Source organism: Starkeya sp. ORNL1, assembly GCF_012971745.1.
Classification (GTDB): Bacteria; Pseudomonadota; Alphaproteobacteria; order Rhizobiales; family Xanthobacteraceae; genus Ancylobacter.
Genome location: NZ_CP048834.1, coordinates 1,749,770 through 1,859,276, shown reverse-complemented (window position 1 = coordinate 1,859,276; position 109,507 = coordinate 1,749,770). Strand labels below are relative to the sequence as shown.

General features: G+C 65.6%; 124 protein-coding genes and 1 pseudogene (2 of these 125 cut by a window edge). 90 read left to right on the top strand and 35 right to left on the bottom strand.

Annotated features, from left to right (window positions below):
• From G3545_RS09070 to dusA, 7 genes are all read left to right on the top strand, one after another.
• Nucleotides 1-856, top strand: the 3' portion of a protein-coding gene (locus G3545_RS09070; RefSeq protein ID WP_170011800.1) for an ABC transporter ATP-binding protein. It extends 242 nt beyond the left edge of the window; 856 of the gene's 1,098 nt are visible here — the last part of the coding sequence; its start codon lies beyond the left edge, outside the window; its stop codon occupies nucleotides 854-856.
• A 14-nt stretch (nucleotides 857-870) separates the two neighbouring features.
• Nucleotides 871-1,950, top strand: coding sequence for an ABC transporter ATP-binding protein (locus G3545_RS09065; RefSeq protein WP_170011798.1), 1,080 nt, complete (start codon nucleotides 871-873; stop codon nucleotides 1,948-1,950).
• Nucleotides 1,951-1,952: 2 nt separating this feature from the next.
• A complete protein-coding gene (locus G3545_RS09060; protein WP_170011796.1) occupies nucleotides 1,953-2,843 on the top strand; it encodes a sugar ABC transporter permease in 891 nt (296 codons plus the stop codon).
• Nucleotides 2,840-3,631 carry a carbohydrate ABC transporter permease gene (locus G3545_RS09055; RefSeq protein WP_170011794.1) on the top strand — a complete coding sequence of 264 codons (792 nt, stop codon included), beginning with the start codon at nucleotides 2,840-2,842 and terminating at the stop codon, nucleotides 3,629-3,631. Before G3545_RS09060 ends, G3545_RS09055 begins: the two co-directional genes overlap by 4 nt.
• 13 nt (nucleotides 3,632-3,644) lie before the next feature.
• A complete protein-coding gene (locus G3545_RS09050; RefSeq protein ID WP_170011792.1) occupies nucleotides 3,645-3,938 on the top strand; it encodes a DUF2160 domain-containing protein in 294 nt (97 codons plus the stop codon).
• A gap of 73 nt (nucleotides 3,939-4,011) precedes the next feature.
• Nucleotides 4,012-5,772 (top strand): ABC transporter substrate-binding protein, encoded by a 1,761-nt coding sequence (locus G3545_RS09045; RefSeq protein ID WP_170011790.1) that lies wholly within the window; start codon nucleotides 4,012-4,014, stop codon nucleotides 5,770-5,772.
• A 518-nt stretch (nucleotides 5,773-6,290) separates the two neighbouring features.
• On the top strand, nucleotides 6,291-7,289 hold the full coding sequence (gene dusA / locus G3545_RS09040) for a tRNA dihydrouridine(20/20a) synthase DusA (RefSeq protein ID WP_170011788.1): 999 nt from the start codon (nucleotides 6,291-6,293) through the stop codon (nucleotides 7,287-7,289).
• A 133-nt stretch (nucleotides 7,290-7,422) separates the two neighbouring features.
• On the opposite strand, the gene rnk is transcribed toward dusA, so the two are convergent.
• The 5 genes from rnk to G3545_RS09015 form a co-directional block, all read right to left on the bottom strand.
• Nucleotides 7,423-7,827, bottom strand: a complete 405-nt coding sequence (gene rnk, locus G3545_RS09035; RefSeq protein WP_170011786.1) for a nucleoside diphosphate kinase regulator — start codon at nucleotides 7,825-7,827, stop codon at nucleotides 7,423-7,425.
• Between the two features lie 226 nt (nucleotides 7,828-8,053).
• Nucleotides 8,054-8,770, bottom strand: coding sequence for a GntR family transcriptional regulator (locus G3545_RS09030; protein ID WP_170011784.1), 717 nt, complete (start codon nucleotides 8,768-8,770; stop codon nucleotides 8,054-8,056).
• A gap of 119 nt (nucleotides 8,771-8,889) precedes the next feature.
• Nucleotides 8,890-9,948, bottom strand: coding sequence for an acetamidase/formamidase family protein (locus tag G3545_RS09025; protein ID WP_170011782.1), 1,059 nt, complete (start codon nucleotides 9,946-9,948; stop codon nucleotides 8,890-8,892).
• A gap of 13 nt (nucleotides 9,949-9,961) precedes the next feature.
• A complete protein-coding gene (locus G3545_RS09020) occupies nucleotides 9,962-10,156 on the bottom strand; it encodes a DUF1427 family protein (protein WP_170011780.1) in 195 nt (64 codons plus the stop codon).
• Between the two features lie 24 nt (nucleotides 10,157-10,180).
• Nucleotides 10,181-10,390 carry a DUF1427 family protein gene (locus tag G3545_RS09015; protein ID WP_170011778.1) on the bottom strand — a complete coding sequence of 70 codons (210 nt, stop codon included), beginning with the start codon at nucleotides 10,388-10,390 and terminating at the stop codon, nucleotides 10,181-10,183.
• 316 nt (nucleotides 10,391-10,706) lie between these two features.
• Here G3545_RS09015 and G3545_RS09010 point away from each other — a divergent pair, with 316 nt between their 5' ends.
• Nucleotides 10,707-11,543 carry a sulfite exporter TauE/SafE family protein gene (locus tag G3545_RS09010; protein ID WP_170011776.1) on the top strand — a complete coding sequence of 279 codons (837 nt, stop codon included), beginning with the start codon at nucleotides 10,707-10,709 and terminating at the stop codon, nucleotides 11,541-11,543.
• A 134-nt stretch (nucleotides 11,544-11,677) separates the two neighbouring features.
• On the opposite strand, the gene G3545_RS09005 is transcribed toward G3545_RS09010, so the two are convergent.
• From G3545_RS09005 to bluB, 4 genes are all read right to left on the bottom strand, one after another.
• Complete coding sequence (locus tag G3545_RS09005; RefSeq protein ID WP_170011774.1) at nucleotides 11,678-12,406, bottom strand: TIGR02281 family clan AA aspartic protease; 729 nt, start codon at nucleotides 12,404-12,406, stop codon at nucleotides 11,678-11,680.
• On the bottom strand, nucleotides 12,403-12,627 hold the full coding sequence (locus tag G3545_RS09000; protein WP_170011772.1) for a DUF1289 domain-containing protein: 225 nt from the start codon (nucleotides 12,625-12,627) through the stop codon (nucleotides 12,403-12,405). The genes G3545_RS09005 and G3545_RS09000 overlap by 4 nt, the downstream gene beginning before the upstream one ends.
• Nucleotides 12,628-12,647: 20 nt before the next feature.
• On the bottom strand, nucleotides 12,648-13,424 hold the full coding sequence (cobS, locus tag G3545_RS08995) for an adenosylcobinamide-GDP ribazoletransferase (RefSeq protein WP_170011770.1): 777 nt from the start codon (nucleotides 13,422-13,424) through the stop codon (nucleotides 12,648-12,650).
• A 313-nt stretch (nucleotides 13,425-13,737) separates the two neighbouring features.
• Complete coding sequence (gene bluB / locus G3545_RS08990) at nucleotides 13,738-14,379, bottom strand: 5,6-dimethylbenzimidazole synthase (RefSeq protein WP_170011768.1); 642 nt, start codon at nucleotides 14,377-14,379, stop codon at nucleotides 13,738-13,740.
• A gap of 86 nt (nucleotides 14,380-14,465) precedes the next feature.
• Here bluB and cobT point away from each other — a divergent pair, with 86 nt between their 5' ends.
• Nucleotides 14,466-15,482 (top strand): nicotinate-nucleotide--dimethylbenzimidazole phosphoribosyltransferase, encoded by a 1,017-nt coding sequence (gene cobT, locus G3545_RS08985; RefSeq protein WP_170011766.1) that lies wholly within the window; start codon nucleotides 14,466-14,468, stop codon nucleotides 15,480-15,482.
• 130 nt (nucleotides 15,483-15,612) lie between these two features.
• On the opposite strand, the gene G3545_RS29880 is transcribed toward cobT, so the two are convergent.
• The gene (locus tag G3545_RS29880; protein WP_206151410.1) at nucleotides 15,613-17,280 is read right to left on the bottom strand and encodes an ATP-binding protein; all 1,668 of its coding nucleotides are present in this window, start codon (nucleotides 17,278-17,280) and stop codon (nucleotides 15,613-15,615) included.
• A 115-nt stretch (nucleotides 17,281-17,395) separates the two neighbouring features.
• On the opposite strand from G3545_RS29880, the gene G3545_RS08975 reads away from it, so the two are divergent.
• Nucleotides 17,396-17,887, top strand: a complete 492-nt coding sequence (locus G3545_RS08975; RefSeq protein ID WP_246702744.1) for a thermonuclease family protein — start codon at nucleotides 17,396-17,398, stop codon at nucleotides 17,885-17,887.
• A 169-nt stretch (nucleotides 17,888-18,056) separates the two neighbouring features.
• Here G3545_RS08975 and G3545_RS08970 read toward each other — a convergent pair whose 3' ends face one another.
• Nucleotides 18,057-19,649, bottom strand: a complete 1,593-nt coding sequence (locus G3545_RS08970) for an ankyrin repeat domain-containing protein (RefSeq protein ID WP_170011764.1) — start codon at nucleotides 19,647-19,649, stop codon at nucleotides 18,057-18,059.
• A 490-nt stretch (nucleotides 19,650-20,139) separates the two neighbouring features.
• Here G3545_RS08970 and G3545_RS08965 point away from each other — a divergent pair, with 490 nt between their 5' ends.
• From G3545_RS08965 to G3545_RS08955, 3 genes are all read left to right on the top strand, one after another.
• The gene (locus G3545_RS08965) at nucleotides 20,140-20,595 is read left to right on the top strand and encodes a (2Fe-2S)-binding protein (RefSeq protein ID WP_170011762.1); all 456 of its coding nucleotides are present in this window, start codon (nucleotides 20,140-20,142) and stop codon (nucleotides 20,593-20,595) included.
• Between the two features lie 5 nt (nucleotides 20,596-20,600).
• Nucleotides 20,601-22,808: a xanthine dehydrogenase family protein molybdopterin-binding subunit gene (locus G3545_RS08960; protein WP_170011760.1), complete on the top strand. Its 2,208-nt coding sequence runs from the start codon at nucleotides 20,601-20,603 to the stop codon at nucleotides 22,806-22,808.
• A gap of 344 nt (nucleotides 22,809-23,152) precedes the next feature.
• Nucleotides 23,153-23,854: a uracil-DNA glycosylase family protein gene (locus tag G3545_RS08955; RefSeq protein ID WP_170017973.1), complete on the top strand. Its 702-nt coding sequence runs from the start codon at nucleotides 23,153-23,155 to the stop codon at nucleotides 23,852-23,854.
• Nucleotides 23,855-23,904: 50 nt separating this feature from the next.
• Here the strand turns inward: G3545_RS08955 and G3545_RS08950 are convergent, their stop codons facing one another.
• The 3 genes from G3545_RS08950 to G3545_RS08940 form a co-directional block, all read right to left on the bottom strand.
• Nucleotides 23,905-24,657, bottom strand: coding sequence for an ABC transporter permease (locus G3545_RS08950; RefSeq protein WP_170011758.1), 753 nt, complete (start codon nucleotides 24,655-24,657; stop codon nucleotides 23,905-23,907).
• Nucleotides 24,657-25,382, bottom strand: a complete 726-nt coding sequence (locus G3545_RS08945) for an ABC transporter permease (RefSeq protein ID WP_170011756.1) — start codon at nucleotides 25,380-25,382, stop codon at nucleotides 24,657-24,659. The genes G3545_RS08950 and G3545_RS08945 overlap by 1 nt, the downstream gene beginning before the upstream one ends.
• A 280-nt stretch (nucleotides 25,383-25,662) precedes the next feature.
• Complete coding sequence (locus G3545_RS08940) at nucleotides 25,663-26,439, bottom strand: ABC transporter substrate-binding protein (RefSeq protein WP_170011754.1); 777 nt, start codon at nucleotides 26,437-26,439, stop codon at nucleotides 25,663-25,665.
• A gap of 250 nt (nucleotides 26,440-26,689) precedes the next feature.
• On the opposite strand from G3545_RS08940, the gene G3545_RS08935 reads away from it, so the two are divergent.
• From G3545_RS08935 to G3545_RS08920, 4 genes are all read left to right on the top strand, one after another.
• Complete coding sequence (locus G3545_RS08935) at nucleotides 26,690-27,889, top strand: Mrp/NBP35 family ATP-binding protein (RefSeq protein ID WP_170011752.1); 1,200 nt, start codon at nucleotides 26,690-26,692, stop codon at nucleotides 27,887-27,889.
• A gap of 290 nt (nucleotides 27,890-28,179) precedes the next feature.
• Entirely contained in the window at nucleotides 28,180-29,271 is a 1,092-nt protein-coding gene (locus G3545_RS08930; protein ID WP_170011750.1) for a TRAP transporter substrate-binding protein, read from the top strand.
• A gap of 320 nt (nucleotides 29,272-29,591) precedes the next feature.
• Nucleotides 29,592-30,680, top strand: coding sequence for a TRAP transporter substrate-binding protein DctP (gene dctP / locus G3545_RS08925; protein WP_170011748.1), 1,089 nt, complete (start codon nucleotides 29,592-29,594; stop codon nucleotides 30,678-30,680).
• Between the two features lie 160 nt (nucleotides 30,681-30,840).
• Entirely contained in the window at nucleotides 30,841-31,944 is a 1,104-nt protein-coding gene (locus G3545_RS08920; protein WP_170011745.1) for a TRAP transporter substrate-binding protein, read from the top strand.
• A gap of 127 nt (nucleotides 31,945-32,071) precedes the next feature.
• On the opposite strand, the gene G3545_RS08915 is transcribed toward G3545_RS08920, so the two are convergent.
• The 4 genes from G3545_RS08915 to moaA all read right to left on the bottom strand — a co-directional run bounded on the left by G3545_RS08915 (nucleotide 32,072) and on the right by moaA (nucleotide 36,115).
• Nucleotides 32,072-32,971, bottom strand: a complete 900-nt coding sequence (locus G3545_RS08915; protein WP_170011743.1) for a DMT family transporter — start codon at nucleotides 32,969-32,971, stop codon at nucleotides 32,072-32,074.
• 237 nt (nucleotides 32,972-33,208) lie between these two features.
• Complete coding sequence (locus tag G3545_RS08910) at nucleotides 33,209-34,390, bottom strand: MFS transporter (protein ID WP_170011741.1); 1,182 nt, start codon at nucleotides 34,388-34,390, stop codon at nucleotides 33,209-33,211.
• Nucleotides 34,391-34,624: 234 nt separating this feature from the next.
• Nucleotides 34,625-34,927 (bottom strand): GIY-YIG nuclease family protein, encoded by a 303-nt coding sequence (locus G3545_RS08905; protein WP_170011739.1) that lies wholly within the window; start codon nucleotides 34,925-34,927, stop codon nucleotides 34,625-34,627.
• A 141-nt stretch (nucleotides 34,928-35,068) separates the two neighbouring features.
• Nucleotides 35,069-36,115 (bottom strand): GTP 3',8-cyclase MoaA, encoded by a 1,047-nt coding sequence (moaA, locus tag G3545_RS08900; RefSeq protein ID WP_170011737.1) that lies wholly within the window; start codon nucleotides 36,113-36,115, stop codon nucleotides 35,069-35,071.
• Between the two features lie 264 nt (nucleotides 36,116-36,379).
• On the opposite strand from moaA, the gene G3545_RS08895 reads away from it, so the two are divergent.
• On the top strand, nucleotides 36,380-36,760 hold the full coding sequence (locus tag G3545_RS08895; protein ID WP_170011735.1) for a DUF971 domain-containing protein: 381 nt from the start codon (nucleotides 36,380-36,382) through the stop codon (nucleotides 36,758-36,760).
• A gap of 201 nt (nucleotides 36,761-36,961) precedes the next feature.
• Here G3545_RS08895 and G3545_RS08890 read toward each other — a convergent pair whose 3' ends face one another.
• From G3545_RS08890 to G3545_RS08865, 6 genes are all read right to left on the bottom strand, one after another.
• Nucleotides 36,962-37,582 carry a L,D-transpeptidase gene (locus G3545_RS08890; protein ID WP_170011733.1) on the bottom strand — a complete coding sequence of 207 codons (621 nt, stop codon included), beginning with the start codon at nucleotides 37,580-37,582 and terminating at the stop codon, nucleotides 36,962-36,964.
• Nucleotides 37,583-37,965: 383 nt separating this feature from the next.
• A complete protein-coding gene (locus G3545_RS08885) occupies nucleotides 37,966-38,433 on the bottom strand; it encodes a DUF930 domain-containing protein (RefSeq protein WP_170011731.1) in 468 nt (155 codons plus the stop codon).
• A 98-nt stretch (nucleotides 38,434-38,531) separates the two neighbouring features.
• Nucleotides 38,532-38,753 (bottom strand): hypothetical protein, encoded by a 222-nt coding sequence (locus G3545_RS08880; RefSeq protein ID WP_170011729.1) that lies wholly within the window; start codon nucleotides 38,751-38,753, stop codon nucleotides 38,532-38,534.
• Nucleotides 38,754-39,457: 704 nt separating this feature from the next.
• Nucleotides 39,458-39,694: a hypothetical protein gene (locus G3545_RS08875; RefSeq protein WP_170011727.1), complete on the bottom strand. Its 237-nt coding sequence runs from the start codon at nucleotides 39,692-39,694 to the stop codon at nucleotides 39,458-39,460.
• A complete protein-coding gene (locus tag G3545_RS08870; protein WP_170011725.1) occupies nucleotides 39,691-39,999 on the bottom strand; it encodes a hypothetical protein in 309 nt (102 codons plus the stop codon). Before G3545_RS08870 ends, G3545_RS08875 begins: the two co-directional genes overlap by 4 nt.
• Nucleotides 40,000-40,249: 250 nt before the next feature.
• Nucleotides 40,250-40,972 carry a helix-turn-helix transcriptional regulator gene (locus G3545_RS08865; RefSeq protein ID WP_170011723.1) on the bottom strand — a complete coding sequence of 241 codons (723 nt, stop codon included), beginning with the start codon at nucleotides 40,970-40,972 and terminating at the stop codon, nucleotides 40,250-40,252.
• Between the two features lie 223 nt (nucleotides 40,973-41,195).
• Here G3545_RS08865 and G3545_RS08860 point away from each other — a divergent pair, with 223 nt between their 5' ends.
• From G3545_RS08860 to G3545_RS08840, 5 genes and pseudogenes are all read left to right on the top strand, one after another.
• On the top strand, nucleotides 41,196-41,477 hold the full coding sequence (locus G3545_RS08860) for a hypothetical protein (protein ID WP_170011721.1): 282 nt from the start codon (nucleotides 41,196-41,198) through the stop codon (nucleotides 41,475-41,477).
• A 499-nt stretch (nucleotides 41,478-41,976) separates the two neighbouring features.
• Nucleotides 41,977-42,216, top strand: a pseudogene (locus tag G3545_RS29660) (helix-turn-helix domain-containing protein); the annotation flags it as partial.
• A gap of 172 nt (nucleotides 42,217-42,388) precedes the next feature.
• The gene (locus tag G3545_RS08850; RefSeq protein ID WP_170011719.1) at nucleotides 42,389-43,228 is read left to right on the top strand and encodes a DUF1376 domain-containing protein; all 840 of its coding nucleotides are present in this window, start codon (nucleotides 42,389-42,391) and stop codon (nucleotides 43,226-43,228) included.
• Entirely contained in the window at nucleotides 43,167-43,616 is a 450-nt protein-coding gene (locus G3545_RS08845; protein ID WP_170011717.1) for a hypothetical protein, read from the top strand. The genes G3545_RS08850 and G3545_RS08845 overlap by 62 nt, the downstream gene beginning before the upstream one ends.
• A gap of 29 nt (nucleotides 43,617-43,645) precedes the next feature.
• Nucleotides 43,646-44,230, top strand: coding sequence for a hypothetical protein (locus G3545_RS08840; RefSeq protein ID WP_170011715.1), 585 nt, complete (start codon nucleotides 43,646-43,648; stop codon nucleotides 44,228-44,230).
• Between the two features lie 129 nt (nucleotides 44,231-44,359).
• Here the strand turns inward: G3545_RS08840 and G3545_RS08835 are convergent, their stop codons facing one another.
• Nucleotides 44,360-44,548 (bottom strand): hypothetical protein, encoded by a 189-nt coding sequence (locus G3545_RS08835; RefSeq protein ID WP_170011713.1) that lies wholly within the window; start codon nucleotides 44,546-44,548, stop codon nucleotides 44,360-44,362.
• A 178-nt stretch (nucleotides 44,549-44,726) separates the two neighbouring features.
• Here G3545_RS08835 and G3545_RS08830 point away from each other — a divergent pair, with 178 nt between their 5' ends.
• Complete coding sequence (locus G3545_RS08830) at nucleotides 44,727-45,368, top strand: hypothetical protein (protein ID WP_170011711.1); 642 nt, start codon at nucleotides 44,727-44,729, stop codon at nucleotides 45,366-45,368.
• Nucleotides 45,369-45,555: 187 nt separating this feature from the next.
• Nucleotides 45,556-46,392 carry an endonuclease/exonuclease/phosphatase family protein gene (locus G3545_RS08825; RefSeq protein WP_170011709.1) on the top strand — a complete coding sequence of 279 codons (837 nt, stop codon included), beginning with the start codon at nucleotides 45,556-45,558 and terminating at the stop codon, nucleotides 46,390-46,392.
• Between the two features lie 151 nt (nucleotides 46,393-46,543).
• On the opposite strand, the gene G3545_RS08820 is transcribed toward G3545_RS08825, so the two are convergent.
• The gene (locus tag G3545_RS08820) at nucleotides 46,544-47,923 is read right to left on the bottom strand and encodes an aminotransferase class V-fold PLP-dependent enzyme (RefSeq protein ID WP_170011707.1); all 1,380 of its coding nucleotides are present in this window, start codon (nucleotides 47,921-47,923) and stop codon (nucleotides 46,544-46,546) included.
• A 430-nt stretch (nucleotides 47,924-48,353) separates the two neighbouring features.
• On the opposite strand from G3545_RS08820, the gene G3545_RS08815 reads away from it, so the two are divergent.
• The 9 genes from G3545_RS08815 to G3545_RS08775 all read left to right on the top strand — a co-directional run bounded on the left by G3545_RS08815 (nucleotide 48,354) and on the right by G3545_RS08775 (nucleotide 58,520).
• The gene (locus tag G3545_RS08815; RefSeq protein ID WP_170011705.1) at nucleotides 48,354-48,908 is read left to right on the top strand and encodes a (2Fe-2S)-binding protein; all 555 of its coding nucleotides are present in this window, start codon (nucleotides 48,354-48,356) and stop codon (nucleotides 48,906-48,908) included.
• Nucleotides 48,905-49,921, top strand: coding sequence for a xanthine dehydrogenase family protein subunit M (locus tag G3545_RS08810; protein WP_170011703.1), 1,017 nt, complete (start codon nucleotides 48,905-48,907; stop codon nucleotides 49,919-49,921). Before G3545_RS08815 ends, G3545_RS08810 begins: the two co-directional genes overlap by 4 nt.
• A 6-nt stretch (nucleotides 49,922-49,927) precedes the next feature.
• Complete coding sequence (locus G3545_RS08805; RefSeq protein ID WP_170011702.1) at nucleotides 49,928-52,156, top strand: xanthine dehydrogenase family protein molybdopterin-binding subunit; 2,229 nt, start codon at nucleotides 49,928-49,930, stop codon at nucleotides 52,154-52,156.
• A gap of 848 nt (nucleotides 52,157-53,004) precedes the next feature.
• Complete coding sequence (locus G3545_RS08800) at nucleotides 53,005-55,122, top strand: FAD-dependent oxidoreductase (RefSeq protein ID WP_246702743.1); 2,118 nt, start codon at nucleotides 53,005-53,007, stop codon at nucleotides 55,120-55,122.
• Between the two features lie 68 nt (nucleotides 55,123-55,190).
• Complete coding sequence (locus tag G3545_RS08795) at nucleotides 55,191-56,033, top strand: hypothetical protein (RefSeq protein WP_170011700.1); 843 nt, start codon at nucleotides 55,191-55,193, stop codon at nucleotides 56,031-56,033.
• 20 nt (nucleotides 56,034-56,053) lie between these two features.
• The gene (locus G3545_RS08790) at nucleotides 56,054-56,488 is read left to right on the top strand and encodes a hypothetical protein (protein ID WP_170011699.1); all 435 of its coding nucleotides are present in this window, start codon (nucleotides 56,054-56,056) and stop codon (nucleotides 56,486-56,488) included.
• A gap of 234 nt (nucleotides 56,489-56,722) precedes the next feature.
• On the top strand, nucleotides 56,723-57,475 hold the full coding sequence (locus tag G3545_RS08785) for an SDR family NAD(P)-dependent oxidoreductase (RefSeq protein ID WP_170011698.1): 753 nt from the start codon (nucleotides 56,723-56,725) through the stop codon (nucleotides 57,473-57,475).
• A gap of 183 nt (nucleotides 57,476-57,658) precedes the next feature.
• Nucleotides 57,659-57,910 (top strand): hypothetical protein, encoded by a 252-nt coding sequence (locus G3545_RS08780; RefSeq protein WP_170008851.1) that lies wholly within the window; start codon nucleotides 57,659-57,661, stop codon nucleotides 57,908-57,910.
• Between the two features lie 145 nt (nucleotides 57,911-58,055).
• Nucleotides 58,056-58,520, top strand: a complete 465-nt coding sequence (locus G3545_RS08775) for a hypothetical protein (RefSeq protein ID WP_170011697.1) — start codon at nucleotides 58,056-58,058, stop codon at nucleotides 58,518-58,520.
• Between the two features lie 353 nt (nucleotides 58,521-58,873).
• Here G3545_RS08775 and G3545_RS08770 read toward each other — a convergent pair whose 3' ends face one another.
• The 3 genes from G3545_RS08770 to G3545_RS08760 form a co-directional block, all read right to left on the bottom strand.
• Complete coding sequence (locus tag G3545_RS08770; RefSeq protein WP_170011695.1) at nucleotides 58,874-59,338, bottom strand: cupin domain-containing protein; 465 nt, start codon at nucleotides 59,336-59,338, stop codon at nucleotides 58,874-58,876.
• Between the two features lie 13 nt (nucleotides 59,339-59,351).
• A complete protein-coding gene (locus G3545_RS08765) occupies nucleotides 59,352-60,728 on the bottom strand; it encodes a hypothetical protein (RefSeq protein ID WP_170011693.1) in 1,377 nt (458 codons plus the stop codon).
• Between the two features lie 87 nt (nucleotides 60,729-60,815).
• Nucleotides 60,816-61,073, bottom strand: coding sequence for a hypothetical protein (locus G3545_RS08760; protein ID WP_170011691.1), 258 nt, complete (start codon nucleotides 61,071-61,073; stop codon nucleotides 60,816-60,818).
• A 435-nt stretch (nucleotides 61,074-61,508) separates the two neighbouring features.
• Here G3545_RS08760 and G3545_RS08755 point away from each other — a divergent pair, with 435 nt between their 5' ends.
• The 24 genes from G3545_RS08755 (at nucleotide 61,509) to G3545_RS08640 (ending at nucleotide 83,858) form a co-directional block, all read left to right on the top strand.
• A complete protein-coding gene (locus G3545_RS08755) occupies nucleotides 61,509-62,159 on the top strand; it encodes a hypothetical protein (RefSeq protein WP_170011689.1) in 651 nt (216 codons plus the stop codon).
• A complete protein-coding gene (locus G3545_RS08750; RefSeq protein WP_170011687.1) occupies nucleotides 62,143-63,612 on the top strand; it encodes a phage terminase large subunit in 1,470 nt (489 codons plus the stop codon). Before G3545_RS08755 ends, G3545_RS08750 begins: the two co-directional genes overlap by 17 nt.
• Nucleotides 63,612-65,702, top strand: coding sequence for a hypothetical protein (locus tag G3545_RS08745; protein ID WP_170011685.1), 2,091 nt, complete (start codon nucleotides 63,612-63,614; stop codon nucleotides 65,700-65,702). The genes G3545_RS08750 and G3545_RS08745 overlap by 1 nt, the downstream gene beginning before the upstream one ends.
• A 500-nt stretch (nucleotides 65,703-66,202) precedes the next feature.
• A complete protein-coding gene (locus G3545_RS08740) occupies nucleotides 66,203-67,609 on the top strand; it encodes an HYD1 signature containing ADP-ribosyltransferase family protein (protein WP_206151408.1) in 1,407 nt (468 codons plus the stop codon).
• A complete protein-coding gene (locus G3545_RS08735; RefSeq protein ID WP_170011683.1) occupies nucleotides 67,606-67,911 on the top strand; it encodes a hypothetical protein in 306 nt (101 codons plus the stop codon). Before G3545_RS08740 ends, G3545_RS08735 begins: the two co-directional genes overlap by 4 nt.
• 115 nt (nucleotides 67,912-68,026) lie before the next feature.
• Nucleotides 68,027-68,359, top strand: coding sequence for a DUF6572 domain-containing protein (locus G3545_RS08730; RefSeq protein WP_170011681.1), 333 nt, complete (start codon nucleotides 68,027-68,029; stop codon nucleotides 68,357-68,359).
• Nucleotides 68,360-69,216: 857 nt separating this feature from the next.
• Nucleotides 69,217-70,797, top strand: a complete 1,581-nt coding sequence (locus tag G3545_RS08725) for a hypothetical protein (protein ID WP_170011679.1) — start codon at nucleotides 69,217-69,219, stop codon at nucleotides 70,795-70,797.
• Nucleotides 70,794-71,114, top strand: coding sequence for a DUF6572 domain-containing protein (locus G3545_RS08720; RefSeq protein WP_170011677.1), 321 nt, complete (start codon nucleotides 70,794-70,796; stop codon nucleotides 71,112-71,114). The genes G3545_RS08725 and G3545_RS08720 overlap by 4 nt, the downstream gene beginning before the upstream one ends.
• 413 nt (nucleotides 71,115-71,527) lie before the next feature.
• A complete protein-coding gene (locus G3545_RS08715; protein WP_170011675.1) occupies nucleotides 71,528-72,394 on the top strand; it encodes a hypothetical protein in 867 nt (288 codons plus the stop codon).
• Between the two features lie 486 nt (nucleotides 72,395-72,880).
• Entirely contained in the window at nucleotides 72,881-74,362 is a 1,482-nt protein-coding gene (locus tag G3545_RS08710; protein ID WP_170011673.1) for a TNT domain-containing protein, read from the top strand.
• Entirely contained in the window at nucleotides 74,359-74,613 is a 255-nt protein-coding gene (locus G3545_RS08705; RefSeq protein WP_170008850.1) for a hypothetical protein, read from the top strand. The genes G3545_RS08710 and G3545_RS08705 overlap by 4 nt, the downstream gene beginning before the upstream one ends.
• 241 nt (nucleotides 74,614-74,854) lie before the next feature.
• Nucleotides 74,855-75,160 (top strand): hypothetical protein, encoded by a 306-nt coding sequence (locus G3545_RS08700; RefSeq protein WP_170011671.1) that lies wholly within the window; start codon nucleotides 74,855-74,857, stop codon nucleotides 75,158-75,160.
• Between the two features lie 27 nt (nucleotides 75,161-75,187).
• Nucleotides 75,188-75,478, top strand: coding sequence for an SseB family protein (locus tag G3545_RS08695; RefSeq protein ID WP_170011669.1), 291 nt, complete (start codon nucleotides 75,188-75,190; stop codon nucleotides 75,476-75,478).
• Nucleotides 75,479-75,549: 71 nt separating this feature from the next.
• Nucleotides 75,550-75,837: a hypothetical protein gene (locus tag G3545_RS08690; RefSeq protein WP_170011667.1), complete on the top strand. Its 288-nt coding sequence runs from the start codon at nucleotides 75,550-75,552 to the stop codon at nucleotides 75,835-75,837.
• A 623-nt stretch (nucleotides 75,838-76,460) separates the two neighbouring features.
• Nucleotides 76,461-77,753: a hypothetical protein gene (locus G3545_RS08685; RefSeq protein WP_170011665.1), complete on the top strand. Its 1,293-nt coding sequence runs from the start codon at nucleotides 76,461-76,463 to the stop codon at nucleotides 77,751-77,753.
• A gap of 239 nt (nucleotides 77,754-77,992) precedes the next feature.
• On the top strand, nucleotides 77,993-78,316 hold the full coding sequence (locus G3545_RS08680) for a DUF6572 domain-containing protein (protein ID WP_170011663.1): 324 nt from the start codon (nucleotides 77,993-77,995) through the stop codon (nucleotides 78,314-78,316).
• A gap of 223 nt (nucleotides 78,317-78,539) precedes the next feature.
• On the top strand, nucleotides 78,540-78,824 hold the full coding sequence (locus G3545_RS08675) for a hypothetical protein (protein ID WP_170011661.1): 285 nt from the start codon (nucleotides 78,540-78,542) through the stop codon (nucleotides 78,822-78,824).
• Between the two features lie 53 nt (nucleotides 78,825-78,877).
• Nucleotides 78,878-79,141 carry a hypothetical protein gene (locus tag G3545_RS08670; RefSeq protein ID WP_170011659.1) on the top strand — a complete coding sequence of 88 codons (264 nt, stop codon included), beginning with the start codon at nucleotides 78,878-78,880 and terminating at the stop codon, nucleotides 79,139-79,141.
• Between the two features lie 656 nt (nucleotides 79,142-79,797).
• The gene (locus tag G3545_RS08665) at nucleotides 79,798-81,507 is read left to right on the top strand and encodes a hypothetical protein (protein WP_170011657.1); all 1,710 of its coding nucleotides are present in this window, start codon (nucleotides 79,798-79,800) and stop codon (nucleotides 81,505-81,507) included.
• Between the two features lie 221 nt (nucleotides 81,508-81,728).
• On the top strand, nucleotides 81,729-82,283 hold the full coding sequence (locus G3545_RS29490) for an SseB family protein (protein ID WP_206151407.1): 555 nt from the start codon (nucleotides 81,729-81,731) through the stop codon (nucleotides 82,281-82,283).
• 9 nt (nucleotides 82,284-82,292) lie between these two features.
• Nucleotides 82,293-82,496, top strand: a complete 204-nt coding sequence (locus G3545_RS08655; protein WP_206151406.1) for a hypothetical protein — start codon at nucleotides 82,293-82,295, stop codon at nucleotides 82,494-82,496.
• Between the two features lie 279 nt (nucleotides 82,497-82,775).
• A complete protein-coding gene (locus G3545_RS08650) occupies nucleotides 82,776-83,054 on the top strand; it encodes a hypothetical protein (RefSeq protein WP_170011655.1) in 279 nt (92 codons plus the stop codon).
• 184 nt (nucleotides 83,055-83,238) lie between these two features.
• Nucleotides 83,239-83,436, top strand: a complete 198-nt coding sequence (locus G3545_RS08645) for a hypothetical protein (RefSeq protein WP_170011653.1) — start codon at nucleotides 83,239-83,241, stop codon at nucleotides 83,434-83,436.
• Complete coding sequence (locus tag G3545_RS08640; RefSeq protein ID WP_170011651.1) at nucleotides 83,436-83,858, top strand: hypothetical protein; 423 nt, start codon at nucleotides 83,436-83,438, stop codon at nucleotides 83,856-83,858. Before G3545_RS08645 ends, G3545_RS08640 begins: the two co-directional genes overlap by 1 nt.
• A 182-nt stretch (nucleotides 83,859-84,040) precedes the next feature.
• Here G3545_RS08640 and G3545_RS08635 read toward each other — a convergent pair whose 3' ends face one another.
• Both G3545_RS08635 and G3545_RS08630 read right to left on the bottom strand, forming a co-directional pair.
• Entirely contained in the window at nucleotides 84,041-84,433 is a 393-nt protein-coding gene (locus tag G3545_RS08635) for a DUF1801 domain-containing protein (RefSeq protein WP_170011649.1), read from the bottom strand.
• 382 nt (nucleotides 84,434-84,815) lie between these two features.
• The gene (locus tag G3545_RS08630) at nucleotides 84,816-85,508 is read right to left on the bottom strand and encodes an SOS response-associated peptidase (RefSeq protein WP_170011647.1); all 693 of its coding nucleotides are present in this window, start codon (nucleotides 85,506-85,508) and stop codon (nucleotides 84,816-84,818) included.
• Between the two features lie 226 nt (nucleotides 85,509-85,734).
• Here G3545_RS08630 and G3545_RS08625 point away from each other — a divergent pair, with 226 nt between their 5' ends.
• The 3 genes from G3545_RS08625 (at nucleotide 85,735) to G3545_RS08615 (ending at nucleotide 86,877) form a co-directional block, all read left to right on the top strand.
• The gene (locus G3545_RS08625; RefSeq protein WP_170011645.1) at nucleotides 85,735-86,022 is read left to right on the top strand and encodes a hypothetical protein; all 288 of its coding nucleotides are present in this window, start codon (nucleotides 85,735-85,737) and stop codon (nucleotides 86,020-86,022) included.
• Between the two features lie 154 nt (nucleotides 86,023-86,176).
• Nucleotides 86,177-86,464, top strand: coding sequence for a hypothetical protein (locus tag G3545_RS08620; protein ID WP_170011643.1), 288 nt, complete (start codon nucleotides 86,177-86,179; stop codon nucleotides 86,462-86,464).
• A 131-nt stretch (nucleotides 86,465-86,595) separates the two neighbouring features.
• Complete coding sequence (locus G3545_RS08615) at nucleotides 86,596-86,877, top strand: hypothetical protein (RefSeq protein WP_170011641.1); 282 nt, start codon at nucleotides 86,596-86,598, stop codon at nucleotides 86,875-86,877.
• 71 nt (nucleotides 86,878-86,948) lie between these two features.
• Here G3545_RS08615 and G3545_RS08610 read toward each other — a convergent pair whose 3' ends face one another.
• Both G3545_RS08610 and G3545_RS08605 read right to left on the bottom strand, forming a co-directional pair.
• Complete coding sequence (locus G3545_RS08610; protein WP_170011639.1) at nucleotides 86,949-87,467, bottom strand: hypothetical protein; 519 nt, start codon at nucleotides 87,465-87,467, stop codon at nucleotides 86,949-86,951.
• A 97-nt stretch (nucleotides 87,468-87,564) separates the two neighbouring features.
• Nucleotides 87,565-87,753 carry a CsbD family protein gene (locus tag G3545_RS08605; RefSeq protein ID WP_170011637.1) on the bottom strand — a complete coding sequence of 63 codons (189 nt, stop codon included), beginning with the start codon at nucleotides 87,751-87,753 and terminating at the stop codon, nucleotides 87,565-87,567.
• 395 nt (nucleotides 87,754-88,148) lie between these two features.
• Here G3545_RS08605 and G3545_RS08600 point away from each other — a divergent pair, with 395 nt between their 5' ends.
• The 28 genes from G3545_RS08600 (at nucleotide 88,149) to G3545_RS08465 (ending at nucleotide 108,230) form a co-directional block, all read left to right on the top strand.
• On the top strand, nucleotides 88,149-88,574 hold the full coding sequence (locus tag G3545_RS08600; protein WP_170011636.1) for a hypothetical protein: 426 nt from the start codon (nucleotides 88,149-88,151) through the stop codon (nucleotides 88,572-88,574).
• A gap of 154 nt (nucleotides 88,575-88,728) precedes the next feature.
• Nucleotides 88,729-89,016, top strand: coding sequence for a hypothetical protein (locus G3545_RS08595; RefSeq protein ID WP_170011635.1), 288 nt, complete (start codon nucleotides 88,729-88,731; stop codon nucleotides 89,014-89,016).
• 118 nt (nucleotides 89,017-89,134) lie between these two features.
• A complete protein-coding gene (locus G3545_RS08590; protein WP_170011634.1) occupies nucleotides 89,135-89,422 on the top strand; it encodes a hypothetical protein in 288 nt (95 codons plus the stop codon).
• 407 nt (nucleotides 89,423-89,829) lie between these two features.
• The gene (locus G3545_RS08585) at nucleotides 89,830-90,588 is read left to right on the top strand and encodes a hypothetical protein (RefSeq protein WP_170011633.1); all 759 of its coding nucleotides are present in this window, start codon (nucleotides 89,830-89,832) and stop codon (nucleotides 90,586-90,588) included.
• An 11-nt stretch (nucleotides 90,589-90,599) separates the two neighbouring features.
• Complete coding sequence (locus tag G3545_RS08580) at nucleotides 90,600-91,700, top strand: DUF4043 family protein (protein WP_170011632.1); 1,101 nt, start codon at nucleotides 90,600-90,602, stop codon at nucleotides 91,698-91,700.
• Nucleotides 91,701-91,712: 12 nt separating this feature from the next.
• Nucleotides 91,713-92,144 (top strand): hypothetical protein, encoded by a 432-nt coding sequence (locus G3545_RS08575; RefSeq protein WP_170011631.1) that lies wholly within the window; start codon nucleotides 91,713-91,715, stop codon nucleotides 92,142-92,144.
• Between the two features lie 59 nt (nucleotides 92,145-92,203).
• Nucleotides 92,204-92,494: a hypothetical protein gene (locus G3545_RS08570; protein ID WP_170011630.1), complete on the top strand. Its 291-nt coding sequence runs from the start codon at nucleotides 92,204-92,206 to the stop codon at nucleotides 92,492-92,494.
• Nucleotides 92,495-92,886: 392 nt separating this feature from the next.
• The gene (locus tag G3545_RS08565; protein ID WP_170011628.1) at nucleotides 92,887-94,581 is read left to right on the top strand and encodes a hypothetical protein; all 1,695 of its coding nucleotides are present in this window, start codon (nucleotides 92,887-92,889) and stop codon (nucleotides 94,579-94,581) included.
• Nucleotides 94,578-94,826: a hypothetical protein gene (locus G3545_RS08560; RefSeq protein WP_170011626.1), complete on the top strand. Its 249-nt coding sequence runs from the start codon at nucleotides 94,578-94,580 to the stop codon at nucleotides 94,824-94,826. The genes G3545_RS08565 and G3545_RS08560 overlap by 4 nt, the downstream gene beginning before the upstream one ends.
• A 29-nt stretch (nucleotides 94,827-94,855) precedes the next feature.
• Complete coding sequence (locus G3545_RS08555; protein ID WP_170011624.1) at nucleotides 94,856-95,134, top strand: hypothetical protein; 279 nt, start codon at nucleotides 94,856-94,858, stop codon at nucleotides 95,132-95,134.
• A 17-nt stretch (nucleotides 95,135-95,151) separates the two neighbouring features.
• Nucleotides 95,152-95,460, top strand: a complete 309-nt coding sequence (locus tag G3545_RS08550) for a hypothetical protein (protein ID WP_170011622.1) — start codon at nucleotides 95,152-95,154, stop codon at nucleotides 95,458-95,460.
• A 107-nt stretch (nucleotides 95,461-95,567) separates the two neighbouring features.
• A complete protein-coding gene (locus G3545_RS08545; protein ID WP_206151405.1) occupies nucleotides 95,568-95,855 on the top strand; it encodes a hypothetical protein in 288 nt (95 codons plus the stop codon).
• A gap of 427 nt (nucleotides 95,856-96,282) precedes the next feature.
• Nucleotides 96,283-97,032, top strand: a complete 750-nt coding sequence (locus G3545_RS08540; protein ID WP_170011620.1) for a hypothetical protein — start codon at nucleotides 96,283-96,285, stop codon at nucleotides 97,030-97,032.
• A gap of 36 nt (nucleotides 97,033-97,068) precedes the next feature.
• Nucleotides 97,069-97,293 carry a hypothetical protein gene (locus G3545_RS08535; protein ID WP_170011618.1) on the top strand — a complete coding sequence of 75 codons (225 nt, stop codon included), beginning with the start codon at nucleotides 97,069-97,071 and terminating at the stop codon, nucleotides 97,291-97,293.
• A 53-nt stretch (nucleotides 97,294-97,346) separates the two neighbouring features.
• Complete coding sequence (locus tag G3545_RS08530; RefSeq protein WP_170011616.1) at nucleotides 97,347-97,625, top strand: hypothetical protein; 279 nt, start codon at nucleotides 97,347-97,349, stop codon at nucleotides 97,623-97,625.
• Between the two features lie 151 nt (nucleotides 97,626-97,776).
• Entirely contained in the window at nucleotides 97,777-98,073 is a 297-nt protein-coding gene (locus tag G3545_RS08525) for a hypothetical protein (protein ID WP_170011614.1), read from the top strand.
• Between the two features lie 496 nt (nucleotides 98,074-98,569).
• Complete coding sequence (locus G3545_RS08520; RefSeq protein ID WP_170011612.1) at nucleotides 98,570-98,905, top strand: hypothetical protein; 336 nt, start codon at nucleotides 98,570-98,572, stop codon at nucleotides 98,903-98,905.
• A 163-nt stretch (nucleotides 98,906-99,068) separates the two neighbouring features.
• Nucleotides 99,069-100,499 (top strand): hypothetical protein, encoded by a 1,431-nt coding sequence (locus G3545_RS08515; protein ID WP_170011610.1) that lies wholly within the window; start codon nucleotides 99,069-99,071, stop codon nucleotides 100,497-100,499.
• 167 nt (nucleotides 100,500-100,666) lie between these two features.
• Nucleotides 100,667-101,164, top strand: coding sequence for a hypothetical protein (locus tag G3545_RS08510; RefSeq protein WP_170011608.1), 498 nt, complete (start codon nucleotides 100,667-100,669; stop codon nucleotides 101,162-101,164).
• 220 nt (nucleotides 101,165-101,384) lie between these two features.
• A complete protein-coding gene (locus G3545_RS08505) occupies nucleotides 101,385-101,894 on the top strand; it encodes a hypothetical protein (RefSeq protein ID WP_170011606.1) in 510 nt (169 codons plus the stop codon).
• A 276-nt stretch (nucleotides 101,895-102,170) separates the two neighbouring features.
• Entirely contained in the window at nucleotides 102,171-102,599 is a 429-nt protein-coding gene (locus G3545_RS08500; RefSeq protein WP_170011604.1) for a hypothetical protein, read from the top strand.
• A 437-nt stretch (nucleotides 102,600-103,036) separates the two neighbouring features.
• The gene (locus tag G3545_RS08495; protein ID WP_170011602.1) at nucleotides 103,037-103,288 is read left to right on the top strand and encodes a hypothetical protein; all 252 of its coding nucleotides are present in this window, start codon (nucleotides 103,037-103,039) and stop codon (nucleotides 103,286-103,288) included.
• A 94-nt stretch (nucleotides 103,289-103,382) separates the two neighbouring features.
• The gene (locus G3545_RS08490) at nucleotides 103,383-103,634 is read left to right on the top strand and encodes a hypothetical protein (RefSeq protein WP_170011601.1); all 252 of its coding nucleotides are present in this window, start codon (nucleotides 103,383-103,385) and stop codon (nucleotides 103,632-103,634) included.
• A 925-nt stretch (nucleotides 103,635-104,559) separates the two neighbouring features.
• Complete coding sequence (locus G3545_RS08485; RefSeq protein WP_170011599.1) at nucleotides 104,560-105,243, top strand: hypothetical protein; 684 nt, start codon at nucleotides 104,560-104,562, stop codon at nucleotides 105,241-105,243.
• 76 nt (nucleotides 105,244-105,319) lie between these two features.
• Nucleotides 105,320-106,069: a hypothetical protein gene (locus tag G3545_RS08480; RefSeq protein ID WP_170011597.1), complete on the top strand. Its 750-nt coding sequence runs from the start codon at nucleotides 105,320-105,322 to the stop codon at nucleotides 106,067-106,069.
• Nucleotides 106,070-106,072: 3 nt separating this feature from the next.
• Nucleotides 106,073-106,834, top strand: coding sequence for a hypothetical protein (locus tag G3545_RS08475; protein ID WP_170011595.1), 762 nt, complete (start codon nucleotides 106,073-106,075; stop codon nucleotides 106,832-106,834).
• Between the two features lie 529 nt (nucleotides 106,835-107,363).
• Entirely contained in the window at nucleotides 107,364-107,678 is a 315-nt protein-coding gene (locus tag G3545_RS08470) for a hypothetical protein (protein ID WP_170011593.1), read from the top strand.
• 69 nt (nucleotides 107,679-107,747) lie between these two features.
• Nucleotides 107,748-108,230 (top strand): hypothetical protein, encoded by a 483-nt coding sequence (locus G3545_RS08465; RefSeq protein ID WP_170011592.1) that lies wholly within the window; start codon nucleotides 107,748-107,750, stop codon nucleotides 108,228-108,230.
• A gap of 18 nt (nucleotides 108,231-108,248) precedes the next feature.
• Here the strand turns inward: G3545_RS08465 and G3545_RS08460 are convergent, their stop codons facing one another.
• Nucleotides 108,249-108,461: a hypothetical protein gene (locus G3545_RS08460; protein ID WP_170011590.1), complete on the bottom strand. Its 213-nt coding sequence runs from the start codon at nucleotides 108,459-108,461 to the stop codon at nucleotides 108,249-108,251.
• Nucleotides 108,462-108,784: 323 nt separating this feature from the next.
• Between G3545_RS08460 and G3545_RS08455 the strand changes: the two genes are divergently transcribed.
• The gene (locus G3545_RS08455; protein ID WP_170011588.1) at nucleotides 108,785-109,087 is read left to right on the top strand and encodes a hypothetical protein; all 303 of its coding nucleotides are present in this window, start codon (nucleotides 108,785-108,787) and stop codon (nucleotides 109,085-109,087) included.
• Nucleotides 109,088-109,293: 206 nt separating this feature from the next.
• Here the strand turns inward: G3545_RS08455 and G3545_RS08450 are convergent, their stop codons facing one another.
• Nucleotides 109,294-109,507 carry the 3' portion of a DUF4291 family protein gene (locus tag G3545_RS08450; RefSeq protein WP_206151403.1) on the bottom strand. Its footprint extends 200 nt past the window's final position, so 214 of the gene's 414 nt are visible here — the last part of the coding sequence; its start codon lies beyond the right edge, outside the window; its stop codon occupies nucleotides 109,294-109,296.

The window sequence follows — 109,507 nt, the reverse complement described above, 5'->3', positions numbered from 1 at the left end:
GCAGTTCATCAACTACCCGACGCTGAGCGTCTACGAGAACATCGCCTCGCCGCTGCGCGTGCAGCGGCGGCCGAAGGACGAGATCGACCGCAAGGTCCGGGCCGCCGCGGCGCTGCTCAGGCTGGAGAGCCACCTCGACCGCACCCCGCTCCAGCTCTCGGGCGGCCAGCAGCAGCGCTGCGCCATCGCCCGCGCGGTGGCGAAGGAAGCGGACCTCGTCCTGCTCGACGAGCCGCTGGCCAATCTCGACTACAAGCTGCGCGAGGAATTGCGCGAGGAACTGCCGCGCATCTTCTCCGCCACCGGGGCGATCTTCGTCTACGCCACCACCGAGCCGACCGAGGCGCTGCTGCTCGGCGGCAATACGGCGACGCTCAGCGAGGGCCGGCTGGTGCAGTTCGGGCCGACCGCGGAGGTCTATCACCGGCCTAGCTGCCTGCGCGCCGCCGAGACCTTCTCCGATCCGCCGCTGAACGTCGCCGCCATCGAGAAGCGCGGCGAGGCCATCCATCTGCCGGATGGAACGCGCGCGCCATCATCGGGGCTGCTCGCCGATCTCGCCGACGGGCGCTACCGGCTCGGCGTGCGCGCCCACGATCTGCTGCTGGCACGCCCGAACGCGAGCGCGATCGAGATCCGCGGCAGCGTCGACGTCACCGAGATGACCGGCTCGGAGAGCTTCGTGCACGTCCATGCCGGCGCCCATGCCGGCGACCTGCGCTGGGTGGCGCTGACGCCGGGCGTGCACGAGGTCGTGCCGGGCGCCTCGATCGGGGTCTTCGTCGATCCCTCGCGCATCTTCGTCTTCGCCGAGGACGGACGGCTCGCCGCCGGCCCGGTCGACACCGGCTATTGAGGGGAGGCCGAGCCATGGCCCGCATCGATCTCGTCGACCTCGCCCATGCCTACCGCTCGAATCCGTCCGGTGAGGCCGACTATGCGCTGAAGCCGATGACCACCTCCTGGCGGCAGGGCGGGGCCTATGCGCTGCTCGGCCCCTCGGGTTGCGGCAAGACCACGTTGCTCAACATCATTTCCGGCCTCGTCGTGCCCTCGCAGGGCCGCGTCCTGTTCGACGGCGTCGACGTCACCAGGCTCGCGACCGAGAAGCGGAACATCGCCCAGGTGTTCCAGTTCCCGGTCATCTACGACACCATGACGGTGCGCGAGAACCTCGCCTTCCCGTTGAGGAACCGGGGCCTTCCCGCCGCCGAGATCGCGGCGCGGGTGAAGGAGATTGCCGAACTCCTCGATCTCGGCGTCGAGATCGATCGCCGTGCGCGCGGACTGACGGCGGATGCCAAGCAGAAGATCTCGCTCGGCCGCGGCCTGGTGCGCTCCGACGTCGCCGCCATCCTGTTCGACGAGCCGCTCACCGTGATCGATCCTGCGCTGAAGTGGGAGCTGAGGTCCAAGCTCAAGGCGCTGCACCGCAAGCTCGACCTCACCATGATCTATGTGACGCACGACCAGACCGAGGCGCTGACCTTCGCCGATACCGTGGTCGTCATGCATGACGGCGCCATCGTGCAGACCGGGCGGCCGAACGAGCTGTTCGAGCGGCCGGAGCACACCTTCGTCGGCCATTTCATCGGCTCGCCGGGCATGAATGTGCTGCCGGCGCGGGTCGAAGGCCGCACCGCCGATGTGGGCGGCGTGCCGATTGCGCTCGGGCGTTCATACGCCGCCGTCCCCAGGGCCGGGAAGATCGAGATCGGCATCCGCCCGGAATATGTCCGGCTCAGCGCGGGCGAGGGGGTGCCGGTGCGCGTCGAGCGCATCGACGATCTCGGCCGCATCCGCTTCGCCAAGGTGCGCCTCGGCGATGCGCGCCTGTCGGTCGTCGCCCCGCCGGGCGTGCGGGTGCAGGACGACCGCGCGCGGCTGAGCTTCGATCCCGCGCAGATCCATGTCTATGCCGACAGCCGGCGCATCGAGGGGGATGCCTGACGATGGACAAGCCCATCAACAACGCGGCCTGGTTCCTGATCCTGCCGGCCTTCGCGATCGTGGTGTTCAACGCCGTCATCCCGATGATGACGGTGGTGAATTACTCGGTGCAGGACAGCTTCGGCAACAACCAGTTCTTCTGGAACGGGCTCGGCTGGTTTTCCGAACTGCTCGATCCCTCCAGCGAACTCGGTGGCCGTTTCTTTGCGAGCCTCGGACGGAGCACGCTGTTCTCGCTCATCATCCTGGCCGTCGAGGTGCCGCTCGGCATCGCCGTCGCGCTGAGCATGCCGCGATCGGGCATCGCGCTGGCGCTGTGCCTCGTCTTCATCGCCATGCCGCTGCTCATTCCGTGGAACGTGGTGGGCATGATGTGGCAGCTCTATTCGCGCAGCGACATCGGCCTGCTTGGCTGGACCATCAACGCCGTCGGCATTCCGTTCAACTATACCAACAACATCTTCGCCGCCTGGACCGTGCTCGTCATCATGGACATGTGGCACTGGACCGGCCTCATCGCGCTGCTCTGCTATGCCGGCCTGAAATCCATCCCCGACGCCTATTACCAGGCGGCGCGCATCGACGGCGCCTCGCGCTGGGCGGTGTTCACCCGGATAGAGCTGCCGAAGCTGAACCGCGTGCTGCTGATCGGCGTGCTGCTGCGCTTCATGGACAGCTTCATGATCTACACCGAGCCGTTCGTGGTCACCGGCGGCGGGCCGGGAAGCACCACGACCTTCCTGTCGATCGACCTCGTCAAGCTCGCGCTCGGCCAGTTCGACCTCGGCAAGGCGGGCGCGATGTCGATCGTCTACACGCTCATCATCCTCGCCGTCTGCTGGGTGTTCTACACCGTCATGGTCACGACCGATAACAAGGGAGCCCGTGGATGATCGCCCGGCGCGTCGTGCTCGGCCTCTATCTCGTGCAGCTGATCCTGCCGATCTATTGGCTCATCAATCTCAGCCTGAAGACCAACCGGGAGATCATCGGCGCGATGACGCTCCTGCCGCAGGAGCTGACCTTCGAGAACTACTACACCATCTTCAGCCAGCCCTCGTGGTACAATGGCTATCTCTATTCGATCGGTTACGTGGTGCTGAACACGATCATCTCGCTGGTGATCGCGCTTCCCGCCGCCTATGCCTTCTCGCGCTATCGCTTTCTCGGCGACAAGCATCTGTTCTTCTGGCTGCTGTCGAATCGCATGGCGCCGCCGGCGGTGTTCGCGTTGCCCTTCTTCAATCTCTATTCGGCCATCGGGCTGTTCGACAGCATCTGGGCGGTGGCGCTGGCGCACTGCCTGTTCAACGTGCCGCTGGCCATCTGGATCCTCGAAGGCTTCATGTCGGGCGTGCCGCGCGAGATCGACGAGACCGCGCGTCTCGATGGCTATTCCCTGCCCCGTTTCTTCTTCCGCATCTTCACGCCGCTGATAGCATCCGGCATCGGCGTCGCCGCCTTCTTCTGCTTCATGTTTTCCTGGGTCGAATTGTTGCTGGTCCGCACCCTGACCAACAGCAAGGCGATCTCCGCGATCATGACGCAGACCGTGTCGTCGGCGGGCACCGACTGGGGCCTGCTGGCCGCCGCCGGCGTGCTGACCATCATTCCCGGCGCGCTGGTGATCTGGTTCGTGCGCAACTACATCGCCAAGGGCTTCGCCCTCGGGCGGGTGTGAGGAGGGCGGGACAATGGAACACCTCTCCGAGAGCTTCGCCTGGATGGCCTGGACCTGGCAGACCGGGCTGTTCTTCGCCGCCATTGCCGGCCTGCTCACCGTCTTCACCCTGCTCGCGGTCTGGTTCCCGGAGCGCGAGCGGGTCGGCGTGCTGCGCATCCCGACCACGCGCGGCGACCGGCTCTTCATCAGCCTGCTCGGCAGCGCCTTCATCTGTCTCGGCTGGATCGGCCTCGCCGGTCCCGACCTGACCTGGGCGCTCGCCGTGTGCCTTGTCTACGCGCTGGCGGTGTTCCGCCTCGTGTGAATACCCCCGCCGCGTCTGCGCGCGTCGGGGCCAATATCAGTGACGACAAGTCATTAGAAACGGGAGGAAGACCATGTTGCAGTCACGATCGAGAATGCGGCTGATGCTGGCGGCGAGCGCCATGGCGCTCCTCGCCTGCGCGGGCGCGGCGCGGGCCGACGAGGCCGCCGCGAAGAAATGGGTCGACAACGAGTTCCAGCCTTCGACGCTGTCGAAGGAAGACCAGATGAAGGAGATGCAGTGGTTCATCAATGCCGCCAAGCCCTATGCCGGCATGGAGATCAATGTCGTCTCCGAGACCATCACCACCCATGAGTACGAGGCCAAGACCCTGGCCAAGGCGTTCTCCGAGATCACCGGGATCAAGCTCACCCACGACCTCATCCAGGAGGGCGACGTGGTGGAGAAGATCCAGACGCAGATGCAGTCGGGCAAGAACATCTACGATGCGTGGGTGAACGACTCGGACCTGATCGGCACCCATTTCCGCTACAAGCAGGCGATCAACCTCACCGACTGGATGGCGGGCGAGGGCAAGGACGTCACCTCGCCGACGCTGGACCTGCCGGATTTCATCGGCCTCAGCTTCACCACGGCTCCGGACAAGAAGCTCTACCAGCTGCCGGACCAGCAGTTCGCCAACCTGTACTGGTTCCGTTACGACTGGTTCACCAACGCCGACTACAAGGCCAAGTTCAAGGCCAAGTACGGCTACGAGCTCGGCGTGCCGGTGAACTGGTCGGCCTATGAGGACATCGCCGAGTTCTTCACCAACGATGTCGGCACCATCGACGGCGTGAAGGTCTATGGCAACATGGACTACGGCAAGAAGGACCCCTCGCTCGGCTGGCGCTTCACCGATGCCTGGCTGTCCATGGCCGGCAATGGTGATCGCGGCCTGCCGAACGGCCTGCCGGTGGACGAATGGGGCATCCGCATGGAAGGCTGCCGGCCGACCGGCTCCTCGGTCGACCGCGGCGGCGACACCAACGGCCCGGCCTCGGTCTATGCCATCACCAAGTACATCGAGTGGCTGAAGAAATACACGCCGGCCCAGGCTGGCGGCATGACCTTCTCGGAGGCCGGCCCGGTGCCGGCGCAGGGCAACATCGCCCAGCAGATGTTCTGGTACACCGCCTTCACCGCCGACATGGTGAAGCCCGGCCTGCCGGTGATGAATGCCGACGGCACCCCGAAGTGGCGCATGGCGCCGTCTCCGCACGGCTCGTACTGGAAGGACGGCATGAAGCTCGGCTACCAGGACGTGGGTTCCTGGACCTTGTTGAAGTCGACCCCGCTGGAGCGGCGCAAGGCGGCGTGGCTCTACGCCCAGTTCGTGACCTCGAAGTCGGTCTCGCTGAAGAAGAGCCATGTCGGCCTCACCTTCATCCGCGAGAGCGACATCTGGGACAAGACCATGACCGAGCGTGCGCCGAAGCTCGGCGGCCTGGTCGAGTTCTACCGCTCGCCGGCGCGCGTGCAGTGGTCGCCGACCGGCTCCAACGTGCCGGACTATCCGAAGCTGGCGCAGCTGTGGTGGCAGAACATCGGCGACGCCTCGTCGGGCGCCAAGACCCCGCAGGCCGCCATGGACAGCCTCGCCGCGGCGCAGGAATCGGTGATGGAGCGGATCGAGCGTTCCGGCGTGCAGGGTGAGTGCGGGCCGAAGCTGAACAAGAAGGAGAGCATGGCGTACTGGGTCGAGCAGGCCAAGAAGAACGGCACGCTGGCCCCGCAGCCCAAGCTCGCCAATGAGAAGCCGCAGGGCGAGACGGTGGACTACGACACCCTCATCAAGAGCTGGCCCGCCACCCCGCCGAAGAAGTCCAACTGAGGCGTCTATTTTACCTCTCCCCGCTGGGGAGAGGTCGGCGCCTCAGGCGCCGGGTGAGGGGGAGAGCGGTGTCTCGCTTGGCCCCTCACCCCAACCCTCTCCCCGTCGGGGAGAGGGAGCTCCCAACATCGTCATGGCCGGGCTTGTCCCGGCCATCCACGGTTGCGCAAGGACGTGGATCCCCGGGGAAAGCCGAGGCTGCTGCCTCGGCGTCTCCCGATAAGACGGCGACCTATTAGGTCGCCTTTGCCCGGGAATGACGGCTGAGGGTGCGCGCCAAATACCGCTCGATGGGTTCCCGCATGACGACGAGCCCGAGGCGTTTCAACGCGATGCGGGCCAGGTCGATTGGCTCGACCTTCACCGGAAGACCATGGACGGCCGCGGGCCCTTGAGCGAAGGGGGCCTTGCCGACGGCACACATCTCCTTGATATGAAGATCGAAAAGACGTCGCTCAGAGGCGTAAGATCGTGTGCACCCGGCATCGTCCAACGGATTGAGACTGCTAGAAAAGACCATGAGTTTCCAACTGCATAGATTCTCAGTGGCGCCCATGATGGACTGGTCCGACACGCATTGTCGGGCCTTCCACCGCACATTGTCGCGCCGCGCCCGGCTCTATACCGAGATGGTCACCGCCAATGCCGTGATCTTCGGCGACCGCGACCGGCTGATCGGCTTCTCCGACATCGAGCACCCGGTCGCGGTGCAACTCGGCGGCTCGGACCCGGAGGCGCTGGCCAAGGCCGCGGCGATCTGCGCCGAGCGCGGCTATGACGAGATCAACCTCAATGTCGGCTGCCCGTCGGACCGCGTGCAGGGCGGCAATTTCGGTGCCTGCCTGATGCGCGCGCCAGCGCTGGTGGCGGACTGCGTCGCGGCGATGAAGGCGGAAGTGGCGATCCCGGTCACGGTGAAGTGCCGCATCGGCGTCGACGAGCAGGACCCGGAAGCCGCGCTCGACGCGCTGGCCGACGCGGTGCTGGCGAAGGGCGCCGACGCGCTGATCGTGCATGCCCGCAAGGCGTGGCTGGAGGGCCTCTCGCCGAAGGAGAACCGCGATATCCCGCCGCTGGATTATGACCGGGTGTATCGGCTGAAGGCCCGCCTGCCGCATGTGCCGGTCGCGATCAATGGCGGCATCGCCGACATCGCGACGGTCAAGGCGCAGCTCGATCATGTCGACGGCGTGATGCTGGGCCGCGCCGCCTATCACCAGCCGGAATTGCTGCTCGAAGTCGATCCCGCGCTGTTCGGCGAGCCGGCGCCGCACGCCGATGCGTTTGCCGCGGTGGAGGCGTTCGAGCCTTACGTCGCCCGCCATGTCGAAGCCGGCGGGCGGCTGCATGATGTCACCCGGCACATGCTCGGCCTGTTCACCGGCCAGCCGGGGGCGCGCGCCTTCCGTCGCCGGCTGGCGATCGAGGGCGTGAAGGCGGGCGCGGGAATCGGCGTGCTGCGCGATGCGGTCGGTGAAGTGCGTCGTGCCTTGGAGCGCCGGCTGGCGGCGGCGTGAGGGTCGCTCTGCTGCAACATCCTTCGAGGCCCGGCTTTGCCGGGCACCTCAGGATGAGGTGGTTCTTATAAAAGCGACCTCATCCTGAGGTGCGAGCGTCAGCGAGCCTTGAAGGATGCTCGCGTGGCCCCCGCTACTTCCCGCCCGGAATCGGTGAGAAGCCCGGCTCGACTGCGATCACGTTCAGCACGTGCTGCTTGCCGTCATTGCCGACCCAGTCGATCGACTGGCCGACGCTGAGGCCCAGCAATGCGGTGCCGACCGGGGTGAGCACCGAGATCCGGCCGGCCGCGATGTCCGCTTCGGCGGGATAGACCAGCTGCACCCGGCGCGCCTTGCCGTCCGCGGTGGTGTAATCGACCATGCTGCCCATCTGCACCGAGCGTTCTGGCACCGCGTTGGCGCGCACCACCTTGGCGCGCTCCAGCTCGGCGAGCAGCGCTTCGGCAAGCACGGGGCGGGTGTCCATCAAGCCGTTGGCGATCTTGGTCAGGACCTCGTGGTCGGTGGACGAGATGGTGATTCTGGGCTTGACCATGGTTTTCCTCAGGAGGACGCGCGATCAAATGCCGGAAGCACCCAACGTGCCGTCAATCTTACGCAGCGTCCGAATGGAGTTTGGAAGTATGAACAGCCCCGGTCTCGGGGCATCCGAGCCGGGCAACTATCCCGCGATGGGGACGATCCGGAATATGGTGGTGCGGCTCACGGTGTTCATGCGCTGAAGGTCGGCGCGAATACCTGAATTGTCAACCCCGTCGCGCTCAGCTGACGCCGAGCACCTGCAGGGTCTTGCGGGTATATTGCTCGACATAGTCCATCAGCGCGTCAGAGGCCTGCCGGGCGCCGGGCTCGTCGCCCTTGGCGATGCTCCGCGCGATGCGGGCATGCAGCTGGCTCACCTGCTGCACGTCGCCGAATTCCTTGAAATAGAGGTACCAGAAGCGCCGCGTCTGCGCCTCGATCGGGCCGATGGCGTGGGTGGCGTATTTGCTGTTGGCCGCCTTGACGACGAGGGCATTGAACTCGCGGTCGGCGGCACTGAAATCGGCGCCGTCGCGGGTCTTCTCGGCGTGATCGAACGCTTTGGCGACCGCGGTGAATTCGACGCGCAGCGAATTCGAGGCGAGGCGCGCGGCGCGCCCGGCGAGCACGTTCTCCAGGCCCCGACGCACTTCGAGCATGCCCAATTGGTCGGCGAGGTCGATCTCCGAGACGAACACCCCGGAGCGCGGCACCACGCGCACCGTGCCCTCCAGCGCGAGCCGCTGCAGCGCCTCGCGGATCGGCGTGCGGCCGATGTTCAGGCGCTTGCTGAGCGAGACTTCCGAGATCTTGCTGCCGGGCGGCAGTTCGAGCGTGACGATCATCTCCTCGATCAGCCGATAGGCCTGGCGCGCCTGCGGCTCGGGCGAGGCGTCACCCGGGGCGGCGCCTGCGGAAACCGGGGCGCGTTTGCGTGCGGCGGACGGCGTTTTCATCGCGGGCTCGTCGGCGGTGGGTCGAGACCGCCAGCCTTAACCGATCCGGACGAAAAAATGCAGGCGCGCGAGCGCCTGCAAGTTGTCTTGGATGGGAAATCCCCCGGAAAGCGCAGGGGTCAGCGCTTGAGGTCGCGCCGCATCGCCATGTGCGCGCCCTTCACGCCATCCACCACCTGCGTCACCCGCAGGTCGCCGGCGACGCTGCACAGCGTGTAGGCCTCCTCGCGCGACAGGCCCCATTCCTTGCCGAGCAGGTCGATCATCTCCAGCACCGCCTCGCGCACCGCCTCGTCGAGATCCTCGCTGAAGCCGTGGCAGATCCAGAGATCGGGGGTCTCCAGGATCGGGTTCTTGGCGCGGCTCCCCTTATGCAGCACCAGCTGGATGGTGGCGTTCACATGGGCCTCGATCGCGGTGCCGTTCACCTCGCCGTCGCCCTCGGCGAAATGGGTGTCGCCGGCCCAGAACAGCGCGCCCTTGCGATGCACCGGATAGAACATGCTGGTGCCGGCGACGAATTCGCGATTGTCCACATTGCCGCCATGCACGCCCGGCGGCACGGTGCTGATCGGGCCGTCGGCGGGCGGGCACACGCCGGCGGTGCCGAAATGCAGGCGCAGCGGCACCACGATGCCCTCCAGCGCCGGCGTGCGCGCCGCGTGCGGCACGGTGGTGTAGCGGCCGGGCACGCCGCGCTCCGGCGGGCTGTCATAAGGGAACTGGAATAGCGCGCGCGCCGTGCCGGCCTTCATGTCGGCCTCGAATATGACGACGTGCTCGCGGCTGCCGAACTCCTTGTCGAGCAGGCCCCATTTGCCCTGGAAGTTCACGCCGTGCTTCAGGCGCGGCTCCATGGCGAGCACGCGGCATTCCAGCGTGTCGCCGGGCTCGGCGCCCTCGACATAGATCGGGCCGGTGAGGATGTGCACGCCCGGGGTGCGCTTCTCCTCGGGGATGCCGTCATAGATGGCGCGGATGGCGTCATCCATCAGCAGCTCCGGCGCATCGCCGGCATGGTGGCAGAGGCACTCGATCTTCACGATGTCGCCGGAGGCGACGCTCAGCACCGGCGCGACCGCGCCATTGAAGGCGCCCCACTGCACGGTTTCCAGCGTGGCCTTCAGCTCATGGTAGCGGGTGCCGGCCGCCGCGATCACGGGGTTATGGGCGTTCATTGGCGTTTCCTTCCTAAAATGCAAAGGCAAGTTGGCCGCGCGCGGCGGCGACGACGGCGAAGCCGACGAAAGTGCCGAGAATGGCGAAGATGCCGCCCAGCACATTGGGGGCGGGAATGGGTGCGCGCACCGCAGTGTAGATGAGGCCCGTCACCAGGCCGACGGCCGCGGCCTGCAATTCCGTCGCGCCGATACCGATCTCAAGCATGTCCGTTTCCTCCGTGTTTCGCGTTCAGTTGCCGGCCGGCGGGCGGCCGAAACTGATGGCGTTGCGCGACTTCTGCACGATCAAATAGCCGATATAGGTGAAGATGATCGCGAAAATCCCGCCGAGCACCGGAGGCGCAGGTATAGGCAGGTTGAGATACGAGTAGAGCGTGCCGGTAATCAGGCCGACGACGAGCGCAACAAGTTCGTTACGCCCTACATATACGTAGTGCATAGTGGCGTTTCCTCGATTGTACGGTTCGATCTGTTGTCCGGCAGGCGATTCTTGGGTGCCGCGGTGACCGGATGTCAGAACGCTAAACTGACATGTCAGTTTGCGCAACTAAAATGTTATGAAGCGGTGGCGCGCTCTGTTTCAGCATCCTTCGAGGCCGCTACGCGGCACCTGAGGATGAGGTCGCGCTTTAAAGATGAACCTCATCCTGAGGTGCCGGCCGGAGGCCGGCCTCGAAGGATGCCCACCCGGCGCACCCCAGCTCTGAATTCATTGATAGTGCGATAAATGCCGCCGTGCGCTAGAAGCACGGCCCATGGACATTTCCACGATTCCCCTCGACCAGATCCTCTGGCTCACCGCCGCGCTGCTCGCGGCGGGGCTGGCGACTGGCATTCTGGCCGGCTTGTTCGGCATTGGCGGCGGCGCCATCGTGGTGCCGGTGCTGTTCGAGGTCTTCACCATCATGAACGTGCCGGAAGCCGCGCGCATGCATCTGGCGGTCGGCACCTCGCTCGCCATCATCGTGCCCACCGCGCTGCGCTCCTACATGGCGCACCGGGCGCGCAGCGCGGTGCGCGCGGATGCGCTCAGGCGCTGGGCGCTGCCGCTGGTGATCGGCGTCATTGTCGGCGGCATGCTCGCCACCGTCTCGCCGGACCGCGTGCTGAAGTTCGCCTTCGTCGCGTTTGCGGTGCTGATGTCGTTCAAGCTGCTGTTCGGCCGCGCCTCCTGGACGCTCGGCAACGAGCTGCCCGGCCCGGCGCTGATGAACACGTACGGCTTCGGCGTCGGGCTGGTCTCGCCTTTGATCGGCATATCCGGCGGCGGCATCGCCAGCGTGATCCTCACGCTTTACAAGGTGCCGATCCACCAGGCCATCGCCACCTCCGCCGGGCTCGGCGCGCTGATCGCGGTGCCGGGGACCATCAGCTACATCGTCGGCGGGCTGTCGCATATGTCCGAATTGCCGCCGCTGTCGCTCGGCTATGTCTCGGTGCCCGGCGCGCTGCTGGTCGGCGGCATCGCCACGCTGGCGGCCCCGCTCGGCGCCAGGCTGGCCCACGCCTTCACCAAGCGCCAGCTCGAGGTCGGGTTCGGGCTGTACCTGCTGATCGTCGGGATGCGGTTTGTGGTGGGGATGTTCGCCTGAGGGTTGATCGGCTTCAACATCCTTCGAGGCCCGCCATTGGCGGGCACCTCAGGATGAGGTTCTTCTTTTAAGATCAACCTCATCCTGAGGTGCCGCGCAGCGGCCTCGAAGGATGTTGAAGCAGAACGCCCGCCTCACTTCTCCACCGGTCGCGCGCGCATCACCAGCTTCTCGCCGCGGATCTCGAAGCTCTCCAGCCGGGAGAGGAAGGTCATGCCGAGCAGGCTGTGCTTCAGCGTGCCGGGGCTGGCCACCAGCGCCGGCACCCGGCGCTCCTCGATGCTGCCGGCGATCGATACCTTGTCCAGCACCACCGAGGCCGCCTTGCCGCGGCCATTGGCGGTGTCGATCGGGATGTCGTAGCGCAGGAAATCCACCGGCAGGCCGACCACGCGGGCATCCTCCGGGGTCAGCACCACGCTGGAGGCGCCGGTGTCGACCAGCATCGGGATGCGGCTGTCATTGACCTCGACGCGGATGTTGAAATCGCCGTCGCGCGCCCGCGCCACCTCGATCGCCGGGCCGTCGCCATGGGCCAGCGGCACCGCATAGCCGGGAGCGATCTCGGCGAGGATGCGATAGGCGCCGGCATGCAGCTCGTAGCGATAGGTGTAGCCGGCGGCGAGCACGCAGAAGATCACCGCCCACAGGAGGATCGCGCGCAGCGCCTCGCCGAGCCGGCCGGTGAAGGCGGCGACGACGCCGGCGCCGACCACCAGCGCAATGGCGCCATAGGCCACCAGCTGGGCGAAATCGCCGAGCGCGATGCCGGCGATCTCGCCATGCTGCGCATTGAAGGCGATCAGCCCGATGCCGACGGCAAGGCCGATGATCACGATCCACATGAAGCGATCGGAATTCATCGCGGCAGCTCCACCGTGCTGACTCCCAGATTGCACGCGCTCAACCGTCGACCCGCGCTTGCGAGACGGCTTGGCAGGCCCGCCATGATGGCGCGCCGCGTCGCCTCGTCCAGTGCGCCCCATGCGCCGATTTCCTCAATGGTGCGGCCGCACCCGGTGCACAGCCGGCCCGTCGGGTCGAGCGTGCAGACACGGATGCAAGGGGTGGAGGCGGCCGTCATGGATCCTGTTCGCATCCTTTTCAGAATGGACGGGCGAAGATAGTCAGCGCCAGCAGGAAGGCAATCTCCGAAAGGCTAATGGCCGCGCCTGCGACATCGCCGGTCTGGCCGCCATAGAGCCGCGCGGCAAGGCGCTGAACCCCATAGGCTGCAAGGCTTGCCGCGAGCAGGGCGGCGATCAGGGCGAGGGCGCCGAGGGATAGGATTACCAGCACCGCCGCGATCAAAAATGCCGCAACAGCGGCGACGAGCAGGGGGCGGGCGCCCGGCCGCCCGGCGCTCGCGGAGGCGCCGGTGGCGCGCGCCGGGGGCAAAGCGTGCAGCAGCCACAGCCCGGCGATTCGGGAGGTGGCGGCCGCGGCAACGAGCCCGGCGGCCGCAATCCACGGGCTGGCGGCGGCCAGCGCTTCCAGCGTGCCGGCGCGCAGCAGCAGCGCGAGCACCAGCGCCAGCACGCCGAACGCGCCGATGCGGCTGTCCTTCATGATCTCCAGTCGGCGGACGGGATCATAACCGCCGAGGCTGTCCGCGGTGTCGGCAAGGCCGTCCTCGTGCAGCCCGCCGGTGGCCACGATCATGGCGGCGATGGCGAGCGCGCCGGGGATCAGGCCGCCGAGGTTCAATGCGAGGGCAAGGAGCAGGATGGCCGCGCCGATGGCGCCGACGAGGGCGCCGACCAAAGGGAGGGCGGGGGCCATGGTGTCGATGTCGAACCCGCCCTCCGGCTCGCCCGGCACCGGCAGCCGGGTGAAGAAGCGCAGCGCCGCCGGCAGGCCGGTGAGGAAGGGCAGGGTCATGCCGGCAACATCGCTGGTGGGCGGCGGTTTGGGAAGGGTGGCTCTGCGCGGGCATCCTTCGAGGCCCGGACTGCGTCCGGGCACCTCAGGATGAGGTTGCTTCTAAAACAACAACCTCATCCTGAGGTGCCGCCGCAGGCGGCCTCGAAGGATGCTCGCGCAGAGCGACCGTTTCTTCCTCCCCACCATCGTCATCCCGGACGGCCAACGGCCGATCCGGGATCGCAGGAAGGTGCCGAGCAACCCCTTCTTGCGATCCCGGCTCTGCGCTGCGCTCCGGCCGGGATGACGCGAGTGGGGTGGGGAAAAGAACTCACCGCTCCAGCACGAACTCCCGCACCGGCAACCTGTGCTCCCAACCCGCCCGCTCCAGCTCCGGCACTTCGGAATGCTCGCTCGGATAGCCGATGCACAGATACCCCACGAGCCGCCAGCCGGCCGGCACTTCCAGCGCGCTGGCGACCGCCTCCGGGTCGAGGATCGACACCCAGCCGACGCCGATGCCCTCGGCAGCCGCGGCGAGCCACAGCGTGTGGATCGCGAGCACGGCGGAATAGGCCAGCGTCTCCGGCATGGTGGCGCGCCCGAGCCCGGCGCCGGTCGCCGGGTCGGCATCGACGAACACCGCGACATGCTCGGGCGCCTCGTCGAGGCCGCTGAGCTTGAGGCGGGCATAGAGGCTGGCGCGGTCAGCGCTCTGGCGGGCCAGCGCCTCGGCGTTGCAGTGCTCGAAAATGGCGCGCACCTTGGCGCGGCGCTCATATTCGCGCACCCGCACGAAGCGCCAGGGCTGGCTGAGGCCCACGCTCGGTGCGCAGCAGGCCCGCTCGATCAGCGATGGCAGGCTGTCCTCCGGGAGCGGGCGCCGCTCGAAGCGGCGCACGTCGCGGCGCCAGTGGAACAGCCGGTCGAGCTCCTCGCGGAAGCGCTCGCCGAACACCGGATGCTCGAACATCTCGTCCCTCCTCGCGACGCTTGGTGCTTGCCTGCCCGCTTGTGCGGGTCTAACCCGGCGCCGTCTCCATTGCCGAGAGTCCTACCATGCATCGCGCCGCCACCGGGCTTCCGTTCGACGATATTCGTCGCCTCATCGCCGAGATGCCGGGGCCGGACCTTGCCGCGCGCCAGGCGGCGGAGCAGCGTCAGGGCCAATTGGTGAAGCCGCCGGGGGCGCTCGGCCGGCTGGAGGAGATCGCGGTCTTCTTCGCCGGCTGGCAGGGCAAGGCGATCCCCGCCGTGGTGCGCCCTACGGTGGCGGTGTTCGCCGCCACCCATGGCGTTTCCGCGCGCGGCGTCTCGCCCTATCCGGCCGAGGTGACGAAGCAGATGGTCGACACCTTCACCAATGGCAAGGCGGCGGTGAACCAGATCTGCGCCACGTTCGGCGCGGGATTGCGGGTGTTCGACCTCGCGCTCGATATTCCCACGCCCGACATCGTGGAGCGCGACGCGCTCACCGAGGCCGAATGCGCCGCGACCATGGCGTTCGGCATGGAGGCGCTGGCCGGCGAGCCGGACCTGTTGTGCCTCGGCGAGATGGGCATCGGCAACACCACCATCGCCGCCGCCATCTATCACGGGCTCTATGGCGGCAGCGCCGGCGAGTGGGTGGGGCCGGGCACCGGCTCCACCGGCGAGGTGCTGGCCCGCAAGATCGCGGCGGTGGACGCTGCGGTGAAGCGCTGCGCCGGCAATCTCGACGATCCCCTGGAGGTGTTGCGGCGGCTCGGCGGGCGCGAAGTGGCGGCAATGGCCGGCGCCATCCTCGCCGCCCGCATGCAGCGCGTGCCGGTGGTGCTGGACGGCTATGTGGTGACAGCGGCCGCCGCGGTGCTGCACGCCCTGAGCCCGGCCGCGATCGACCATTGCCTCGCCGGGCACGTTTCGGCCGAGCCGGCGCACCGGCGGGTGCTGGAGAAGCTCGGGCTGGCGCCGATCCTGGACCTCGGCATGCGGCTGGGTGAGGGCTCGGGCGCGGCGCTGTCGATCGGGGTGATCAAGGCGGCTTTGGCGTGTCACGCCGGGATGGCGACGTTTGCGGAAGCCGGGGTGGGGTAGGGGGCTCTGCGTGAGCATCCTTCGAGGCCGCTTCGCGGCACCTCAGGATGAGGTTGTTCTTTTAAAGACGACCTCATCCTGAGGTGCCCGGCAAAGCCGGGCCTCGAAGGATGTTGAAGCCGTGGAACGCCTACCACCCCCGCCGCGTCAGGAACGCGCGGCGCCTGGGGCGGTCCATCTCGGACAGGCGGTCCTCTTCCTCGCCATGGCCTTCCGGCGCCAGCGGCATGGAGTCCGGCACCGGGGGCAAAGCGGCCATCACGCGCTCGCTCGGGAAGGTGACGATCACCTCGGTGCCCTCGCGCAGGCGCGATTTCAGCTGGAAGGTGCCACCGTGCAGGTCGATCAGCCCCTTCACGATCGGCAGGCCGAGCCCGGCACCCTGCTCGGCGGTCTTGATGGCGTTGCTGCCCTGGCCGAACGAGGCCATCACGATCGGGATCTCGTGTTCGGGAATGCCGGGACCGGTGTCGCGCACCGAGAGATACTGCCCGCCGGAATAGGTCCAGCCCACCTTCAGCCAGATCTCGCCGCCCTGCGGGGTGAACTTGATGGCGTTGGAGAGCAGGTTCAGGCAGATCTGGCGCAGCGCGCGCTCGTCCGCCCACAGCCGCGGCAACTCCGCCTCGTACAGCTCGTGGATGGCGATGCCGCGGGTTTTGGCGCGGATCTTGAGCAGGTGCCGGCAATCCTCCACCACGCTCGCCAGCGGCACGGTCTCCTCGTTCAGTTCGTAGCGGCCGGCCTCGATGCGCGAGAGGTCGAGAATCTCGTTGATGAGGTTCAGCAAATGCTGGCCCGAGGAGTGGATGTCGCCGGCATATTCGCGGTAGGTGGGGTTGGCGTGGGCGCCGAGAATCTCGCTCTTCATCACTTCCGAGAAGCCGAGGATCGCGTTCAGCGGGGTGCGCAGCTCATGGCTCATCTGGGCGAGGAAGCGGGACTTGGCGAGGCTGGCGGCCTCGGCGCGCAACAGCGCGTCGTCGGACTTCGCCACCGCCTGTTCCAGTTCGCCGATCAGCGCATCCTTCTCGCCGCGCGCCTCCAGCGCGCCGAGCGCGATGCCGTTGAGCCGGCGCGACACGATGAGGAAGCAGGCCGAGGCCTCGCACATCAGGGCGGCCAGCGCGTAATCGGTGATGGTGCCCTGCGCCAGGTAGAAACCGCAGGCGGCGAGGATGACGGGCAACGTGCCGGCATAGACCGCCACCGGGATCGGCGCGGAGAGCATCGCCATGCCGGCGATATAGACCAGCGCCGCCAGCAGCGCGAATTCGCGGGCACCGACACCGTGGCTGGCGACGAGGCCGGCGAGCAGCACCACCCAACCGATGGCGGCGATGAAATCGAGCGTGGCGAACAGCGCGCGGTAGCGGGCGAGCACGCCGGGCTCGGCGCTCTCGCGGCGGAAGCGCGCGCACAGCAGCACGGTGAGCGCGTGCAGCGCCAGCATGGCGACGGTCCAGCCGACAGCGAGCGTCCAGGGCAGGAACAGTGCGCTGGCGCCGCCGGTCAGCATGATCATCGGCACGATCGCCGCGGTGGCGCCGGAGCGATTGTCGACGAACAGCCGGATCAGCTCGTAATCATAGGCCGGGCTGGTGCCGGTTGTGGAGGTGAGGCGGTCGCGCGCCTCGCGCACGCTGCGCCCGACATCGTTGCGGGTGCTGGTGGTGCGGCGGGGGGTGGCGTGGTCGGCGATGCGGCCGGGGGAGGCGGCGTCGGGCCGGGCAAACGGTTCGGCAGCGCCTGCGCGCCGCTCGTCCCCCTCGCGAACGGCGGTCGCCGTCGTGCCCATATTTCCCCGCCAGCCAAAAGCTTTGTGCCCATCTTAAACATCTGGCTCGAATGCTTAATGCTTGCTCTAGGAGCGTGGTTAATGAATTGCGGCGCGACGGTCGGGGGAGCACCTGTTGCGCCGTAGCACCATAAATTCCGTGCTGGTGGCGGCGGTTCTGGTTGCCGGCGCGCTGCTCGCCGAGCGCTTCGCTGGCTGGCTGGTGCCGGCGCTCACCGGCGCGATCCATATCGGCGATGGCGACAGCTTCGAACTGGGCGGCGAACGGGTGCGGCTCGACGGCATCGACGCGCCGGAACTGCACCAGGATTGCGGGGTGGCTTCGAGGCCGTGGCCGTGCGGGCGGGCCGCGCGCGACGCGCTGCGCAAGGCGGCGAGCGCGGGCGCGGTGAGCTGCCGGCCGGTGGACACCGATGTCTATGGCCGCTCGGTCTCGGTGTGCGAGGCGGGCGGGGCGGACCTCGCCAGGGCGATGGTGGCGCAGGGCCTGGCGGTGTCGACCGGGCTCGCCTATGCGCGCGAGGAGGCGGAGGCGCGGAGGGCGAAGCGCGGGATCTGGGCGGGGCCGTTCGAGCAGCCGGCCTCGTGGCGGGCGCGGAATAATTGAGGGGGAAGAGGGCGTTCTGCTTGAGCATCCTTCGAGGCTCGCTGAGGCTCGCACCCCCGCAGTTGGCCATTGGCCAACTGCTAGGGATGACGTGGTTCTTTTAAGATCAACGTCATCCTGAGGTGCCGCGAAGCGGCCTCGAAGGATGCCCGCACAGGGCAACCCCTGCCTACTCCATCAAAAACTCCCCCACCTCGTCCGAGAACCACCCGGCCTCCACCTTGCCCTTCGGCATGCCGTGCGCGACCAGCGCCTGCGCGCAGCCGAGCCAGTCGCCGCCCGGGACCGTTTCGGTACGCGATGCGAAGGACAGCGTGCCGCGGACATTGTCGCCATAGCCGTGCCGCTCCTGCCAGCTCGCGCCGTGCTCCAGCAGGAAACGAGTGAGCGCCGCATCGCCGCGGAACACCGCCTGGTTCAGCGCCGAGGCTTGCCAGTCGCCGCCGGCCACCGCGATCGGCCAGCCGAGCTCGACCATCAGCCGCACCGCGTCATCGCGGCCCTGCGCCGCGAGTTCCGGCAGCAGGCGCAGCTGGGTTTGCGAGAGCGAACCGGGCAGGTCCGGCCGCGCCGCACGGATGCGCCGGGCGGCTGTCGCATCACCCTGCGCGCAGGCGGCGATGAAGGCTTCGTCCTCCGGCAGCGGCGCGCCGTCGCCCTTGAGCAGGCGGGCGACGTCCGGCAGGCCGAAGCGCAGCGCCAGCACATAAGCGCTGGCGCCGTCCGGCGTGCGCGCGGTGGCGTCGGCGCCGGCCTCCAGCAGGGCGGCGATGTGCGCCGGGGAGCGGCGGCGGCGGATCGCCCACAGCAGCGGCGTGCCCCAGTCCGAGGTCGGCGGTCCGCCGGCCTTCTCATTGGCATCCCCGCCATGGGCGAGCAGCAGGCGCAGCGTCTCGACATCGTCGAGATCGAGCACGCGATAGAGCGCATTGCTGCCGGTGACGCGGGCGCCAGCCTCGAGCAGCAAGCGGGTGCAGGCCGGGTTCTCCAGCGAATGATAGAGCGACTCGCCGTCATTCGGATCGGCGCCGGCGGCGAGCAGCAGGCGCGCCAGCTCGGCGTCGTGGTTCTGCCCGGCGGCGCCATGGAGCGCGGAGAGCCGGAAGCTCTCGGCGGGGTGGTCGGCGGCGGGCGACTGCCAGCCTCGCGTCACCGCCTGGTTGGGGTCGGCGCCGGCTTCCAGCAGCAGCCGGGCGCAGGTGCGCAGCCCATCGCGGAATTCCGGCAAGCGCAGCAGGCTGGAATGCGTCACCGCGACCAGCGGCGGCAGATCGAGCGGGCCGCCCGGCCGATTGACCCACGCCGGGTCACGCGCGCTCATGGCGCGCAGCGCGGCCTCATTGCCGATGGCGCAGGCGAGATACGGGTCGCCGTCCGCCAGAGCGGGATCGGCCTCCAGCATCCGCGCCGCCACCAATGGCCGCGCCGGGTTCATCTCGCCGGCGATATCGCCCGGATAGACCAGCCGCAGCCAGTTGCGCACCGCCTGCGCGCGGCTCGTCGCGTGCGCGTTGCGGGCGGCGACGAAGGCGTCGAGCTCGGCCCAGGAGGCAAAGCCATATTCGCGGGCGACGGCGGATTGCGCGTCGTGCAGTCGCAGGCCGAGGGCGCGGATGGCGTCGTCGCTCTTGCCGGCGGCGGCCGGCAGCGCGTCGCGCAGCCGCGCAAAGGCGGTCGGCTCGCCGCTGCGATGGAGCGCGAGCAGGTCCTTCGCCTGTTTCTTGAGATGGCCGAGATTCGGCCGTTCGGGGAGCTGTTGCATGGAACCTCCGTGCATGAAGCGCCGACGGCCCGCAATTCCGGCTGCACAAAGGTCTGGTTTGTCAGCTCATCGCTGCAAGTGGGTTCAACCCTTCCCGCGGGCCCGGGCGCGGCTTGCACCGCAAGCGGGAGGTTAGCGCGGCGGGGGTGGGGAGGGAAGATGTTGCTCTGCTTCAGCATCCTTCGAGGCCCGGCCTTGCCGGGCACCTCAGGATGAGGTTGTTTTTAAAAGGCAACCTCATCCTGAGGTGCTCGCGCAGCGAGACTCGAAGGATGCTGAAGCAGAGCGCCTTCCCCTACCTGTCGCCACACCCCGTTCCGCAATTGGCCGAACGTCTGAGGCCACTCACGCTCTGGTGAGTTAAGCCGCACGCCTATCCGGAGTAGCCTCCGGTTCGGGAGCGCATTGCCGATTTGCCGTCGCCGGGGCCGGGAAAACCGCCGGGGCGGCCTGTCGCCTTTGCGTGTCCTCATCCTCGGAGAGGGCCATCATGAAATTCACGCTTAACGGAACCGAGCACACGCTCGACGTCGACGGCCAGATGCCGCTGCTATGGGCGCTGCGCGACGTCGTCGGTCTCACCGGGACCAAATTCGGCTGCGGTGCCGCGCTGTGCGGCGCCTGCACGGTGCATGTGGACGGCGCGCCCGTCCGCTCCTGCCAGACCGCGGTGGCGGATGTCGAAGGCAAGAAGGTCACCACCATCGAGGGCGTCAATACCGGCGAAGTCGGCACCGCCGTCGTCGCGGCGTGGCGCAAGCTCGACGTGGTGCAATGCGGCTACTGCCAGTCCGGCCAGATCATGTCGGCGGTGGGCCTGTTGAGCGACAACCGCAAGCCGACCGACGCCGACATCGACGCCGCCATGGACGGCAACGTCTGTCGCTGCGCCACCTATCAGCGCATCCGCGCTGCCATCCACGAAGCCGCCTCCAACCTCGCGTGATCGCCATGCACATCATCAAACCCGAGCATTACGCACGGATGCTGGCGCAGATCGCACCGGTTTCCAAAGCTTCCCGCCGCTCCTTCCTGAAAGGTGCCGCCGCGATTTCCGGGGCGCTGGTCATCGGCGTCCATCTCGACCCGACCAAGGCCTTCGCCGCGGCGCCGAACGATCCGCCGATGCCGAACGCCTTCGTGCGGATCGCGCCCGACAACACCGTCACCGTGCTGTCGAAGCATCTCGACATGGGGCAGGGGGTGAGCACCGGCCTCACCACCATCGTCGCCGAGGAACTCGACGCCGACTGGAGCCAGATGCGCTCCGCCACCGCCCCCGCCGATGCCAAGCTCTACAACAACCTGGCGTTCGGCCCGGTGCAGGGCACCGGCGGTTCCACCTCGATCGCCAATAGCTGGGAGCAGTTGCGCAAGGCCGGCGCTGCCGCCCGCGCCATGCTGATCGGCGCCGCTGCCGAAAAGTGGAAGGTGCCGGCCAGCAGCATCACCATCGAGAAGGGCGTGCTGAAGTCCGGCAACCGCACCGCCACCTTCGGCGAGCTGGCCGCCGATGCGGCGAAGCAGCCGATCCCGACCGACGTGAAGCTGAAGGACCCGAAGGACTTCAAGCTGATCGGCACCCGCCTGCCGCGGCTCGATTCCGCCGACAAGACCGACGGCAAGGCCATCTATGCGCTCGACATCAAGCGCCCGGGCATGCTCACCGCGGTGATCAAGCGCCCGGATCGTTTCGGTTCCACGGTGAAGAGCTTCGACGCCGCCGCCGCCAAGGCGGTGCCCGGCGTGGTCGATGTGGTGGCGGTGCCGAACGGCGTCGCGGTGGTCGCCAAGAACACCTGGTCGGCCATCCAGGGCCGCGAGGCGCTGACCAAGGTGGAGTGGGACGAGAGCAAGGCCGAGAAGCGCGGCACCGGCGAATTGATCGCCGAGTACAAGCAGCTCGCCTCGACCAAGGGCCTGCCGGCAGCGAACCGCGGCGACGCTGCCAAGGGGATTGCCGGCGCGGTCAAGACCATCGAGACCGAGTTCAACTTCCCCTATCTCGCCCACGCGCCGATGGAGCCGTGCAACTGCGTGATCGAGAAGACCGCGGACGGCGTCACCATCTATGCCGGCTCGCAGTTCCAGACCATCGAGCAGGCCACCGTCGCCGCGATCATGGGCCTCAAGCCCGAGCAGGTGACGATCGAGACGCTGTGGGCCGGCGGCTCGTTCGGCCGGCGCGCCAATCCGGCCGCCGACTACATCGCCGAGGCCGCGACCGTGCTCAAGGCCACGGACGGCCGCGCGCCGATCCATCTGGTGTGGACCCGCGAGGACGACATCAAGGGCGGCTATTACCGGCCGATCTTCTACCACAAGGTGCGCGCCGGCATCGCCGCCGACGGCAGCATCGCCGGCTGGCAGCAGAGCATTGTCGGCCAGTCCTTCATGGTCGGCACGCCGTTCGAGGCCTTCGCGGTGAAGGAAGGCGTCGACGGCACCTCGGTGGAAGGCGCCTCCGACACCAATTACGCCATCGCCAATCTCGCGGTGGAGCTGCACTCGCCGAAGGTGAACGTGCCGACGCTGTGGTGGCGCTCGGTCGGCCACACCCACACCGCCCATGTGGTGGAGGTGACGGTCGACGAACTCGCCAATGCCGCCGGCAAGGACCCGGTGGAGTACCGGCTGGCGATGCTGAAGGACCAGCCGCGCCACGCCAATGTGCTCAAGCTGCTCGCCGAGAAGGCGAACTGGGGTCCCAAGGCCGGAGCCGGCAAGGGCCGCGGCGTCGCGCTGCACGAGAGCTTCAACACCGTGGTCGGCTCGGTGGTGGATGTCTCGGTGGCGGACGGCAAGATCAAGGTGGAGAAGGTGGTGTGCGTGGTGGATTGCGGCATCGCCGTCAATCCGGACGTGATCGCCGCGCAGATCGAGGGCGGCATCGGCTTCGGCCTCGGCGCCGCGCTGCACGACGAGATCACCATGGACAAGGGCGTGGTGGAGCAGTCGAATTTCGACGGCTACATCCCGCTGCGCATCTCCGAGATGCCGAAGGTCGAGGTGCACATCGTGCCTAGCGCCAACGCGCCGACCGGCGTGGGCGAGCCCGGCGTGCCGGTGATCGCGCCGGCTTTGTCCAACGCCATCTTCAATGCGACGGGCAAGCGCTTGCGCTCGCTGCCGTTCAAGCTGGAAGATGTGAAGGTCTGACGAATTCGCCGGCGCGGGCGTTATCCCCGCGCCGGCTGCCCAGGTGGTCGGCGGGTCGGCGCTCGCATGCGCTGGCTCGGTAGGCGCCATGGCCGGCTTTGCTCAAGCGTGCCGCGGCAAGGACCACCGCGGTGCGCCGGCAAGGCCGGCCGTGGCGTTTTGCTTTTTGGGGGAAGGGGTTGTCCTGCTTGAGCATCCTTCGAGGCCGCCTGCGGCGGCACCTCAGGATGAGGTCCGTATAAAAGGACAACCTCATCCTGAGGTGCCCGGCAAGGCCGGGCCTCGAAGGATGCTCACGCAGAGCACCCGTGACAAACCCGCCCGTACCCGCCATCTACACCGCCATGCCTGAACCCCTCGACGCGCTCGTATCGGAAATCCGCGCCTGCCGGGTGTGCGTCGATCGTCCGTTGCGCATGCCGCTGCCGCATGCGCCACGGCCGGTGCTGCGGGTGTCCGCCACCGCGCGCATCCTCATCGCCAGCCAGGCGCCGGGCACCAAGGTACACCTCTCCGGCATGCCCTTCACCGACGCCTCGGGCGACCGGCTGCGCTCATGGCTGGGCGTGGATTCCGACACCTTCTACGACGTCTCGCGCATCGACATCGCGCCGATGGGCTTCTGCTTTCCCGGGCAGGATGCCAAGGGCGCCGATTTGCCGCCGCGCCCGGAATGCGTTGCCACCTGGCACGACCGGCTGTTCGCGGTGTTGCCGGCGTTCGAGCTGGTGCTGGTGATCGGCGCGCCGGCGCAGAACTACCATCTGCGCCGCCTCGGCCTGGAGCGTTTCGTCAAGCTCAGCCTCACCGAGCGGGTGGTGCGCTGGCGGGAGATATTCGACGCGCGGAGCGGGCCGAAGATCCTGCCGCTGCCGCATCCGTCATGGCGAAACACGGGGTGGCTGAAGCGTCATCCGTGGTTCGGCGAGGAATTGCTGCCGGTGCTGCGGGGGGAGGTGGAGCGGGTTCTGCTTCAGCATCCTTCGAGGCCGCCTGCGGCGGCACCTCAGGATGAGGTTCATCTTTCAAAAATAACCTCATCCTGAGGTGCTGCCGCAGGCGGCCTCGAAGGATGTTCAAGCAGGACGACCCCTTCCTACCGCGACAGCATCAGATGCCGGTTCAGCCGCCGCTCCAGCACGTTCCACACCCGGCGCACGATCTCGACCATGACGAGATAGAGCACCGCCGCCCACAGATAGACTTCCATGTCGTAGGAGCGGGAAAACGCCAGCCGCGTCACCCCCATCAGGTCGTACACAGTGATGATCGAGGCGATCGAACTGGCCTTGATCATCAGCACCAGCTCGTTGCCGAGCGGGCGCAGGCCGATGCCGATGGCCTGCGGCAGGATCACCTTGCGATAGGCGAGCACGCCGCTGAGGCCGAGCGATTTGGCGCCCTCCATCTGGCCGACCGGCAGGCTCTCGATGCCGCCGCGCAATATCTCCGCCTGGTAGGCCGCGGTATTGAGCGTGAAGGTCAGCACCGCGCAGAAGAAGGCGTCGCGGAACAGCCACCACAGGCCGAGGCTCTCCAGCTCGACGCGGAACTGGCCGGCGCCGTAATAGACCAGGAAGGTCTGCGCCAGCAGCGGGGTGCCGCGGAAGAAATAGCTGTAGCCGAAGGCGAGGCGCGAGACGAACTTGTTGCCCTCCACCCGGGCGATGGCGAGCGGGATGGCAAGGATGCCGCCGCAGATCATCGAGATCGCCACCAGTTCCAGCGTCACCACTACGCCGTCGAGGAAGCGCGGGCCGTAGCGTCCCATCAGCTCGGCATTGAAGCCGAGGAGGCCCATCAGATTGATGAAGCCGGTGCCGATGATGCCGAAGAATTCGCCGATCATCAGGCCTTCCCTCCGACACGCTTGAGGCCGCGGCTGGCCCTGGCCTCGGCGCGGGAGAACACCACGCTGGAGAGCATCGAGAACACCAGATAGATCAGGCAGGCGACGAGATAGAAGAAGAAGGGCTGCTTGGTCACGCCCACCGCGATCGAGGTCTGGCGCATCAGGTCGGTGATGGCGATGACCGAGACCAGCGACGTGTCTTTGAGCAGCACCAGCCAGTTGTTGGAAAGACCCGGCAGCGCGACGCGCCACAGCTGCGGGAACACCACGAGGCGGAACACCTGCCATTTGGCGAGGCCGAGCGCGCCGGCGGCCTCGGTCTGGCCGCGCGGCACCGAGCGGATCGCGGCATAGAACACTTCGCTGGAGAAGGCGCCGAGCACCAGGCCGAGTGCGGTGACGCCGGCGACGAACTGGTTCACCTCGATGGTCGCGCCCTCGACCAGCATGCCGGCGATGCGGGTGAGCAGCATCTGCCCGCCATAATAGACGATGAAAAGCGTCAGCAGCTCGGGCAGGCCGCGGAACACCGTGGTGTAGAGATTGCCCGCGGCGCGCAGGATCGCCGAATTGGAGTTCTTGGCGAGTGCGGCGGCGAGCCCGATGGCGAGCCCAACGGGGAGCGTCGCCAGCGCCAGCTCGATGGTGACGAGAGCGCCCCTGGCGATGTCGTCGCCCCAGCCATTCTCGCCGAAGGAGAGCAGGCTGAGCAGCTCAAGCATGAATGTCTCCACCCATAGGCCGCTCTGCTTCAACATCCTTCGAGGCCGCCTCCGGCGGCACCTCAGGATGAGGTTCATCTTTCAAAAGCGACCTCATCCTGAGGTGCTCGGCAAGGCCGGGCCTCGAAGGATGCTGAAACAGCGCGGCGGAGGGACGAGCGGCCACGCGCCTTGCGACGACATCAACCCGCAGGAACTCACTGGAGAGGCTCATCGAGAGGAGGCACTCCGCAAATGGCGGGCCGCGCCGGCTGATTACGGCGCGGTAGCCCATGGTGCCTCAATAAATGCTGAAGGGGAAATACTTCTCGTTGATCTTCTTGTAGGTGCCGTCGGCGACGATCTCCTTGATCGCCTTGTTGAACATGGTCACCAGATCCGCGTCGCCCTTGCGGATGCCGATGCCGACGCCGTCGCCGAAATACTTCGTGTCAGTGTATTCGGCGCCGACATACTGGCAGCAGGCACCGTCCTTGGAGTTCAGCCAGTCATACTGCACGGTCTTGTCGGCCAGCACGGCGTCGAGCCGCCCGTTGGCGAGGTCGAGATTGGCCTCGTCCTGCTTGCCGTAGAGCTTCACCTCGGCACCGGCCTTGCCATAGATGTCCTCGAGGAAATTGGAGTGGATGGTGGCGCTCTGCGCGCCCAATACCTTGCCCTTCAGCGCCGCCGGGCTGGTGTCGGTGATCTTGGATTCCTTGCGCGCGGTAAAGCTCGCCGGGCTCAGATAGTATTTGTCGGTGAAGGCGATCTGCTTCTTGCGCTCGTCGGTGATCGACATCGAGGCGACGATGGCGTCGTACTTGCCGGCCAGCAACGCCGGGATGATGCCGTCCCAGTCCTGCGCCTGGAACGTGCAGGTCACCTTCATCTTCTCGCACAGCGCCTTGGCGATATCGATGTCGAAGCCCTTGAGCTCGCCCTTCTCGATATAATTGAACGGTGGATAGGCGCCCTCGGTGCCGATGCGGACCGTCTTCCACTCCTTGGCGGAGGCGCCGGCGGCGCTCGCCGCGACGATGAGGACGGCCGCGGCGATGTGGGTGACGAGGCTCATGCTGCTTCCCTCTGAAGACATCTCTCTCGGTGCCGGGCGGTGGTTTCGTCCCCGGCGGGCGATGCTGGCACTTTTACCATGGGGTGCGCAACGGGGAGATGATGCATTCGTAATCAGAATGATTATCTGTCTGTTGAATAGGCAATGCGGTTCGATTAAGGGCGCCGATCGATCGACAGCGGCGGGCGGGTTGACGATGTCGGCGTTCCGGTGCTCAACCGTTTGAAACTGTTCGCAACGGAGCGCGACGATGGCAACCGCTGAAGATGTGAAGGCGCGGCTTGCGCAAGTGATGGCCCCGGACGGGCGCCCCGTGACGCAGGCCGGCGTGCTCTCCGAGATCCTGGTCTCGGACGGCAAGGTCTATCTCTCGCTCACCGTGGATGCGCGCGAGGCGCAAGCCTGGGAGCCGGTGCGCGCCGCGGTGGAGCGCACCGTGCGCGGCACGCCGGGCGTGACCTCGGCGCTGGTGGCGCTGACGGCGGAACGCAAGGCTGGCAGCGGGCCCGCCGCGCCCCAGGGCGGCACCTCGACCACGCCGGTGCGGGTCTCGGGGCAAGGTGCGCCCGCGGGGGCACCCGCCGGCGGGCATTCGCACGCCGGCCATACGCACGCCGCGCCGCCGGCCGATCCGCAGAAGGAAGGCCGCGGCCTGCCGGGCGTCGGCGCCATCATCGCGGTGGCCTCGGGCAAGGGCGGCGTCGGCAAGTCGACGCTGGCCGCCAATCTCGCGCTCGGCCTCGCCTCGCTCGGCATGAAGGTCGGCCTGCTCGACGCCGACATCTATGGCCCCTCGGTGCCGCGCCTGCTCGGCCTCAAGGGCCGGCCGACCGCGGAAGGGCGCATGCTGCAGCCGCTGGAAAGCTGGGGGATGAAGGTGATGTCGATCGGCTTCCTCGTCGAGGAGGAGACGCCGATGATCTGGCGTGGCCCGATGGTGATGTCGGCGATCAGCCAGATGCTGAAGGAAGTGAACTGGGCGCCGCTCGACGTGCTGGTGGTGGACATGCCGCCCGGCACCGGCGACGCGCAGCTCACCATGGCGCAGCAGGTGCCGCTGGCCGGCGCGGTGATCGTCTCGACCCCGCAGGACCTGGCGCTGATCGACGCCCGGCGCGGCATCGCCATGTTCGAGAAGGTGAATGTCCCGGTTCTCGGCGTGGTCGAGAATATGAGCTACTTCCTCTGCCCGCATTGCGGCGGCCGCTCCGACATTTTCGGCCATGGCGGCGCCCGGCACGAGGCGCAGCGGCTCGGCGTGCCGTTCCTCGGCGAGGTGCCGCTGCACCTCACCATCCGCGAGACCTCGGACGCCGGCCGCCCGCTGGTGGCGACCGCCCCGGACAGCGCGGAGGCCGAGATCTACCGCTCCATCGCCCGCGCGGTGCAGGTCGCGCTGACCGGCGGCAAGGCCAGCACGCGGCAGGCGCCGCGGATCGTGGTGGAGTGAGGGGGCGCTCTGCGTGAGCATCCTTCGAGGCCCGGCGTCGCCGGGCACCTCAGGATGACGTGGTTATAAATGCGACGTCATCCTGAGGTGCGAGCGCAGCGAGCCTCGAAGGATGTCCGCCTCCGCGCGACTCCTTGCCCTCCCGCCGCCAACCCCCGCCAAAAGACGCATCTTCCCTCAGGTTGCCTTGGCAAAACCCGTGGCGTACCTCTGTCATTGGAAAAGGGCATAAGCCCAAGGGTGCGGTAGCCCCCACCGCGCCACGAGGAACCCCAGAAGGAGACGACTTCATGAAGCGCCGTCAGTTCCTTGCCGCGACCGGTGCCGGTGTCGCGGCCTCCACCGCTGTTGCCATGCCCGCCATCGCGCAGTCCGCGCCCGAGATCAAATGGCGCCTCGCCTCCAGCTTCCCGAAGTCGCTCGACACCATCTATGGCGGCGCCGAAGTGATGTCGAAGATGGTCTCGGAGCTGACCGACGGCAAGTTCCAGATCCAGGTGTTCGCCGCCGGCGAGATCGTCCCCGGCCTTCAGGTGCTCGACGCGGTGCAGAACAACACCGTGGAGATGTGCCACACCGTGTCCTATTACTTCGTCGGCAAGGATCCGACCTTCGCCATTGCCGCCTCGGTGCCGTTCGGCCTGAATGCGCGCATGCAGAATGCCTGGCTCTACCAGAATGGCGGCATCGAGGCCTTCAACGAATTCTACAAGAAGTACAATGTCTACGGCCTGCCCTGCGGCAATACCGGGGCGCAGATGGGCGGCTGGTTCTCCAAGGAGATCAAGTCGGTTCCCGACATGAACGGCCTGAAGATGCGCATCGGCGGCATCGCCGGGCAGGTCATGGCCAAGCTCGGCGTGGTGCCGCAGCAGATCGCCGGCGGCGACATCTATCCGGCGCTGGAAAAGGGCACCATTGACGGCGCCGAATGGGTCGGCCCGTACGATGACGAGAAGCTCGGCTTCTACAAGGTGGCGAAGTTCTACTATTATCCCGGCTGGTGGGAAGGTGGCCCGACCATCCACGCCTTCACCAACCTCGCCAAGTGGAACGAACTGCCGAAGACCTACCAGTCGGCGCTGATCGCCGGCTCCACCTATGCCAACACCATCATGCAGGCGCGCTACGACGTGCAGAACCCGCTGGCGATCAAGCGCCTGGTGGCCAACGGCACGCAACTGCGCCCCTTCCCCAATGACGTGATGGAAGCCTGCCTGAAGGCGACCAACGAGCTGTGGGGCGAGATCTCGGCGAAGAACGAAGACTTCAAGAAGCTGATCAACACCATGCAGTCGTTCCGCAACGACGAGTATCTGTGGTGGCAGGTCGCCGAGTACACCTTCGACAGCTTCCAGATCCGCAACCGCGCGCGCGGCTGAGCTGAACGCAAGAACGACGTCATGCCCGGGCCTGTCCCGGGCATGACGATTTGGGGATGTGGTCCTGCTTCAGCATCCTTCGAGGCTCGCCAAGCGAGCACCTCAGGATGAGGTTGTCCTGAGAGATGAACCTCATCCTGAGGTGCCCGGCGCAGCCGGGCCTCGAAGGATGCTCACGCAGGACAACACCTTCCCGCGATCCCGGCTCGGCCTTCGGCCGTCCGGGATGACGACGTTGGGGGAGGGTATGCGAAGTCGTGATTGCCCTGCGCCGCGCGGTGCTGCAAACATCCGCGCCTCACAGCGCAGGAACGACCCCGATGAAGCGTCGCGATCTCCTCCGTACCGCCGGCCTCGCCGCCGCCGCGACGACGCTCGCCGCGCCCGCCATCGCGCAATCCGCGCCAAGCGTGAAATGGCGCCTCACCTCCAGCGTGCCCAAGGTGCTCGACGCCATTTTCGGCGCCAATGAGCTGGTGGCGAAATATGTCAGCGAGGCCACCGACGGGCGCTTCACCATCGAGAGCTTCGCCGCCGGCGAGATCGTGCCGGGCCTGCAGGCGCTCGACGCGGTGCAGAACGGCACGGTCGAGTGCGCGCAGACCCCGCTCTATTACTATCTCGGCAAGGACCCGAGCTTCGCCTGCTTCACCGCCATGCCGTTCGGGCTGAATGCGCGCCAGCAGAATGCCTGGTTCTATCATGGCGGCGGGCGCGAATTGCAGGACGAGTTCCTCGCCAAATATAATCTGGTCGGCTTCCTCGGCGGCAATACCGGCACCCAGATGGGCGGCTGGTTCCGCAAGGAAATCAAGGATATGACCGATTTCCGCGGGCTCAAGTTCCGCATCGGCGGCATTGCCGGGCAGGTGGTGGCCAAGCTCGGCGTGGTGCCGCAGCAGATCGCGCCGGGCGACGTCTATTCCGCGCTGGAGAAGGGCAGCATCGACGCCTGCGAATGGGTCGGGCCCTATGATGACGAGAAGCTCGGCTTCGTGCGGGTGGCGCCGTTCTATTACTATCCTGGCTGGTGGGATGGCGGGCCGACCATGCACATCATCGTCAACCAGGCACGCTGGAACGCGCTGCCGAAATCCTATCGGGCGATCTTCGAGGCCGCCGCCGCCTATGCCAATTCCGACATGCTGGCCAAATACGACGCCCGCAACCCCGCCGCGCTGCGCCGGCTGGTGGCGGCGGGCGCGCAATTGAAGCCGTTCCCGCCGAGCTTCCTCGACGCCGCCTGGACCGCCTCGAACGAGCTCTACACCGAGATTTCCGCCAAGAATGCCGGTTTCAAGAAGATCCTCGACGCCATGATCGCCTTCCGCAACGAGGAATATCTGTGGTGGCAGGTGGGGGAATATCCCTATGACGGCTACATGATCCGGGCGCGCTCGCGGGGGTGAGGTGCTCTGCGTGAGCATCCTTCGAGGCCGCTTCGCGGCACCTCAGGATGAGGTCGTTCTATAGATGAACCTCATCCTGAGGTGCCCGGCAAAGCCGGGCCTCGAAGGATGCTCACGCAGAGCGCCCCCCGCGCGCCATAAGCAACAACAGGAAACGCCAATGCCGCCTTCGACGCCCTCCCGCCGCCGCCTCATCAAGACCGCCGGCCTCGCCGCCGCGGCGGGCGCTGTCGCGTCCCCGGCCATCGCGCAAAGCGCGCCGCAGGTGAAATGGCGGCTCACCTCGTCCTATCCGAAGTCGCTCGACACCATTTACGGCACCGCCGAGGTGCTGGCGAAATATGTGCGCGATGCCACCGACGGCAATTTCACCATCGAGGTGTTCGCCCCCGGCGAGCTGGTGCCGGGGCTGCAGGCGTTCGACGCGGCGCAGAACGGCACCGTCGAGATGGCGCAGACCGCGCTGTATTATTACATCGGCAAGGACCCGGCCTTCGCGCCCTTCACCACCATGCCGTTCGGCCTGAATGCCCGCCAGCAGACGGCGTGGCTCTATCATGGCGGCGGGCTGGAGCTGCAGAACGCCTTCCTCGCCAAGTACAATGTCATCGGCTTCGCCGGCGGCAATACCGGCGCACAGATGGGCGGCTGGTTCCGCAAGGAGATCAAGGACCTCGCCGATCTGAAAGGCCTGAAGATGCGCCTGCCGGGCCTCGCCGGCCAGGTGCTGGCCCGCCACGGGCTGGTGCCGCAGAACCTTGCCGGCGGCGACATCTATCCGGCGCTGGAAAAGGGCGTGATCGACGCCGCGGAATTCGTCGGCCCGGTGGATGACGAGAAGCTCGGCTTCGTGCGGGTGGCGCCCTATTACTATTATCCCGGCTGGTGGGAAGGCGGGCCGACCATCCATTTCGTGGTCGGCCTTGCCGCCTGGAACAAGCTGCCGAAAGCCTACCAGGCGGTGTTCCAGGCCGCCTCCGCCGCCGCCAACCAGGACATGCTGGCGAAGTATGACGCCCGCAACCCCGCCGCACTGCGCCGCCTCGTGGCCGCCGGCGCCCAGTTGCGCCCCTTCCCCGCCCCGGTGATGGACGCCGCCTACAAGACCGCGACCGAGATGTTTGCCGAGATCGCGACGAAGAACGCCGACTTCAAGACCATCTATGAGTCGATGCTGAACTTCCGCAACGAGGAATATCTGTGGTGGCAGGTCGGGGAATATCCCTATGACGGCTACATGATCCGCGCGCGGACGCGGGGGTAGGGCGCTCTGCGCGAACATCCTTCGAGGCCGCTTCGCGGCACCTCAGGATGAGGTTGTTCCTTAAAAGCGACCTCATCCTGAGGTGCCCGGCAAAGCCGGGCCTCGAAGGATGCTGAAGCAGGACGACCTACTCCGCCGGCTCCAGCATCGGCTCCGGCGTGAGCGCTTCGCGGCGCTGGTTGCGCACCGTATAGACCCCGGCGGCGATGATCAGCGCCATGCCGGCGAGCGCGAGGCCGTCCGGGCGCATGCCGAAGATGAACGCGCCATAGGCCACCGCGAACGGCACGCCGGCATAGCGGAACGGTGACACCACCGCGGGATCGCCGGCGCGGAACGCCGCGATCACCAGCATGTGGCCGCCGATCAGCGTCAGCGCCCCGCAGAGGAGGATGGCATAGGCGGCAAGCCCCAGCGGTTGCCAGGATTCGAAGCCGCTGCCGACGAGGCCCACCAGCATGCCGAAGCAGGCGGTGACCAGCGTCACGATCAGCGTCGGCACATGGGCGGCGATGCGGTTGGTGGTGAAATCGCGGAACGAGATCAGGAAGGTAGAGGCCACCGGCAGCAGCGCCGCCACCTGGAAGGTGCCGGCGCCCGGCTGCACCACCAGCAGCACGCCGAGAAAGCCGGCAATCACGGCGAGCCAGCGCGCGGAGCCGATGCGCGCGCCCATCAGCACCACCGCCGCGGCCATGGTGACCAGCGGCGACACCTGCATGATGGCGGCGGCGTCGGCGAGGCCGATATAGCCCAGCGCGGTGATGTAGAGGAAGGCGCTCACGGCTTCCGCGCTGGAGCGCAGCAGCACCTGCCGGTCGGCGGCGTGGCGCACGCCGGTCAACTGGCCGCGCATGCCGAGGATGACGGCCAGCATCAGCGCCGCCATGATGCCGCGCACCGCCATGATCTGCGAAGCTAGCATATATTCGGATGCGAGCTTGGAGCAGGCGTCGTTGGCGGAGAAGACGGCGGTGCCGGCGAGGATCAGCAGGATGCCGCGGTGATTGGCGTGGGCGGAGGGCATGGGAGGTTTCGGAAGGTAGGCGCACAAATGATATGGCGCGCCTTCTAGCTGAATTCTCGGGCCGGTGCGCGGATTGTTTGCGCACGATTTGTTTCAGCGTGCTTACCGGGCGTGCTCTGCTTCAGCATCCTTCGAGGCCGGCCGATGGCCGGGCACCTCAGGATGAGGTTCATCTTTAGCGCGACCTCATCCTGAGGTGCCGCGAAGCGGCCTCGAAGGATGGCCACGCAGAACGACCTATTCCGCCGCGCCCACCGCCGCGCCGATCACTTCGCCCGAGCGCCGCTCCAGCGCCTGCGAGGCGAAGCACAGCGCGAAGCCGCCGAGCGCCAGGCCCGCGCCGATCCAGGGCAGGTCGGCATAGTTCATCCCGAGGGTGAGCGCCGCGCCGCCGATCCAGGCGCCGGAGGCATTGCCAAGATTGAAGGCGCCCTGGTTCAGCGTCGAGGCGAGGTTGGGCGCGCCGACCGCGGCATCCACCACCCGGGTCTGGATCGGCGCCACCACGGCGAACACCAGCACGCCCCACACCACCACGGTGACGACCGCGGCATATTCGAACGGCACGGTGAACACCATCACGCTGAGGATCACCGCGAGGCCGATGAAGATGCCCATCAGCGAGGGCATCAGCTTCCAGTCCGCGAGCTTGCCGCCGAGGATGTTGCCGATGGTGATGCCGACGCCGAACAGCACCAGCACGATGGTCACGGCGTGCGGGGTCAGCCCCGTCACTTCGCGCAGCAGCGGCGCGATATAGGTAAAGACGGTGAACAGGCTGGCCGACGCCAGCACGCTCATGCCCATGGCATAGAGCACCTGCGGGCGTTTCAGCACCTTGAATTCGGAGATGATGTTGCCGCTGGTGTGCGGGATCGCCTTCGGCACCCACAGCGCGATGGCGGCCACCGCGAAGATGCCGATCACCACCACCGCCCAGAAGGTGGAGCGCCAGCCCATGGCCTGGCCGAGCGCGGTGCCGGCCGGCACGCCGAGCACGTTCGCGAGCGTCAGCCCCGCGAACATCAGCGCGATGGCGCTGGCGCGCTGCTTTGGCGGAACGAGGCTGGCGGCGACCACCGCGCCGATGCCGAAGAAGGCACCATGGCAGAAGGCGGTGACCACCCGCGCGCCCATCAGCGTCCAGTAGTCCGGGGCGATGGCGCACAGGAAATTGCCGAGCACGAACACGCTGGCGAGCCCGATCAGCGTGGCTTTGCGCGGCAATGCATTGGTGATGATGGCGACGATCGGCGCGCCGATGACGACGCCGAGCGCATAGCCTGTCACCAGCAGGCCGGCGGCCGGGATGGTAACATGAAGGTCCGCCGCCACTTCCGGCAGCAGCCCCATGATGACGAATTCCGTGGTGCCGATGCCGAACGAGGCCATGGCAAGGGCAAGGAGCGGAAGCTGCATGGGTGCGTCCCGGAATAGATCGCGCGCGATGTGAATCACGATGATTTATGCGGTGAATGCTGCGTTGCAGCAAGGTATGCCGGGGCAGGGCTGCTATGCGTGGAGGGGGTGCGCTGCTGGAGCATCCTTCGAGGCTCGCAGTGCTCGCACCTCAGGATGAGGTTGTGCTCTGAAACGCGACCTCATCCTGAGGTGCCGCGAAGCGGCCTCGAAGGATGATGAAGCAGGACAACGCTACTCGTCCACCTGCGCGCCGGATCGTTTCGCAAGGCGCCGCACGGCCTCCCAATCGCCGCTGACCAGAGCCTCCTTCTTCGCCCGGCTCCAGCCCTTGATCTTCCGCTCCGCCGCCACGGCGTCCGCGATGATCGGAAAATGCTCGGACCAGATCAGTTCAACAGGCCGGCGCATGAAGGTGTAGTTGTCCGGGAATGCGCCTTGCAAGTGCTCGGCGAACCTCTTCTCGAGATCGGTGCGTGTCGAGCCGACATAGAGCGAGCCATCGGCACAGCGGAGCATGTAGACGAAGGCGCTCATTCGGTGCTCGGAGGGTGCGCTGCGTGAACATCCTTCGAGGCCCGGCTTTGCCGGGCACCTCAGGATGACGTGGTTATAAAAGCAACCTCATCCTGAGGTGCCGCCGCAGGCGGCCTCGAAGGATGCTGAAGCCGAGCGCCCTCAGCCGCCCGTCACGCTCATGTGCCGGCGCACGGCAGGCGCCCGCCCGCGGCGGTCGATGACGAAATCATGCCCCTTGGGCTTGCGGCGAATCGCGTCGTCCAGCGCGGCGTGCAGCGCCTCGTCGCTCTCGGAGGCGCGCAATGGCGCGCGCAGGTCAGCGGCGTCGTCCTGGCCGAGGCACATATAGAGCGTGCCGGTGCAGGTGACGCGCACACGGTTGCAGCCCTCGCAGAAATTATGCGTCAGCGGCGTGATGAAGCCGAGCCGGCCGCCGGTCTCCTTCACGCTCACATAGCGCGCCGGGCCGCCGGTGCGGAACGGAATGTCCTCCAGCGTCCATTGCTGCTCGAGACGGGCGCGCACCTGGCTCAGCGGCAGATACTGGTCGACGCGGTCGGAGCCGGTCTCGCCCATCGGCATGACCTCGATCAGCGACATGTCCATGCCGCGGCCGTGCGCCCATTCGATCAGCGCGGGGATCTCGTCCTCATTGTCCTCGCGCAGGGCGACGGCGTTGATCTTCACATGCAGGCCGGCGCGCTGGGCGGCGTCGATGCCGGCGAGCACCTTCTTGAGGTCGCCCCAGCGGGTCAGCGCCCGGAAGCGGTCCTCGTCCAGCGTGTCGAGCGAGACGTTCAGCCGCTTCACGCCGCAGGAGGCGAGCTCATCGGCGAAGCGGGCGAGCTGCGAGCCATTGGTGGTCAGCGTCAGCTCTTCCAGCGCCCCGGTTTCCAGGTGCCGGCCGAGCGAGCGGAACAGCGTCATCACGTCCCGGCGCACCAGGGGTTCGCCGCCGGTGAGGCGCAATTTCTTCACGCCGCGGGCGACGAAGGCGGAGCACAGCCGGTCCAGCTCTTCCAGCGTCAGCAATTCGGGCTTGGGCAGGAAGGTCATGTGCTCGGCCATGCAGTACACGCAGCGGAAGTCGCAGCGGTCCGTGACCGAGACGCGCAGATAATTCACCGCGCGGCCGAACGTATCCACCAGCGGCAGCCGGGGGGTGCCGAACTGGGCAGCATCGAACGTGGGATGAAGACCGGCCATTCGCGTTTCCATGCGCAGCGCCGTTGCGTCAGGCGCCGCTGCCTCGATTTGTTCTAATCGTCCGCCGCCCTGCTGCCAAGGCGGCGTTGCCTATCACCCGATTGTTGAAACCATTCAAAGGGTAACGTTTCCGGTACCGCTTCCGGTCTCTTGGCGAGCGAGCATACTCCCATTATGTGGAGGCGGCGCCGGCGGGTGAAAGCCCGGGGCGCCCGATAATTGCCTCGACGCACGGCGAAGTGGCGCGATGGATGGGGATTTGACGTGACGGATGCCTGGCCCACCGAAATCCGCCTGCACAAGGATCGCCGCACGCTGAGCGTGGCGTTCGACGATGGCGTCGCCTACGACCTGCCGGCGGAATATTTGCGGGTGGAGAGCCCCTCCGCCGAGGTGCAGGGCCACTCGCCGGCCGACCGGCAACTGGTGCCGGGCAAGCGCGAGGTGCGCATTTCCGAGGTGATTCCGGTCGGGCATTATGCGGTGCGGCTGGTGTTCGATGACAGCCATTCCACCGGCATCTTCACCTGGGACACCTTTGCCCAGTTGGGCCGCGAGCAGGACGAGCGCTGGAAGCGCTATCTGCAGGAACTGGCGGCGAAGAACCTCTCGCGCGACGCGGCGGGGACGACGCGGCACCATTGAGGGGTGGCGTCGTACTGTGTGGGCATCCTTCGAGGCTCGCTGCGCTCGCACCTCAGGATGACGTTGTTCCTATAAGGACGACGTCATCCTGAGGTGCCGGCCCATCGGGCCGGCCTCGAAGGATGTTCAAGCAGAGCAGCCCCAAAACAAAAGGGCCGGCTCGCGCCGGCCCCTTCGCCTATCCGCCCCCCAGCAGACAGATCAGTTCATGATGTAGACGGTGGCGCCGACATTGACGCGGTTATAGAGGTCCACCACGTCGTCATTGGTCATGCGGAAGCAGCCCGAGGACACCGCCTGGCCGATGGTCTCCGGCTCGTTGGAGCCGTGGATGCGGTAGAGCGAGGAGCCGAGATACATGGCGCGCGCGCCGAGCGGGTTGTCGATGCCGCCGGGCATGTAGCGCGGCAGGTCCGGGCGGCGCTTCAGCATCTGCGCCGGCGGCGTCCAGCCCGGCCACTCGGCCTTGCGGCTGATGGACTTCACGCCGTTCCAGCGGAAGCCGTCGCGGCCGACGCCGATGCCGTACTTCAGCGCGGTGCCGTTGTTCTGCACCAGATAGAGCCGGCGCTCGCCGGTGCGGATCACGATGGTGCCCGGCCGGTACTTGCCGTTGAACGCCACGGTCTGGCGCGGGATCGGCGAGCCGGAATAGCCGAGGCCGCGGCCCGGCCCGTTGCCGAAGTTCGACGGCCGGAAACCGTTGCCGCTGAACAGCGCAAAGAAAGGATTGTCGGAATTGTCATAGGCCATTGCCGGCGCTGCCGCGGCAAGGCTCAACCCCGCGATGAATGCCGCTACGGCAAGCTTCGTCAGTCGCATTGTCAGCCCCATTTTTGACGTCCGAGCGCCTTATTGTGCCCGTCCGCTGAACGCCCGATGAACCGCCCGCGACATGTCGCGCCCAATCCGGCCGCAATCAGGCCATGATGCGGGTGGGTTTTCGCCTGGGACTATGCAGGCGGAATACGAACAATGCATTGACATTCACGTGACGCCGCAGCGCCTTGCGCGAGGGTGCGGCTTGCTTGCAACAGATGCGGGTAATGGATGGGGTTCTGGGGCAGGGGGCGCTCGGGGATGGGTATCCTTCGAGGCTCGCTGCGCTCGCACCTCAGGATGAGGTTCCTCTAAAACAACAACCTCATCCTGAGGTGCCCGGCAAAGCCGGGCCTCGAAGGATGTTCACGCAGAGCGACCCGCCCTCAATGCCACAGGCCGAACTCGGCCCATTTCGCTTCCGGGATCGGGCCGACCACCTTGTAGCGGAAATCCACCGCGCTCATGTGGTCGCTCGCCAGCGTGCAGGTGTAGCCGAAGCGGAACCATTGATCGCCCATGCGGAACGCGCCGCCCTCGCCGGTGACCTTCTCGCCGGTGATCTTCGGTGTCTCGGCGGCGTCGATCAGCACGCGGTCGGTCTTCTTGTACTCGGCGTCGCGGCCGAGCGCCTTCATCGCGCTGAGGTCGCACACCTGCGTCGCCAGCTCGGTGGGATCGAGCTTCATCAGGCTCTTCTCCATCTTGCCGGCGGCATTGGCCGGGGGATGGGCGGCGTGCGGCGTCTTCGCCGCGGCCGGCAGCGCGAACGTGGCGAGCACGCAGGCGGCAAGGGCGCAGCCAATGAGATGAGGCTGGGCGGGCTTGAAGCAGACCATCGGCGTCAGGACCATCGGTGCATCAGTGCCACCGGTAATCCATTTCCACAAAAGAGGAAACCCCGCGCAACGTCAGGTCGGCGGGGCGTGGCGGGCGCACGGGCGGGCGGCCCTCAATAAGGCCGCGATCCCGCCCGGCTGCGCGGCCGGCGTACCGGCTGGCGCATGGCGTTGAATTTCGCCAGCACCCGCGCCACCAGATAGGGCACCCAGAGCGGGAGCCGCGAATAGGGATGGCCGGTGGGTAGCACGACGCCATGATGGCGCGCGCGTCCTGCCTCGAAGCGAGCGCGGCGCGCCGACATCGGCTCCGGGTAACGTGTCCAGTTCGTCATCGCGACCTCGTCATTGCAGCATCCTGCCAGCGAGTTCATGCGCCTGTTCTATAGTGTGCATCGCAACATGACCAAAAATTGGCAGGAAACCACATTTTTGCAAGTCGAATCTAAGTTACGGAGCGGAAATCCCTGAGATTTCGATACGAATGCAAGTTCAACGCCTCGTGATACGACTTGTGGTACGTAGCATGGTGTGCAGTGCGGTAGAAGGGTGGCACCGCGCGCCCCGAAGCTTCCGCAACGTCCCGCACAGCAGCCGGCCGCGGCGGGAATCGCGAAGCGTTCGAGGGCGTTAAGGCCCTCTAGGCGCCGCGGATGGCAATGGGATGACGGTACTATGATGCGGCGAATGGTGTGAGGCAAGCGCTATTACGATTTTATCCGCATTCTGGAAAGAGGTTGCGCTGCGTGAGCATCCGTCGAGGCCGCCTGCGGCGGCACGTCAGAGCCTGACCCGTAATTCGACGTATCCGTTGAGAGGAGCCCCTTTCCACCCTCATCCCCGGGCTTGACCCGGGGATCCAGACTTCGGCCGGGTGCATGCGGAGGGGCTGGATCCCCGGGTCAAGCCCGGGGATGAGGGCCAATTGGAGTTTTCGGTCAGGCTCTCGGGATGAGGCCGCACTAAAAGAACGACCTCATCCCTGAGGTGCCCGGCGCTTCCCGGGCCTCGAAGGATGCTCAAGCCGAGCGCGGCCTCCTCACTCCACCTCGTCGTCGTCGCGCACGCTGTCGGCCAGTTCGTCGAACTCGCGCTGGATGCGGCGGATGTGGGCGCCGAGCTCGTCGAGCCGCTCGGTCAGTTCGTCGATCGGCTGCGCGCCGAGGTTGTCGATGCCCCACACCGCGTCGGCGATGGCGTCGTCGATGGAGAGGATGAGCTCGCTGGTCCTGGTCATGCCGGCCTCGTTGCGGGTGATGGTCACAATGCGGGTCACGCGGCGCGCAGGCCGCTGCGGGTGAAGTAAGTGGAGTGGTGCGCCGCCTCGCTGGACGTGCCGTAGAGCGCGGCTTCCTCGATGAGCGCCTCAGCGGCGTCGGCCTCGTCGAGCAGCGCGATGAAGTCGCCGCCAGGGGAGGCGATATCCTGGGCATAGGCGGCGATGGCGCGATCGAAGCCGGCCTCGTCGAACCGCCCGGATTGCCGCGCCGCCTCCGCGCAGATCCCCCGCATCGCGAGCGCCCACGCCTCGTTGACATCGACGACGCGGCGCTTGAGCGCGGGGAAATCGAGCTGCGGCACGGGTGTCTCCATCGGGTTGATGGAGATTATTTTGCGCTATGAGAAAATTAAATCAAGCGAGAAAATTGCGCTGTGAGCAATTATTGGGGGGTGGGCATCCTTCCTCCCCACCCGCCGTCATCCCGGACGGCCGGCACGGCCGATCCGGGATCGTGGGAAGGTGTTGCGCGGCACCTTCACGCGATCCCGGCTCTTCGCTGCGCTTCGGCCGGGATGACGGCGGTGGGGAACGGAGAAGGAGAAGGGGAGATCACCGCCGCGAGGCGAACACCACGACGTGGACCGAGAGCACCTCGGCCTGCTCGAAGCTGATCTCCATCTCCGGATTGTACTGCTTCACGATCAGCTTGCTCGGCGTGCGCTTCACCAGCTCCTTGATGAAGCCTTCCGGCGTGTCGTGCTCGTCGTGCGGGCGCAATTGCACGATGACGTCGTCGCCGATGCGGGCGGAGAGGTTGGGGTTCACCCAGGCCAGCTGGCCGGGCTTGAAGGACGGCACCATGCTGTCGCCGGTGACATAGACCGCGTAGGCATTGGCGGCGTTCTTGAGTTCCGGCGGGCAGCCGACCATGTCGAGACGTTCGCCGTTGAACTTCATACGCCCGTCACTGCCCCCTACCGCAACACCATAAACGGGAATCTGCCGCTCCGGCAATTCCGGCACCGGCAGCGGCGCCGACGCATTGGCCGGCACCGGCGGGCGCGGGCGCATCGGCACCACATTGTCCTGCGTCGGCGACGGCGTGCGCAATTGCAGCGACACCGGCGCCTCGAGGCCGAAGAACTCCTCCATCGCCGGCACCCACACCAGCTCGATGGTCTGGAAGCCCTTGCCCTTCTCCGGCCTCAGCATCTTGGAGATGGCCGCCTCGCCAATGCCGAGACGATGCGCGAGCTCGCGCTTGGAGCCGCGGCCGCGCTTTTCGAAGCCGGCCGCCATCCACGCGCGCAACTGATCCTGGATATCCTGCATGGCGTCATCTTTGCGATGTGGGCAAAAAATCATATTTCTATGAGCGCAAATTTCTCTTGACATAAATTTGCGCTCAGAGCAAATTTTTTCGCATTGAGCCGGCGCGACGACCCCCGCGCGCCCCATTCCGACAGCCAATCGCCTGCGTACCCATCAGCCCATTGCCCCGGATCGCCGAGCCCGGCGTGCCCGCACGCCGCTGCGCCGCTTCAAGGAACAATTCATGAACGCTGTGCCGATCGACACGCCCTCCGTGCTGCATCTCAGCCCCTATCTCGCCGGCCAGGCGGTGGAGATCTCCGCACTCGCCTGGGAGGCGCGCCGCCATGCGCAGGCGCTCGCCGTGGTGCTGGAGCGCTGCGCCAGCCGGCCGCTCGGCGAACTGGTGGCGCAATGCGAGATGGCCCACGCCGAGCGTCGCCTCGTCGACGTGGTGGGGATTCTCCGCACCGCCCGCGAACGCTTCGAGACGCTGCCGGTCTGCGGCGGGGAGGCGGGGGAATGAGGGGGCCTTCTGCTTCAGCATCCTTCGAGGCCCACGCAGGGCGTGGGCACCTCAGGATGAGGTCGTCTTTTAAAACACAACCTCATCCTGAGGTGCCGCCGCAGGCGGCCTCGAAGGATGCCCACTCAGCGCGGCCACTTCGGGAGGCCGCCCGATGAGCGAGCCCCGACGCCAGCCTTCCATGCCGCGCGTGCTCTGGCTGGAGCGCGACCGCGTGGCGCCGCTGCCGCCACCGCCGCCGCCGCCCGAGCCGCCGCTGCTGTTCCGCCCGAAGAGCCCGGTGCACGAGAGGCTGTTCCCCTCGGCCCGGCCGATCGCCCGCGCCATTGTCCGGATGCCCTCGGCCGAGGGCATGCGGCTGGTGCTGCGGCTCGCCCCGCCCGAGCCGTGCCCGCCGCTCGACGAGGACGAAGCGCCCATGCCCGGTACGCCGGCCCGTGACTGGCTGCGCGTCAGCCCGCGCCGCGGCCGTGGCGCCAGGCAGGTGCTGATCACCCGGATCCTGGCGACGGTGGCGGCGCATTATGATGTCGAGCCCGCCGAGATCCTGGCGCATCGCCGCACCGCCGGCGTGGTGCTGCCGCGCCAGGTGGCGATGTATCTCGCCAAGACGCTCACCGGCCGCTCGCTGCCCGATATCGGCCGGCGCTTCGGCGGCCGCGACCACACCACCATCCTGCATGGCGTGCGCAAGATCGCGGCGCTGCTGCAGCGCGATGCGTCGCTGGCCGAGGATGTGGCGGCGCTGACGGCGCTTCTGGTGGGTGGGAGGGAGGGCGCTCGGCTGGAGCATCCTTCGAGGCCCACGCAGGGCGTGGGCACCTCAGGATGACGTGGCTTTTGGAGACGAACCTCATCCTGAGGTGCGAGCGAAGCGAGCCTCGAAGGATGCTGCAGCAGGGCACCCTCTCATGAGCCACCCGTGGATGCCGTTCTATGTCGCGGACTATCTCGCCGATACCGGCCATCTCAGCACCGCCGAGCATGGCGCCTACCTGCTGCTCATCATGCATTACTGGCAGAACGGCGCGCTGCCGGATGATGAGAGGAAGCTTGCCCGCATCTGCCGGCTGCCCGAGGAGGAGTGGGCGGCCGCGCGCGAGACCATGGCCGGGCTGTTCGGCGAGGCGTGGACCCACAAGCGCATCGATACCGAGCTCGCCCGCACCGAGGAGCGCTATCGCAAGCGCGTCGAGGCCGGGCGGAAAGGTGGCCTCGCCAAGGCGAACGCACAGCCGCGCCACCCTCCGGCTGAAGCCGAGCCGGAGCAATGCCACACCAACCACAACCACAGCCACAAAGAGGAAGATTCCCCCGTACCTCCTCCGGAGGTCCGGCCCCCGCGCCATTCCGGACGCGGGGCTTTCCTCGCCGACGACTGGCAGCCGAGCCCGGCCAATATCGACTGGGCGGCGGCCGAGCTCGGCGGTGTGGCGGCAGCGGCGCGCACGTTCGAGCGCTTCCGCAACTACTGGCTGGCCAAGGCCGGCAAGGACGGGCGCAAGCGCGACTGGGAGCTGACCTGGCGCAACTGGGTGAATGAGGAGGTGGACCGTGCCAACCGCAACGCCCAGCGCAGCGCCTATCGCGGCCCGCCCACTGCGCGATCCCCCCATGACGCTCTCATTGCCGCCGTGGCTGAGCGCGTGCTTGGCGGCGATGACCGGGCATCCGCCGATGATCCCCGCGATGATGGCGCTGACGGCCGAGCAGCGGGAGGTCATCGGCTGTTACCTCAAAGAGCTGGATGAGCGGCTCGCCCCGGCCACCGAGCGCGAGGTGGGCGCGAGCTTCACCGCGCTGCTGCTGGCCTTCCCGGCGCAGCCGCTGAGCGAGGCGGCGGCGAGGATCCGCGCCGGCGCCTATTTCGAGGCGCTCGACGGCGAGCCGGCCTGGGCGATCGCGCGGGCCGGCTCGCGCTGGCTGCGCGGCGAAGTGGAGGGGAACCTCGCCTTCGCGCCGAGCCCGCCGCAACTGCGCCGGCTGGTGGAGGCGCAGACGCTTCCCGTGCGCCACCAGGCGGCGCGGCTGCGGCGCCTGCTCGGCGCCGGGGTGGAGTGCGTGGCGACGATTCCCGAGGAGCGCCGCGCCGAGCTGGCGGCGCGCTTCAAGGCGCTGGTGCGTTCGCTCGGCGCCTGATTCCCAAGTTTCGCAGGAGAGATCAGCCGATGGCGAAGTCCGGCCACGCCTATATCGCCGACTATGTGCGCGAGCGTGGGCAACCGAGGCGGGGAGCCGCCCGCTGGGACCACGACCGCCGCGCGCTCGACGCGCCGCCGGGCGCGGTGACGCTCGATGACGTGGTGCGCGATCCCGAGGACGACGCTCGCATCCGCGTGACGCGCAATGTGCGCGGCGACCCGCTCGGCGCGCTGTGGGCGCGGCGGCAGATCGACGAGCACCAGTTCATCGCCGGCCGGCATTGGCAGCATCTGCTGGAGGAGGCCGGCACTGCCGGCGTGCGCGCGCTCGACACGACGAAGGAGCGGGTGGATGGCGGGGCACTGTCGTTCGAGGGCCTCACCGACCGCCAGCTCCGCGCCGCCCGCGAGCTGCGCCGCGCCGTGGCCGGCCTCGGCGTGCAGCCGGCCCTGGTGGCGCGGCTCATGCTGGAGCAGGGCCTGAGCATCGCCCAGATCGCCCACGCCATGGGCACGCCGACGGCGCGGGGCCGGGACCGGCTGGGCTGGCTGCTGCGGATGAGCCTCGATGAACTGGCGGTGGGGTTTGGCTATGCGGAGCGGGTGGGGTGAGGAGTGGTCGGGGGTGGGCATCCTTCGAGGCCGCTTCGCGGCACCTCAGGATGACGTCGCGTTTAAAAACCACGTCATCCTGAGGTGCGAGCGTTTGCGAGCCTCGAAGGATGCTCAAGCAGATGACCCTCACCCCCGATCCGTCCCGTCCAGTATCTTCGTGATCCGGTCCGGAGCGCCTTCGACTTCGATGCCGTGGTCGCCGGCGAACCAGATGGTGGTGCCGCGGCCGGACTTGGTCAGGAAGCGGACGGCCTCCGGGTTCACATAGATGAAGTCCCCATCCTCGGTTCGTCGCAGGCGGCAGAAATTGGTCATGGGGGTCTCCCGGCTTGAGTCGCGGCGATCCGGCACTTTGGCGCGCGCGGTGTCAAGCCGAGACCTTCCGGAACGTAATTCCGACTGGACCATGCGCCGGCGGCCGAGCAGACTGGCTGCCTCGGCGTACCGCGAAGACAGCCACAACCGGAATGATCGGCGACGGGAGACAGCGCGCATGGCGACGGACATCAAGCTCGACGAAGGTGACGGCAACTGGCTCATCATCGAGGGCAGCGTCCTGAAGACGACGGCCTCCGACCTGATGCTCGACGCCCCGGGCCGCCGCCGCCAGACCGGCGGTCATCGCCGGGCGCTGGTTCATGATTCCACCGACGGATTGAGCATCAACTTCAATGGTGACTATCCGGGCGGCGTTTCCATGGGCGGCAATCTGAATGTCGCGGGCGACATCCGCTGGGCGACGTCGAGTTCAAGCCCGCAGAACCTTTCGCAGGTGATCAAGGGGATCAAGGATCAGATCCGCAGTTCGCCGGCGCTCGATGCCGAGCGTTTCACGCGCCTCGAGCGCACGCTGGAATCGCTGGTGGCGCTCGTCAACGCGTCGATCGTACCGCCGTGGGGCACCGTGGAAGAGGTCGAGAACGGCGACGACATGGGCATGTGGCTGATGTCGGCCTCTTCGCTCGGATTTACTATCCAGTATCGCGACCGGCAGGGAAACAATTTCCAGGGCGGCCCGTCCGATTATGACCCGGAAGTTCTCTTCTATAAGAATGTTGCGTGGAGCGAGCCGCCCGCGGGCACGGCCATGCCCCGAGGCAGCACGATTGTCGTTGTCGTCGAGGACCGCCAATAGCGTTGCCTATCCGGAACGTGCCTATCCAGGAAACGCGTTGAAGCAGGAAGGGTGCAGCGCCATGGCGGGCACGACGCTTTCGGTTCGGCAACTGGGTCGTCACATCACGGCGGGACCGGCCAATCCTTCCAGCCTGCGCGCACTCCTGAGGCGCCCGGCTGGCAGGATCCAGCTATCGGTGCAGCCGATGACGCTCTCCGTCATGACGCACAACATGGCGCTGCTGGTGGCTCCGGGAAATTATCTCGGCACTGACCGCGACGGCGCCATTGCCGAGATCATCGCCCAGATCAGCGCCCGGTTTCCCGACGTCGTCGGCCTCTGCGAGGTGTTCTCCGATGGCGAGCGCAAAACCATCCGCAACAGCCTCAGACACATTTATCCGTTCTTCCGCGAGGGGCCCGACGAGGCCGATCTCGAATCCGATGGCGGGCTGCTGTTGCTGAGCCGGCATCCGATTACGGTCGCGCATGATTTCATCTATCGCGACTGCGACGGCCCCGACTGCTTCGCCAACAAGGGGATGATCCATATCCGGATCCAGGCCGCGTCCTGGCCGACGCCGGTCGATGTGTTCTACACGCACGCGCAGGACATCTCGACCGGCGACGGGGTGAGCACGCTCTATAGCCAGATCCACAATATGAATGTGTTCATCGGCACGCACGGCCTGCCCAGGATTCCGAAGCTCATCATGGGCGACCTCAATATTCCCGCCCACGTGCCGCAGCATTACGCCAGGCTGCTGATCGGGCTCGGCGGGGTGTGCGATTGCTGGACGCTGGTCGGCAACTCCATTGAAAGCGGGCCCACGGTGGTGACCGACACCAGCTTCCACGAGGATGCCGATGACCGGCCGGCGCGAAACGAGCGTCTCGACTATGTGCTGCTCAAGGCCGAGCACAGCGCGATCCCGATCGTCTCGAAGGTCGAGGTGCTGCGCATCCAGCGCAATGGCCGGTTCATCTCCGACCATTTCGGCGTGCTCGCGAGCTTCGACAAGGTTGGGTTGGTCAGTGGGTGAGTTGGGGGCGGTGCTCGGGGATGGGCATCCTTCGAGGCCCGCCGATGGCGGGCACCTCAGGATGAGGTTGTTCTTTTTAAGATGAACCTCATCCTGAGGTGCCCACGCCTCGCGTGGGCCTCGAAGGATGCTCAAGCCGAGCGACACCCGGCTACTCGTTCAACTCCGCCGCCGCCGCGATCACCTCGGACACGATCGCCGCCACGTCCTCCTCGGTGGTGCGGTGGTTGACGAAGCACGCCCGCAGCGCGAACCCGCCATCGATGGTGGCGTTCGAGATGAACACCCGGCGGCGGGCGATCACGCGGCGCAGGATCGCCTCATTGTCCTTGGCGCGGTGGCGGAAGCACACCGCGCTGAGCGGCACCGGGGCGAGCAGTTCCAGCTCGGGGTGCGCCGTCACGCTGTCGGCCAGCAGCCGGGCATGGGCAAGGTCGCGGCCGATGGCGTCGCGGAAGGCGCGGCGGCCGTGATATTGCAGCGACATCCACAGCTTCAGCGCGCGGAAGCGGCGCGACAGCTCGATCGATTCCTCGAAGAAGGCGAACACCTCGCCGGGGCTCTGGTTGAGCGCCTTCACATAATCGCCGCTGTGCGCGAAGGTCTCGCGCGCCACGCCGGCATCGCGGAACAGCAGGCAGCCGCAATCGACCGGCTGGTACAGCCATTTATGGGCGTCGAGCGACAGCGAATCCGCCTGCGCCAGCCCCTCGAACTGCTCGGGCGCGGCGAGCGCGGCGAGGCCGCCATAGGCACCGTCGACATGCATCCACAGCCCCTCGCGCCGGGCGAGCGCCGCTATCTCCGGCAGCGGATCGATGGCGCCGGTCGCCACCGTGCCCGCGGTGGCGACGATGGCGATCGGGGTGCGGCCCGCCGCGCGGTCCCGCGCGATGGCCGCCTCGAGCGCACCCATCCGCATGCGGAAACTGGCATCCACCGGGATCAGCCGCAGGTTCTTGCGGCCGAGCCCCAGCAGCGCCACCGCCTTGGGGATCGACATGTGCACCTGCTCGGAGGCGTAGATGACGCCCGGCCGGGCGCCGTCCTCGTTTGCCGGCAGCGTCGCCTCGCGGGCCATGGCGAGCGCCATGAGATTGGCGGCCGAGCCGCCGCCGCAGAGACTTCCGGTGAAGCCGGCGCAGCCGACCGCCTCGGCCAGCCAGCCGACCACGGCCTGCTCGATGGCGACCGCGGCGGGCGCCGAGCGCCACGCCGTGACGTTCTGGTTCAGCACCGCCGCCAGCAACTCGCTGATGGCGCCGACCGGCTCGCCGGAGCCGAACACATAGCCGAAGAACTTGCCGCCGGACGGGCGGATATGGTCGGCGATGGTGGTGAAATCGCCGAGCACTTCGGCCCCGCGGCCGTCTTCCGCCCAGGGCCGGGAGAACAGCCGCGCCGTGGTCTCGCCGCTGGTCGACGGATAGGCGGGGCGCTGCTCGACGCCGGCCCAGTAGGCGCTGGCGAGGCCGGCGGCTTGCTCCAGCAGAGCGGAGAGTTCCTGGTTGGAGATGTCCAGCGCGCGCATGGGGTGCTTCCCGGGTGGATTCGTCGGCAGGCTATGCGGGCGGGTGGGGGAGGGCAATGCGGGGGCGGAGGTGGGGTGGTGCGCTGGGGTGGGTATCCTTCGAGGCCGCTTCGCGGCACCTCAGGATGACGTCGTATTTATAACCACGTCATCCTGAGGTGCGAGCACAGCGAGCCTCGAAGGATGTTGAAGCAGCGCACCCGCCACCGCCATCGCACCGCATGCCGTTCGTTTTGAAAAGACCACGCCATCCGGCGGTGCCAGCGTAGCGAGCGTCGAACGACGCCGGCCTCGGGTCAGCCTGGAAGGCTTCCAAGCTGGCTTGACGGCGCCGCCGCATCCGATTTCAACTGCGGCGGCTGATCTACCGATAACGAGGTGAATTCCCTCGGGGCCGCTTGCCCCTCGACCGTTGCGGAGAAAATCGCAAATGGAACGAGCACAAGCCGTGGCGGGGCCGACAATCCCCGCGCCAGACAAGATCCAGATCACGCTGGTGGTCAATGGCGAGGCGAGGGCGCTGAAGGTGGCGCCCTGGACCAGCCTGCTCGACGCGCTGCGCGACCATCTCGACCTCACCGGCACCAAGAAGGGCTGCGACCACGGCCAGTGCGGCGCCTGCACGGTGCTGGTGGAAGGCCGGCGCATCGTCTCCTGCCTCACCTTCGCGGTGATGAAGGACGGTGCCGAGGTCACCACCGTCGAAGGGCTGGAGACCGACGGGACGCTGCATCCGGTGCAGCAGGCCTTCATCGACCATGATGCCTTCCAGTGCGGCTACTGTACCCCCGGGCAGATCTGCTCGGCGGTCGGCCTGATCAGCGAGGGCAAGGCGCACACCGCGGACGAGATCCGCGAGCTGATGAGCGGCAATCTCTGCCGCTGCGGCGCCTACCCCAACATCCTCGCGGCGATCCAGCAGGCGATGGGCGAACTCGTCGCCAGCAACCAGCCGGCGAATACCCGGCAGGGGGCGCGGCCATGATCAATTTCCAGTATGCGCGGGCCAGCGACGTGGCCGACGCGGTGCGGCAGATCGCGGCCGCGCCGGGTGCCAAATTCATCGCCGGCGGCACCAATTTGATCGACCTGATGCGCAAGGATGTGATGCGGCCGGAGCGGCTGATCGACATCTCGCGGCTGCCGCTGAAGACCGTCGAGGACACCGCGGAAGGCGGCCTTCGCATCGGCGCGCTGGTGCCGAATTCCGACCTCGCCTATCACCCTTTGATCGCGCAGCGCTATCCGCTGCTTGGCAGCGCCATCCTCGCCGGCGCCTCGCAGCAGCTGCGCAACATGGCCTCGACCGGCGGCAACCTCTTGCAGCGCACCCGCTGCGCCTATTTCTACGACACCGTGACGCCCTGCAATAAACGCGAGCCCGGCAGCGGCTGCTCAGCGATTGCCGGCCATAACCGCATGCACGCCATACTCGGCACCAGCGAGGCCTGCATCGCCACCCACCCCTCCGACATGTGCGTGGCGCTTGCCGCGCTCGATGCAAAGGTGCGGGTGGCCGGGCCTTCCGGCGAGCGCGCCATCGCCTTTGCCGACTTCCACCGGCTGCCCGGCGACACCCCGCAGCGCGACACCAACCTGGCGCCCGACGAACTGATCGTCGCCATCGAACTGCCGGCGCGGGGCTTTGCCGCCAACTACTCCTACCTGAAGATCCGCGACCGCCTCTCTTATGCGTTCGCGCTGGTGTCGGTGGCGGCAGCGCTGGACCTCAGCGGCGGGCGGATCCGCGAGGCGCGGCTCGCACTCGGCGGCGTGGCGCACAAGCCGTGGCGCGACCGCGCGGCGGAGGCGGCGCTGCAGGGGCAGGAGCCGGGACCGGCGAGCTTCGGGCGGGCCGCCGACGTGCTGCTGCACGCCGCGAAGGGCTTTGCCCATAACAGCTTCAAGATCGACCTCGCCCGGCGGGCGATCGTGCGCACGCTGACCCAGGCGGCGAATGCGACGCCGCAGTCGCAATCCGACAAGAGGATCCGGTGAGCAGCCATGGAAAAATACATCGGAACCGGCGCCTCCCGCATTGACGGCCGCGCCAAGGTGACCGGCGCCGCCAAATACGCGGCGGAGCACAATACGCCCGGCCTCGCCCATGGCTATGTCGTCACCTCCAGCATCGCCAAGGGCCGCATCGTCGGCATCGATGCCGGCGCGGCGCTGCGGGTGGCCGGCGTGCTCGACGTGTTCTCCCACCAGCACCGCCCGCACATGGCGCGCAGCGACGAGGCGTACAGCGACGACGCGGCGCCGAAGGGCTCGCCGTTCCGCCCGCTCCATGACGACCTCATCGTCTTCAACGGCCAGCCGGTCGCCCTCGTGGTGGCGGAGGAGGCCGAGATCGCGCGCTACGCCGCCTCGCTGGTGCGCGTGACCTATGAGGAGGAGCCGCACGCCACCGATGTGTTCGGCACCCACGAGGATGTGGTGCTGGAGCCCACCGCCACGCCGCCGGACAGCATCTTCGGCCCGCAATTCCCGCGCGGCGACGCGCTGGCGGCCTATGCGGCGGCCGCGGTGCGCCATGCCGGCGAATATTCGACGCCGATCGAGCACCACAATCCGATGGAGCTGTTCGCCACCACCGTGGTGTGGGAGGGCGGGGGCAAGCTCACCGTGCACGACAAGACCCAGGGCGTGCAGAACGTGCAGCGCTATGTGTGCAGCGTGCTCGAATTGAAGTCCGAGGATGTGCGGGTGACCTCCGCCTATATGGGCGGCGGCTTCGGGGCGGGCCTCAGGCCGCAATACCAGGTGGTGCTGGCGGTGCTCGCCGCGCTGGGGCTGGAGCGCTCGGTGCGCCTGGTGCTGACCCGCCAGCAGATGTACGGGCTCGGCTATCGCCCCGCCATGATCCAGAAGATCGAGCTGGGTGCGACCGGCGAGGGCACGCTGGACGCCATCGCCCACGACGCGGTGACCATCACCTCGCAATATGAGGACTTCTTCCGGCAGGAGACCGGCTGGTCCGGCCTGCTCTACAAATCCAGCAATGCACTCTACCGGCACCGGCTGGCGCGGCTCGATTTGCCGACCTCGTGCGACATGCGCTGCCCCAGCGCGGCGACCGCCATGTTCGCGCTGGAGAGCGCGATGGACGAGCTCGCCATCAAGCTCGAGATCGACCCGCTGGAATTGCGGCGGCGCTGCTATTCCGACCGCGAGCAGCACCACGACCGTCCCTACAGCAGCAAGAACCTGCGCGCCTGCTACGAAGAGGGCGCACGGGCGTTCGGCTGGGCGAAGCGCAACCCGGCGCCGCGTTCGACCCGCGAGGGCAGGGAACTGGTCGGCTGGGGCATGGGCTCCGGCATATGGGAGGCGCTGCAGGTGCCGGTCGCGGTGCGCATCGTGCTCTCCGCCAATGGCCATGCCGAGGTATCGAGCGCGGCCTCCGATATCGGCACCGGCACCTACACCATCATGGCGCAGGTGGCGGCGGACATGCTGGGCCTGCCGATGGAGAGCATCAGCGTGCGGCTCGGCGATTCCACCCTGCCGCAATGCCCGATCGAAGGCGGCTCCTGGCTTGCCGCCTCGATCTCGAACGGCATCGTGACCACGGCCGAGGCGATCCGCGACGAGGTGTTGAAACTCGCCGGCTCAATGCCGGGCTCGCCGCTGGCCGGCCTTCGCGCCGACGAGGTGGAGCTGGCCGGCGGCCGGCTGGTGAGCAAGCGCGACGCCTCGCGCGGCGTCTCGATCAGCGACGCCATGCGCCATGGCGGCGCGGAGCGCATCGACCAGCTGAAGACCACCAAGTTCGACGACGACCATTCCAAGGCGCACAACGCCCATGCGGCGGTGTTTGCCGAGGTGAAGGTGGACGAGGAGATCGGCATCATCCGCGTGACCCGGGTGGTGAGCGCGGTCGCAGCCGGGCGCATCCTGAACGCCAAGACCGCGCACAGCCAGATCATGGGCGGGGTGGTGTGGGGCATCGGCATGGCGCTGCACGAGCAGACCGTGCTGGACCACGGCTTCGGCCGGGTGATGAACGCCGACCTCGCGGAATATGCCGTGCCGGTGCATGCCGACGTGCACGACATCGAGGTGATCTTCGTGGAGGAGCAGGACCCGACCATCAACGGGCTGGGCGTCAAGGGCCTCGGCGAGATCGGCATTGTCGGCGTGGCGGCGGCGATTGCGAACGCGGTGTACCACGCCACCGGCACCCGGGTACGCGACCTGCCGATCACGCTCGACAAGCTCAGGCGCTAGTATTCCGCGGTAGATTTCGCGGCGAAAACATGGTGCTTCCCTACCGTTTTACGTGGGCACAACGTGTCGCGGGCAGCAACTGGTCGTGTGGTTAATCACGCGAATTGGCTGCAAGATGTCTTTTTTCGATGCTCGATTGTCAGTCCGACTGCGGGTATTGCGGCGGCTTTGTGTCGGATAGTGGCGATCCTGTGGTGTGAGCGGCGGCCGGGTCAAAGTCGACTCAACTATTTAAGAGTTAATTCCGCCGAGTATCGTCAGGGCGATGTACTGACAAAATGATGTTATTCTTATCATTTGATGACAAATGTTCTGAGCACGAGTCGATAAATTACTTTATTGATCTCATGTATTCGCCTCATATCTCCTTTCCCGTCACTGGGGGAATTTCATGCCGATTGCTTGCGGAAAGCATGCAATAATCCCATTTCATTATTTAGCAGTTGAAATCGAAATAAAACGAAGCTAATGTCCGGTCGCTGGGAATTAAGTGGCTGACTTGAGGGCAGGGCCGTTTGTCGTCGTTGCACTCGCTATGGGTGACGGGCGCGGTCCCTGCCACGAATTCATGAACTTTACCTAACGTAAGGTCGGTTGGCCGGAGCACTCGTGCTCTGGTTACGCTGGCGCTCGCATTCTGGCGAGCGCTGCACTGTCGCCGTGGTCGCGCCACTCGGCTCGAGCACCGCTTTGTCACGCCGTGCAGACGGTTTGGTCGCGTAAAGAGTAGGTCGGCCCTCTACCGATAAACCGGTCATCTGTTCTGCTTTTACAGGGGGGTAGACATGAGGAATATACCGGTAGTCTCTGATTTTTCGTCGACCGAAAACAGGCCGCCTCAGTATAACGTGGCGATCATCGGCGGCGGCCCGGGAGGGCTGTTCACCGCATGGCACCTCGCGTCCAAGGCGGGCAATGCCTGCAAGGTCACCATCTACGAGGCCAGCGAGCGGCTGGGCGGCAAGATCGTCACCCGGGAGTTCGCCGGCGCCGGGATCTATGAGGCCGGCGTCGCCGAGATCTACGACTATTCGGCGCTCGGCCCCGACCCGTTGCGCAATCTCATCGAGAACGAGCTGGAACTGGAGATCAAGCACATCTCCGGCGGCGCCTGCATCCTCGATGGCAAGATCATCGAAGATTGCGAGCATCTGACCGAGAGCTTCGGCGAGGTCACGCAGCAGCAGGTCACCGCCTTCCGGCGCAAGTGCGAAGAGATGCTGAAGCCGGGCGACTATTATTCGAGCGCCCGCGTCGTCGACAATACCCATCCGTGGGCGCGCATGCTGGGCGAAGACGTCATCGCCGAGGAGATGACCGACGAGATGGCGCGCCGCTATGTCCGGGTCATGGCGCACAGCGACGTCGCGGCGCCACCGCACCTCACCAACGGCCTGACCTTCCTGAAGAACGCGCTGATGGATTCCACCGGATACATCGACGTGTTCTCGGTGGTCGGCGGCAATGAGCAGATCGTCGACAGCCTGGTCGAGGAACTCGACGCCGACGTCTGCTTCAATGCCGCGCTGACCTCGGTGCGTCCGCTGTTCGACGGCACCTACCAGCTCGGCATGTGCATCAATGGCGAGCCGCAGACCATCGCCGCCGATTATGTCATCCTCGCATTGCCGCTCACCGCATTGTCGATCATCGACTGGCGCTCGCCGCATCTGCAGCAGGCGATGGCGCGCCACATCAATTACTTCGATCGGCCCGGCCATTATCTGCGCGCCACCTTGCTGTTCGAGCGCCCGTTCTGGCGCGAGGTGCTGCCCGGCGCGTGGTGGATGCTCGACGCCTTCGACGGCTGCTGTGCCTATGACGAGGGCGCGCGCAACGAGATCGGCCAATGGGGCGCGCTCGGCTTCCTGATTGCCGGCAATGCGGCCCTCGGCCTCGCCAACATGTCCGACGAGGCGATCGAGAAACTCTGCCTCGATGCGCTGCCGCCGGAGCTTGCCATCGGCAAGCGCCTGATCGTGGACAGCCGCATCCATCGCTGGATGGCGTCGGTCAATGCCATTCCCGGCGGCTATCCGGTGCGCAGCGCCTTTGTCAATCACCGCCCGGCGGCAAGCCAGCTGCCCGGCCTCGCCGTGGTCGGCGACTACATGTTCGACGCGACGCTGAACGGCGTGCTGGATTCCGCGGACGCCGCCACCGACATCCTGCTGGCCGACATGCTCGCCAAGCGCCACGTCCACCGCGCCGAGACCACCGGCATCCCCGCGATCTGCCAGTGGTTCGTGGGCGGCGACGAGGCGCAGAACGCGGTGTTCGATGCGGGCTACCTCGCCCGCATGCTGGACCTGGTCTGGGGCGTGCGCCCCGGGGCGCGGATCCTGAACATCGGCTCCGGCCGGGGGCGGGTGGTGACCGCGCTGCGGGCGCTCGGCTTCGACGCCATCGGCATCGAGCCGAACCGCTCGGTGTGGAGCGACACGCCGAAGGACGCCCAGGCGTTCAATCTCTGCTGCACGCTGGACGAGCTCAAGCTGCCCGCCGGCTATTTCGATGTCGTGCTTGACACCGGGCTGTGCCGCTTCGAGCGGGCCCAGCTCGGCGACGTGCTGAAGGAAGTGCGGCGGGTGACGCGGCGCGGGCTAGTGCTCGGATCCGTCACCACCGATTTGCCGATCGAGTTCATCGAGCGCAAGCAATTGCTCGCCGGCATGGGCACGCTTGCCTCGCGCTGGGACTGGTCGGACCAGCTGCTGGCGGTCGGCTTCGGCTTCGCGCTGGCCGATCCGCAGCGGCTCGATGTCGCCTGGAAGCAGTCGGTGGAAGCCGGCGCCGCGCCCGGTGAGTGGTACGAGGATCCGGAGAGCCTGCTCTATTGCTTCTTCGATGCGCGGGCGGGCGCCGAGCAGGACCTCGCTGCCATCGAAGCGGCAGAGCGGATCGTGCGGGAGCACCTCTATGAGGACCTGCGCGTTCCCGCCGGCATCGTCGTCGCCGCCGAGTAACGGTGCGGCGAGCGCTCGCATAACGCATCAATTCCCTGAGTAAACCCACTTGGTTAGGGAGGCTGACCATGCAAAAGAGCAATGTCATTCATCTGCCCAATGTCGAAGCCAAGAGCTGGCGCGTACAGTTCAAGTTGAACCCGACCGTCGCGGACGAGCGCACCATCGCCATCCACGACCCGCGCAACATCTTCGCCCGATACACGCCGGCCGACATCCGGACGCCGCCGGCAACCGTGACCGACGATGGCGGCCGCTCGCTGGCCGTGCTGTGGATGCCCCCCGGCGCCTCGCCCGATCTCGAGACGTCGTGGATCGCCGATATCCCCGCCGCCAGCACCGCGTCGAGCCGCGTGGTGCGTGCCGGCCTGAGGACGGCGCGCGTGGTGTGGACCGACACCCGGGCCATCATCTATGCCGCGGCGGAGCAGCTCGACGAAGCGCTGGATGCGGTGGCCCGCTTCACCGTGGTGGAGCGCGACACCCGCGTGCTCGAGGCGAAAATGGCCAGCCTCTGGCCATGCATCGACCGCGACACCCGGCTGACCCACACCGTGCGCCAGCGTGACCAGTGGCTGCGCAAGGGCAAGGTGAACCGGCTGACCGACAACGTCACCCAGATGGCGAGCGCGGCCCTGCGGCTGGAGGCGTCGCTCGAACAGCTCGATCCGGGGCTGCAGAGCAACTCGAAGCGGCTTTTCGCCGAGCTCGCGCTCCAGGCGGAGCTCGAAGACCGGCTCGAACTGCTGGGCGAGCCGATCGACTTCGCGGTGGAGCATTACGAGCTGATCAATTCGCGGATGATCGAGGCGAAGCAGGCCAGCAGCAGCCTGACCGTCGAGGTGGCGATCCTGGTCGCCCTGCTCGGCGACCTCGCCTTCATCGCCTATCCCTATGTGGTCGGCACATGAAACCGCCTGGAGGACATGCCATGAACACACTCAAATATGTGGCGTTGCCGTGCGGGATTTTGCTCCTGCTCACGGTTACGCTGTTCGCCTCCGATGCCGAGCTGACCGCCACGGAAATCCGTGCCCGGGTGATCGGCAACACCGTCGTCGGCGTCGAGGACGGCAAGTATTACGAAGAGTATCTCCAGCCGAACGGCATCATCGCCGGGCGCAGCCGGCAGGAGACCTATCGCGGCTGGTGGCGCATCGACGCCAACAAGCTCTGCTTCGCCTATGAGACCGATGACGAGGACGCCAGCAAGGACTGGGATTGCAACACGGTCAGCCTCAATGGCGACCGGGTGACCTGGGACGGCGAGGAGCATGCGCGCCTCGTGCCCGGCCGCCTGCTCTCGAGCATGCGCACGACAGCCGCAAAGCCGGCGCCGCAGCAGGCTTCCAAGAAGCCGAACTGACACGACGCCGAACTGGCAAGAAGCGCCACCCGAGCCCTCCGGCCGGGTGGCGCACGTGCTCGCGCATGCCCCGGTGGGGAAGAGTGCTTTTGTTTGAGTGACAACATCCGAACGATGGATGAGTGCTCTGAATTCGTGAGCATGTTCTAGTCGCAAAAGTCATTCAACTTTTTCAGGAAACTATTTTATCTTGGTATTCGATAGTGGTGCCGGGCCGAGCCTGCGGGTGTGGCCATGGATATCTCGTTCAAAGGCAGGAAGGCCGTCGTCACCGGCGGCAGCCGCGGCATCGGGCGCGCGATCGCGCTTGCCCTTGCCCGGAACGGCGCCGACGTGGCGATCTGCGCGCGCGGCGGCGACGCATTGCGGTCCGCCGAGGTGGAACTGCGGGAGCTTGGCGGGACGATCTTCGCCATGGCCTGCGACGTGGGCGACGGACCGGCATTGACGCGCTTCATCGAGGCGGCGGCGGGTGCACTGGGCGGCATCGACATTCTCGTCAACAACGCCTCCGGCGTCGGCCTGAGCGATGACGAGGAGGGCTGGCTTGCCAGCATCAATATCGATCTGCTGGCGACCGTGCGCGCCAGCCGCGCGGCGGTGCCGTTCATGGAACGGGCCGGCGGCGGCAGCATCGTCAATATCGCCTCGATCTCCGGGCTGATGGCGGTGGCGCGTGCGCTGCCCTATGCCGCGGTGAAGGCGGCGATCGTCAACTACACCAAGGGACAGGCGCTCGCCTTGGCCGCACGCCGCATCCGGGTCAATGCGATTGCGCCCGGCTCCATCGAATTTCCCGGCGGGGTCTGGGACCAGCGCAAGCACTCAAATCCCGAGCTCTATCGGGCCACGCTCGGGAAGATCCCCTGGGGGCGCTTTGGCGGGCCGGAGGAAATAGCCAGCGTGGCGCTGTTCCTGGCCGGCGACATGTCGAGCTGGGTGACCGGGCAGACCATCGTGGTGGATGGCGGCCAGATGCTGAGTTGAGGGGAACACCGCCCGGCAATCTGCCGAATTGCCAGGCGGTGCCAGGCCCCCTCGCGAGGGCTGCGGGCGACGGATCCCACAGTCAACGCGTGTGTATAGATGAGCTTGTCGATGTGACAGTTGTAAGTCATTCTTACGCTTAGGCTTAATTCCCCGTTGATGTCGGTAAAATGGGAGCCTCACATGCAGAAGCGCGAGATTGAGGAAATTGCCGATTCCGTCATGCGGCTGGCTCAGCCCGGGATAGGGCGAAAGAAGCTCATGGGCGCGGTGCGCAAGGAGCATCCCAACGCTTCGAAAAAGGACGTGGTCCGCGCCGCCTTCTATGCGCTCATCGCCCATGCCGACAGTGACGTGGAGCGGGCTTTTCGCCTGCACGAGTTCGCGATGATCGAGCGCAAGTCCGACGAGGACGACGAAGAAGACGACATCTAGCGAGCGCGGCTAGGCTCCTGCCGGCCAAAGGCAAGGCGGGGCCCGGTCAATTAATACTGAATTCAAAAGACGTATCGGGGCACGCCCAAAGCGTGCTACTCGTATACCCCTTAGGTTGTGCGCGCTCAATCATGAGGGGCAGACGATGAGATTCTTGCTTTCGCTGGCCGTAATGGCCCTGTTGGCTATCCCGTCCGCGGTCATGGCCACGCCGCTGGGGCCGTCGCAGGCGGCCGCGATCGGCCAGCCGGAGTCGGTGCTGACCGAGGTGAAGCACGGCGGCGACCATGGCTCCGGTGGTTATGGTGGCGGCGGTGGTTATGGTGGCGGCGGTGGTAGCCATAAATACTATCAGGGCAACAATTACTCGAACAAGAACTATAACAACAAGAATTACGGCAACAAAAACTACGGCAACAAAAACTATAACAACAAGTATTATCCGAACAAACATTACAACAACAAATATTACGGCCGGCCGAATTATCGCTATGACCAGGGGCATCGCTATTATGGTGGGCCTCCCGGCTGGCGGCGCTATGGCTATCGCCCGGACAATTGGGGCCGTCGCGGCTGCATTCTGATCGGGCCGTACTGGTTCTGCCCGTGATCGGGGCGTAGCTGGCGACCTGGTTTGCCAGTGTGAGATGCAAGGCGAGCGCCCGGATGTCGAATCCGGGCGCTTTTCGTTTCGGGCGGGCGGTGCTCGGGGGTGGGCATCCTTCGAGGCTCGCTGCGCTCGCACCTCAGGATGACGTTCATCTGAAGGAACCACGCCATCCTGAGAGCCTGACCGAAAACTCCAATTGGCCCTCATCCCCGGACTTGATCCGGGGATCCAGCCCCGCCGCATGCACCCGGTCGAAGTCTGGATCCCCGGATCAAGTCCGGGGATGAGGGTGGATAGGTGGCTCCTTCAATGGATGAGTCAGGCTCTCGGGATGAGGTCGCCTTTAGCGCCGCCTATCCTCTTGCCGGCCAGTCGCCCAGCAGCGTGATGCCGAACCGCGGCGCGGCGGCCTTGAGGCGCTCTATATCGGCGGCGGTCGGTGGTCCCGCCGCCTCGCCCTTGGCGAGTTCACGGCCGGCTTCGGCGAGAAAGCGCTCGAACACGCTCGGCGTGCCGATCACCAGGTAGCGCGCGGGCTCATCGCGGGGGTTCATCAGCTGGTGCGGGATGCCGCGCTTCAGGAAGATGCTCTCGCCCGGCGACAGCGTCCGCGCCTCGCCATCGACGATCGCGGTCACCTGTCCTTCGATGACATAGACCGTCTCGTCATCATCGGCATGGACATGGATCGGCGTCCTGGTCTGCCCGCCGCTGCGGTTTTCGAACAGGCAGAATGCGCCTTGCGTCTCATCGCCGGAAACCAGTCGCCTGATGGCGACGCCGGCGAGCACGAATTCCCCAGGTTCGGCATCTGTCATTGAATTTCACCCGCTAGCGCCCGCCGCGATCATCGAGCTTGAGATTATCGATGGTTTCCTCCTGCGGGGCCAATGCCTTCGGCGCGCAACTCGGCACCGCCCGGCGCATCCGCTCCAGCGCGGCTTCGATGGTCGGGGTGCGCGCCTGCTGTTCCTCGATGTGCCGGGCGAGACCGCAGCAGCGCGCGCCGGCCTCCGGCCAGCTGGTATCGGTCCAGAATGGCCGCGCGGTCGAGCAATAGCCGATCGTGGTCAGGAGCGAGGCCGCGTAATAATACGAATCGTCGATGCCATCGGAGAGCCCGGCCTGCGGCGTGACGCTGTCGTCGGCGTTGAGGCCGATGGTCAGGCCGAATGCCAGCAGGCGTTCCAGCGCCGGCTTGGCCAACTGGCGCCGCTCTTCCGAGACGTGGTTCCAGCCGAGCTTCAGGATGCGCGCCACGTCATAGGCGTGATGGTTGGTCAGCACGCCGTTCTGCAGCCAACCGTAAGGGTATTCCTGATCGGCGATGGCAAGGGTGGTATCGAAGATCTTGTCCCAATACCGCACGTCGCCGTGTCGATAGGCGACGATGTGATAGGTGATGCTCAAATCGAGGGATTTGCGCAGCTGGCCGTCCGATTGAAACCAGGCGCCCCAGTATCCGGTTTCCGGATCCTGCCACATCTCGACGAATGCATTGAAGACGTCGGCATAGGCCGTGAGCGGACGGTGGACTACGAAGTCGCTGACGTAGTTCCTGAGCCGCTCCTTGTAGAGCACTTCGGCCACCATCGAGGCGGTGGCGTTCAGCTCGTCGCGGAAATTGACGCCAGTCTTGGCGATATCGGAGATCAACAGGCCGTCGAGATACGAGATCAGCATTTCGGGCGTGGAGATCCGCCTGAGGACGGCGAGATGCGTGTATTTCGGCGGCGTGCTGGATTCCGAAAACCGGTTCAGTGCAGCGACCATGGCGTCGAGCTTCTTGAACCACTCGTCGTAGCACAGGCCAAAGGAGCCATCCGTCGCCATCTGCTCGAGCGCGAAGCCCTGATTGGTGTCGCCGAGGCTCAGGCGCAGAAACCACAGGTTCTTCTCCGCGCGGGTGAATTCCGCGGTGGAATCGAGGATCCAGTCGGTCTCGTTGACGATCTGCGCGGAGCACTGCATCGGAAATCCGCGCGCCTGCAATTCGTAGAGGCGCTGCTGCAGGCCGGCCAGCTCGGCGGCCATGGGCGCCTTCTTGCGCAGCCAGTCCGGATCGTATTTCAGGAATTGCTCGGTGATGAAGGCCCGCGTCGCCACCGGCTCGCCGTTCGCAGCGACGGCGCCGCCGGGGGCGATGAGCAACAGCGCAATAAACGACAGCGCGATAAACACGATGCGCGCTTGGCTGTGTGTGTGCATCTCGCCACCTTCGGACGGATCCCAGCAAACGCACATTAACCTGCATGGCGTTCGCATGGGAGCCCGCCAAGCGACTCCCGGCAGGCGTCAGGCGGCACGTTCAGTGAGGAGCCGGCGCAGCATGGTCGCGGCGAATTCGATATCCGCCTTGTCGCCGCTCTCGGCCCCGGCGCGCAGCGCATCGGCGACGCTGTGGACGCTCTCGCCGCGGTGGTTCACCGGGAAGCTGCCATCGATATAGGCCGAGGCGTCGGACAAGGTGGTCAGCGGGCGGCCACGACGCGGGCGGATCGGCTCCGGCAGCTTGGCATGCCAATAATCGGCCTGTCGGCGTGCGTAATACATGGTGCAGCCTCCGTTGAAAATCGACGGCGCCGCCGGAGCGGAGGTCGGGGCGCCTGCCGTAACCAGTTGAAACTCCACCCTTCCAGATGATCTGCATCGCTATACGTAGCGACAACGCTTGCCGCTGCCGGCAGTTCCAGCGCAGATCGATCCGGAGGCGGTGGCGAAGGCACGTGAACGAGCCGCAGGCAATGGAGCGGGGGCTGTCCACAGGGCGTTTTGACCTGTCAGCACCGCTGCATATGATCTTGATCGTGGATTGTTGCGCCCGGATGTCGTGTCCGGGCGCTTTTTTGTTTCTTCCCTCCATCCATCGTCATCCCGGATGGCCGCAGGCCGAGCCGGGATCGCGTGAAAGTTCCGCACAACACCTTCTTGCGATCCCGGCTCTGCGGCCGGGATGACGGCTGCGGGACGGAGACGAGCGAGTGATCGATGCCAGCACTTCCCAACCGCCGCCATGAACGCCTCGCCGAGGCGCTTGCCGCGGGCATTCCCCCAGACGAGGCACTGATCGTCGCCGGATACAAGGCACGCGGCATCGCGGCGCGGCTGGCGGGCAGGGCGGATATTGCCGGGCGGGTGAGGGAACTGGTCGGGGCGCACCAGGTGCCCCCACCCCAACCTTCCCCCGCAAGCGGGAGAGGGGGCATGGCGCACACGGTGGCTGAGATGAACACCCTTCCCGCCGTCATCCCCGGCCCTGTGCCGGGGATCTCGATTCCCGGTAGCGCACCAGAGACCGAGATCCCCGGGACAAGCCCGGGGATGACGGCTGCTCTGGAGGCGAGCGCGTCTGTCGCCGATCTTCCATCACGCCCCGCACCCACAAGGCAATGGGTGCTGGAGCGCCTGGTCGACAATGTCGAGCGCGCGCTTCAGCTCGCCGACCCGAAAGACCCCGCCACTGAGGCCTCCGCCCGCACCAAATATGACGGCAGCGTCGCCAATCGGGCGCTGGAACTGCTCGGCAAGGAGCTCGGCATGTTCACCGAGCGCTCGGAAAACCAGCACACGCTCCATGACATCTCGGACCAGCCGCTCACCCCGGACCAATGGGCGAAACGCCATGTCGGCGACGCCTGAACCCACCCCCAACGCGCCGGAACCCGCCATCGTCTGGCGCCCGCAGGAGGGCCCGCAAAAGGCGCTGGTCGACTGCCCGCACACCGAGGTGTTCTTCGGCGGTGCGCGCGGCGGCGGCAAGACCGATGGCGTGCTCGGCAAATGGGCGCTGAAGGAACGCCGCTATGGCGCCGACTTCAACGCAATCATGTTCCGCCGCACCACCATCGCCTCGGAAGACGCCATCGAGCGCTCGAAGCAGATCTATGAGCCGCTCGGCGCCAAGTATAATGAAAGCAAACGGCGCTGGCGCATGCCCAATGGCGGCCGGGTTTCCTTTGCTTATCTCGACAGTGTCGACGATGCCCAGCAATATCAGGGCCGCAACCTCACCGATGCCTGGGTGGAGGAGGCCGGGCAATATCCCGACCCGGCGCCGATCGACCGGCTGTTCGGCACGCTGCGCTCCGCCGCCGGCGTGCCGGTGCAACTGGTGCTGACGGCCAACCCCGGCGGGCCGGGCCAGCACTGGATTTCCGAGCGCTACGGCCTGGTGCCGTTTCCGCGCAAGCCGCAACTGGCGAGCCGCACGCTGCGCTCCGGCAAGCGGCACGTCGCCGCCGTTATCCCCTCGCGCATCACCGACAACAAGCTGCTGCTCGAAAGCGACCCGGATTATATCGACCGGCTGCAACTGGTCGGCTCCGACGCGCTGGTGCGGGCCTGGCTGGAGGGCGACTGGGCGGCGATCGAAGGCGCGTTCTTCGATTGCTGGGATGCGCGCACCCATATCGTCGAGCCGTTCGCGGTACCGAAGGGCTGGACCCGGTTCCGCTCGTTCGACTGGGGCTCGGCCCGCCCGTTCTCGGTCGGCTGGTGGGCCATCGTCGGCGACGACCACAAGGCCGGCAGCATCCGGCTGCCGCGCGGCGCGCTGCTGCGCTACCGCGAATGGTATGGCGCGCGCGGCGCCAACAAGGGGCTGAAGCTCACCACCGAGGAGGTGGCGCGCGGCATCATCGAGCGCGATGGCGGCGAGGCCCTTGCCTATTCGGTGGCCGACCCGGCGATCTTCACCGCCGACGGCGGGCCCTCGCGCGCCGAGATCTTTGCCCAGCATGGCGTGCATTTCATGCGCGCCGACAACAAGCGCGTCTCCGGCCATGGCGCGATGGGCGGCTGGGACGAGATGCGCCAGCGGCTGAAGGGGATGGGCGGGGTGCCGATGCTGTTCGTCTCCGCCCATTGCCGCGACTTCATCCGCACCGTGCCGGTGCTGCCGCACGATCCCGCGCGCCCGGAAGATATCGACACCGACGCCGAGGACCATATCGCCGACGAGGCGCGCTACGCCTGCATGAGCCGCCCCTGGGTGGCCGATGCGGGCGCGCTGGCTCCCCGCCGCGCCCGCGACTGGTTCGGCGATCCCGAAGATGACGCCGCGAGCGCGGCCGCGAACTGGAAGATCCTGTGATGAAAAACTCCAAACTCGACGACGCCGCCTACCACAGCCTGCTGATCGACCGTTTCCTCGATGCCGAGGATGGCAGCGAGGCCGCGCGCAGCGGGGCGCAGGCGCATATCGATTATTATGACGGCAAGCAGTGGACCGACGAGGAGGTGCGCGAATTGAAGAAGCGCGGCCAGCCGGCGATCACCTGGAACCTCACGCGGCAGAAGATCGACTATCTGCAGGGCCTGGAGCGCACCCAGCGCACCCGGCCGCGCGCGCTGCCGCGCACCCCGCTGCACGAGGCGGATTCCACCGCCGCTACCGACGCGCTGCATTATGTCTATGACGACACCCGCTATGAGGAAGTGCGCTCGCGCGTGTGGGGCGACATCCTCAAGGCCGGCTGGGGCGGGCTCGAGATCACCGCCGAGCCGCGGGCGGGCGAGGGCGGCGGCACGGGCGATATGGGGATGGGGATGGGCCTCATGCCCGGCACGCCGGACATCTCCATCATCGCCCGGCGCTGCGCCTGGGACCGCATGTTCTGGGACCCGTATTCCTCCGAGGATGATTTCGCGGATGCCGCCTATCTCGGCCTCGTCATCTGGATGGACCGCGATGCGGCGATCCGCGAATTCGGCGAGGGCGCGGCCGAGGTGTTCGACGAGACGGTGTCGCTCGGCAGTGTCGGTGGCACCTTCGACGACAAGCCGAAGGCCCAGAGCTGGGTGAGCGGGGCGGGCCAGCGGCGCCGGGTGCGCGTGGTGCAGATGTATTACATCGCCGACGACGGCGAGTGGGATTACGCCTATTTCACCAAGGGCGGCATTCTGATGAGCGGGCCCTCGCCCTGGGTGGACGAGAATGGCCGGCGCGAGCACCCGTTCTGCTGGCGCGCCGCCTATGTGGACCGCGACAACAACCGCTACGGCCCGATCCGCGACATGGTGGATCTGCAGGACGAGGTGAACAAGCGCCGCTCCAAGGCGCTGCACCATTTCACCGCGCGGCAGACCTATGGCAACCAGAAGTTCGCCGCCAATGCCGCCGAGAACAAGCGCCAGCTGGCCCGGCCCGACGGCCACGTGACGATGCAGGGCGAGGCCGAGTTCGGCCGCGACTTCGGCATCATCCCCACCAGCGACCAGGCGCAGGGCCATTTCCAGTTGCTGGCGCAGGCCAGCGCCGCCTTCGAGACCGTGGGCCCCAACGCCTCCATGCTGGGCAAGAAGGACGCGGTGGAAAGCGGGCGCGCCATCCTCGCCCAGCAGCAGGGCGGCGTGATCCAGATGGGCACGCTGACCGACGCGCTGCGCCAGATGGACATGGGCGCCTATCGCAAGATCTGGAACCGCGTGCGGCAGTATTGGAACGCTCAGATGTGGATCCGCGTGACCGACAATGAGCAGAATTTGCGCTTTGTCGGGCTGAACGGCGCGCCGCAGCTGGACCCGCGCACCGGCATGGTGATGCCCGGCCCGCCGGTGGCGGCCCTCGACGTGGACATCATCCTCGACGACGCCCCGACCGGCATCGCCCTGATGGACGAGCAGTTCGCGCTCTTGGTGCAGCTGAAGCAGTTCGACGCCAACAACGACCTGCCGCTGAAGACCCTGATCCAGGCCGCCCCGAACCTGCGCAACAAGCAGGAATTGCTGCGCGGGATGGAGGAAGCGAGCGCGGCGCCGCCGGACCCGATGATGGTGGCGGGGGCGCAGGCCGAGGTGGCGGAGAAGCAGGCCGAGGCGCAGTTCAAGCAGAGCGCGGCGCTGCGCAACATCGCGGAGGCGCAGCGGGTGCAGGCGGAGCTGGCGCTGATGGGCGTGCCGGTGGCGCCGATGCAGGCAACCCCGCCGCAGGTGGCACCGATGGGGCCGGGCCCTGGTCCCATCGGCGCCGGTCCGATTGGCATGGACTCGATGCCGATGGGACCGATGCAGGACCTGCCCATGGAACCGCAGCCGGGGCTGATGGGGCTGATGCCGGGGGCGCCGGCCGGGGCGATGCCCGGCGTTCCCGCGGCGATGGATTCCGGAATGCCGGCGGGAATGGCTCCCCACGCGCCGCCCGGCATGGCTCCCGAGGCGGCCGCCGGCCCGCCGGTCTATTGAGCTGCCCGGCCGCGGGCGTTGCCAGCGGCCGGCCCGACGAGACGCCACTCAGGCGCAACCTCATCCTCAGAGCCTGACTCAAAATAGACGACGTCATCCTGAGGTGCCGCCGCAGGCGGCCTCGAAGGATGATGAAGCAGAGCGACGCGTTTTTTCTCTTCTTCTTCTTCTTCTTCTTTTCACTTCCACCATTCGTCATCCCGGCCCCACGGGTCTTGCCTTTGGCAAGCCCGAGGGGTCCGGGATGACGGCGTGATCTAGCGGCGCCCCCTCTCCCTCTCCCGCTTGCGGGGGAGGGTTGGGGAGGGGGCCTCGCCGCCTGCACCCGGTCCATTCCCCCTCCCGACGCGCTTCGCGCGCCACCCTCCCCCGCAAGCGGGAGAGGGGGAGGAAGCCCCGCTCCCGCACCACCCCCGACCAGCGACGACGCTCCGCTCCCCGGTCGCTGACGGCGGAGTGCGCGCGCGTGCGCCGGTCCTTGTTTCCCAAGGACATTGCCAATGGCGCAGTTCAGGAATTCGCCGCCGCCCGACTGGGGCGGCTGGGGCGACGATCCACTCTATTTCCCGCGCAGCGATCCGCTCAGCGGCGGCTATAACCCCGGCGAGGACTATGACGGGCTGACCGCCCCGGTCCCCTCCGCCCCGCCGCGCTCGACCACTCCGTTCGGCCAGTTCCTGCCCTCGCTGCTCGACGCGGTGGCGCGGCTGCCGAAGCCGCCGCCGCCCGGCCGGTTCCTCCCCTCGATCGGCGTGCATCTGCCGCCGCCGCAGACCGTGCTGGCGACGCGGCGGTACGACCCGCCGCCGCCCCCGCTGACCCCTCTGGAACCAGCGGCCGACTATACGACGCTGACCGTCCCCAAGCCTATGGTGGGGCCGCAATCCACCGAGCGTGTCGCCGGCTTCGGCGTCACGCCGGCACGGGTGCCAGGCGGACTGGATCCTGCGCAGGGCGACGGCCTGTGGCCGAATGCGGCGGCCGGTTTCAGTGAGGTCGTCTACAACGCGCTCGGCGGGACCGCCGATGACCGAGCCGACAGCATCAACGACCAGATCGACCAGGTCAACTTCCTGCTCGGAAGGAATGACCCGTACATCGCGGAAGACCAGATCCTCGGCTCTCGCTGGTTCGCTACGAAAGCCGAGGACTGGCTTGAAGTGCCGGACCCGGCGCGCATTCGCGCCGTCACCGGCTGGGAGAAGGCAGCGCGCGTCGGGGGCGTAGCCGCCGCCAGCCTGGTGGCGCTGCTGCTGGCGACGCGCGGTTCTGGCACCGCCACGCGCACGCCATCCCTGCCGAATGTGCAGCCACTTGGACCCGGGGGCAATCCGCCGGGCGGCGCGCCGGGGGCACCGTCGCAAGCTGGCCGCGCCTTTACGGGTGGTCGCGTGGCGGCGGATGATACCGCACGGACGGCGGGCGGACTTGTCGCGACTACGAAGCCGGAGCAGGCGTATGGGGGTCGTAGCGTCGACGCTTTTGACTCAAGCGATACGTCTATTCTTCCGAAACCATACCAAGACGCAGCGAGTGTAATTTCGACTGGAAAAGAGCTTCCTCCTCGCCAGGTTTTATACCACTATACTGATGAGCGGGGCTTGAACGGAATTACTACAAGCAATTATCTGAATCCGTCATTGTGGTACGCTGGGACGAAGGATGTTCGATACGGAAATGGCCAGTACGTGTCCGATATTGTGCCAGGCACCAGAACTCCTGAGGAGTTATCGGCCGCCTTTCTCCGTAGTCCTTACCAAGGGCATCGTTTCACACACTACATCGAGATCGACGCTACCGATTTGGGGGCAATCAACGGACGTCCAGGAGTCTATGTGATACCGAATGAGAAGCCTCTCGATCTGACTCGACGAATTCTCAGGAACGGTAGGGTGCCGGGCAAATGAACTATATCAAGGTTAAATGGATACATGATTCACCTGAGTATCCAATTTTACTTTTTAGCGAACTGGATGCTGAACGATGGGAAGTCAGAAAAGTAGAAATGTATGCCGATGGGCGGATGGATTTCGCTGACGGCAAAGAGCAGTCCGGCAATACTGATCTTGGATTAGTGCCGGTGCCACCGTTTGAAGAGATTGCGTCTAACCCGATATTCGAACCTGTTATGATGCCGGCTGAAGAGTTCGAAGTGATCTGGAAAATTGCGAAGGCCAAGCATAGGGCGGCTGGAGAAGGGTGGAAGTGATTTGCCTCTAAGGTTTAGGCATTTATGCCGATGCTAGGGCATGTCTCATGTGGCCATACGTCGGTGGCACGTTGGTTCCACCAACAACCGTTGAGATTCTGAGGGATATGACCCGATGAGCGTGGATGATCTGCAGGTTATTGACGCTGTCGCGACAGACGCTCACGATGGCACAATAATGCTTGTAATATTCGATGGATGGGATTGGAGCGACGAATGGGAACATCTCAATGTTCTGCAGGATAAGATAAACGCTTATCTCGGCTTCGTGGAGTCGGGGCAGATTTACGAGGAGTATCCGGCGGCAGTTGGCCGAAAGTTGCGTATCGATATTTTCGCCATGCTGCCGATGCCAGATATCGGAATCAGGTTTCTCGAACAGGTTGCGGCGGTTGCGCTGCAGTTGGATATAATCATAGCTCACCGAGTGACACCCATGCCGGAATAGGCCCGTGCGGCTTCAGAAGCTCGAAATCGCTCGCTGCGTCGGGAGTAGAGACCTATGGCGGGGCGCAGGAACGCCAGAGCGCCGCGATGCGGCGTTTGGCGCAGGCGCAGAAGGTGCGGGCCGAACTAGCGCGGACGGGGTGATGTTGCGGGTGATGGGTGCGCCTGTTGCGCCGGCGCCGCCGACCCGGCCGCGGCCCGCGGCGGGGCCGGCGGCGCCCCGACTGATGTGGGATGTGACGGGCGCGTCCCGTTTCAGGATCCTTCGAGGCTCGCTGGCGCTCGCGCCTCAGGATGAGGTTCACCCATGAAAGCAACCTCATCCTGAGGCACCGCGAAGCGGCATCGAAGGATGCTGAAGCAGAGCAGCGCGCTTTTTCTCTTCTTCTTTCCTCACCCACCAATCGTCATCCCGGCCCCACGGGTCTTGCCTTTGGCAAGCCCGAGGCAGGCTCCGCGCAGCGTAGAGCCGGGATCGCGTGAAGTCCTGCGCAACACCTTCGCGCGATCCTGGATCGGCCTGCGGCTGTCCGGGATGACGGCGTGATCTAGCCGCTTCGCCATTCAAGCAGGTCGTCATGCCCGGGCTTGTCCCGGGCATCCACGCCCTTGCCACATGGAACAACCGTGGATGGCCGGCCCAGCCGAGGCGGCAGCCTCGGCGTCTCTCAAGAGACGGCGACCACAGGTCGCCTTTGCCGGCCATGACGGCGTGTTTGCACCAACGCGCGCCGGCGCCCGGTGCCGATTCACTCCGCTCCCGCACCACCCCCGACCAGCGACGACGCCCCGCTCCCCCGTCGCTGACGGCGGAGTGCGCGCGCGTTCGCCGGTCCTTGTTTCCCAAGGACATTGCCAATGGCGCAGTTCAGGAATTCGCCGCCGCCCGACTGGGGCGGCTGGGGCGGTGACGCCCTCTATTATCCACCGAACGATCCGCTCAGCGGCGGCCGGCCGGGCACCTATTTCCAGGAGTTGTTCGACCCGGCTCTGTTCGGCCAATACGCGCCGCCGCCGCCGGCGCCGCCGGGCCAGTTCCTGCGCCGCCTATTCGACCCCGCGCTGTTCGGCCAGAACGCGCCGCAGCCGGCGCCGCCCGGCCGGTTCCTCCCCTCGATCGGCGTCAATCTGCCCGAGCCGAAGACGGTGCTGGCCACGCGGCGGTACGACCCGCCGCCACCTCCGCTGACCCCTCTGGAACCGCCGGCCGACTACACGAGCCTGGCCGTCCCCAAGCCGATGGTGGGGCCGCAATCCACCGAGCGTGTCGATGGCTTCGGCGCCACCGCACAGCGCCAGCCCGGCGAGTTGGAGCCCGCAGAGGGCGACGGCGTGATGATGAACGCGGCGGCGGGTCTCGCCCAAGGCGTCTACGGCACGCTGGGCGCCCCGGTCGACGCCATGACCTGGGTGATGAACCGCAGCATCGACGGCGTCAATTACGCCAGCGGTGCGGACCTCGGATACATCGAGGACCCGTTCCTCGGCTCGCACTCGCTGGCGCGGGGCGGCACGTATCTCGGCATTCCCGACCCGGAAAGCGTCGCTGCCGTCACCCCGGCGGAGAGGATCGCCCGCAGCGTCGGCGAGGGCGCCGCCTATATGGTGGCGCCTGCGGCCATGGTGCGCGGCGGGGCGGTGCTGGCGGCGCGCGAATTGCCCTGGTGGGCGCAGGCCGCGTTCGGCCGCGCCAATAGCGCCCGCGAACTCGGCCGCGAGGCGGTGATCGGCGCCGCGGCGGGCGGCACCGGCAACGCCGCCGGCGAGGTGGTGCCGGAAGCCTGGAAGCCAACCGCGCAGGTGGTCGGCGGGCTCATCGGTGGGCTGGCCGCTGCGGGGGCGACGGCGCCGGGAGCGCTGGCGCGGGCGGGACGCACGATCCGTGACTTTGCTGCCCCGCCCACCGGCGGTCGGACGGTGGGAGATGCCACGCGCATGGCAGCTCTGCCTGTCGCGGGCGAAAGCCCGGCGCAGGCTTACAAAACCGGCATCAAAATTCCGACGTTGCCCGACGCGGAATTGCGTGCGTTTGAGGCAGCCCGCCTGGGTAGCGCGCAAGCCACCGGTGCTGCAGAGAGGAACGTTCCTCAGATTATCAAAAACAAGGCTGCTGGAGACGCCTTCGAGGCGGATGTTTTCGCTAACGATCTGCAGAAGCTCGGTATAGAGGTTCGACGGCAAATTACCTTTAAGTCCAGTGGCCCTTCGGGCTTGCCCGTCAGGCTTGACGCTGTGGGGAGGGATGCAGCAACGGGTAAAATCAAACTGACAGAAATGAAGGCGTCCAGTACAGCGCGACTAACCTACAACCAGAGGCGGGTCTATCCAGAGCTGGAAGCATATGGCGGGGTTGTCGTGGGCAAGGGAAAGGCGCCATACGTCGGCGGAACCATCATTCCACCCACGGCGGTGAACATTATCAGGAAGGTTACGCGATGAGTTTGGACAACCTCGAGGTGATTGACGCGGTGGGTACCGATGCGCGTAACGGTACGATATTTCTTGCCATTATCGACGCCTGGGACTGGAGTGACGAATGGATACATCTTAATGCATTACAAGATAAGTTGAATTTATATTTTGAGTTCGTGGAATCGGGCAGGATATATGAAGAATATCCAGCCGCTAACGGTCGATATTTGCGCATCGACGTCTTATGTAAATATCCAATTCCCGATATCGGGCTAGCATTCCTAGAGAGGGCATCGAAAGTTGCCGCTCAGTTAAATATGACTGTGACTCACCGATTGTGTTGATAGCATTCGCCGGATCGTTTCACACTCTATGCCAAGATCAATCTATCGACCTCGAAATATCAACGGACGTCCAGATGGCACCTATGCCATGGCGCGCGGCGGGCGGCACCGGCAGCGCCGCCCGCGAGATGGCGCCGGTTATAAAGAGAGCTTGGTAAATGACTCCGGATGCCAATAGGAAGCCCTGCAAATATTGCGAGGACCGTCTCTACGGTGCGTGCCTCGAAAGATTTGAGGTGATTGCGACGTCTGATTACTATTGGAGTGAGCTCAAGCGATGCACCATATGCGGAACGTTGTGGGATATAGAGACGCGTATAGGTGGGATCACAAGCCCTGAGGCTGCCCTCGAGCGCTATCCCGAGCTGCGCCTGGAGGATCTGGCATGACGCTCGCTGCTTTCGAACCCCGGAATGATGTCGAGCGTGGCGGCGCGGCGGGACGTCGTGACCATTGATGCGCTGCTGACGGCGCTTGCGGACTCCGATCTGTTCGTTGCCAGCAGGAACGAGGCGATGCCGGGTGGCCCGATGTTCCGGCCGCTTGTCATTCAATATGAAGGTATTCCGTTTGCTATGACCTTCACCGCCCCGAATCGTCCCGAGCCTGGCGCGGCAATTGCCTGGTTGTATGAAGATGTCCTCAAGGTCGCGGGGCGAGAGTTCTTCCTGCATCTCGCCCCGGCAATATGGCGTAATGGTCAATCCGGTTTACGATACGCAACTGATGATCGAACCGCACGCCGTGTCCGATCTCAAGCACATGCTGCAAGCACGATGGGGGTCCCACGTGAAGATCTGTCTCGTATTTTATCTGAAGAAATCCGACAGATGAGCGACGATAAGCCAAGATTGCTGCCGCTCAGCGTGCCATGGATGGTGGCGACGTCGATGCCGTCTTTGCGAATGCAGACCGCGCCCGATGGCAGGCGGCGCTCCGTCACCTTCGTCGCCTATTTCAAGCTGGTGGACCGGCGGCGGTCGGCATTCGGCGAAATGCCGCAAATCGTCGAGGAGGCACCGCCCTTCGAATTACTGCAGGAACCTGACGAACATCCCTATCATCTGGTCCGTATCAATTTCGTCGGCGGCCTGTACTCTCGAACAACCCCCCGGTTCTCAGATGGCGAGGTCATTCCGGAAGATGACTATGACTGGTCTGCCGTGCAGGGCGCTCTCCAGCCCGGGGAAGACACGGTCGACAATGTCAGAAGGCGCAGGCAATTCTGGCTGGACCACGGGATATCTCCCGACCCGGGGGTCTATGTGGTCGAGAAGTAGCCTTGGCTGCGGCAACTCGGCGAGCGGGCGATGGGGCTTCAGCACTTCCTGATCCTGGGCCAGGACGATTATGTCGAAGTGCTCGCGCAATCCGGATCATGGGAAGTTGGGCAGGCGGTTGATTGAATGAAGTATACGGGGCCTACCCGGTGATCGGGCGGCCCTTGCCGCGGCGTTCCTTCGATAAGGACGGTGTCGGGGTAAGCCAATATTCCTGTGCCGACAACGCTCTATGAAGGCAATCTCATCGCTGGCGGTTGGCCGATGGCCAACCGCGGGGGTGCCGGCCAAAGGCGGCCTCGAAGGATAATGACGCAGAGCGGCGCGCCTTTTCTCTTCATCTTCTTCCGTTTCGTCTTCTTCTTTCTTCCCCCACCAATCGTCATCCCGGCCGAAGCGCAGCGTAGGGCCGGGATCGCGTGAAATCCGCGCATCACCTTCGCGCGATCCCGGATCGGCCTGCGGCCGTCCGGGATGACGGCATGATTGGATCAACGCGCCCATAGGCGCCATCCCCGTCTCACCCCCCGACCAGCGCCGCCGCCCGACTGGAGCGGCTGGCGTGACGATCCACTCTATTACCCGCGCAGCGATCCGCTGAGCGGCGGCTATGACCCCGGCGAGGACTATGACGGGCTGACCGCCCCGGTCCCCTCCGCCCCGCCGCGCTCGACCACCCCATTCGGCCAGTTCCTGCCTTCGCTGTTCGAGGCGGTGGCGCGGCTGCCGCAGCCGGCGCCGCCGGGCCAGTTCCTCGCCTCGATCGGCGTGCATCTGCCGCCGCCGCAGAGCGTGCTGGCCACGCGGCGGTACGACCCGCCGCCACCTCCGCTGACCCCTCTGGAACCGCCGGCCGACTACACGAGCCTGACCGTCCCCAAGCCGATGGTGGGGCCGCAATCCACCGAGCGTGTCGATGGCTTCGGCGCCACCGCACAGCGCCAGCCCGGCGAGTTCGAGCCCGCAGAGGGCGACGGCGTGATGATGAACGCGGCGGCGGGTCTCGCCCAAGGCGTCTACGGCACGCTGGGCGCCCCGGTCGACGCCATGACCTGGGCGCTCAATGGCGGCATCTCTCTCGCCAATTTCGCCGGAGCGGACCTGCCCCACATCGAGGATCCGTTCCTCGGCTCGCGCTCGCTGGCGCGGGGCGGCACCTATCTCGGCATTCCCGATCCGGAAAGCGTCGCGGCCGTCACCCTGGCGGAGAGGATCGCCCGCGGGGTCGGCGAGGGCGCGGCCTATGCGGTGGCGCCGGCAACGATGGTGCGCGGCGGGGCGGCGATGGCCGGCCGGCAGCTCGGCCCGCGCGGCCAGGCCGCTTTCGGGCGCATCAACAGCGTGCGCGAGGCCGGCCGCGACATGGCGATCGGCGCCGCCGCCGGCACCACCGGCAAGGCGGCACGCGAGCTGGTGCCGGAAGCCTGGAAGCCGACGGCGGAGGTGGTCGGCGGGCTGATCGGCGGCGTCGCTGGGGCAGGCGCGCTGGCGCGTGGCGGGTCTGCGATCACCAGCGGCCGAGCGGCGGCGGACGCCGCGGCGCGCCGACCGGCAGCGGATGCGAGGCCCATCCAGGGCCATAGCACCCACATTCCCGATCCATCCAGCTCGCCTGTAATAGGCACGCGGACGGGAACAGCGCTACAAACCTATTGGCCGCCCAACCGGGGATTTCTGGAGACACCCGTCACCGAGAGACTGGACGTCGGTACCCGCATCGATCGTTATGGCGAAGACACCGGGACGTTCTTTGCACCCCAAGGCACTCCCTATTGGATGCGCAGCTTGCCTCCCTGGATTGCAACGACGAAGCCTTATAATGTTTACGAAGTAATCCGCCCGTTCGAAGTCCAGTCGGGGAAGGCTGCGCCTTGGTTCGGCCAATTCGGCCAAGGAACTCAATATGAATCCTCGTTCAACGTGGTCAACGGGCTTGCACAAGGCTTTATCAAGAGGGTCGGGCCATGACGAGGGAAGAATTTCTGCATGCCGTTCGTGCGGAAAGCGTCCGCCTGGATACATTCAATCTGGACAATGTTGGAGATGAGTGCTTCGTCCTGGCGCAAAGCGGTTATGATTGGAGAGTGTATTACAGCGAGCGCGGACTCGAGACGAGTGCGCGTCATTTTGCGACCGAGTCCGACGCATTGACTTACTTACTGGAGGAACTTAGGGCCCAAAAGCGAAGAGAGAGCCAGTGGGGCATCGATGATCGATGAAGTCGCGGTGATCGGCGGATGGGAGAACGAGAATTCTCACTCCATCCGCCTACAGAATTTCATTATGGTAAGTCATGCCACCATCCCAAAGGGGACGAGGATCACGGCAATCATCGGAGAAGCCGCACCCCCAAACAGCAAAAAATGACGTCAAGTATCAAGGTGGTGCTTCGCAGTACCGCTTAAAGTACTTCGATCTGAAATGGAAGATTGTACAAAGACGGATGCCATGACGCCTCAAGTGGACGATAATCTTGTAGAGTTCCTCCGCCGCTTTGATGTCGCGATAAAGATGGCGGAGGAAGCGCGGGCTCAGGTGCGGCCGGATCGCGACTCCTGGCAATTGGAATATTACCAACTGCTCATCACAAATCTGAGGGGATACAGGCAGTCGGTCGTCGAGGGCCGGCTCGGCCGGGTGTCACGGGGCGAGGTCCAACCGGGCACCGGATTTGGCATGGGGATGTGGCTCGGCGAGTGGTGCGAAAACGATGATGTGCTGGGCGCCTGCTCCGAGGTCGAGAATTATTTTCGGTATGAATTCTAGTTTGTCCCATCAGAAAGGGTGGCGCCAATGCAGGAAGAAGTGGTCGTTATCGGCGGGTGGGAGGATGAGCAGTCACATTTCATTCGCCTGCAGGATTTCATCATAGATGGGGAGAAGGTCATCCCGATCTTCTCGGATGAGGCCGAATTCAAGAGGCAGGCCCTGGGGAGTGGCTTCGAAAAACAGGGCCTAATCATAAAGCTCGATTTCCTCCTTTCCTTCCTTCGCGGCGATGAGCTTTTCATCCTGAACCCCGGCGATCCCGAGCCGTTGAAGCTGACGACCGCAGACCTTGCCCATGCCTACGCACATGGCTGAGGTCGGCGGGACGGCTCGGCAGTGGCCGGCCGGCGCTCATGCGCCGCAATTGATCTGGCGATGAGACGTGGATGAGTTGGAAATTCTTGGACCCACCGAACGTCGCCGTCATTACTCACCGCCAGATCATGAAGGGTGAGGAGTGGATCGCCTATGTGTCCCACGATGACGATGATGGTTGCTGGCAGTTCCTCGGGCCTGGGGACGCCCGCGAGGAGGACGCATCCATCGTCGGCCTGAAGGAAATTTTCGATCTGGACAACAGCATCGGTGAACTGGCCGATCTTCCCGAAGGCTGGCACGCATGGCGGGAGGCGCCCTCGGCGCCGTGGCGGCGAGGGAAGACCGATTGGCGTTGATCCGCGGCCGCGGGACGTGTTGATGACATGACCCGTATCGCGTTGTGCCACAGCGCAGGATCGATTATGGCGACCAGAGGGACCATCGAGGTGACCGGTCGTCAAATGAGCCTCGAAGGCCCCGTGATGAGCGCCCCGATGGCGCTCGGCTTGAGCATCCTTCGAGGCTCGCTGGCGCTCGCACCTCAGGATGAGGTTCATCTATGAAAGCAACTTCATCCTGAGGTGCCGCGAGGCAGCCTCGAAGAATGCTGAAGCAGAGCGACGCGTTTTTTCTCTTCTTCTTCTTCTTCTTCTTCTTTTCACTTCCACCATTCGTCATCCCGGCCCCACGGGTCTTGCCTTTGGCAAGCCCGAGGGGTCCGGGATGACGGCGTGATCTAGCGGCGCCCCTTCTCCCTCTCCCGCTTGCGGGGGAGGGTTGGGGAGGGGGCCTCACCGCCTGCACCCGGTCCATTCCCCCTCCCGACGCGCTTCGCGCGCCACCCTCCCCCGCAAGCGGGAGAGGGGAGGAAGCCCCGCTCCCGCACCACCCCCCGACCAGCGACGACGCCCGGCTCCCCGGTCGCTGACGGCGGAGTGCGCGCGCGTGCGCCGGTCCTTGTTTCCCAAGGACATTGCCAATGGCGCAGTTCAAGAATTCGCCGCCGCCCGACTGGGGCGGCTGGCGCGACGATCCACTCTATTTCCCGCGCAGCGATCCACTCAGCGGCGGCTATGATCCCGGCGAGGACTATGACGGGCTGACCGCCCCGGTCCCCTCCGCCCCGCCGCGCTCGACCACCCCGTTCGGCCAGTTCCTGCCCTCGCTGCTCGAGGCGGTGGCACGGCTGCCGCAGCCGGCCCCGCCCGGCCGGTTCCTCCCCTCGATCGGCGTCAATCTGCCCGAGCCGAAGACGGTGCTGGCCACGCGGCGGTACGACCCGCCGCCACCTCCGCTGACCCCTCTGGAACCGCCGGCCGACTACACGAGCCTGACCGTCCCCAAGCCGATGGTGGGGCCGCAATCCACCGAGCGTGTCGATGGCTTCGGCGCCACCGCACAGCGCCAGCCCGGCGAGTTCGAGCCCGCAGAGGGCGACGGCGTGATGATGAACGCGGCGGCGGGTCTCGCCCAAGGCGTCTACGGCACGCTGGGCGCCCCGGTCGACGCCATGACCTGGGCGCTCAATGGCGGCATCTCTCTCGCCAATTTCGCCGGAGCGGACCTGCCCCACATCGAGGATCCGTTCCTCGGCTCGCGCTCGCTGGCGCGGGGCGGCACCTATCTCGGCATTCCCGATCCGGAAAGCGTCGCGGCCGTCACCCTGGCGGAGAGGATCGCCCGCGGGGTCGGCGAGGGCGCGGCCTATGCGGTGGCGCCGGCAACGATGGTGCGCGGCGGGGCGGCGATGGCCGGCCGGCAGCTCGGCCCGCGCGGCCAGGCCGCTTTCGGGCGCATCAACAGCGTGCGCGAGGCCGGCCGCGACATGGCGATCGGCGCCGCCGCCGGCACCACCGGCAAGGCGGCACGCGAGCTGGTGCCGGAAGCCTGGAAGCCGACGGCGGAGGTGGTCGGCGGGCTGATCGGCGGCGTCGCTGGGGCAGGCGCGCTGGCGCGTGGCGGGGTGGCCCAGGTTGGGCGTACGCCGAGCGGCGGAAGGGTAGCGGCGGAGGCGTGGGATAGGCAGTTTGCCCCGCCCACACAACACGGCGCGAAAGCCCTTAATCCCAGGCTTATGCCGGCCAAGCGGCCAGAAAATGCGAAAATCAAAGTAGAGTTACGGATCGGAGAAGACCTAGACGGTGCGCTAAAAAGAAAGAGGTGGCAACTTGCGCAAAACAGAACTGTCGGGGAGGCTTTTGAAGCAGACGCATTTGCGAAAATCTCCCCTGAAGAGGCCATCCATACTCAGCGGCAAGTTACCGTTCAATAAAATGGTCCTTTGCGCGTGACGCTTCGTCTTGACGCTGTGGGCACACACCCGACGACGAATGCGATTAAGATATTTGAGTTCAAATCATCTCGTACAGCACCGTTCACGCCGCGGCAGAAAGACGGTTTTCCCGAGCTTGAGGTATATGGGGGAACGTTCAAGACCAACGCTAAGCCCCCATATGATCGGGGAATCGCATTTCCAGCTACGGCGGTAAAAGTCATCAGGGATATGTCGAGATGACCATTGACAATTTTGAAGTCATCGACGCCTTGGGTTTGAGCCCTAGCGACGATGTCGTGCTCCTTATGATCTTCGATGGGTGGGATTGGACCGATGAATGGATGCATCTCGTCACATTACAAGAAAAAATAAATGTATATTTCGGATTTGTAGAATCTGGACAGGTATATGAAAACTACCCTATCGCTGTTGGGCGGCAATTATGCATCGACATTATAGCCAAGTTCCCGCTCCCGGGCGTGGGTGAAGATTTTCTGAAACAGGCCTCCGCGGCAGCGGGCGAACTGGGAATAACAATCAGGCACAAAGTCACCCCATGACGCGGGATGACGCCTGACACGAACTCCGCGACTGAACGACTGATCCCGTACGCCGCGCATAGCTCCGTCTTCGAAACCTCGCCGGCCGTTTCACGCGCTACATCGAGATAGACGCTATCGACTTGGGCCCAATCAACGGATGTCCAGGAGTCTATGTGATACGGAATGAGAAGCCTCTCGACTTGACTCGACGAATTCTCAGGAGCGGTAAGGTGCCGGGCAAATGAGATACATCAAGGCTAAATGGATACATAATTCGCCGGAATTCCCAATTTTGCTTTTTAGCGAACTGGATGCGAAACACTGGGAAATCAGGAAAGTGGAAGTGTATGCCGACGGGCGGATGGATTTCGCTGACGGCAAAGTGCAGTCCGGCAATACAGATCTTGGATTGGTGCCGGTGCCCTCGCTTGAAGAGATTGCGTCAGACCCAGAATTCGAACCTGTTGCGACGTCGGCCGAAGAGTTTGAAGCAATCTGGAAGGTTGCGAAGGCCGGTAACCTCTAGGGCTGGTCGCGGGTGCCATTGGCAATGCTTTCCCGCGGCTTCGTTACGGGCAAGTGCTGTTCGACGGCGGCGAGCTCGATCCGGCGGCCAGCGAACTCATCCGGGTCTATGCGCTCGCCGGCGGAGATCTCCGCGGCCGAGGATCCGCGCTATCTGGTGTTCCTGAGGACGCGGGCCATCCCGTAGATCGAAAGCAACGTTTCATCATAAAGCTCCATTTCCTCCTATCCTTCCTTCGCGGCGATGAGCGTTTCATCCTGAACCCGGGCAATCCCAAACCGGTGAAGCTGACGACCGCAGACCTCGCGCATGGGTGAGGGCAGCCGGCGGGCTCTGTTTGCCGGACCGCAAAAGGGCATGCGCTCGGGCGCGGAGCGTGGTGTCCCGACAAAAGTCCCGAGTCTTGACCGGTGCTTATGGGTGGCCTGATGGCGCCCGGCTTGAATACCCGTCGACGCAGCCTCGCGGCACCCTCGGAGCCTGACTCGAAATAGACGACCTCATCCTGAGGTGCCGCCGCAGGCGGCCTCGAAGGATGCTGAAGCAGAGCGACGCGTTTTTTCTCTTCTTCTTTCCTCACCTGGCATTCGTCATCCCGACCCCACGGGTCTTGCCTTCGGCAAGCCCGCGGGCAGGCTGCGCGCAGCGTGGAGCCGGGATCGCGTGAAGTCCTGCGCAACACCTTCGCGCGATCCCGGATCGGCCTGCGGCCGTCCGGGATGACGGCGTGATCTAGCGGCGCCCCTTCTCCCTCTCCCGCTTGCGGGGGAGGGTTGGGAAGGGGCTTCGCCGCCTGCACCCGGTCTATTCCCCCTCCCGACGCGCTTCGCGCGCCACCCTCCCCCGCACGCGGGAGAGGGGAGGAGGCCCCGCGCCCGCACCACCCACCGACCAGCGACGACGCACCACTCCCCGTCGCTGACGGCGGAGTGCGCGCGCGTGCGCCGGTCCTTGTTTCCCAAGGACATTGCCAATGGCGCAGTTCAAGAATTCGCCGCCGCCCGACTGGGCCGGCTGGAGCGATGATTCGCTCTATTACCCGCGCAGCGATCCGCTGAGCGGCGGCCGGCCGGGCACCTATCTCCAGGAGTTGTTCGACCCGGCGCTGTTCGGCCAGTACGCGCCGCCACCGCCGGCGCCGCCAGGCCGGTTCCTGCGCCGCCTGTTCGACCCCGCGCTGTTCGGCCAGAACGCGCCGCAGCAGGCCCCGCCCAGCCAGTTCCTAGCCTCGATCGGCGTCAAGCTGCCCGAGCCGAAGACGGTGCTGGCCACGCGGCCGGTTTCACCGGTGGAGTCTGAACCGCGACCTCTCGCGGCACGTCCGGTGCCGGCGCCGGACGTGATCCTTGAGGATACCCTGCTGGAGTCTGCACCGGCGCTGCCGGGCCAGGATATTGCCGGTTTCGGCAGCACCCCGGCGCGAATGCCGGCCGAATTCGAGCGGACGCGGGGCGACGGCGTTTGGAGAAACGCGGCGGCCGGCGTCGGCGAGCATGTCTACGGCCGCATTGGCCAGTACGCCGATCCCGCCGCCGAGGTGATCAATGGCGGCATTGACGGCCTCAATTGGGTGGCCGGGACGGATGTCGAACGGTTACCAGTTCCCTCGCGCTGGCTTGCCGAGACCGCCGAAACCAAAATCGGCGTGCCAGATCCGCAGCACACGCTTGCCGTCACCCCCGCAGAGCAGGCGGCGCGCCTGGGCGGCAAGGCCGCCGCCTTTCTGGTGGACCTGCGGCTGACGGGTGGCCGCGGCCTGCCTGGATACGTCCTGCCCGGACCCGGCCTGCCGGTTCCGGGCGACACACCCGGCCTGCCGGCTCCGACCGACCCCAAGGTCCCCGTGCGATGGGACGCGTCGTACGAAGACGCGCGCGCTCTCGGCCAGTTCGGCCTCGACCTGTTCGGCGAACTGCGTGACGCCGTCTTCCCGCCGGTACTGAAATCGCTGGACCAGGCCGGCGGCAATCTGGTTGGCGGAGTCGCCGGGCCGGGCGGCGGCATGCCGCAACTGATGGCGCACGGCGGCCGCGCGGTCGGCGACCTCGCCGGCGGCCGGGTGACGGCGAACAATGCGCCGCGTCCGGTGACCGCGCCGACGACGGGCGGAGGACCGGCGCAGCCATATGGGGAGAGCGAGAGGAGGCGTCTCCCGCCACCCGATGTGCTGCCGAGGCTCGAGGACATATACACCCACAGCGGACCTACAGAGACGAACGATCAGCGTCCGCCGAAGCGAGGTGTCACTTTCTTCGATATAGGGGTGCTCCCGAATGTTGATAGGCCCGATGCCAGTCTCGGTCGTCAGGGAGGGTTGGTCTTCTTCATGCCGGTGGAAGATTCCTACGTCGTGAGGGACGCCGCAACCGCTTATCGCTATACTGGTGGAGCGCCAACATTGGAGAACGCGTACCTTGTCGGCGGAGATGTTTACGGGTTGGAATTTCCACTCGACGGGCTTGCTCCACGAGCGCCGACGGCTGCTGATACAACGCTGAAGCACTACTTCGGAGGCGGGCATACGGCGTTGCGGTTGGAGAACAAGCCGGATCCCCACAAAGACGGCTATCTGGTGAACACGACGCGCGAGTTCGTAGTTCCAGGAGGTAGCCCGATGCCGCGTGGATCTTTCCTCTTCAGGCTCGGCCAAAACGGAACTCGCGTTCAAATGAGAGTGTGGTGAATGAATTCGGATAGAGACGCCAAGATCTGCAAATACTGCAAGATGGGGTACCATTCACCGTTTGAGAGATTCGAGGTAATCGAAACGTTTCACAACTGGGCGGGAGTCTTGAAACGCTGCACCGCCTGTCGTGCACTATGGAATGTGGAGCACGACGCCAGAATAGTATCCGTAGCTGAGGCTATTCGGATATACCCTAAAGTTAATCCCGAGGATTTGCCATGACCCTCGCCGAATTCAATCCAGAGAACGATCTCGAACGCCTTATCGTAGCGGCAAAGCAGGGCGCCGTGTCGATCGACGCGGTATTGACGGTGCTCGCCGCATCCGACCTCTTCATCTCCAGCAAGAGTGAGGTCCTTCAGGACGGCAGCGGCTTCGAACCGCTTCTCCAGGAGTATCGCGACAAACCCCTTGTCGCTGCATTCTCGTCCTTGGACCGTCCTCACTTGCACAGCGCGGCCGCCAGCTTTGTTCTCCAAATGACGGGGCGGGAATTCTTTCTGCGTCTGCCGCCGACTTTTGGCGTCATCCTCAACCCTGGCTATGTGACACAACTCATACTCGAGCCACACGCCGTGTCCGATCTCAAGCCTTCGGAATCTCGAAATCGCCCGCGCACACAACGACAATCTGATGCCGCAACGTTCTGCGGAGATGATTGTCGACGAGAATTTCTCCGATGGGCTCAGAAATCCACAATGAACTGGAAATTCTCGGACCCACCAAACGTCGCCGTCTTCACCCCCCGCCAGATCATGAAGGGTGAAGAGTAGATCGCCTTTGTGTCCCACGACGACGATGATGGTTGCTGGCAGTTTCTCGGACCCGGGAACGCCCGCGAGGAAGATGCATCCATCGTCGGCCTGAAGGAAATCTTCGATCTGGACAACAGCATCGGCGAACTGGCCGATCTTCCCGAAGGCTGGCACGCATGGCGGGAGGCGCCCTCGGCGCCGTGGCGGCGAGGGAAGACCGATTGGCGTTGAGCCCCGGCTCGCACCCTGGCGCGTGAATGCGGCGTCGACTTGCCGGGTGCGCGGCTTCAGCCTCCCGCGGGGGCCGGCTATGCCAGCCAGCCGGTCACTTGCGTGACGCGGCCGGAATATGGGCAGGTGAGGACGGACTGCCGACAGGGATGCACCCGGCCGCTATTGCGGAATGGCCATGCTGATAGGCGATTAACTACAGAGGGGTTTTTTCCGCCGGGGGCCATCCCAGTGTAAGATACGCGCGGTAAGGTCTGCCGCGTCTTATGGGAGGCTGGCATGCGGACTTTTCTCTTCACTCTTCCTTTCGTGCTTGTGGCGGGCGCGGCCTTCGCGCAGGGCGGGCCGAATGCGGCCAGCATGAGCTGCGCGAGCGCGCAGCAAATGGTGCAGCAGCAGGGCGCCGTGGTGCTGTGGGACGGGCCGAACGTCATGGGCCGCTATGTCTCGGGCCAGCAATATTGCGATGTGAACACCTTCATCGCGCCGGCCTGGATCAAGACCCAGGACAATCCGCAGTGCCTCGTCGGCAATTACTGCCAGCAGCAGAACCAGTAGGCGGCACTACAGCACGTCAGCCGGCGGCCGGGCGCGGGAGCTGCCCGGGCCGGGTCGGGCGCCATGGACCCTGAGCGCGCAGCGCCTCAGGGCCTGCCCGGGAAATGGGGACTCATTTCTCATACCGCTTGTTCTTGTTTTGTTCTCATGGAATCATGCTCCCGACCAATCCGGGAGAGAGACCATGCCGAGCGAGCACTCGCCCGCCGGGCGCGAGCCCATTGTCACCGATGAGGATCTGGACGCCGCAATCGCGTTGTGTGGTGGCGATCCGCGCCTCGCGCTGCGAGCGATGTTCATCGCCTACACCATGTTGCAGGAGCAGGCGCAGAACGCCGTCTCGGCCGGCTATGTGCGACGGCGCCGGGAGCGCACGCACTGATGGGCGAGCATTTGCCCGAACGCTGGCCGCGCGACCAGATGGATGACGCCTTCGTGGATTCCATCGTGGAGTCCGAAGGGCACGGCGACTGGCGCGAGGCCATCCGCAATCTGGTCGACCGGGTGTGGGGCCTGCATGAGGAAATCCTGCGTCTGACACGTGGCGAGCCGCGCGGGGGCAGGCAATCAAGCCATCTGGACCGCATGGTCTCGACCATCGACCACTCGGTGATCTGTACCGAATGCTCGCACTGCCTGCACCGCACCGCGCAGCCGCCCGCCATGGTGAGGTCTTTCTACAAGAACAGGGAAGTCACGCTCCGCGAGTGGGCGGCAAGCCAGCGTTGCCGATGCGGGCAACTCGGCGTCGACGTGGTTCTGCGCGACACACGCGATGCAAAGAACTGGATGCTGCAGCGCTAGAGCCCTTTCCGTTCGGATGGAAACATCCGAACGACAGATGAGTGCTCTAGATTCACTAGACTGGAGCAATTCCTCTTCGATCAGATGATTCCATCTGATCGGGAAATGCTCTAGTGGGCCTGCGCAGAACAGGGTCGGCTGTTCCGGCGCGATTTCGGCCGCCCGAGCGGCGCCGTATCAGGCTATTTGGCCGAGGACCGGTTCAGCGCCACGGCGGCGCGTATCAGCGTCTTGAAGGCCTCCGCATCGATCTCGACGCCCTCGCGCAGGTCTATGGCGCGCCGCGTATTGCCTTCCAGGCTGGAGTTGAACAGGCGCGTGGGGTCTTCGAGAGCGGCGCCCTTGGCGAAGGTGAGCTTCACCGTGGCCTTGTAGGCCTCGCCGGTGCAGATGATGCCATGGTGCGACCACACCGGGACGCTCCACTTCCACTCCTCGATCACGTCCGGATCCGCCTGCTGGATGAGCGCGCGGACATGAGCGAGCGTCTCGCCCCGCCAGCCGTCCAGTTCCTTGATCCGCGCATCGATCAGCCGGGACGGGGATTCGCCATTGGTGGGGGCGCCCTTTTTCATCGTGCCTGCAACTCCCTCAGTCGTTTACGCGCTCGCGGCGGGCCGGCCCGATGAGAGGCCGGCAGCGTCGATTTTAGCCGGGCCTGGGGCTGGCCATAAGGGCCCTTGAGAGCGCGCCCGCAATGGATGCCGGCATGCCGCGCCCGGCCGTGGGCGACATATCTGCCCCGGATCGGCGTGATAGTTTTCGAAGGGGGCTACGTGAGCGAATACTGCTGCACTCTGCGTTATAATTAGCTATACGCGACCGACGGGCACCATCAACACGACCACTCGCTTTGAATACCTAGGAGGGAGAGGGCAGCAATCCGCCGACGTCTGGGAGCCAATGGTCGTGCCCCAAAGCGCCAACCATTGTGATCATTGGGTCATTCGCCCACCCTCACTCATCCTCCCCCACCGGCTCCAGCACCCCCGCATCGTCATTCCCCGCGCTGTTCACCCGTGGCCCTACCGGCCAGATGCGGGTCTCGTCCGAGGGGTAGGGCACCATGAGGTCGGCGGGGTCGGGCTCGATATTGGCCAGCCAGCGCTCATAGCCCTCGATCGTCAGGATGACCGGCATGCGGTCATGGATCCTCGCCATTCGCTCATTGGCCGCGCAGGTGACGACGGCGAAGGTGCGCACCCATCGGCCCGAGGTGTCCTGATAGCCGGTCCAGATGGCGGCGATGCCGAACGGCAGGCCGCTCTTGAGGCCGACGCCGTAAGGCTGCTTGGGCTGGATCGAGGCGTCCCACTCGAAGAAATTGTCGACCGGGAGCAGGCAGCGGCGCTTCATATAGGCATCGCGGAACATCGGCGCCGTGGCGATGCGGTCGGAGCGCGCGATGATCTGCGGGCGCACCTTCTGCGCGCGCATCCATGGCGCCTCGAAACCCCACCGCAACCGATCCCGGACGTTCTGGCCGGTCTCCGGGTGACGCCGGATCACCCAGAAGTCCTGCGAGGGAGCGCCGTTGTAGCGCTTGCGTTCCAGGCCGGCGGCGTCAACCACGCGCGGGTCGTGGTCGCTGCCGAGGAAGCAGACAAGGCCGGGCAGTTCGCCACTGGTCTGGGTCACCCGTCCGCACATGGCTCCTCGCTCTCCCGTCTTCGGCCCTGGCGCCTGTCCGGCGACAGCGGCGTTGCTTTCTCCGGGGCCAGGCGAGGCCGACAAGGTTTCTATACGTATTCGGGCCGACGAGGGAATGCTCACGCAACAGTGCGGAGGTTGCCCGGCCAGTCTCGCCACGCCTTCACCCAGCGTTCATCGAGCCGGCGCTACCGAATTGGCCGGGTCGTGAAACGAGGCTGGACACATGAAAACCGTTCTTTTCACACTCCCCATCATCCTCATGGCAGGTGCGAGCCTTGCCGAGGCGCGCCCGAATTCGCTGGCCATGAGCTGCGCTTCCACGCGCGGGCTGGTGGCGAATACCGGCGCCGTGATCATCGGCACCGGGCCGGACATCTTTGATCGCTATGTGACGGATGCAGGCTATTGCACCATCACGCAAAAGGCCGAGCCGGCCTGGCTGGCGACGGCGGACGAGCCGCAGTGCCTGATCGGGCGTCGCTGCGTGGAGCGTCGCGTGAAGGTGCGCTGACGGGCGAGCGCGCGTGGCGCAGCGCGCGTGGTGCCTCTGGCCGGGCCGGCCGGGGCGCCCGCCGATCGGCCGCTCACAAATCCTTCATCCGCCCGGCGCTACCTTAACGCGTGGCGCGCGCGTTACTATGGGTCAGGTCACGGGAGGCTGGAACATGCGTACTCTTCTTCTCACACTCCCCTTCATCCTCATGGCGGATGCGGCGCTGGCGCAGGCTCGGCCGAACTCGCTGACCATGAGCTGCGCCAGCGTGCAGGCGCTGATCCAGGCGCGGGGCGGCATCGTGATCGGCAGCGGGCCGGACATCTTCGACCGCTTCGTCTCCAGCGCCCGCTACTGCATGGGCGGCGAGACCACCGACTGGACCTGGGTGCGCACGCGCGATGTGCGCCAGTGCCCGGTGTATCGCTGCCAGGAAATCGAGGAATGGATGATCCGCTGAACGGCGGGGCGCCATGGCGCCTTCACCGGCTGCGCATCCAGGAGCGACAGCTCACGAAAGCTTCATCGCCCGCCACTACCCTGAGGCGAGCGGCACGCAGTAATGTGCCGCCGATGTTGCGGGAGGCGGACATGCACAGACTTGTTCTCACCATTCCTTTCGTGCTCATGGCCGGTGCGGCGATCGCCCAGGACGGCCCGAACTCGCTGGCGATGAGCTGTGCCGCCGTGCAGGGCATCGTCCAGTCACGGGGCGCCGCGGTGATCTGGACCGGGCCCAACATATTTGATCGCTTCGTCGCCGGCCAAGCCCAGTGCCAGAACGACCAATACCCGGTGCCGGCCTGGATCGCGACGCAGGATCAGCAGCAATGCCTGGTGGGCAATCGCTGCAAGCAGATGGAACAGCAGTAAGCCGCGCCGCGGCACTGTAGCAGCAAAGCAAAAGCCGGCCCGCGCGCAGTGGAGCGGCCGGCGCGCCCGCTCTATTCCTGCGCGCCCGTGCTTTCCTCGCGCTCCAGCGCATAAGCCTGCCGCGCCTGCTGGATGACGAAGGCGGCCGGCAGGCCAGGCTGCGGCAGGAACGGGAAGCGCACCGCGAGGCTCGAAAGCCCGAGCGCTTCCCCGCACCGGAACACGGCGCGCATCGCCTCCAGCACGCTGCCGCTGCCGAGCAGCCTGGCATCGGCAAACTCCAGCATCGGCACCACGACGATGGTGGCGAAGCCGCCGGTGTCGCCGGTGACAAAGCCCCTGACTTCGCCGGCGGCAAGGTGGCCGCTGCGATCGAATTCCTGCCGCATCGCTATTCTGAGGTTCGGGTCGAACGGGCGCTCCGGCATCTCGAACAGCAATTCCCCCGAGGCGGTAGAGGCGATGGCGAATGCCTCGGCCTGCACATCGTCGAGCGTGCCGCAGACGATGCGGATGTCGGTTCCCTCGAACGCCACGGCAAGTTCGCCGGCGATTTCGCTGGAGGGCTCGACGATGATTATCGCGGTCATGCGTGCTCCCAAGGCATCGGAGGACAGCGGGTGCCGCCAAAGCAAAAGGGCCGCGCGCTCACGCGGCCCTTCGCGCAGGATCCGACGACAGATCGGCTCAGAGGTTCGCGGCTTTCTTGACCGCGTCCTTGGCCTTGCCGATGGTCTTCTGGCCCTTACCCTTCAATTCCTGCGCCGCGCCCTTGGCTTCAAGGTCACGATTGCCGGTCGCCCGACCGACGCCCTGCTTCACCTTGCCGGCCGCCTCATTGACCATGCCCTTCGCCTTGTCTGCCGTGCTGCCCATCATGCTCTCCAGAGCTGCCGCCATCATTGGCTGGCCAAATAACAGCGTCGTTGTCGCCAGGTTCCGCGCTTGTCGGCGATAAGCGCAGGAAATGGGCGGAATGTCGGGAGTGGCGGCGCGGTGTGCGCTCCGGCTGTCGCGCGGCAAATCTCTTCATCGCGCCTCTTCATCGCGCCCCTGCCGGCCGGCTATCGCGCAAAATGTGATGGCCATCACAGACAGCCGCCGGCTCGCCATCGGATGGTTGCGTGCCAAGGCGCCGGGGGGCTGCCTCTGGCGGGCGGCGGTCTCCTGGCGCAGACCACCGGAGGCCGCCGCCGCTTGCTGCAAAACGTGTCTTTCGACGTTGTGAGCCTTCTGAAGGGTCGGTTTTTCCTCAGACTGGAGACTTCGTCATGAAACCGGCAGTGAAAATATCGACAGTTGCTATGTTGGCTACGCTCGTGCTCGGAAGCGTTCCTTCCTACGGCGCGAACCGATACGGCATTGCCTGTGTCGACAACCGTACAAATCAGCGGATCAATTTCTCGGTCAAGATCGGCGATGGCCAGTGGAAGCCGCAGAATCTGGCACCCGGCACCCGGCGCTGGTTTACCCATACGTACGACAGGGTGAATGAGAACAGTTCCTCCTCCATTCGCGTGCGCTTCGATTCGGACCTGCGCGGCACCAATTTCAGCACGGTGTACAAGCTGACCCGCCATACGGCGGTGGCCGATAAATGCGACGAGGGCTACATCTACGCGTTCCGCTATGAGCCGCGCGACCGCAGATACATCGACCTCGTTCCGGTGGACGGCGGGCAGCTGGCGAGCGAATAGCGTGGCTGCCGCGAGATGCCGGCGGCGGAGCATGCGTTCCGCCGCCGCCTGCCGGCAGCCGAAATGACCATCACGCAAGCTTCATCCGCGATCTGCTTCCGTAAAGGCAGCAACGCCGGTAAATTCATGCCGGGTTCAAGGGCGAGGCTGGAACATGCGGACATTGCTTCTCACGATATCTTTCACCATTGCGGCGGGCGCGGCGTTCGCGCAGGACGGGCCGAATTCGCTGACCATGAGCTGCGCCAGCGCGCAGCGGCTGGTTCAGGAGCGCGGCGCCGTGGTCATCTGGAGCGGGCCGAATATCTTCGATCGCTACGTCGCCAATGGCGGCCAGTGCGCGGGCAGTGAAATGACCGTGCCGGCCTGGATCGCCACGCAGGACCAGCAGCAATGCCCCGTCGGGCAACGCTGCAAGCAGATCGAGCCGGGGCAGAACTGAACCGTCTTTCGAGGCCCGAGACCGGAGCGCGGCGGCTCGCCACAGGCGGGCCGCCGCGCTTGCCTTTGACCGCGCGGCAACATGGTAATGTACGGTGGGTCACGGGCGAGGCTGGAACATGCGGACGGTTCTTCTCACACTTCCTTTCATCCTGATGGCGAACGCGGCGTTCGCGCAGGCGGGCCCGAATTCACTTGCCATGAGCTGCTCCACCGCGCGCGCCACGGTGCAGCAGGGCGGCGCGGTGATCATGTATTCCGGGCCGGATATCTTCGATCGCTTCGTTTCCAATGTGTCCTATTGCGAAGGCAATGAGTGGACGGTTCCCGCCTGGATCCCCACCGAGGACAACCCGCATTGCCTCGTCGGCAAGCGCTGCAAGGAAATCGAGCTCAACTCGCGCTGAGGCGCGAGGGCGCTATCCACAGCCGGCTTTGACCTGACAGCTCGGATGGGTAGGATTCCCATTGTGCCGTGTTGCGCCCGGATCTGAGTCCGGGCGCTTTTTGCTTGGGACGCGGGCGGCGCTCTGCTTGAACATCCTTCGGGGCCCGGCTTTGCCGGGCACCTCAGGATGAGGTTCATCTGAAAGAACCACGTCATCCTGAGGCGCCCGCGCGTCGCGTGGACCTCGAAGGATGCCCACCCCCGAACAACGCTCCCTTCCACACCAACCCATCCCGCCGCCGGGGTCACGGGCGTGCGGCGCCGGCGGCCGTTTCGCCGGGATGGTGATGCCGACCACAACGGGCACACGCCGACGCCGGGCTGCACAAGGGCGAACGTGACACTCAACGAAAACGAGGAACCACCATGACCCAATCGCTGGACGCCATCATGGCGGACCGGGACGCTGTCCTGTCCGCCAACGACACCGCCACGCCCGAACCCGCCGGAGGCGCCCTTGCGGACGCTTACAGCGAGGACGGGCACACCGATACGCCGCTCGGCCTTGCCGACGACACCCAAGCCGGCCGGCCCGAGCGCCAGCCGGGGATGGTGCCGCAGCAGGCGCTGCATGCGGAGCGGCAGGCGCGGCGCGCGCTCGAGCGCGAGATCGGCGAGATCCGGAACATGCTGCACGCGCAAGTGCCGCAGCCGGATCCGCTCACCCAGTTCGCCAATGATCCCGCGGGCTTCCTGCAGCAGCAGGTCTCCCCGGTGGCGCACCAGGTGAACGAGATGCGCGAGATGATGCTGGAGCTGCGCGCCGCGCAGTCCCACGGCGCCGATCGGATGGAGGCGGCCAAGCGCGCCGCGGAGGAGCTGCGCGACAGCGGCGATCCCGCCATCAACGCGCTGGCGGTGCGCCTCCTGAACACGGCGAACCCGTTCGACGAATTGGTCAGGTGGCACGACGAACAGGCCCGCGTCTCGCGGTTCGGCGACGACCCGGAAGGCTACATCAATGCCGAGGTCGAACGCCGGCTCGCCGGCGGGCCCCCGCAGTACCCGGCGGCCTCATTCGCCCGTTCCATGCCTCCGTCTTTCGCCGGCGCCCGCAATAGCGCGCCCCGGCAGAGCCAGAACTATGGCGGGCCGCGGCCGCTTTCCGAAATCATGAAGCGATGAGGTAGTACGGCATGGCCGAAACCCGCGCCACGGGGACGCTTTCCCCGTCCATCTGGGACGACAAGTTCTCGACCGAATTCTTCCAGACCAACCCGTTCGCGGCCTATGCCGGGACCGGGACCAACAATGCCATCGTGATGAAGGAGGAGTTCGCCTCCAAGCGCGGCAATGGCATTACCTTCGAGTTCATCACCAACCTGGTCCGCGGCACGCTGTTCGATCGGCAGCCGCTGCGCGGCCATGAGGACCAGCTCGGCGAATATGGCGATCGCATCTTCTGGCGCTTGCGCAAGAAGGGCATTTCCATGCACGAGCTCGACCAGGACTTCGCCGCCATCGACCTACGCAAGGCGGCGCGCGGCAACCTCAAGACCTGGTCGATGGAAGACGTGAAATGGGAGACCATCGATCGTCTCGGCGATGTCGGCGCCAATTGCGACGTGCCGTTCGCCACCGCCACCGCGGCGGAAAAGAACGACTGGACCAACCGCAATGCCGACCGCGTGCTGTTCGGCAATTCGACGGCGAACTACTCAGCGACGTTTGCCACCGCCGCCGGCAATATCGACACCACCAACGATATACTGACGCGCGACAACCTCTCCATCCTCAAGACCATCGCGCTGCAGGCCCGCCCGCGCATCACCCCGATCGAGGTGATGGAGCGTTCCAACCGGCGCTATTTCGTCGCCTTCGCCCATCCCCTGGTGTTCCGCGCGTTTCGCAAGGACACCGAGACCGTGCGCTCGGCGGTCAAGGTGGTGGATCGCAACGAGAGCATCTTCCTCGGCGGCGATCTCGAATATGACGGGATCGTGCTGCACGAGGTCGACGACATGCCGATCTACGACAACATCGGCAATGGCGGCGCGGATGTCTCGCCGGTCTATCTGCTCGGACAGGAGGCGCTCGGCTGGGCCATCAAGTCCCGCTACGCCTCGCGCGAGCAGAAGGACGATTACGGCCAGATCGAAGGCCTCGGCATGATCGGCAAGTGGGGCATGAAGAAGCTCTGCTATTCCGAGAACTTCCCCAACCCGGCCCAGGACCCCACCGTGCTCGGCAAGCAGCGCGGCGTGGCCACGGGCTTTTTTGCCGCCGTCGGCGTCTGAGGAGGAGCGATCATGGGCGACTATTGGACCAACCCGGTTCGCCACCCCGAAGACGTCGGTGTCGGCCATATCCGCCGCACGGTGGAATGGGACGATGCCGGCCTCGTCACCGGCATCCCGATCGGCGCGCTGGAGGCGGGCGCGATCCCGCTGCGCGCCGGCGTGCTGGTGCAGACCGCGTTCAATGCCGGCACCACGAATGTGCTGGTGCTGGGCTCGACCGCGGACGATGACGGCCTCGTCACCTCGGCGAACGCAGCGGCGGGCGCGCTCGGCGTGAAGGTCGGCACCGGGGCGCAGATCGGCATTCCGCTCGCCGCCAACACGGTGTTCTACGCCAAGTTCACGCAGACCGGCACGGCGGCCTCCGCCGGCAAGGCGACGCTGTGGGTGGAATACCTGAACAAGCGCGAAGTGGAAGGCACCGCCTTCCCGGCCAACTGACGTGTGGCGGGGGAGGGGGCGTGCTCCCTCCCCCACGCCGTTCGCGAGAGAGGCGGACCATGGGATTTGTGAGCTATGCGCCGGCGCCCGACGAGGCGGCGGTGACGAGCGTGTTCGGCCTGGAACTCCGTGCCGGCGCGGTGATCGAGGTGGATGAGGCGGTCTATGCGAAGCTGCGTCGCCATCCACAGTTTTCCACAGGCAAGGAACCGGAAGGCGCCCGCCAGGACGCGCCGCCGCGCGTGGCGAGGAATCGCGCGGCGATGCGGGACGAGGCCGCCATGCGAGCGCGCGAGTACGCCGCCGAACTGGCCGATGCCGCGGGTGGTGTGAAGCCGGCTATTGGGTGAGGGGGGCTCTTTGTGAGCATCCTTCGAGGCTCGCTCTCGCTCGCACCTCAGGATGAGGTTGTACTTTTAGGCGAACCTCATCCTGAGGTGCCGGCCAACGGCCGGCCTCGAAGGATGCTGAGGCCGAGCGACCCCTTCCTCCGCTTCCCACCCGCGTCACCCCGGACGGCCGCAGGCTGATCCGGGATCGCAGGAAAGTATTGCGCAGCACTTCGCGCGATCCCGGCTGCACCTGCGACCGTGCGGGATGACAGCGTGATCCAGCATCGCCCCGGCCCTCGCGCCCGGGCTTCCCCGATTTCCCCCACCGAACCGGCCGCCCTGCCGTCGCTCGCACAGCGCGGGCGGCGACGCGCAGGTGTGCGGCGGGGATGTTCTTCAGGAATATTTCCATGCTGCGGATCTATATTACCCCACCTCCGGCCATCACCTCGGAGGATGGCGACATCAGCTCGCCGCCGTCCGATGGCGATACGCCGGGTGCGCCGCCGCCTCGCGCCGCGGCGCCGCCGGGCCAGTTCTTCCAGGAACTGCTGGACCCGCGGCTGTTCGGCCAGTTTGCGCCGCCGCCGAGCGCGCCGCCGGGCAAGTTCTTCCAGGAGTTGCTGGATCCCCGGCGGTTCGGCCAGAACGCGCCGCCGCCGCCGACTCCGCCGGGCCGGTTCCTCCCCTCGATCGGCGTCCATCTGCCGCCGGTCATCCCGCCGGCTCCGCAACGGCCTGCGCCGGCACCTGTGCCCGCCGTACCCTCTGCGCAAACCCCTGTGCAACAGGAAGGCGACGGGCTGGCGCGCAATGCCGCGGCCGGGCTCAGCGAGGGCGTCTATGGCACGCTGGGTTTCCCGGTCGATGCCGCGACCTGGCTGGTCAATCGCGGCATTGACGGCGTCAACGCGGTGGCCGGCTCGGAGATCTCGAACCTCGGTGACCTGCCGCTCGGCTCCCGCTCGATCGCGACCAACCTCGAACATTATGCCGGCATACCGGACCCGGCGAAGGTGCGCGCCGTCACCCTGGCGGAGAAGGCGGCGCGCGCGGCGGGCGAGGGTGCGGCCTACGCCATCGCCCCGCAGGCGCTGCTGCGCGCCGGCGCAGTCGTTGCCGGCACCCGGCTTCCGGGCCTCCTCAAGACGGTGTTCGGCAATTCGAACACGCTGCGCGCGCTCGGCGGCGAGGCGGTTGCCGGCGGCATTGGCGGCGGCGGCGGTACGCTGGCGGGGGAGGCGGCACCGGAGCCGTTGAAGCCGCTGGCCGAGTTCGGCGGCAACCTCGCCGGCGGCGGCATCGTCGCAGCGGCGGAAGACCTGCCGCGGCTGCTGGCACAAGGCGGTCGCGCTGTCCGCGACTTCGCGGCGCCGCTCATTGGCGGGGCGATGGACCAGTTCCCGCGCCCGGCTGTGGCGACCGTGGGTGGGATGCCGGCGCCGGGGTCGTTCGAGGGATATGAGAACCGGATGGCACCGCCGCAGCGCCCGCCATTGGCGAGCGCTGTCCCCGAAACGCAGCACGGCTGGAGCAATGCGGAGATCTTCGCCGCGCCCGATGCCGCCACGGCGAGGTTCCGGACGGACTACCACGAAGTCGTACCATCCGCGGGCGGCGTTGAGGTGTTGCGTCAGGAAAGCGGGAGAGGCTATTCAGCACCTCGGACGCCCGGGTTCGGAACCCATGCTTCGATGGATGAACTGATGCGAACCGGCGCTTTGCCGGGGAAAGCAGGGGTTATTCTTACGGACGACAGGATACAGTTCGGCGATGTGTATAAACTCAGCACGCTGAATGGCCGCAGAGTGGAGTTCGTTATTGTCCGGCATCGGTTGGATGGGAGGCCAGTGACCACATTATATAGCGGTGACTTTCGGGCCTGCCCGCTACCGAATGAAGGGTGGATTGTAGCGCACACGCACCCAACGGAAGGTCCAACCCAGAGGTGGCCGTCTGACATCGACATGCGAATTGTGAACAGGAGATTCTTCAGAGAGCTCGAAGCGAACCCTAGAGCTCGCCCGGCACCATCATGGATCATCTGGGGACCTGGCCCAAGTGACAATACGAGGTATTTTCCAGGATTCGGGAAAGAGCCATGAACAAGCTGATAAACATATCCGAAGTTGATGATCTTCTGTTCGGTGACGGAAGTAAATTAGATATTTATTATATCGAACGAACGCCGCTTGGTGATTTTGTGTGTTTTATCGGTCCAAGTGGTGCCGAATTTACTCTCCTTATAGAAGATTCGCGGCTGCACCAGATGGCCGTTGACCGACTGCTTGAACTCGGCGCTCCGGTTGTCGAACGGCCTTTCAACGTGGTGCCGCCGCAGCAGAGTTGAGCTCCGTCTGTGCAGGATCGGGAAACATAATGACGCTGCTCGAAGCCATTCGCACATTGGACGAACTCAGTGACGATGGCATCATTTACGCGAAAGAGCCATGGCGCGGTGATGCGGAGGCTATCGTGCTTCCCGATTTTGAGGATGAAGCGGCCATCGAGGAGGCGGTGCGTCTTGGCTTCAAGTATTTTCTGGAAGTGTTCATAGCGCGCGAGTTCCTCGAAGATTGGTCCGATGATCTCCGGCGCGCTGGTGCGTTCCAGGAAATCTGCGACAGGGTCATCTATTACGCAACCTATGATGCCTGATCGTATGGGGAAAGATCATGAGCGACCGTTATACGAATAAACGGTTGATCATGTTGCTGGAGAAATACGTCCTCTGGTCCATAGGCGAGCTCTCGGATACAGAAGAGAGGAAGCTTCGCGAAATGGCCCCTCATCTCGGCAGGAGCTTCTCTGCGAGGGGTACCTGGCAGGAGGTGGTCGCATCGGTGATGGAGTTCCCGCCCGACATGCCCGCGACGTTCAACGCCATGTGGCTGAGGAATCTCGAGATTGCCAGCGAGCACGGCGCAGCGATGACGCCGCAGCGCTTCGCCGAAATGGTGGTCGACGAGAATTTCCCGATGTGAAGGGCGAATAGGGCGCTCGGCTTCAGCATCCTTCGGGGCTAGCCGGCGCTTGCACCTTGGGACGACGTAAAGTGCGCGGCATATCTCGATGCTCCGGTCAGGCTTGAATGAACTGGAACTTCCCAGACCCGTGGAATATGGCCGTCATAACGACGTGGAAGATTCTCCGATCCGAGGACTGGATCGCCCATGTGTTCCATGATGAGGATGATGGCGGTTGGCAGTTTCATGGTGCGGAGGAATCTAGGGTAGAGGACGCTGCTATCGTCGCCTTGGGGGAGATGTTCGACCAGGATAACAGTATCGGCGAACTGACCGATCTCCCCGAAGGGTGGGAAGCATGGCGAGAATCGCCTTTCCAGCCATGGCGAAGAGCAAAGACCGATTGGCGTTGAGCCGTGGCTGCGGGAACAGCCCTAAGAGCTGCGTTGCGGAGTCCTCTCATTGGCCGACCGAGGGGGATGAGAAGCCGGCTATTGGGTGAGGGCGGCGCTGTGCGAGCATCCTTCGAGGCCGCTTCGCGGCACCTCAGGATGAGGTTCATCTGAAAAAAGCAACCTCATCTCTAGCAGTTGGCCAATGGCCAACTGCGGGGTGCCCGGCAAAGCCGGGCCTCGAAGGATGCTGAAGCCCAGCGCCCCCTTCCTCCGCTTCCCACCCCCACCGGCATCATCCCGGACGGCCGCAGGCCGATCCGGGATCGCGTGAAATTCCGGCGGCGCCGGCACGCTGGCCGGCGAGGCCGCGCCGGAGCCGCTGAAGCCGCTGGCGGAGTTCGGCGGCGACCTCGCCGGCGGCGGCATCGTCGCGGCGGCGGAACACTTGCCGCAGCTGATCGCGCAAGGCGGCCGCGCCATCCGCGACTATGCCGAGCCGCTCATCGGCGGGCTGACGAACCCGCTCGCGCGCCCGGAAATAGTGCCCGCCGGTGGGGCGCCGCCAGTCCGGCCGCCGAACGCCTACGAGAACCGCATGCCGCCACCGGAGCGCCCGCCGGCGGCGCGTGCCGTCCCCGAGGCGCCGCCGGGCTGGAGCAACGCGGAGATCTTCGCCCCGCCCGATCCCGCGGCTGGACGGTTCCGGACGGACTATTCAAAACGTGACCCCTCCCAACACGCGTTCGAACACGGCGCGCTGAACCAAGAGGGCGGCAAGAACTATTCGGCACCTCGGACGCCGGGACTTGGAACTCACGTTTCTATGGATGAGCTGATGCGGACCGGGGCCTTGCCGGGACAAAAGGGGGTAATCATCGTCGGCCGACCCGTGACTTTCGGCGAGGTATACAAACTCAGCACGTTGAATGGTCGAAAGGTGGAGTTTCTTATTGTCCGGCATCGCTTGGATGGTAAGCCGATTACCAAGTTGTATAGTGGGAACCACGAGGCGTGTCCGCTGCCGGAGGACGGGTGGATTGTGGCGCACACTCATCCGACCGAGGGTTCCACCCAAAGGATGCCTTCAGACGTCGATATGCGCATCCTGAACAGGAGGTATTTTAGGGACCTTGAAGCGAACCCTAAGCTTCGCCCGCCACGATCGTGGATCATTTGGGGGGGAGGGTCCAAATGATCATACGATGTATTTTCCAGGACACGGGAAAGAACCATGAGCCATACGACACAAACTACCTCGATCGACAATCTGTTGTTTCGCGATGGATTAAGACTTGAGAACTATTACATCGAGCGGACGCTGTTCGGAGACTTTGTTTGCTTCATCGGCTCGGACGGGGCGAAATTCGATCTTCTCATTGAAGATTCGCAAAGGAATGAAATGGCCATCGCCCGACTGCTTGAGCTCGGTGCGCCCGTTGTCAAGTGTCGAGTGTGAATGCCCTTCGCGGAGGTCGCTCGAATGGTCCCCCGTGGCGATGAAGTTCATGCTTGAACAGCGACTTCATTCCGAGCGCAGCAACCATGACAAGCGATGAACGTATGCCCACCCCCGACGAGTTTCTCTTCGGAAACGGCGCTCGGGTGGAAGATTATTTCATCAGACGGACGCCTATTTCGGAGGTCATATGCACCATAGAAGATGGTCAAGAGTATAGTCTGTTGATCTCGAATCAGGAGCTCTTCGAAGGCGTCCGTGCCAGGCTCCTGGAACTCGGCGTGCGCATCGTCGAACGGCAATTCAGTTCACCGGGAACGCGGCCGGGCTGAATATCGTGGGCTTGCGTGCGGTCGTCAGCGAACACTTTGGTCGATCCTCGGGCGTCGCAACTCGCGTCGGTATGGCCGGGATTGATGCAGTCTGCCTTGGCAGGAAAGGCATGCACATTGGTCCGGCCAACTCCCCAGAAGGTGATGGACAATGACCCGCGACGAGCTGAAGAATTCGGGAGAGGGCTATGCCCGGCTCTACAGAAACGCTCATCTCGTCCTGGCCTCGGTGTTTTTTGACCGGGACGCAGGTCATCTGATCGCATCCTATTTCTATGACCGGGAGCCGGATGAGGACGATCAGGAGGAGTGCGAGCTGTTTTGCGGCGAGCTGATCGGAAATTTCCCGGAGATCCGGACCGGCGAGACGATCTGCAAGTTTGTCGGTGCGTACAGCGGCGTGCTGCGGCCGGGTGAGATGGTGGTGTATTCGCGAGGGGAGTTCTGACCGCCGCTCTCTTCCAGCCTATGATCCGTTATCTTGGCAGCTCGTCCTCTGATGCGCAGTCCGGAATCGAGATCCCCGGCACAAGGCCGGGGATGACGGTCCATCTTGAATTATCGGTCAGGCTCTCAGGATGAGGTTCATCTCTAAGGAAGAATCTCATCTTGAGGTGCGAGCTTGCGTGAGCCTCGAAGGACGCTGAAGCTGAGCGGCCGCTTCTTTTCTTCCTCTCTCTTCTTCCCGCTCCCCCATTCGTCATCCCGGCCGAAGAGCCGGGATCGCGTGAAGCCCCGCGCATGACTTTCCCACGATCCCGGATCGGCCTGCGGCCGTCCGGGATGACGGCTTGCGGGAGGCGAGATGGCCGCTCGGGGCCTTCCATGCCCGCGTGATGCTCCGCCCTCCAGTGCAGCCCGAGCGCACTGCGTTCGCGGCCCAGCGGCCCGCCAGGCGTCCGCCAGGGCGCCCCACACCCACCACCCACATGAGCGAGACCACCATGACCCGACAGGATCTCATCCTCGCCGTGCTCGAGCGGCTGAACGTCGTCGGCGTCGGGCAGGCGCCGGCGGCGGAGGATATCGCCACCGTCGGCGCCCGGCTCGACGGCCAGTTCTCGCAGCTCGCGCGGCGCGGCGTCGTCTATGTGCAGGATGCCGACGATCTCGATGCCGAGCTGATCGATCCGCTCGCCACCATCGTCGCCAGCGCCTGCGCCCCGGCCTATGGCCAGGCGCCGAACCGCGCCGGCGTCATCGAGGCCGAGAACACGCTGCGCGAGATGCAGCCCGGCGACGGCGCCGGCCGCGGCACCGTCAGCGCCCGCTACTACTGAGGTTGCCCCTCTATCGCCAATCGACGCGTCATCCCCGGGCTCGTCCCGGGGATCCACGTCCTTGACGCAGGAACAACCGTGGATGGCCGGGACAAGCCCGGCCATGACGATGGAACTGACCCACGTCCACTGTCGCCATCAAGCCAGACCCTGAGGCTCCCCCATGCCCGACATCATCTTCCCGCTCTCCTCGGCGCCGGGCCGGCGGCCGATCGAGGGGCAGGGCCGGCTCGTCAACGCCATGACCGAGCAGCTCGGCCCCGGCGGCCAGGCCGACCATGCCCGCCGCCCGGCGCCGGGGCTGCGCTTCCTCATCGATACGCTGGGCACGGGCGCCTGCCGCGGCTTCCTGTTCGTGAACAATGTGCTGCTGATGTGCCGTGGCGACCGGCTGATCAAGATCGAGCCGGCCGGCAGTGGCTATGCCGCCACCGACATTGGCGGGCTGGCCGGGGAGGGGCCGGTCTATTTCGAGCGCAACAACAAGGCGCCGACGCCCGATATCGTCGCGGTGGCGAGCGAGGGCGCGTTCCAGATCGACCTCACCACCGGGCCGGTGAGCTTCATCGATCCCGATCTCGACCAGCCCAACTCTGTCACCTTCCAGGACGGCTATTTCATCTTCACGCTGGCGGATGGGCGCATCGTCACCTCGGGCATCAACGACACCAGCGTGAACCCGCTCGACTTCACCACGGCGCAGGCGCGCCCCGGCGGGCTCTATCGCGGCATCTCCTTCGGCCAGCAGACCTTCGCCTTCGGGCCGAACTCGATCGAGGTGTTCGCCAACACCGCGCAGGCCGAGGGCTTCCCCTTCACCCGCACCGCGGTGATCCCGCGCGGGCTGATCGCGCCGGACGCGATAGCCGGCTTCGAGGATGGCTGGGTGTCGTCCCTCATCTGGGTGGGCGACGACCGCGCGGTCTACCGGCTCGACGGCGGCTATGTGCCGAGCCTGATCTCGACGCCGGATATCGACCGCGCGCTGCAATCGGTCGATGATGTGGGAAGCCTGCATGCGCTGGTCTTCACCCATCCCGGCCATCCGTGCTGGGCGATCATCGGGCCGGATTTCGCCTGGGTGTATGACCTCTCCACCGGCTTCTGGCACGAGCGGCAATCCTATCTTGCGCCGAACTGGCTGGCGAAGGGCTCGGTGCGCGCCTTCGGCGAATGGGTGGTGGGCCATGCCGCAAACGGCCGGCTCTACCGCATCGACGACGATTATCGCCGCGAGGGCGACGACCCGATGGTGATCCGCATCACCTCGGCGCAGGGCGCGGCCTTCCCGAACCGGCTGGCGGTGCCGCGGGCGGATTTCAACTTCGTGGTGGGGCAGGGCCTCGCCGGCGGCGTGCAGCCGGTGGAGACCGATCCGCGCTGCTGGATCTCCTATTCCGACGATGGCGGCAATCTGTTCTCCACGCCGGTGTGGCGCCAGCTCGGCCGGCAGGGCGAATACGGCACGCGGGTCAGCATCAATCGCTGCGGCCTCACCGGGCCGGTGGGGCGGGTGTGGCGGCTGGAAATGTCCGATCCGGTCTATGTCACGCTGCTCAGCGGCGCGCACGAGATCGATGCGCGGCCGCGGTGAGGCGGTTGCGTCGTACTGCGTGAGCATCCTTCGAGGCTCGCTGGCGCTCGCACCTCAGGATGACGTGGTTCTTAGAAAAACGACGTCATCCTGAGGTGCCGCGCAGCGGCCTCGAAGGATGCTGAAGCCGAGCGCCTTCCCCCGAAAACCAACCGAGAGAGGCGCCGATGGCACCGAACATCCCCTCGCTGCCGCCGCCGAGCGCGCCGTTGACGGTGCCGGCGACCGGGCTGATCCATGAGGAATGGTATCTCTGGCTGAAGCGCATCAACCCGCTGCTGCAGGCGGCGCAATCCGCGCTGCAGGGCCTGCCGGACGATTTGCTGCACGCCGGCACCGGCGCCGAGCTGAGCGTCGGTTTCACCCAGGCCGATTTCGACAATGGCGCGGTGGGAGCGGGCAGCTTCACGCCGGACCCGGCCAATGGCGCCTTGCAGAGGCTGACCGTGACCGGCGCCTTCACGCTGACCCCGCCGGCCGACACCTGCGCCATGGCGCTGCGCGTGGTGAACGGCACTGGGGCCGGCGCCATCGATGTGAGCGGGTTCGAGGGGCTGGCGGGGGCCGAGCACGACACGGTGGTGGGCAACAAATTCTGGTTCGGCATTACCGTGATCGGCGGCGATGCGGTGCTCTCGATTGTCGCCGATGCGGCGAATACTTGATCGATTACTCGAATAGATGAACCTCATCCTGAGGTGCCGCCGCAGGCGGCCTCGAAGGATGCTGAAACAGAGCGCCGGTGATCCGAAACGAGCATCCTTCGAGGCTCGGGCAAGCCCGAGCACCTCAGGATGAGGTGGCTCCAGTCGGTCGGACGAAATGTTCGGCCAATATGCGACGGAGCCGACGCGGCCACCGCCCGGCCAGTGGCTCTCATGGCTGATGCAGCCGACGCAGATGGCGCAGCAGGGGCAAGCGGAGCAGTTCCAGACGCCGCTGGCGCAGGTCCAGGCTCCGCCGGTGATGGCGCCGCGCAATCCGGTGCTGGAGCCCCGGGGCTCGGTGCCGTTGCCGCGCCCGGCAGCGACCGGCGAGCCGCGGACCACCTGGCGCGGGCGTGTCCTCCCATTCAGCGGCGATGAGGATGGCAATCTCCACTTCGACACCGATGCGGGCCAGATCGGAGCCGCCAAGCGCGCGGTGATGATGCCGGGCAGGGTGTTGAATGGAGAGGTCGATCCCAATAGCGATGAGGCGTTCGAGGCGGTGATGGAACTGGCTGGCATGGCCGGTCTAGGCCCGGCGGGGCGTGCGGTGAAGGGCTTCAACTCGTTGAAATCGCTTGAAAGTGGCAGCGCGGAAATCTATCCTCCACCTGTTCGTCCACAGCGTTCCTTCGAGGCGGATTACCCCAATGGCGCGCGAGCCGACCAAGCCGGAAACCTCACCTAGGACATCGAAGGACGACCTCTCATCGCCGAGCACGTTGTCGGTCGAAGAATGGTGGGCGGAGGCGACCAGTCCCTCACACCGTCGCAATATGCCGAAGTGGCGGAGAGATCGATTGGCACGCGTCCTGAGGCAATTACGGCGCGAGAACTCGGAAGAGGAAAAGTAGGTGCTTATCGTATAAGGCGCGGGAAGGATGGCCTCGAGCGCGATATCGTCGCCCTCAACTCCTTGTCGCCTGACGAATATGCGATGGTTGTTGCCCATGAGATCGGGCACATGGTCGACGATCTGGCCGGCAAGTTCGTCCGTTTTGACAAGGGCATTCCTGTCAATGCCATCCCGCAGGCCGGCATCAAGGAAGAACTGAAACGGATCTATAACGACCTGAACAACCCGAAGAGGGAATACGGGAATCCAGCTGAGCCCACCCGTTACGGGCAGCCGATGAGGCCGGAACACGCCGGCTACAAGAACCTCGACGTGCCGCCCGAATATATGGCGGAAGCCATCCGGGCCTACATGACTGATCCAAACTACATCAAGACAGTGGCACCCAAGACTGCGGCGGCAATCCGCAAGGCGGTGAACAACAATCCGCGTCTTAACAGGGTCATCCAGTTCAATGCTGGCGGCGTGCCGATGCCGGGAGCGCCGATATCGGACGAGGAATTTCAGCAAGCCTATTGGGCCGGCAACGCAACCTAGCAGGATGTTGAAATAGGTTTTTTAGCCTCGCCGAGGAGGCAGAACCGGGACGGGCACAATGCGGGGCCGCTCTCGACGCCGGCAGATTTCGGGTATGATCCCCGTGATTTCGAGCATGAGTACTGGGCGGAGAGTTTCCGCGCCTATTTGCGAAATCCAAACGCGTTCAAGCAGGTGGCGCCGAACGTCGCGGCCGTGATCCGCGAATGGGTGAACGAGCATCCCGTTCTGGCAAAGTTCATTCAGTTCAACACGCTCGCGGGAGCGGCGCTTAGCCTGCCCGCAGCGCCGGACGATGCCCAAGCCGGCTGGGATGAGCGACCTTCGCCGCGATAGCAGCAGATGCCGGCGAGGGCCCTGGCGTCGTGCTGGATATGCGTGGGCGGCCTGCGCCTATATAGTCGCGCGAGCGAGGTATAGGAGGCCGCTGCGCACCCATGGTGGATGAACCGACGATGCCTGAACAGGACAGCGTGATCTGGCTGTACGAGGCCGGTCCGCCGAAAGCAAGGACGTTCGACGAGTGGTTCGCCGACTATCTGGCGGAGGCGCCGCTGCGTGCGCATCGGCGTGGCTTGTCGCAGGAACAGCGGGACCGCCTGGCGCGCGGTTTGTGGTACAGGCGCGAGCAGGTCCGCGCCGAGAAGAAGAGCGGCGAGGCGTGGCGGGGGCTGCGGCCGCGCATGTAGTCGCCTGACCTAGCGTTCTATTTGCGATGGTCCTGTTCAGCTGCGTTCACGCTTATAGTCCCGATATCGTTACGAAGGAGGTAGCTGCGCGCCAATGGTGGATGAGCCGACCAAACCCGATCTGGACAGCGTGATCTGGCTGCACGAGGCCGGTCCCCCGAAAGCAAGGACGTTCGACGAGTGGTTCGCCGACTATCTGGCGGAGGCTTCGCTGCGTGCCTATTACCGTAGCTTGCCGCAGGAGCAGCGGGACCGCCTGGCGCGCGGTTTTTGGTACAGGCGCGAGAAGGTTCGCGCCGAGAAGAAGAGCGGCGAGGCGTGGCGGGGGCTGCGACCGCGCATGTGATTTCGCTGTCTCTGGACGCAAACCTGTCTGGTGAACATCCCATGGTCGAGAACCCGACGAATCCGGAAACCTCACCCGCCACATGGAAGGACGCCCCCTCATCGCAGAGCACTTAGTCGGTCGAGGATTGGTGGGCGGAGATGACCGGCCCCCTCCGCCGGCGGAATATGCCGCAGTCACAGAGAGATCGATTGGCGAGGGGTCTGAGGCAGTTACGGCGAGAGCGCCGCAGCGAGGAAAAATAGGAGCATGCTCTATGTCGGGAACATGCTCCTGAGAGGCTGATCGACAATTCCCAGAACGACCGTCATCCCCGGCCTTGTGCCGGGGATCTCGATTCAAGGCAGCGCATCAGAGACCGAGATGGCCGGCACAAGGCCGGCCATGACGGGGGAAATGGACAGCTTCACCTGCCATCGTTGAATTTTCGGTCAGGCTCTGAGAGGCTGATCGACAATTTCCAAATAGCCCTCGTCCCCGGGCTTGACCCGGCGATCCAGCCGCGCCGCGTGTGCCCGGTCGAAGTCCAGGTTCCGGGTTGATTCCAGATCCTTCGAGGCTCGCGGGTGCGAGCGCCTCCCGATGAGGTCGCCATTATGACCGCTTCATCCGGAGCGGCCGACCCGCAATAGCAAAGCGGACCGTTATCCGGGGCCAAAGGCGACCTTTGATCGCCGCTTCTCAAGAGACGCCGGGGCGACAGCCTCGGCTCTCGCCGGGGATCTCGATTCCTGACAGCGCGTCAAAGGCCGAGATGGCCGGCACGAGGCCGGCCATGATGAGCGAAATGGCCTGGTTCACCTGCAGCGGCCGAATTGCGGATCAACCTCCACGGCGCTCAAGCCGAGTGAGCCGTCCGGCTCGGCGCAACATTTCACCACAACCGAAAACCCCTTCCACCCACCCTTGCAAACGAGGCAAGACGATGAGCTTTCTTTCCGGCCTTTTGGGCCTCGATGCCGGCAAGGCCACCCAGGCCGCGGCGAAGAAGAACCAGAACCTGCTGAACGGTCTCAATGACCGCGGCATGGGCTACATCAACCAGGGCGAGCAGCAGTCCGCCGGCTATCTCAACCAGGCGCTCGGCCAGTATTCGCCCTATAACCAGACCGGCCTTGCCGCCAACACCATGATGGCGAATGCACTCGGGCTGAACGGCGCGGCGGGCAACGCGGCGGCGACCAGCGCCTTCCAGGCGGCGCCGGGCTATCAGTTCAATCTGAACCAGCAGCTGCAGGCGACGCAGCGCGGCGCCGCGGCGGGCGGCATGCTGGCGAGCGGCAACCTGCTCACCGCCTTGCAGGACCGCGCCTCCGGCACCGCCAACCAGGCCTATGGCACCTGGCTGCAGAACCTGATCGGACAGAGCGGGCAGGGGCTGAGCGCCGCCAGCCAGACCGCGGGCGCGTACAACAACCTCGCCAATCTCTACCAGCAGACGGCGGGCCAGCGGGTCGATTTCGACAATTCGATCACGCACGGCCGCATGGGCGCCAACACCCAGTATGCGCAGGGCGGCGAGGCGAACGCGGCCGGCTACGCCAAGCTCGGCCAGACGCTGGGCACGCTCGCCGGCAAGGCGATCCCGTTCCCCGGCTTCGGCGGCTGATGGCGGCAGGGCGCTCAGCCCGCCGCCGGCACCACCGGCATTTCCATCCCAATCCTCGCAACCCCGGGTTCCGCACATGGCGACCTATGATTTCTCCCTGCCCTCCGTGACCATCCCCGCCCCGCAGGGCGGTCTCCTCTCCGGCTTTGCCGGAGAGATCGGCAACCGGCTCGATGACCGCAACGCCGCCAACGCCTATAATCCGCTGCTCGACAGCATCTATGGCGCCCGCCCGCCTGCGCCCGGCGGATACCTGGCCAGGCTGTTCGGCGGCACGCAGCCGGGGCCGACGGCTGGGGCGGTGCCCGGCGCGGGCGGCATCGGCTCCGACGCGGTCGCCTCTGCGCGCGCGAACGCCGCGCCGCAGGTTCAGGCCAATATCGCGCCGCCCAGCATGCCGCCACGCGCGGCGCTGGAGGCGCTGCTGGGCAATCAGCAGACGCGGGCTTTCGCCGGTAATTTGCTGGCGCGGTCGCTTGCCCTCAATGGGGGGCAGGGTTGGGGTGGGGCGTCCCCAGCGGGATATCCGCCCGCACCCGCGGCGGACGGCGCTGTCTATGGCGCGCGTGCGCCTGCCGGTGCACCGGGCGGCACTGCATCCGTGGCCAGTGCCTATCCGCCACCGCTGCCGTCGCCGAATCCGCTCCGTGGCACTGCGCAATACGCGCCCGGGAACCGGCAATATGGCACGGCGGCTGGCGGAGGCGGCGCCGGGCCGATGCCGGGCCGGCAATACAGCGCGGCCGATATCCCGGTCGGACAGATCATCGTCCAGAACGGCATGCGCTATCGCAAATATCCCGATGGCTCGGTGCGGAGTGTCTGACCCATGCCTTATGATCCGCGCCTTGGCTATGACCCCGATAGCGTAGCCGGCTATGAGGAGCTGCCGCCCATCTTTGTCACGCCCGATCCGGAGCGGGCCCCGCCGGCGGGGTGGCAGAGCCCGGCTGCCGGCATGTTCGACCCGAACCTGCCGTTCCAGCTCGAGGGCGGCACGGGCTACACACCGCAGCCGGCCGCGCCCGAACTGCGCGACTGGGCGTTCGCCAACGCGGCCTATCGCTCGCCGAATGCTGGCCAGGCAGGCGGCACAGCCAATAGGGGCTTCGGCGCGCCCATGGTGGCGCCATGGACCCCGGCGCCTGCGCCGGTGGCCCCCTTGAGCCACACGCCGCCGTCGTTCCAGGCTGAGATGCCGATCTCAGCGCGAACGGCCGGCCATTCTCGTGACGTGTGGGGAGTGCATCCTTCAATGGCCGCCAGCGAGAATACGAGGGCGGGGATGATGTCCCCGAACGAGATTTGGGCAGGGCAGGGTGCGAACAGCCGCGGTATCATCTTGACGGACGCCAGCGATACGGTATCTCAAGCGAAACTTGATTATCGGCCCGTTGCACTCGCCGGCAATGCAACTCCTTCAGGTGGGCGCCTCGCGCCTCCTGACGGAGGTTTATCGCCGCTGCATAACGAGATAAAGGCTATTGCATATAAGTATCCAGCTGCCGCCGATACGAACGAATGGACCGGCGTCGATGTTCTCAAATGGAAGATGCTCGGGTACAATATTCTTGATTTCAAGAGTCAATGAGTTCACGGCTATCGCAATGCTATCAAAGCGGCCTCCGCCCGGTTCGATCTACCTCCGGAACTGGTTGCAGGTGTTGCGTTCAACGAAGTGGGTGGAGCGCCGCCGATCCTTGACCATCTAGGATATATCGGTAGGCAGATGATCCATCCCCTGACGGGATATGGCAAGCCGCCGGATCAGACGTCTTTCGGCGATCTCAGCGTGCAGTTCAGAAGGGCTGTTGAATCGCTTGGTTACGATAAGAGTCGCGGTCTCAACGCCTCTCAGGGGCTAGAAATTATGAAGACCCTTGAGTATCCTCAGGAGAACATATTCCTAGCGGCGAAGCATCTGTCTGGTCTCCGTGATATAGATTATAAAGGAGTACCATCTTATAATCTCACAAGGAAGCAGATCGAAACTATTGGCGCTCGATATAATCGCGGACCCGGGCCGTCACTCGCCGCCATATGGCGAAACCTCGACTATGGCCGCGATATTACAAAACGATGGGATTTGCTGAGTAGCTTGCTACGCTAAGGAGTGAGACGTGCGACGCGGTGAAGTGGGGCTGGTATTTCTGCTTGTGGCGTTTCTGTCCTGGCTGTTGAGTATGATGGTGCAGCCACACGTCACTTGGGGAGATCCTCCACCTGTTCATGGAGGAGCCCGCGATTTCGTTCTATTATCTTCGGCAATCTCCCTCACATGCCTGCTGATATCAGTATATGCAGTGTATTGGAGAAGGATTGGTCGGTTTGGATGGAGGGATATTGTCTTCTTTGTCGCGCTGTTGTTTTTTGGCGGTACCGCGCTGGCGCGATTCATCTATGTGCAGTTCTTCGTGCTCGGGCAACTCGGCTGAGCCCGTGCTGGGTTCGACAACCTGCGCGCCTTGCTGTCAGCGACACCTGCGGATGCGCAGCTCGCCACCGTGCTCGGCAAGATCAGGACCGCGCTGGATGACGCGATGGAGCGCAATCTCCGCGTGATCGAGAAGGCGATCGTTCGCGGTGGGGAGGCTGCCGATGCGGGAACGATCTCGCATTCGAAGCTCTACAACGCCATGCATCCGGAAAGCGGCCCGCGCTTCGAGCGCTACACGGGCGATCCTTATGACGTGGCGAATGCGGCCGAGGTGATCCTGAAAGCTGCTCCGCCAGGCGACCATGGCTGGCGCTCGGTGACGACGAGTCTGGCGCCGGCTGCCATAGGTTTCGCAACTGGGAGAAGTGCAGGTGGGCTTGGTGGCGCGCTCGCCGGCGCGGCGGCAGGGGCCATGACGCCGTCGCTGATCGGGCAGGCCCTTCTGTCCCCGATTGGTCGCGCCTACCTTCGTAATCAGCTTTGGGCGAACCGGAACGCCCTGACACCGGCGCAGAAGGCCTTCATGTTGACGCTGTTCGCCAATCCGTGACGCCAGCACGGCAAGTCTTCACTTCGGCCAATATCGCAAGATATCCGACCACATCCATTGTGGGTGCAGGTAATTCGTATAACTAAAGAAAAGTAGAGCCTGCGCGAATATGCGCCACACCAGCAGTTTCATGCCGCCCATGATTATTCTGTTTTGCTCATCGAGCTTCATGATGATCTTTTCAAGAAGCTCGGTGTTTCTCTGATTTTCGTCCAAACTGCCGCGTTCCATGATCCCTGAGCGTCCGCCGCTAATGTGCCTCGATTCCCATCCTACCAACGGCAGAGGGAGTGTCGAGGTTGCCCGCCGGGCTATGCGGTTAGTTCCTGTCGAACCAGGGTACCCAGACGCCGACGCAAAGGGCTTCATGCAGCTTTTTTCGCCGGCCAATGAAAGTTAGGCAAAGCAGGAGGCGGAGATTATTGTCGCGCAATATAACCGCGCGATCCGATCCGTCGCTCGCTGCGATACAGCGAAATCTCGACTACGGTCAGGACATTACGAAGCGATGGGGGTGGCTGGGCGATTTGCTGCGTTGATAAAGGGAGGCCTGTTTGTTGAATTGGAAGTTAGGCTCGGTGTCGCTGAGTATCGCGATCCTATTCTGGCTGGCGAGCATGGTGGTCCAGCCATATACCACGTGGGGAGATCCCCCGAAGATTCGCACGGCTGCATCCAATGGTATTGTCGGGGTTGCGGTCATCTGCCTCGTATTCTTGCTGATATCGTCGTTGGTGTATTGGAAAAGGGAGAATCGGCGCGGCTGGAAAGCAATCGTTTTTGCGCTGGCGCTGCTGTTCTTCGGCGGCACTGCTTTGGCGAGGTTCGTCTATGTCAGGTTCTACGTTCTTGGCTGAGCCAGGCAGCGCCTGCGCCATGGACTAGAATATCTTGTCCGCAACAAGCGTATCGTTGATGAGATATGGTCTTTCCTCCGGAAGCAGAGAATAGCTTTCGCTCAGTCGGCGCTCCTGCACAAATGAATGTAGGACATGCGCCAAGGGCGTGATGTCGGTAATATTCCTGATCCATTCCTCAATATAAAGCTGAACGGCCTCGCCGCTCAGGCCGATCTGGATCGCACGATGAGCTGAGGCTGCAGGTCGAGATCGCGCTCGGGATCCCATTGAATCCTCACCGGTGATCTCGCCTTGAGCGCCGACCACTCCGCCGCGCTCATCGACGGATCGGGATGGCTCCGGCAACTGTGCTCCAGCGCCCACTCGAAACCTGCGCGGCTGATGTCGATCGCCAGTATTCGACCTTGACCCGCATCC

Bases quoted from the DNA above. Each gene is read 5' to 3' on its own strand.
- G3545_RS09065 (WP_170011798.1), top strand. From the start codon at position 871: ATGGCCCGCATCGATCTCGTCGACCTCGCCCATGCCTACCGCTCGAAT.
- G3545_RS09060 (WP_170011796.1), top strand. From the start codon at position 1,953: ATGGACAAGCCCATCAACAACGCGGCCTGGTTCCTGATCCTGCCGGCC.
- G3545_RS09055 (WP_170011794.1), top strand. From the start codon at position 2,840: ATGATCGCCCGGCGCGTCGTGCTCGGCCTCTATCTCGTGCAGCTGATC.
- G3545_RS09050 (WP_170011792.1), top strand. From the start codon at position 3,645: ATGGAACACCTCTCCGAGAGCTTCGCCTGGATGGCCTGGACCTGGCAG.
- G3545_RS09045 (WP_170011790.1), top strand. From the start codon at position 4,012: ATGTTGCAGTCACGATCGAGAATGCGGCTGATGCTGGCGGCGAGCGCC.
- dusA (WP_170011788.1), top strand. From the start codon at position 6,291: ATGAGTTTCCAACTGCATAGATTCTCAGTGGCGCCCATGATGGACTGG.
- rnk (WP_170011786.1), bottom strand. From the start codon at position 7,827: ATGGTCAAGCCCAGAATCACCATCTCGTCCACCGACCACGAGGTCCTG.
- G3545_RS09030 (WP_170011784.1), bottom strand. From the start codon at position 8,770: ATGAAAACGCCGTCCGCCGCACGCAAACGCGCCCCGGTTTCCGCAGGC.
- G3545_RS09025 (WP_170011782.1), bottom strand. From the start codon at position 9,948: ATGAACGCCCATAACCCCGTGATCGCGGCGGCCGGCACCCGCTACCAT.
- G3545_RS09020 (WP_170011780.1), bottom strand. From the start codon at position 10,156: ATGCTTGAGATCGGTATCGGCGCGACGGAATTGCAGGCCGCGGCCGTC.
- G3545_RS09015 (WP_170011778.1), bottom strand. From the start codon at position 10,390: ATGCACTACGTATATGTAGGGCGTAACGAACTTGTTGCGCTCGTCGTC.
- G3545_RS09010 (WP_170011776.1), top strand. From the start codon at position 10,707: ATGGACATTTCCACGATTCCCCTCGACCAGATCCTCTGGCTCACCGCC.
- G3545_RS09005 (WP_170011774.1), bottom strand. From the start codon at position 12,406: ATGAATTCCGATCGCTTCATGTGGATCGTGATCATCGGCCTTGCCGTC.
- G3545_RS09000 (WP_170011772.1), bottom strand. From the start codon at position 12,627: ATGACGGCCGCCTCCACCCCTTGCATCCGTGTCTGCACGCTCGACCCG.
- cobS (WP_170011770.1), bottom strand. From the start codon at position 13,424: ATGACCCTGCCCTTCCTCACCGGCCTGCCGGCGGCGCTGCGCTTCTTC.
- bluB (WP_170011768.1), bottom strand. From the start codon at position 14,379: ATGTTCGAGCATCCGGTGTTCGGCGAGCGCTTCCGCGAGGAGCTCGAC.
- cobT (WP_170011766.1), top strand. From the start codon at position 14,466: ATGCATCGCGCCGCCACCGGGCTTCCGTTCGACGATATTCGTCGCCTC.
- G3545_RS29880 (WP_206151410.1), bottom strand. From the start codon at position 17,280: ATGGGCACGACGGCGACCGCCGTTCGCGAGGGGGACGAGCGGCGCGCA.
- G3545_RS08970 (WP_170011764.1), bottom strand. From the start codon at position 19,649: ATGCAACAGCTCCCCGAACGGCCGAATCTCGGCCATCTCAAGAAACAG.
- G3545_RS08965 (WP_170011762.1), top strand. From the start codon at position 20,140: ATGAAATTCACGCTTAACGGAACCGAGCACACGCTCGACGTCGACGGC.
- G3545_RS08960 (WP_170011760.1), top strand. From the start codon at position 20,601: ATGCACATCATCAAACCCGAGCATTACGCACGGATGCTGGCGCAGATC.
- G3545_RS08955 (WP_170017973.1), top strand. From the start codon at position 23,153: ATGCCTGAACCCCTCGACGCGCTCGTATCGGAAATCCGCGCCTGCCGG.
- G3545_RS08950 (WP_170011758.1), bottom strand. From the start codon at position 24,657: ATGATCGGCGAATTCTTCGGCATCATCGGCACCGGCTTCATCAATCTG.
- G3545_RS08945 (WP_170011756.1), bottom strand. From the start codon at position 25,382: ATGCTTGAGCTGCTCAGCCTGCTCTCCTTCGGCGAGAATGGCTGGGGC.
- G3545_RS08940 (WP_170011754.1), bottom strand. From the start codon at position 26,439: ATGAGCCTCGTCACCCACATCGCCGCGGCCGTCCTCATCGTCGCGGCG.
- G3545_RS08935 (WP_170011752.1), top strand. From the start codon at position 26,690: ATGGCAACCGCTGAAGATGTGAAGGCGCGGCTTGCGCAAGTGATGGCC.
- G3545_RS08930 (WP_170011750.1), top strand. From the start codon at position 28,180: ATGAAGCGCCGTCAGTTCCTTGCCGCGACCGGTGCCGGTGTCGCGGCC.
- dctP (WP_170011748.1), top strand. From the start codon at position 29,592: ATGAAGCGTCGCGATCTCCTCCGTACCGCCGGCCTCGCCGCCGCCGCG.
- G3545_RS08920 (WP_170011745.1), top strand. From the start codon at position 30,841: ATGCCGCCTTCGACGCCCTCCCGCCGCCGCCTCATCAAGACCGCCGGC.
- G3545_RS08915 (WP_170011743.1), bottom strand. From the start codon at position 32,971: ATGCCCTCCGCCCACGCCAATCACCGCGGCATCCTGCTGATCCTCGCC.
- G3545_RS08910 (WP_170011741.1), bottom strand. From the start codon at position 34,390: ATGCAGCTTCCGCTCCTTGCCCTTGCCATGGCCTCGTTCGGCATCGGC.
- G3545_RS08905 (WP_170011739.1), bottom strand. From the start codon at position 34,927: ATGAGCGCCTTCGTCTACATGCTCCGCTGTGCCGATGGCTCGCTCTAT.
- moaA (WP_170011737.1), bottom strand. From the start codon at position 36,115: ATGGCCGGTCTTCATCCCACGTTCGATGCTGCCCAGTTCGGCACCCCC.
- G3545_RS08890 (WP_170011733.1), bottom strand. From the start codon at position 37,582: ATGCGACTGACGAAGCTTGCCGTAGCGGCATTCATCGCGGGGTTGAGC.
- G3545_RS08885 (WP_170011731.1), bottom strand. From the start codon at position 38,433: ATGGTCCTGACGCCGATGGTCTGCTTCAAGCCCGCCCAGCCTCATCTC.
- G3545_RS08880 (WP_170011729.1), bottom strand. From the start codon at position 38,753: ATGACGAACTGGACACGTTACCCGGAGCCGATGTCGGCGCGCCGCGCT.
- G3545_RS08865 (WP_170011723.1), bottom strand. From the start codon at position 40,972: ATGCAGGATATCCAGGATCAGTTGCGCGCGTGGATGGCGGCCGGCTTC.
- G3545_RS08860 (WP_170011721.1), top strand. From the start codon at position 41,196: ATGAACGCTGTGCCGATCGACACGCCCTCCGTGCTGCATCTCAGCCCC.
- G3545_RS08850 (WP_170011719.1), top strand. From the start codon at position 42,389: ATGAGCCACCCGTGGATGCCGTTCTATGTCGCGGACTATCTCGCCGAT.
- G3545_RS08845 (WP_170011717.1), top strand. From the start codon at position 43,167: ATGATGGCGCTGACGGCCGAGCAGCGGGAGGTCATCGGCTGTTACCTC.
- G3545_RS08840 (WP_170011715.1), top strand. From the start codon at position 43,646: ATGGCGAAGTCCGGCCACGCCTATATCGCCGACTATGTGCGCGAGCGT.
- G3545_RS08835 (WP_170011713.1), bottom strand. From the start codon at position 44,548: ATGACCAATTTCTGCCGCCTGCGACGAACCGAGGATGGGGACTTCATC.
- G3545_RS08830 (WP_170011711.1), top strand. From the start codon at position 44,727: ATGGCGACGGACATCAAGCTCGACGAAGGTGACGGCAACTGGCTCATC.
- G3545_RS08825 (WP_170011709.1), top strand. From the start codon at position 45,556: ATGACGCTCTCCGTCATGACGCACAACATGGCGCTGCTGGTGGCTCCG.
- G3545_RS08820 (WP_170011707.1), bottom strand. From the start codon at position 47,923: ATGCGCGCGCTGGACATCTCCAACCAGGAACTCTCCGCTCTGCTGGAG.
- G3545_RS08815 (WP_170011705.1), top strand. From the start codon at position 48,354: ATGGAACGAGCACAAGCCGTGGCGGGGCCGACAATCCCCGCGCCAGAC.
- G3545_RS08810 (WP_170011703.1), top strand. From the start codon at position 48,905: ATGATCAATTTCCAGTATGCGCGGGCCAGCGACGTGGCCGACGCGGTG.
- G3545_RS08805 (WP_170011702.1), top strand. From the start codon at position 49,928: ATGGAAAAATACATCGGAACCGGCGCCTCCCGCATTGACGGCCGCGCC.
- G3545_RS08795 (WP_170011700.1), top strand. From the start codon at position 55,191: ATGCAAAAGAGCAATGTCATTCATCTGCCCAATGTCGAAGCCAAGAGC.
- G3545_RS08790 (WP_170011699.1), top strand. From the start codon at position 56,054: ATGAACACACTCAAATATGTGGCGTTGCCGTGCGGGATTTTGCTCCTG.
- G3545_RS08785 (WP_170011698.1), top strand. From the start codon at position 56,723: ATGGATATCTCGTTCAAAGGCAGGAAGGCCGTCGTCACCGGCGGCAGC.
- G3545_RS08780 (WP_170008851.1), top strand. From the start codon at position 57,659: ATGCAGAAGCGCGAGATTGAGGAAATTGCCGATTCCGTCATGCGGCTG.
- G3545_RS08775 (WP_170011697.1), top strand. From the start codon at position 58,056: ATGAGATTCTTGCTTTCGCTGGCCGTAATGGCCCTGTTGGCTATCCCG.
- G3545_RS08770 (WP_170011695.1), bottom strand. From the start codon at position 59,338: ATGACAGATGCCGAACCTGGGGAATTCGTGCTCGCCGGCGTCGCCATC.
- G3545_RS08765 (WP_170011693.1), bottom strand. From the start codon at position 60,728: ATGCACACACACAGCCAAGCGCGCATCGTGTTTATCGCGCTGTCGTTT.
- G3545_RS08760 (WP_170011691.1), bottom strand. From the start codon at position 61,073: ATGTATTACGCACGCCGACAGGCCGATTATTGGCATGCCAAGCTGCCG.
- G3545_RS08755 (WP_170011689.1), top strand. From the start codon at position 61,509: ATGCCAGCACTTCCCAACCGCCGCCATGAACGCCTCGCCGAGGCGCTT.
- G3545_RS08750 (WP_170011687.1), top strand. From the start codon at position 62,143: ATGTCGGCGACGCCTGAACCCACCCCCAACGCGCCGGAACCCGCCATC.
- G3545_RS08745 (WP_170011685.1), top strand. From the start codon at position 63,612: ATGAAAAACTCCAAACTCGACGACGCCGCCTACCACAGCCTGCTGATC.
- G3545_RS08740 (WP_206151408.1), top strand. From the start codon at position 66,203: ATGGCGCAGTTCAGGAATTCGCCGCCGCCCGACTGGGGCGGCTGGGGC.
- G3545_RS08735 (WP_170011683.1), top strand. From the start codon at position 67,606: ATGAACTATATCAAGGTTAAATGGATACATGATTCACCTGAGTATCCA.
- G3545_RS08730 (WP_170011681.1), top strand. From the start codon at position 68,027: ATGAGCGTGGATGATCTGCAGGTTATTGACGCTGTCGCGACAGACGCT.
- G3545_RS08725 (WP_170011679.1), top strand. From the start codon at position 69,217: ATGGCGCAGTTCAGGAATTCGCCGCCGCCCGACTGGGGCGGCTGGGGC.
- G3545_RS08720 (WP_170011677.1), top strand. From the start codon at position 70,794: ATGAGTTTGGACAACCTCGAGGTGATTGACGCGGTGGGTACCGATGCG.
- G3545_RS08715 (WP_170011675.1), top strand. From the start codon at position 71,528: ATGATGTCGAGCGTGGCGGCGCGGCGGGACGTCGTGACCATTGATGCG.
- G3545_RS08705 (WP_170008850.1), top strand. From the start codon at position 74,359: ATGACGAGGGAAGAATTTCTGCATGCCGTTCGTGCGGAAAGCGTCCGC.
- G3545_RS08695 (WP_170011669.1), top strand. From the start codon at position 75,188: ATGCAGGAAGAAGTGGTCGTTATCGGCGGGTGGGAGGATGAGCAGTCA.
- G3545_RS08690 (WP_170011667.1), top strand. From the start codon at position 75,550: ATGAGTTGGAAATTCTTGGACCCACCGAACGTCGCCGTCATTACTCAC.
- G3545_RS08685 (WP_170011665.1), top strand. From the start codon at position 76,461: ATGGCGCAGTTCAAGAATTCGCCGCCGCCCGACTGGGGCGGCTGGCGC.
- G3545_RS08680 (WP_170011663.1), top strand. From the start codon at position 77,993: ATGACCATTGACAATTTTGAAGTCATCGACGCCTTGGGTTTGAGCCCT.
- G3545_RS08675 (WP_170011661.1), top strand. From the start codon at position 78,540: ATGAGATACATCAAGGCTAAATGGATACATAATTCGCCGGAATTCCCA.
- G3545_RS08665 (WP_170011657.1), top strand. From the start codon at position 79,798: ATGGCGCAGTTCAAGAATTCGCCGCCGCCCGACTGGGCCGGCTGGAGC.
- G3545_RS29490 (WP_206151407.1), top strand. From the start codon at position 81,729: ATGACCCTCGCCGAATTCAATCCAGAGAACGATCTCGAACGCCTTATC.
- G3545_RS08650 (WP_170011655.1), top strand. From the start codon at position 82,776: ATGCGGACTTTTCTCTTCACTCTTCCTTTCGTGCTTGTGGCGGGCGCG.
- G3545_RS08645 (WP_170011653.1), top strand. From the start codon at position 83,239: ATGCCGAGCGAGCACTCGCCCGCCGGGCGCGAGCCCATTGTCACCGAT.
- G3545_RS08640 (WP_170011651.1), top strand. From the start codon at position 83,436: ATGGGCGAGCATTTGCCCGAACGCTGGCCGCGCGACCAGATGGATGAC.
- G3545_RS08635 (WP_170011649.1), bottom strand. From the start codon at position 84,433: ATGAAAAAGGGCGCCCCCACCAATGGCGAATCCCCGTCCCGGCTGATC.
- G3545_RS08630 (WP_170011647.1), bottom strand. From the start codon at position 85,508: ATGTGCGGACGGGTGACCCAGACCAGTGGCGAACTGCCCGGCCTTGTC.
- G3545_RS08625 (WP_170011645.1), top strand. From the start codon at position 85,735: ATGAAAACCGTTCTTTTCACACTCCCCATCATCCTCATGGCAGGTGCG.
- G3545_RS08620 (WP_170011643.1), top strand. From the start codon at position 86,177: ATGCGTACTCTTCTTCTCACACTCCCCTTCATCCTCATGGCGGATGCG.
- G3545_RS08615 (WP_170011641.1), top strand. From the start codon at position 86,596: ATGCACAGACTTGTTCTCACCATTCCTTTCGTGCTCATGGCCGGTGCG.
- G3545_RS08610 (WP_170011639.1), bottom strand. From the start codon at position 87,467: ATGACCGCGATAATCATCGTCGAGCCCTCCAGCGAAATCGCCGGCGAA.
- G3545_RS08605 (WP_170011637.1), bottom strand. From the start codon at position 87,753: ATGGGCAGCACGGCAGACAAGGCGAAGGGCATGGTCAATGAGGCGGCC.
- G3545_RS08600 (WP_170011636.1), top strand. From the start codon at position 88,149: ATGAAACCGGCAGTGAAAATATCGACAGTTGCTATGTTGGCTACGCTC.
- G3545_RS08595 (WP_170011635.1), top strand. From the start codon at position 88,729: ATGCGGACATTGCTTCTCACGATATCTTTCACCATTGCGGCGGGCGCG.
- G3545_RS08590 (WP_170011634.1), top strand. From the start codon at position 89,135: ATGCGGACGGTTCTTCTCACACTTCCTTTCATCCTGATGGCGAACGCG.
- G3545_RS08585 (WP_170011633.1), top strand. From the start codon at position 89,830: ATGACCCAATCGCTGGACGCCATCATGGCGGACCGGGACGCTGTCCTG.
- G3545_RS08580 (WP_170011632.1), top strand. From the start codon at position 90,600: ATGGCCGAAACCCGCGCCACGGGGACGCTTTCCCCGTCCATCTGGGAC.
- G3545_RS08575 (WP_170011631.1), top strand. From the start codon at position 91,713: ATGGGCGACTATTGGACCAACCCGGTTCGCCACCCCGAAGACGTCGGT.
- G3545_RS08570 (WP_170011630.1), top strand. From the start codon at position 92,204: ATGGGATTTGTGAGCTATGCGCCGGCGCCCGACGAGGCGGCGGTGACG.
- G3545_RS08565 (WP_170011628.1), top strand. From the start codon at position 92,887: ATGCTGCGGATCTATATTACCCCACCTCCGGCCATCACCTCGGAGGAT.
- G3545_RS08560 (WP_170011626.1), top strand. From the start codon at position 94,578: ATGAACAAGCTGATAAACATATCCGAAGTTGATGATCTTCTGTTCGGT.
- G3545_RS08555 (WP_170011624.1), top strand. From the start codon at position 94,856: ATGACGCTGCTCGAAGCCATTCGCACATTGGACGAACTCAGTGACGAT.
- G3545_RS08550 (WP_170011622.1), top strand. From the start codon at position 95,152: ATGAGCGACCGTTATACGAATAAACGGTTGATCATGTTGCTGGAGAAA.
- G3545_RS08545 (WP_206151405.1), top strand. From the start codon at position 95,568: ATGAACTGGAACTTCCCAGACCCGTGGAATATGGCCGTCATAACGACG.
- G3545_RS08535 (WP_170011618.1), top strand. From the start codon at position 97,069: ATGAGCCATACGACACAAACTACCTCGATCGACAATCTGTTGTTTCGC.
- G3545_RS08525 (WP_170011614.1), top strand. From the start codon at position 97,777: ATGACCCGCGACGAGCTGAAGAATTCGGGAGAGGGCTATGCCCGGCTC.
- G3545_RS08520 (WP_170011612.1), top strand. From the start codon at position 98,570: ATGACCCGACAGGATCTCATCCTCGCCGTGCTCGAGCGGCTGAACGTC.
- G3545_RS08515 (WP_170011610.1), top strand. From the start codon at position 99,069: ATGCCCGACATCATCTTCCCGCTCTCCTCGGCGCCGGGCCGGCGGCCG.
- G3545_RS08510 (WP_170011608.1), top strand. From the start codon at position 100,667: ATGGCACCGAACATCCCCTCGCTGCCGCCGCCGAGCGCGCCGTTGACG.
- G3545_RS08505 (WP_170011606.1), top strand. From the start codon at position 101,385: ATGCAGCCGACGCAGATGGCGCAGCAGGGGCAAGCGGAGCAGTTCCAG.
- G3545_RS08500 (WP_170011604.1), top strand. From the start codon at position 102,171: ATGGTCGACGATCTGGCCGGCAAGTTCGTCCGTTTTGACAAGGGCATT.
- G3545_RS08495 (WP_170011602.1), top strand. From the start codon at position 103,037: ATGGTGGATGAACCGACGATGCCTGAACAGGACAGCGTGATCTGGCTG.
- G3545_RS08490 (WP_170011601.1), top strand. From the start codon at position 103,383: ATGGTGGATGAGCCGACCAAACCCGATCTGGACAGCGTGATCTGGCTG.
- G3545_RS08485 (WP_170011599.1), top strand. From the start codon at position 104,560: ATGAGCTTTCTTTCCGGCCTTTTGGGCCTCGATGCCGGCAAGGCCACC.
- G3545_RS08480 (WP_170011597.1), top strand. From the start codon at position 105,320: ATGGCGACCTATGATTTCTCCCTGCCCTCCGTGACCATCCCCGCCCCG.
- G3545_RS08475 (WP_170011595.1), top strand. From the start codon at position 106,073: ATGCCTTATGATCCGCGCCTTGGCTATGACCCCGATAGCGTAGCCGGC.
- G3545_RS08460 (WP_170011590.1), bottom strand. From the start codon at position 108,461: ATGGAACGCGGCAGTTTGGACGAAAATCAGAGAAACACCGAGCTTCTT.